Genomic DNA, 101,579 nt, shown 5'->3' with positions numbered 1-101,579 from the left:
TGACCATCACCGACAGCGGCTCCTGGATACCTCCGCAGCCCGAGGCCAACCCACATCGCGGTCGCGGCATCACCCTGATGCGAGGACTCATGCACGATGTCACGATCGACCCCGACCCCGACAGGCCGAATTCCGATGATTTCTCAGCGCTGATTCAGCGACGAATCCCTACCGTCGGGCGCAGTGAGCAACACCGGGTTACCTCTCGCGCCGCCAACCCTGTAACCGACATGTGCGGTTACCGTTCTCGGTTCGAAATATGTAACCTGCTAAAGTAGTTACACAAGCACGTCGGATGCGCAGGAGGTAGGACCAAATGATCACCAAACTTCTAGCCGTTGGAGCTATTGGTATCGGTGTCGTGATGGGACAAGCGACCGGTCAGGCCGCTCCCGTCGTCGCGGACCCCGCGTTCAACGACCTCGGCTGCACCTGCCAGACGCCGCCCCCGGTCCCCGGCCAGACCAGCGAAGACCGGATCAATCAGGGTCTGCACGATGCGTTCACCCGGTGACTCATCGCGTGGATCAAGGCTGGCAATGCAGCGACGCCGGCGGCACCGCCCCGGTGACGAAGTAGTGAATTACCGCGTTATCGACGCACTCGTTGCCGCCGAACACCGCGGTGTGCTGGGTTCCGTCGAACGTGATCAGTGGGGCACCTAGCTGACGAGCCAGGCTGACCCCTGCCTGATACGGCGTCGCAGGATCGTGCGTCGTAGACACCACGACGACCTTGCCGAGCGCCTCCGGCGGCGTGGTGTGCGGAGCAGACGTCGCCGGTACCGGCCACAGTGCGCACAGATCGCGAGGGGCGTTGCCGGTGAACTGCCCGTAGCTCAAGAACGGCGCGGCCGCACGGATCTGTTGATCGGCAGCCACCCAGACCGCCGGATCCGTCGGCGCCGGCGCATCGACGCAGCGGATGGCGTTGAACGCGTCCTGATCGTTGTCGTAGTGCCCTTGCTTGTCGCGGCCTTGGTAGTTGTCCGCGAGCAGCAGCAGGTCGCCCGCGTCGGTGCCGCGCTGCAACCCGAGCAGACCGCTCGTCAGATACTTCCAGTGCTGCGGCGTGTAAAGCGCGTTGATGGTGCCGGTGGTGGCGTCGGCGTAACTCAGACCGCGCGGATCCGACGTGCGCCCCGGCTTTGCGACGAGCGGGTCGATCAGCGCGTGGTAGCGGTTGACGAACTGGGCCGGGTCAGTGCCCAACGGGCAGGCCGGCGAGTGGGCACAATCCGTGGCGTAATCGTTGAAAGCTGTTTGAAATCCTGCCGTCTGGCTGATGTTTTCCTGGACCGGGTCGATGGTCGGGTCGATCGCGCCGTCGAGCACCATCGTCCGGACGTGATCGGCGAAGTGTTCCAGGTAGGTGGTGCCCAGCTCGGTGCCATAGCTGTAGCCGAGGTAGTTGAGCTGATCGTCACCCAGCGCCTGACGCACCATGTCCATATCGCGCGCAACGGACGCGGTGCCGGCGTTGGCCAAGAACCCCTTGCCCATCTTGTTCACGCATTCGGCGGCCAATTGCCGGTTGATCTGCTCGATGTGCGCCACACCCGCCGGGCTGTAGTCGACCATCGGTTCGGTTCGGTACGCGTCGAACTCGGCATCGGTGCGACAGCGCAGCGACGGGGTGGAGTGGCCCACGCCCCGCGGGTCGAAGCCGACTAGGTCGAAGCCACGGGCGATGTCGGTGTTCTGCAGGTCCGGGGCTATCCCGGCCACCATGTCGACGGCCGACCCGCCGGGACCGCCCGGGTTGATCAACAGCGACCCGATCCGATGGCCCGTGGCCGGCACCCGGATGACCGCCAACTTCGCTTGTGCCCCAGTGGGATCGTTGTAGTCAATCGGGACCGACACGGTGGTGCACTGTGCGGTGGGGACGTCGCTGCTGTCGGTGAGAATTTGGTTGCAGCTGCCCCAGTTCAGCGTCGACGCCGCGGCCGGCGGCGCCGGGTTCGGGGTCTGACCGGCGCCGGGTTCCGGAGTTGCACCGGCCTTTGGCAGCACCGGTTGCACTGCGAGCAACAGGCCTAACGACAGCAGCGCCGAGCTCAACGATCTCAGACGCGACATGGATGTCAATCGTGGCAGCTTCGAATACCTGGCACGGCGCGAATCGGTCACGCCTTGATCTCGGGCCCGGCGCATCAGCGCGCGGCGGCAGCTAGCATTTGGCGCCGCTCGGCGGCGTGGTGCCGCCGATCAGATATGCCGTGACGTAGTCGTCGACACAGCTGTCGCCCTGGAAGACGACAGTGTGCTGGGTGCCGTCGAAGGTCAGCAGCGAACCGCGCAGCTGGTTCGCTAGATCCACCCCGGCCTTGTACGGCGTCGCCGGGTCATGCGTGGTCGACACCACGACGGTCGGGGCCAGGCCGGGCGCCGAGACGGCATGCGGCTTGCTGGTGGGCGGCACCGGCCAGAACGCGCAGGTGCCCAGCGGCGCGTCATCGGTGAACTTCCCGTAGCTCATGAACGGGGCGATCTCGCGGGAGCGGCGGTCTTCGTCAATCACTTTGGCGCGCTCGGTAATTGGCGGCTGGTCAACGCAGTTGATCGCAACCCGCGCGTCGGTGGCGTTGGTGTAGTGGCCGTGCGGGTCGCGGCGCATATACATGTCGGCCAGGGCGAGCAGGGTGTCGCCATGGTGGTTGACCAGTTCACTGAGGCCGTCGGTGAGGTGATGCCACAGCGTCGGCGAGTACAGCGCCATGATCGTGCCGATGATCGCGTCGCTGTAGCCCAGCCCGCGCGGGTCCCTGGTGGGCACCGGCCTGCCGACCAATTGGTTGTTCGGGTCGACCATCGGGTCGATCAGGCTGTGGTAGACGTCGACGGCTTTGGACGGATCGGTGCCCAGCGGACAGCTCGACTGCTTGGCGCAGTCGGCGGCGTAGTCGTTGAACGCGTCCTGAAATCCCTTGGCCTGACGCAGGTCAGCCTCGATCGGATCGGCGTTGGGGTCAACCGCGCCGTCAAGGATCATCGCCCGCACGTTGTGTGGGAACGCCTCGGCGTAGGCCGCGCCGATCCGGGTGCCATATGAGTAGCCCAGGTAGGTCAGCTTGTCGTCGCCGAGGGCCGCGCGAATGGTGTCCAGATCCTTGGCGACACTAACCGTCCCGACGTTGGCCAGAAAGTCCTTGCCCATCTTGTCCGTGCAGCGGCCGATGAACTGCTTGGTCTCGTCCTCCATGTGGGCAACACCGGCCGGGCTGTAGTCGACGTTCGGCTCGGTGCGCAGCCGGTCGTTGTCGGCGTCGGAGTTACACCAGATCGCCGGCCGCGACGACGCCACACCGCGTGGGTCGAAGCCGACCAAGTCGAACCGCTCGCGGACCCGCTTGGGCAGCGTCTGCACGACGCCCAGGGCGGCTTCGATACCGGATTCGCCGGGCCCGCCGGGGTTGATCACCAGCGAGCCGAGCTTGTCTCCCGTCGCGGGGAAACGAATCATCGCCAGCGTCGCGACGTCGCCGCCCGGATTGTCGTAGTCGACGGGCACGGCGAGCTTGCCGCACATGGCGCCGCCCGGAAGCTTCACCGACCCGCTGGCCACCCGGCACGGTGTCCACTCCACCGGCTGCCCCAATTTGGGCCCCGCCATCAGCGGGTGTCCGACGACAACGCGCACGCAGCCCCCCAGAAGCAGCGCCACGGCAGCGATCGCTGTCGAGACAACAAGCATGCGCGCGAACTTGTCGCGGCGAGTCAGACCCATGCCAACACATGCTGCCAGAGACAACCTGAGACTTGCGTGAGCGGCCACCGCCGACCTGCTGCCGGGTCGCTACCAGTAGTTCTTCCGCGCCGCGCGCGAAATCGAATGGCGCGTCTCACACTGCCGCGACGGTGCAAACGCATAGCAGAGATGGCAAAATAGCGGAAGTCAGACGAACCCGGGGACCTGAATGGCCACGAGGATCGACCCGACCACCTTGAGGGACAATGATGTCTGAGCAGAACGTTTACGGTGCAAACGCGGCGGCGCCCTCGGCGCCCAGGACCAAGATCCGCACCCACCACCTACAAAAGATGAAGGCCGAAGGCCACAAGTGGGCCATGCTCACGGCCTACGACTATTCGACTGCCCGCGTCTTCGACGAGGCCGGTATCCCGGTGTTGCTGGTCGGCGATTCGGCCGCGAACGTCGTGTACGGCTACGACACCACGGTGCCAGTCTCCATCGACGAGCTGATCCCGCTGGTCCGCGGCGTTGTCCGCGGCGCTCCGCACGCCCTGGTCGTCGCGGACCTGCCGTTCGGCAGCTACGAGGCCGGACCCGCCGCCGCGCTGGCCGCCGCCACCCGGTTCATGAAGGAAGGTGGCGCGCACGCCATCAAGCTCGAGGGCGGTGAGCGGGTGGCCGAGCAGATCGCCTGCCTGAGCGCAGCCGGCATCCCGGTGATGGCACACATCGGCTTCACGCCACAAAGTGTCAACAGCCTGGGCGGCTTCAGGGTGCAGGGCCGCGGCGACGCCGCCGAGCAGACCGTGCACGACGCGATCGCCGTCGCCGAAGCCGGCGCGTTCTCCGTCGTCATGGAAATGGTGCCCGCCGAATTGGCCACCCAGATCACCGGCAAGCTGACCATCCCGACCGTCGGAATCGGTGCCGGCCCGGACTGCGACGCGCAGGTCTTGGTCTGGCAGGACATGGCCGGGATGAGCAGTGGCAAGGCGGCGCGATTCGTCAAGCGATTCGCGAACGTCGGCGACGAATTACGCCGGGCCGCTGCCCAATACGCGGAAGAAGTGGCCGGCGGCGTTTTCCCCGCCGACGAACACTGCTTCTGAGTTACTGCATTTGGCACCGATTCTTGAAATCGGTCAGCGGCTGGCGAATCCCTTCGAGGTCGGCGTGCGCCTGCGGGTTGGCATCCATGTACTGCTTGAGCTGATCGCCAATCTCGCTGCGCGGCTGTCCTTTCAAGCTGGTGAAGTAGTCGTTGACGTCCGGATGGCTGAACAAATACACCGACGTCGCCGCGGCGACGCCAGAGGACACCTGAGCGAGATCGGCTGCCGTGCAGTTCGGTGGCGGCGCCGGTTCGGGGTCCGCTGCGGCTGAGCCGACGGCGGTGAACAGCATTGCGGCGCTGATCGCGCCGGCCGCAATTCCGCCGACAACTGCGCGCGAAGTAGCGATTGCGAAAAACACCATCGGTCACTCCTCCATCAGGTATTCGAAAACCCGCACGCAAACCATAAGCGGTTTTGGCGCGGCCCATGCAACAAATCCACTCATGTGGCAAAGGGGCAAAAGCCCGCCCCGGCAGGTACCGGGGTCGATATACTCCACTTCTCTATCCGCCCAGCGCACAGGAGTTGCGAGATGAATTGGCGCCGCTGGATCGGAGCACTGCTGGCAGTGCTGGCGATAACCCCGATTGCCGGAATCGTGGCCGCGACGGGATCTGCCGGGCAGGCCGAGGCCAGCGTGTGCGTCGGCGCGGGCCGACGTGTGTCAGTCAGTGGTTGCGCCAATGTCGCCGACGCGATCCAGCGCTACGTCCCGCCGCCGGCGGATTACGCGCCGATGCCGGAAGACCCTCCACCGCCGCCGCCCCCTCCCCCGTAATCACCCGGTCAGCCAAATCCGTTCTCCCAGGCGGCCGACGGACACGCCGCGCAGAGGTTCGCTACCTGCCGTTCAACCGCGGTGTGGCACCCTATGGATAACCCTTTACGAGCCCTCGTGACCGGCAAATACCGCGGCGATGAACCCCCTACGGAGCCGAATAAAAATGCCAGAACCCTCGCGCCACCTGGAGGTGGAGCGCAAGTTCGACGTCCTCGAATCCACGGTCTCACCGTCGTTTGAAGGCATCGCAGCGGTGGGCCGGGTGGAGAAGTTGCCGACGCAATCGCTGGACGCGATGTACTTCGACACCCAGACACAAGACCTCGCACGAAACAAGATCACACTGCGGCGCCGCACCGGTGGCCACGACGCGGGTTGGCATCTCAAATTGCCGGCCGGCCCCGACGCCCGCACCGAGATCCGCACACCCCTGGGGTCCGCGGACGACGACACCGTCCCCAGTCAGTTGTTGGACGTGGTGCTGGCGATCGTTCGCGACAGGCCGCTCAAACCGGTCGCCCGAATCACCACCCAACGCGAAAGTCAGGTGCTGTACAGCGTCCAGGGCGCACCGTTCGCGGAGTTCAGCAACGACCACGTCCGCGCATGGTCGGCCACCGGCACCGATAGTCCCGACTCGGAGCCCGTCGTGCAGGAGTGGCGCGAGTGGGAATTAGAGCTCGACGAATCACTTGGGGCGCCCGACGCCGAGCTGCTGAACCGGTTGAGTAACCGGCTTCTGGATGCCGGCGGCGAACCCGCCGGCCACGCATCCAAGCTCGCGCGGGTGCTCGGGACGACCTTGCCGTCCAACAGCACCCGGCCACCCGACGACCCGGTGCAGCGCGCGGTGGCCGAACAGATCGACGAGCTGGTGGTGTGGGATCGCGCGGTGCGCGCCGACGTCGACGACTCGGTGCACCAAATGCGGGTCACCACCCGCAAGATCCGCAGCCTGCTGAAGGACGCGCAAGCGTCTTCGCGACTGTCTGAGGACACCCACGCCTGGGTGCTCGACGAACTGCGCGAGCTCGCCGGCGTTTTGGGCGTGGCACGCGACGCCGAGGTGCTCGAGCAGCGTTATGAGCAAGAGCTGGACCGGCTGTCGCCGGAGTTGGTGCGTGGACCGGTACGGGAACGCCTGGTCGAGGGCGCCAAACGCCGCTATCAGGCAGGGTTGCGCCGGTCGTTGATGGCGATGCGGACACAGCGCTACTTCCGGCTGCTCGACGCACTCGATTCGATAGTGGCCCAAAGCCCGGCCACCGCGTCTGGCGAACAACCGGCGCCGGTCACCATCGACGCCGCCTACAAAAAGGTGCGTAAAGCCGCAAAGGCGGCCGCCGAAGCTGAGCAGGCCGCCCTCCAGGATCACGTCGAGCCGTCCGCCGACGAGGACGATCAGGACGACGAAGAGCACGATCGCGACGAGGCGCTGCACGTAATTCGCAAGCGCGCCAAGCGACTTCGTTATACCGCGGCAGCGACCGGCGCGGACGACGTGTCCAAGCAGGCAAAGGCCATCCAGTCGTTGCTCGGCGATCATCAAGACAGCGTGGTCAGCCGTGACCACCTCACTGTGCAGGCCGACGCCGCCTATGCCGCGGGTGAAGACACCTTCACCTACGGTCTGCTCTACCAGCAGGAGTCCGACCTGGCCGAGAGCTGCCGTCAGCAGCTCGACGCGGCCTTGCACAAGCTCGACAAGTCGGTGAAAAAAGCGCGCTGAACCGCGGCGGGGCGGACGAGTTGGCCTGTAAGCCGGATTCTGTTCCCCACCGCCGCGGCGTAAGCAACGGCGGCACGGCGGCGACCATCCATCTGGACACACCGTTGCCGGGTGCCTCAAGCGGCCTACCCGCAGGCTCGGGCGAGCAACCCTCGATCGCCTGCGCGGCCACACCTTTCGGTGCGGCCTTCTTGACCTTGCTCCGGGTGGGGTTTGCCTAGCCACCCCGGTCACCCGGGATGCTGGTGCGCTCTTACCGCACCGTTTCACCCTTACCACCGCGAGGGTGGCGGTTTGTTTTCTGTGGCACTTTCCCGCGAGTCGCCTCGGATTGCTGTTGGCAATCACCCTGCTCTGTGAAGTCCGGACTTTCCTCGACTCGTTGCCGCATGAGCACGAGCCGCGGCCGCCCAGCCAACTCGTCCGCACAAACACGGTACTCGCTGGTCAATCTCCTGGCCAGCGACCACCCCGGGGCCTATTCGACCATTGCCCAATAACAATGTTGGTGTCACGCTGTCGAGATGACCGAAGCCGATGCTTACGTCGACCAGGCGGTGCGGGGCATCGCGGAGCCCCAGCCGATGTACAAGGCGCTGCGCGAGTCGACCCCGGTGTTCCGATCGCCACAGGCCGTCGTGCTCAGCCGCCTGGCCGATATCGAGATGGCGCTCAAACACACCGAACTGTTCTCGTCGAACATGGATGCGGTCGATCTGGGCAACGTTCGACCGCTGATTCCGCTGCAAATCGATCCGCCCGAGCACGCGAAGTACCGCCGCATCCTCGATCCGCTCTTCACTCCGCGCGAGATGGCCCGACGCGAGCCAGTGGTCGCCGAGCTGGTGACCGAGATGATCGACCGCTTCGCCGGCCGGGGCGAATGCGACTTCCACGAGGAATTCGCGGTACCGCTGCCATGCACCGTTTTCCTGCAGTTGCTCGGCCTGCCATTGGCAGACCTCGACCAGTTTCTGCTGTGGAAGGACGGCGTGATCCGCCCCGAGGGCGACTCCGGGTATGACCGGCGCCATGAATCCACGGCACCGGTAGCCCAACAGATTTACGAGTACTTCGACCGCGCCATCGACGACCACATCGCCAGCCCACGTGACGACGTACTGTCGTCGATGATCGCGGCCGAGGTTGCCGGAGAACCATTGTCGCGCGACGAGCTGCTCGACATCTGTTTCCTGTTCCTGATCGCAGGCCTGGACACCGTCACCGACTCACTCGACTGCTTCTTCGTCTACCTGGCGCAACACCCCGACCACCGTCATCAGCTCGTCTCCGAGCCCGACGTCCTGCCGCATGCCATCGAAGAGTTATTGCGCTGGGAGACACCGGTTCCCGGAGTGGTTCGGATCGCCATGCAAGACGTCGAGGTCGGCGGCTGCCCGATCAGCAAGGGCGAACGGGTCAGCCCGCTGCTCGGCGCGGCCAACACCGACCCCGCCGAGTTCCCCGACCCCGAGGTGGTGGATTTCAACCGCAGCCCGAACCGGCACCGCGCGTTCGGCGGCGGGCCACACCGCTGCCTTGGGTCGCATCTAGCCCGGATGGAGCTGCGCGTCGCATTGCGCGAATTCCATCGGCGTATACCGGATTACGAGATCAAGCCCGGCACCGAGCTGACCTACACCGCGGCGCTGAGATCGGTGGAGTCGCTGCCGCTGATCTTCGGAGTGCCCTCATGACTCACGTGGAGGTCGACGCCGACCTGTGCACCGGCCACGGACGCTGCTACAGCCTGGCGCCCGACGTGTTCGACGCCGACGAAGTCGGCCACTCCGTGGTGCTCGTCGAGGACGTCTCGGGTGAGCTCGAAACGGAGGCCGTTGCCGGGCAGCGAAACTGCCCGGAGCAGGCAATCACGCTGTCGCGCTGAATAGCTCAGCTGACTGCCCCGCCAAGGCGACGGCGGAATTTGGGCGCCTATTTGCGGGCGATCGCGTGCCATGCCATGTCGGCGATGGCCGCGGAGTAGTCGTCGTCGATGCGAGCATCCGAGTACAGCGCGCGAATGTTGATCGGCGCCAACACAATCTGCACGGCGGCCAACGTGCTTACCCCGTCCCGCAATTCCCCGCGGTCCCTGGCACGGTCTATCAGCCTGCGGACTACGGCGAAGCGTGCCCTCCAGAACATCATTCGGGTCTCTTCGTCGTGACGCCCACCGTGCCCCATCACCAGCGCGCGCAGGAAGGTGCGGCCGATCTCGGTGTTGATGCGTGCGGTGACATTCTGGGCCAATGCCTCCAGGTCTCCGCGCAACGAGCCGGTGTTTGTTGCCACATCCCAGGACTCGAGGTCGGCCAGCGCCGCGTCGACGATCAGCCGTTGACGATCGCCCCAGTGGCGGTAAATCATCCCGGCGTCAAGGTGGTGGCGCTCGGCCAGGGCCTCGACACTGAAGCGTTCGACGCCCCAGCGGGCCAACTCGTCGAGCACCGCGGGCATTACCTGCGCCCGGACATCCGCCGGAACGGCGTCCGGCGATTCGTCGGGTTGTTGATCCGGCGGCATCTGTGGCTCCTAGCGGCTAAAGATAGCCTGTCTGATTCACGAGTCGCACCGAAGAGGCCCCGTCCGAATAGAACTCAGCAATACTCAAGGATGCCAGGTCGAGATGCATTCGGTACAGGATTTCGGGCCCGGCATCCAACGCGAGTCGTAACAACATCTTGATCGGCGTGACATGCGATACGACGAGCACGGTGGCGCCCTGATAGCTGGCGATGATCCGTTCCCGCGCCCGGCACACCCGCTCGAGCGCGGCATCGAAACTCTCGCCACCCGGCGGCTCCGTGGCGGTATCGCGCAGCCAGCGCGTATGTAGTTCGGGATCGCGTTCGGCGGCCTCGGCGAACGTCAGCCCCTCCCAGCCACCGAAATCGGTCTCGATCAAGTCGTCGTCCACGGTCACGTCCAGGCCCAGTGCCTTGGCCGCCGCCGTCGCGGTGTCGTAGGCGCGTTGCAGTGGCGAGGCGACCACCGCGGCGATGCCGCCACGCTCGGCCAGATACCGCGCCGCGGCTTGCGCCTGCTGATGTCCCAGGTCCGTGAGCTCCGGGTTGCCGCGCCCGGAGTAGCGGCGCTGCACCGACAGCGCAGTTTGCCCATGGCGCAGCAACAGCATCCTGGTCGGGACGCCGCGGGCACCGGTCCAGCCGGGCGACGAGGTCTGCGCCGCAGCGCTTTTGGTGGCCTCGGCTTTCGCGGGTTTGGCAACCACAGGCTCAGAATCGTCGGCAGCGACCTCGGCTGCGGCGTCCATCGCCTCGTTGGCCAGCCGATCGGCGTGCTTGTTGCGGGCACGCGGCATCCACGTGTAGCGGATCCAGTCGAACCGCGCCGCCAGCTTTCGGGCCTGAGCGTGTAACTCAATGAGGTCGGGATGCTTGACTTTCCACCGCCCGGACATCTGCTCCACCACCAACTTGGAGTCCATGTAGACATCGGCTTCACTGGCACCCAGCCGCACGGCGTCTTCCAAACCGGCTATCAGCCCACGATATTCGGCGACATTGTTGGTCGCCCGGCCGATGGCCTGCTTACTTTCGGCCAGCACCGTCGCGCGGTCCTCGGCGTGCACCACCGCGCCGTATCCGGCCGGCCCCGGATTACCGCGAGACCCGCCATCGGCTTCAATCACTACCTTCACCGCGCGGGCCCCTTGACGCGCAACAAGATCGCCCCGCATTCCGGGCAACGCACCACGTCGTCGTCGGCGGCCACCGAGATGCGTGCCAGTTCACCCCGATCGATCTCGATCCGGCAGGCCCCGCACCGGTGCCCCAGCAGCGGCCCGGCACCCGGTCCTCCGCCGGCGCGTTGTCGTTCGTAAAGGGCAGATAGAACGGGGTCCAGTGCCGCGACCAACTTGTCACGCCGCGACGCGTGGTCCTCACGTGTCTCATCGATTTCGGCCATAGCGGCGTCGAGGGCCTGCTGCGCGCCGGCCAGGTCGGACTGCAGCGTTTCGATGACACCCTGCTCGGTGGTCCGCTGGCCCTGCAACTCCTCACGGCGTTCCATGACTTCCAGCAGCGAATCTTCCAGGCTGCTCTGACGGCGGACCAGAGTTTCCAGCTCGTGCTGCAGATCCGTCAACTGCTTGGCATCGGTTGCCCCCGACGTGAGCAACGACCGGTCGCGGTCTTCGCGCTGACGCACCGACGCGATCTCCGACTCGTACCGAGACACCTGCGCGTCCAAGTCCTCCAATGCGATTCCCACCGTGCCCAGCCGGTCGTTGGCGGCGTCGTGTTCAGCACGCATCCGCTCAATGGCCTCGCGCTGCGGCAAGCGATTCGCCCGGTGTGCGATCCGGGACAGCTCGGCGTCGAGCTCGGACAACTCTAACAGCGAAAGTTGCTGTGCTACTTCTGCTTTCATGATTGATCTCCACATGTCTGGTGGCCTGGGTGCCCCATGTTCCAAGGGTCGGTGCGCATGGTGGATACCCGCACCGGCAGCGCCTCGCCGAAGCGGGACCGCAGCACCTCGGCGGCTTGTGCGCACCAAGGGAATTCGCTGGCCCAGTGCGCGACGTCGATCAGCGAAACCTGCGAGGCCCGGCGATGCTCATCGGCGGGGTGATGGCGCAGGTCGGCTGTCAGGTAGACCTGCACATCGGCGCGGGCCGCAAGGCTCAGCAGCGAATCCCCCGCGCCCCCGCAGACCGCGACCCGCGACACCACGCTGTCGGGGTCGCCGGAGGCCCGCACGCCAGCGGATGTCTGCGGCAACGCGGCGCTAACGCGCGAGACGAAGGTGCGCAACGATTCGGGCTGGGACAGCGTGCCGATGCGGCCCAACCCGGCGTCGCCGGGCAACGGCACCAGAGCGAAGACGTCGAACGCGGGCTCTTCATACGGGTGTGCGGCGCGCATCGCCGCCAGCACCGCTGCCCGGACCCGCGTGGGTGCGATGACCTCGACCCGGTCCTCGTCCACGCGCTCGACGGTGCCGACGGTGCCCACCGCGGGTGTCGCCCCGTCGTGCGGCAGGAACTGCCCGATACCGCTGACGCTCCAGCTGCAGTGCGAGTAGTCGCCGATCTGGCCGGCGCCGGCCTCAAACATGGCCGCCTGCACCGCTTCTGTGTTTTTCCGCGGCACGTAGATGACCCACTTGTCGAGATCGGCCGTGTCCGACAGCGGTTCGAGCACCGCTTCGACGGTGAGGCCGAGGGCGTGCGCCAGGGCGTCGGAGACGCCGGGTGATGCCGAATCGGCATTGGTGTGCGCGGTGAACAGCGAACGCCCATTTCGGATCAACCGATGCACAAGCGCGCCCTTGGGCGTGCTGGCCGCAACCGTATCAACCCCGCGCAGCAACAGCGGGTGATGAGCCAGCAGTAAGCCCGCTTCGGGGACTTCGTCGACGACCGCCGGTGTGGCGTCAACGGCGACCGTGACCGACTCCACCATGTCGTCGGGGTCACCGCACACCAGTCCGACCGAATCCCACGCTTGGGCAAGCCGAGGCGGGTAAGCCTCATCCAGCACTTGGATCACGTCGGATAGCCGTGCACTCACCGCTGCCTCCCGCTGTTCGAGACGGGCATGGACTCCGAGATCGCTTGGACCAGCAGCGGCCATTCCGGGCGTACCGCGGCCCGCAGATACCGCTCGTCCAGACCGACGAAGGTGTCACACCGGCGCACCGCAATCCCTTTGTCGTGCAGACTCTTTCGTATCTGAACGGCATCGGGGCAACGGAACAGCACAAACGGGGCCTGGCCGGCGGCCACGTCGGCGCCCACCGACATCAGACCGGCCACCATCTCGGTGCGCAGTTGAGCCAGCCGCACCGCGTCGGCTTGGGCGTCGGCGACCGCGTCAGCGGCAGAGCAGGCGACGATGGCCGTCAACTGCAGCGTGCCCACCGGCCAGTGCGCGCGCGCAGCGGTCAACCGCGCCAACACCTCTGGCGCGCCAAGGGCGTAGCCCACCCGCAAACCGGCTAGCGCCCAGGTCTTGGTCAGGCTGCGTAGCACCAACACGTCAGGCAACGAGTCAGCGGCGAGCGACTGCAGCTCGCCGGGAGCCGAATCGGCGAAAGCCTCGTCGACCACCAGGATCCGCCCGGGCCGGCGCAACGCGAGAAGCTGCTCGCGGCGGTGCAGCACCGAGGTGGGGTTGGTCGGATTGCCCACCACCACGAGGTCGGCATCGTCGGGGACCATCCCAGCCTGCAAAGCGCCGTCGAGGACGAAGGGCGGCTCGAGGACGACGTGATGCACCGGCACTCCGGCCGCGCTCAGCGCGACGGCCGGCTCGGTGAACGAGGGCGCGATGACCGCCGCTCGCCGAGGCCGCAGGCTGGGCAGCAAGGCGAACCCCTCCGCGGCCCCGGCCAGCGGCAGTACCTCGTCGCGATCCCGCCCGTGCCGCTGCGCGACCGCGCCTTGCGCCCGGTGCAGGTCTTCGACGCTGGGGTAGCGCGCCAGGTCCGGCAACCGCGCGGCCAGCTGTTCGATCAGCCATTGCGGCGGCTGCGCATGACGGACGTTGACCGCGAAATCCAGCATTCCCGGCGCGGCGGCCTGATCACCGTGATACCGCGCCGTCACCAGCGGGCTCGGGTCCGGACTCGCCATTCGAGAAACACTAGTGCGCCGCCGAACAGCGGATCATCGGGCAGGCGGCGACTACGGCTGCTTGTCGATTTTGCCGGCGAGTTGTCGCGCACCGTCAGAGCCCGCTGAAAGCTGATGGTCATCGCATCGGGCTGGCCATTCATGCTGAGAATCGTCGTCGGTGTGACGCTCAAGATTCCGTTGACATTGCCTGAAGAAAGCCAGCCCGCTGCGGCGCCATCACCCCGTAACCGACAATGGTGAGGTGACAGGCACAGCCTCGCAGGCTCAGCTGGTGATCTTCGATCTCGACGGCACCCTGACCGATTCCGCGGAAGGGATCGTGACCAGCTTCCTGCATGCACTGAGCCACGTCGGTGCGCCGGTGCCCGAGGGCGATCTGGCCGCCTGGATCGTCGGCCCGCCGATGGACGAAACGTTCCAGACGATGGGCCTTGGCGAGGATGCCGACGCGGCGTTCCTGGCATTCCGAGCCGAGTACGGCGCCCGGGGCTGGGCGATCAACAGCCTGTTCGACGGGATCGAGACTCTGCGGGCTGCCGGGGTGCGGCTGGCTGTGGCCACCTCCAAGCTGGAACCGACGGCCCGTCGCATCCTCGCCCACTTCGATCTCGACCAGTATTTCGAGGTCATCGCCGGCGCATGCCCGGACGGGTCGCGCAGCAGCAAGGAGGAGGTGTTGGCCCACGCACTTTCTCAGCTGCAGCCGCTACCCGAGCGCGTGCTGATGGTTGGCGACCGCAGCCACGACGTCGATGGCGCGGCCGCGCACGGCATCGACACCGTCGTCGTCGGCTGGGGCTACGGCAAGGCCGATTTCGCCGAGGGCTTCGCCGCGACCGGCGTGACACATGCCGCGACCATCTCCGAGCTGCGGAGGGCGCTGGGTGTCTGAGTCGAATCCTTTGCACGTCACCTTCGTCTGCAGCGGCAACATCTGCCGCTCTCCGATGGCTGAGAAAATGTTCGCCGACCAGCTGCGGCAACGCGGGCTTGCCGACGCGGTACGCGTGACCAGTGCGGGCACCGGCAACTGGCATGTCGGCAGCGGCGCCGACCAACGGGCGGCCAAGGTTTTGCGTGCCCACGGCTATTCCACCGACCACCGCGCCGCGCAGGTAGACGACGACCACCTGGGCGCCGACCTGGTAGTGGCCCTGGGCCGCAACCACCTTCGGATGTTGCAGCAGCTCGGTGTCGACACCGACCGGATCAGGATGCTGCGCTCGTTCGACCCCCGCTCGGGCGCCCATGCCCTCGACGTCGAGGATCCGTACTACGGCAACCACGCCGACTTCGAAGAGGTTCTGACCGTCATCGAGGCCGCGTTGCCGGGCCTGCACGACTGGGTCGACGAACAACTAGCGCAAAACGGGCACGGTTGATGCCACGTTTCCTGGCAAGGCTGGCGTTCCTGCTACGACCAGGCTGGATAGCGTTGATCCTGGTGGTCATCGCCTTCACCTACCTGTGTTTCATGGTGCTCGCGCCGTGGCAGCTGGGAAAGAACACCCGCACGTCACGGGAGAACCACCAGATCGAGAGCTCCCTCAATACCGCGCCCGTTTCGTTGAAAACCTTGTTGCCGCAGCAGGATTCGTCGGCGCCGGCCGCGCAGTGGCGCCGGGTTACCGCAACCGGGCACTACCTGCCCGACGTTGCGGTGCTGGCCCGCCTGCGCGTCGTCGAGGGAGATCAGGCTTTCGAGGTGCTGGTCCCGTTTGTCGTCGACGACGGGCCGACCGTGCTCGTCGACCGTGGCTACGTGCGTCCCGAGCCCGGCTCACACGTCCCGCCGATCCCCCGCCCGCCGCAAGACACGGTGACCATCACGGCACGGCTGCGAGACTCCGAGCCGGAGCTTGCGGACAAGGAGCCGTTCTCCAGAGACGGTGTGCAACAGGTGTACTCGATCAGCACCCAACAGGTGTCGGTGCTGACCAAAATCCCCCTGGCCGGGTCCTATCTGCAACTGGTCGAAGACCAGCCCGGCGGGCTCGGCGTGATCGGTGTGCCGCATCTCGACGCGGGGCCGTTCCTGTCTTACGGCATTCAGTGGATTTCGTTCGGCATCCTGGCGCCGATCGGGCTGGGCTATTTCGCCTACTCCGAGATCCGGATCCGGCGCCAAGAAAAGCAAGCGAAGGCCACCGAAGCCCCGATGACCGTCGAGGAGAAACTCGCCGACCGCTACGGCCGCCGGCGGTGAGTGTGCGCTGAAGGCGCCCTAGCCGCACAATCACCGCCGCCAATGCACAACCGATAACGCGGTGAGCGACAAGGCGGCCGCCAGCTGCACAATCCGCGACAGCCCCACCGCGCGGCGCAAATCGGCCGCGGTGGGCTCTCGCCCGACGCCGAGGGTGGGCCGAATCTGCAGCTCGTGGTGGTATTGGGTGGGCCCGCCCAGCCGCACGCCCAGCGCCCCGGCGAAGGCCGCCTCGACAACCCCGGCGTTGGGACTGGGATGACGGATCGCGTCGCGACGCCAGGCACCGACCGCACCTGCCGGCGATCCGCCGACGAGCGGCGCGCATAACACCACCAGCGTCGCGGTCACCCGGGCGGCCAAGTAGTTGGCCAGGTCGTCCAATCGTGCTGCGGCCCAACCGAATCGAATGTAACGCGGCGAGCGGTGGCCGATCATCGCGTCCAGGGTGTTGACGGCGCGGTAGACGAGCACGGCGGGCACCCCGCCCGCGGTCGCCCACAACAGCGGCGCCACCTGGGCGTCGGAGGTGTTCTCGGCGACGGATTCCAGCGCCGCCCGGGTCAGCCCCCCGCCGTCCAGCAGGGCCGGATCGCGTCCACACAACGACGGCAGCAGTCGTCGTGCGGCCGCGATGTCGTTGCGGTCAAGCAGCTGCGCCATGTCCAGACCGGTACGCGCCAGTGACGTTCCACCCAGCGCGACCCAGGTGGCAGCGGCGGTCGCGGCGATCGACCAGACCGGGTTCCTGCGCGTGGCGGCCTGCTGCACAGCAGTTCCGAGTAGCCCCACCGTGCCGACAGCCAGGCCCACGTGCAGCACGCCGGCGATCTTGGCGTCGCGGTAGGTGAATTGCTCCAGCTTGGCGGCGGCTTCGCCGAATACCGCGACGGGGTGCCCGCGTTTGGGGTCGCTCAGCGTGAGGTCGGTCAGGCAACCGACCAGCACGCCGACGATCCGGGTCCGCCTCGCTAGCACTTCGGCAGCGTCTCACACGCGCCGCTCTCCGAAGGAACTGACGTCTGGGCCGTCGACCATCACCGTGTGACGTGGTCTACTCGGTTACATGAAGCCCGTCACCCGGGTCGCTGACCTGCTCAACGCGGCGGCGCCGCTGCTGCCCGCGGCAAACGTGATCATGCAGCTGTCCTTGCCGGGCGTCGGTTACGGCGTGCTGGAAAGCCCGGTGGATAGCGGCAACGTCTACAAGCATCCGTTCAAGCGGGCCCGCACCACCGGCACCTACCTCGCGGTCGCTACCATCGGGACCGAATCCGACCGGGCGCTGATCCGCGCCGCGGTCGACACCGCCCACCGCCAGGTGCGGTCGATGCCGACCAGCCCGGTCTCCTACAACGCCTTCGACCCCAAGTTGCAGTTATGGGTCGCTGCGTGCCTGTATCGCTACTTCGTCGACCAGCACGAGTTTCTGCATGGCCCGCTCGATGACGCCAGCGCCGACGCGGTGTATCAGGACGCCAAGCGGCTGGGCACCACGCTGCAGGTGCCGGACCGGCTGTGGCCGCCGGACCGGGTGGCGTTCGACGAGTACTGGAAGCGCTCACTCGACGAGCTGCGCATCGACCCGCCGGTGCGCGAGCATTTGCGCGGTGTGGCCGCAATGGCGTTTTTGCCGTGGCCGCTACGAGCGTTGGCGGGTCCGTTAAACCTGTTCGCGACGACGGGGTTCTTGGCCCCGGAATTTCGCTCGCTGATGCAGCTGGACTGGTCGGAGCGTCAGCAGCGCCGGTTCGAGTGGCTGGTGTCGGCGCTGCAGCTGGCCGATCTGTTCATTCCGCATCGCGTCTGGATCTTCGGCTATCAGCTTTACCTGTGGGACATGCGATCTCGCGCGCGCCGCGGCCGGCGGATCGTCTAGATGGGACAGGGCCGGCTGGCCGGCAAGGTCGCCATCATCACCGGTGCCGGCTCCGGTATCGGGTGGGCAGCGGCCAGCCGATTCGCCGACGAAGGGGCCCGCGTCGTCTGCGCCGACATCAGCGGGCACGAGCATGAGATCTCCGACCGGCTCGGCGATGTCGCGGTGCCGGTGCGCGTCGACGTCACCGACACCGACGATGTCCGGCGCATGGTCGCTACCGCCGTCGACCGGTTCGGTCGCCTCGATGTGTTGCTGAACAATGCCGGATTCGGTGGGCCGCACGCGGCGTTGGCCGACACCGACGAAGCGTTGTTCGACAAGATCCTGGCGATCAATCTCAAAGGCGTATTCCTCGGCATGAAATACGCGATCCCCGCCATGCTCGACAACGGAGGTGGTGCAATCGTCAACACCGCCTCGGCGTCCGGACTCGTCGGCTGGAAAGGGCTGTCCTGCTACGCCGCGGCCAAAGCCGCCGTGGTGCAGCTGACGAAATCCGCGGCGCTGGACTACGCCAAGACAAACGTGCGCATCAACGCGATCTGCCCCGGCATGACCTACACCGGCCTGGCCGGGGCAAAGCCCGACGACGAAGTACCGCCGGGTGGCTATCTGCCGACACCGATGGGCCGCTGGGGCGAGCCCGCGGAACTGGCCGCCGCCGCATTGTTTCTCGCCAGCGACGAAGCCTCGTTCGTCACCGGCGCTGCGCTGGCTGTCGACGGCGGATACTCGGCCAGCGGCCCAATGCTGGGCCCCGCCCGTAAAGTCAAATCATGACCTTCCCTGCCCTCAACCACGTCGCGGTCACGGTGCGTGACATCAGCGTCAGCGGCCCCTGGTACCGCAACCTGCTCGGCACCGATCCCATGCTCGACGAACACACCAACGGCGGATTCCGTCATCAGGTGTGGATGCTCGAGGGTGGCAAGGTGTTCGGCATCCATCAGCACGATCACGAGGCGCCCGACGAGAAGTTCAGCGAGCATCGCGTCGGCCTGGATCACGTGGGATTCGGCTGCGCCAGCCGCGACGAGCTGCAGAGCTGGGTCGACCGGCTCGCCGAACTGGGCATCCCGAACGGCGGCATCGTGGACGAGCCTTACGGCTCCGGGTTGAGCTTTCGCGACCCCGACGGCATCGCGCTGGAGTTCTTCGCGCCGCCGGGGTCTTAGCGCACTGTCGCAAAAAACGCGCGCAGGTCCTCGATGAACAACTCGGGTTGTTCGAACGCCGCGAAGTGACCACCGCGCGGCATGTCGGTCCAGTGCGTGATGTTGTAGTTCGGCTCGCACCACTTCCGCGGTGACTTCAGCAGCTCACCGGGGAAAGCGGCTACGCCGGTGGGCAATTCGACGCGACTGCCGCCCCGCCAGACCCGGAAGCTCTCCCAGTACAGGCGGGCGGACGACGCGGCGGTGTCGGTTACCCAATACACCATCACGTTGTCGAGGAGCTCGTCTCTGCTGACCGCGTTCTCGGGGTGCCCGTCGCAATCGGCCCAGTCCCAGAACTTCTCGACGATCCAGGCCAGCTGTCCGACCGGGGAGTCGGCCAGACCGTAGCCCAGCGTCTGGGGCCGGGTGGACTGCTGCTTGGAATAGCCGGTGCCCCACTTGCGGTGGTTAGCCAGGGCGGCCTTCTCGTCGTCGGTCGGGTTCTCGAGATTGCCCGGTGCGCCGATCGGCATATTCAGATGGATGGCCGCGCAGTGGCCGCCGTTTCGGCCGATCTGCGTGGTGACCGCCGCACCCCAGTCGCCGCCCTGGGCGCCGTAGCGGTGGTAGCCCAGGCCAACCATCAGCTGCTCCCACGCCTCGGCGATCTTTTCCACGCCCCAGCCGGTGCGAGTGGGCTTGCCGGAAAAGCCATATCCGGGCAGCGACGGGCACACGACGTGAAAAGCGTCTGCTGCGCGCCCCGAGGCCGGGTTGGTCAGCGGCTCAATCACCTTGTGGAACTCCACAATTGAGCCCGGCCAGCCGTGCGTGATCACCAGCGGGAAAGCGTTCTCGTGCGGGGATCGCTGGTGAATGAAATGAATGTCCAGCCCGTCGATGTCGGTGATGAACTGGTCGAAGCGGTTGAGGGCGGCTTCCCTGGATCGCCAGTCGTATTGGTTGGCCCAATAGTCGGCCAGTTCACGGGTGTAGGCCAGCGGCATGCCCTGGCTCCAGTCGTCCACACATTCGGCTTCCGGCCATCGAGTGCGCGCTAAGCGCGACCGCAGATCATCGAGTACGTCGTCGGGAACGTCGATTCGAAACGGCTTCACGCATTCATAGTGCCGCCGCGGGTGAACCCGCCGACAGCCGCCCCGTCCGCGATTGCACTCCCGCGGTGCTGCCCGGCGCTTATCTCAGGGCGCGAGCCTGACAAAGCCCGGCGCCATGGGTGGCGGCGGCGCGGGTGACGGCGGTGGCGGCGCGGGTGGCGCGGGCGCCGGCTCTGCCGGAAGGCCCCCGCCAATGCCATCGGGGCTACCACTGCCGCCGCCGGGAGCGGCCCCCGGCTGCGGAGCCACGGCAGGCGGCGGCGCCTCTTGGGGTGGCGGTGGTTGCTGCGGTCGGGGCGGCAGCGGTTGCGGACGGGGCGGTGCCGCGGTCGGCCGGGGCGGTGTCTGAAGATGCTCCACCGGCGGCGACGGCGCCGGGAGCTGCGGCGGGTTCGGCTCGGTGATCCCTCCGGGAGGAATTGCTCCGATCAGCGAGGCCAGCGCTGTGGCATGCACCTCAAAATCCGACGGGTGAATGCGTTGGGCCGCAGGGCCCGTCGGCTCATTCCAACTCGACTTCGCACTCGACGCGGGATGATGAGTGACGAGGGACCCGAGCTTGCTTCGTTCCCATGGGCAGTAGGCCCCCACCGCCGCGACGATGAATCGCCCTTCGGTGCGCGCCAGACGGCCGGGTGCGTATTGGCGCTCGGCCGGATCATTGCTCTCCGCGTACTCGACCAGCGCATCCCTTATCCGGTCCGCCGGAACCCCGGCATCCAGTGCGTGACAAACTTTATGAGCTGTGTCGACTAGGCTCGGCACGCCTTCGAGGGCTGGAATACCTTGCTGGGCAAGCAATGCCAGAAACTGATCGTCTTGATTTGCGTCCGCCGCTGCCGCTGGGTCGCGCAGAATTGCGCCGCCGCTCAGCAACGCAATGGTGGTAACCAGAACGCCGGCGTGGCTGGTAATGCCGTTGAACCTGGTGGTGCCGGTACACATTAAGGATTTCCGTTCTGCAAGAGCCCGTCGCCCCACGGACTTTGGGTAATCACCTACGCCGCAGCTGTGATCGCCTGCGGAACCAGCACGCCCCATCGCAAGCTCGTGACGGGAGTGTCGCTGGCATTAGTGGAGCGCACATCGCGGCTATTGCCGGTCGCTGCAGCAGCCTCACTTCGAAGTCGCCACAGTCATTGACTCGCACCACGTTAAGACGCCTCTGCGCGACCGCTGGATCGGCCTCTCTGATGAGACGTCGGCAGTAGACGTCGTCCGCGCAGACACCGGCGCTCAATATTTTGAGCGCTTCGCCATGGGGCAAACGGGGATGCTGGGTGAAGTAAACCTCGCCCATACCAATACATCCCAGCAACCGCAGGATGCTATGCCCAGCAAACGCACGACCGCTGGCCCACGGCATGTCGGAATCGTACCGCCGGTATTGCGTATTAGTTAGCTGTCATCCGTGCAGCGAAAGGCGCCTTTCGCATCGCGAAATATCAACTGAAAAGGCGTTATTGGATGCAGCGGATAGTTTTGAAGCCAACACTTCGCGGACGCCGGGGTTAGCGCGCTAACGAACCCAGACAAGGTCATGCTGTCCGGTTGGCACCACCGCATTCAGCCGCTACAGCCGGCCATCCATGAGGATTGGCGGTTTGGCCCGCCCGAACAGCGGCCGGGTGGTCGCCCTGGCGTCATAGCCGGGGTCCTTCAGCAGTTGCATCAGCACGAAGCCTGATGCGGCCGGCATCACCAACCACATCCCGTTGAGGCCGAAAAACTTCAGATAACTGATGGCATCCGGGCGGATGTCGGCCAGGTTGCGCGCGATCTCCGAGATGAAGAAAACCGAAGTCCCGTAGAACTGCAAACAGCCGGCTGCGATGAAGAAGCGGACGGCCGCGCTGAGCTTGTTGGACAAGAACAGTCCGAGGAAAACGATCTCCACCACACCGATAACTCCGGACCAGTACTCGACGATGACCATCAGCGGCTCGCTGCGCAGAAAGCGGGTGTCGGCGACCGCGTAAGCCCAGAAGTACCATTTCGACGCATCCGCGGCGGTGGCGCCGTAAACCCAGTGATGCAATATCGCCCAAGGCAGGTCCCAGCTGAGCGGAAAGGCGATGGCGATCGCCGACCATAGCAATACGAAGCCCGTCCGGCGGGCCTGTCGACTTGCGTCGCCGCCGAGTACCCACGGTGTCAGCAGGCCGCCGATCCAACAGGCCAGTGTTGCAGGCAGGGCAATATCGCTGAGCAGCAACGGGTCGCCGACGCCGGCTGAGGCAAGAACCAGGCCGACGGTCGGGAAGACGAACGAGGCGGCTAGCCAACACAGTTGGAGCCGAAAAAAGGCGGGCACGGCAGTCCTCCGCTCGAGTGTTGGATCGTTCGCGCCTCGGTTCGAGGGCATCGACCGAGTCGGTGGACAGCACGTAGGTTCCGGGCCGTGTCCATCCGCGACCGACAGTAGTCGGCGACCGGCAGGCTTTCGAGAAGGTTATTTCTAGGTGTTGATTGCCTTTTGATCCCAAGCCTGCACTCGCGCTCGGGGTCCGCACCCAGTTGGCGATTTCTGCGCCTGACTGGCCCACGGCCCGTCGCCGAAATGTACTGATCCCGTCGGCGGGGACCAACCGGTCCGTGCTTTACGGTCGGGTGTCGAAGTCCACTTCCACCCGGAAAACGTCGGCGCGCAGCCAGGAGATGGTGAGCTCTATCGGCCGGTGGTCTTGTGCGGCGGCGTCGGTGCGGCTTCGGATCGCGATGACCGGTGGGTGTCCAGTCAGGCCCAGGTGGCGTGCGACTTCGGGCGGTGCTGGGTCGATCGCGACGCCGAACCAGCCGCGCACGGGTTTCAGGCCGTAGCGCTGGTCGAGCGCGTCGTGCAGCGAGCCTGCCGGATCAAGCACTTGCGGTAGGTCGGGTAACAGGTGCGGCTCGAGCCAGGTGTCGGCGAAGCCGACCAGTTCGTTGTCGACGTAGCGGTCGCGGGAGACCGCGAGCAGTTGGCGGCGCGCTCCGATTCCCATGCGGCGCCGTACTTCTGCCGGCGGCTTGTCGAGCCGCCACCCGGTGGTGCGGATGGTCGGTGTGCGGCCGGCATGGCGCACGCTGGCGCTCCAACTGGGTGGCGTGTTTCGGGCGATGGTGTATTCGATGCGCCGCGAAACGAAGGTCCCGCTCCCCTGCCGGCGGCGCACCAGATAGCGGCTTTCCAGCTCGGCGAGCGCGGCGCGCACGGTCAGATGGCTGACTCCCAGGTCGTGGGCGAGTTTGTCTTCCGCGGGAAGGCGGGTGCCGACCTGCATACCGGTTATCTGCGACGCGAGCGTTTCTGCCACGCACAAGTACACCGGTAGCCGCGACGTGGGTTGCTCGAGTTGTGCGCCGCCGACGAGCGGTTTCATGGCATCGGGCGGCTTGTGGTGAACGGTGGTGCGCCGCCGGTGTTGTTGACGGCCCCGTCGGGCACGTCGCCGGCCAGGGCATGCAGGATCGAGGTCGCTGCACGGCGTTCGATCGCCAAGCGCACGGGGCCGACGGCGGATCCCAGGTGGGGAGTGAACAGCGTCTCGTCCAGCAGGTCGATCAAGTCTGGGTGCGGGTGTCCCGGCCGTTGCGGACGTGAGACGTCCTCGAACTCGAACACGTCGGCAGCGTATCCACCCAAGCGGCCGGCGCGCAGCAAGTCCGCGACGGCGCGCTCGCACACCACCGAGCCTCGGCCGACGTTGACCAGCAACGCGCCGGGGCGCGTCGAGGCGAGGGCTTGGCGGTCGAGCAGGTGCGCGGTGCTGTTCAGCAGCGGGGCGCAGACGATGACGGCGTCGCAGGATGTCAGCAGCTCGGTCAGCGTCACCCGCTCGAGCCCCAGTGCGTCGGCGGTCTGGTGTGGCACGGGTTGGGGGTCGCTGTAGCGCAGGCGGGCATCGAACCCGCGCAGCAGCCGGGCAACGGCTTGACCGACGGCGCCGGCGCCGACGATGCCGATGCTGGCGCCGATCAGGGAGCGCCCGTAGAGCACGGGACGCCAGCCCGGGAAGCCAGCGCGGACGCGGCGATCCCCGGCAATCACGTTGCGGGCCAAGCCGATTAGCAGTCCGACGGCGAGCTCGGCGGTGGGGCCGGTGAGGAGGTCCTCGACGCAGGTCAGCCAGATGCCCCGGGCGGTACACGCGTCGACGTCGATATTGTCGTAGCCCTTCAGCGCCGCCGCGATCACACGCAGCCGTGGACATGCGTCGAGGAACTGCGCGTCGATGCGATCGGGCATGAACACCATCAATGCGTCGGCGGTCGCGGTGCGCCGCTGTAGCTCTGAGGCGGAGAGGCTGCCCTCATTTTGGTTCGGTACCACGTCGCAGGTTCGGTCGAGCAGCTCGAGCACCGCGGGATGGACGCGATGGCTGAGCACGACGGTCTGGCGTTGCTGCGCGCTCATGCAAACCGCTTCCGTATCAGGCCACCGAGGATGTCGACCACGGTGACGGTGGCGAGGATGACCAACAGGATGGCGACGACTTCGTGATATTGCAGGGTGCGCAGCGCGACGATCAACTGAAAGCCGATGCCGCCGGCGCCGACGACGCCGACCACCACCGAGGCGCGGAAGTTGTATTCCCACCGATATATGGTCACGTCAGCCATCTGTGGCAGGACCTGAGGCAGCACCCCGTGCAGAATCACCTGAAGCGGCGTTGATCCGACCGCACGCGCTGCTTCGATCGGGGCCGGATCGGCATGTTCGACGGCTTCAGCAAAAAACTTGCCGACCATGCCGGCCGAGTGGATGCCGAGCGCGAGGGCCCCGGGTAAGGCACCGAATCCGACAGCCGCGACGAACACGATCGCCATGATCAGCTCGGGCACCGACCGCAGGCCGTTGAGCACCATGCGCGCCGCCCAGTACACGCCCGGATGTGGAGCGGTGTTGCGAGCGCCCAGCAGGGCCAGCGGCGCCGACAGCAAGACCGTGATCGCGGTCGCGGTCACGCTCATCGACAGCGAGTCCCATAAGGGAAGCCACCAGGAATTGAGCTCGGTGAAGTCGGGCGGCATGGAGTGGTCCAGCAGGTCGATGATGTCGGCCAGCCCGGCGGCCAGCCGCTGGGCGTCGAGTAGCCCGACAGCGTGGGCGCACACGCCGATGAGGACCAAGACCGCGCCCACCTCCGCGCAGGCTCGGCACCAGCTGAGCCGAGCCGTGCGTGAGATGGACTTGAACTGCGTCTCCCGTCGCTGCGCCCCGATGCGCGACGCGAGGATGCTCATTTGCTCAAGTCGGCAAGGTTGATGCCGAGCAGCGGGGCTAGCTGACGCACGACGTTGTAGTCCTGATCGGTAACCGGTGCAAATCCCGCTCCCTTGAACGGCTTAAGCACCGACTGGTCGTCGAGATCAAGGAATGCCGCGCGCACCTTGGCTTTGAATTCCGCGGGCAGGCTGGCCTGGATCGTCCACGGATAGTTCGGATAGGGCACCGACTCAGCGATCACCACCACTTTGTTTCGGTCGATCGTCCCGCTTTCGATGAGCCGCTCGTAGATGGGTTTGCTCAGCCCTCCGGCTTGGGCATTGCCGTTTTGCACCGCCAGGGCGACCGCGTCGTGGGCTCCTACGAACTGCTGCTGGTAATCCCCGTGGTCAACCCGTAAACCGGCCTTCGCAAGCATGGCTTTGGGGATCAGGTGGCTCGAGGTGCTGGCAGGGTCGCCCCAGGCGACCGTTTTGCCGGCTACATCGTGGAGGGTCTTGATGCCGGACGCCGGGTTGGCCACCAAGACCGACTGATAGGTGGGCGGCTGGCCCTTGACTTCCTGCAGAGCGGCAAAGGGCTCGATATCCGACTTCTGTTTGGCCAGAAGGTAAGACAGCGGTCCGAAGTAGGCGAACTCAAGTCGGTCGTGCGCCATCGCCTCGATCATCGAGGAGTAATCGGTGGTGACGACCAACTCCACCTTCCGCCCCAGCTTGCCCTCAAGGTAGGTCTTGAGCTGCTGGTTCTTCTTCAACACCTCGCCGGCGTTCTCGTCGGGCAGCAGCGCCACCCGCAGGGTGTCCGGCACGGCGCCGCGGGCCGGGGTGGAACTCGAGCTGCATCCGGCCAGCGCCAGCACCAGGGCGACGATCATCGCCAGGACGGCGACACAGTGGGTTCGGTTGAGCCACTTGGACATAGACGTTCCTTCACTCAGTCGATGGTCGATGTGTTGGGGGTGCTGATGGTTGGGGTGAACGCGCCGGTCAGCCTTGTGTGGCCGGGCGCGCCTTCGTAGATCTGCTGCAGCACCCGGCCGGAGACGTCGGTGCTCGGGCCGTCGTAGACGATCTGGCTATGGGCGAGTCCGATGATCCGGTCGGCGTGCTCGAGCGCGAGTTCAACCTGGTGCAGGCTGGCGACCAGCGTGATCCCGTTTTGAACGCAGACGCCGCGCAGTAGTGCCATCACCCGCTGGGCGGTGCCGGGGTCGAGGCTGGCCACGGGTTCGTCGGCAAGGATCAGACGGGGCTGCTGGGCGAGCGCGCGGGCGATGCCGACGCGCTGCTGTTCCCCGCCGCTGAGACTGCCCGCCCGCTCAAGGGCCTTGTCGAGCAGCTCAACTTGGGTGAGGGCGTCCATCGCAATGCATTGGTCGGCGCGCGACGCCGGCAATAGTCCGCGGGCCAGGCCGTGGTAGCCCGTTCGGCCGAGCAGCACGTTGTGCAGGACCGTGCAGCGCGCGATCAGGTGATGCTGCTGAAAGACCATGCCCGTCCGGCGGCGGTGCTCACGCAGGGCTCGCCGCGAGTCGAGCGCGGGCAGCGAGTCAGCGCGCACGGTGCCCGTCGTGGGCTGGACTAGCAGGTTCATACAGCGCAGCAGCGTGGACTTGCCCGCCCCCGATGGGCCGAGCAACACCGTCACCTGGCCGGGTTCGATCGACAAATAGGTGGGTGCCAGCGCTTGCACACCGCGGCCGTAGGTCTTGCTCACCGCGGCCAGTTCCAGCACAGCTAACTCCTATATAGGACTAGATCAATTACTCGTATTCCTATGGAGGAATTGTGACGTTGGACGAAGGCGGCGGTGAACGAAAGATGAAGCCATACCGACCATCTGCTGCCGAAATATGCAGGGGTGCAGCGCAATTAATTTGCTGACTGGTCAGCGCCACCGCTCGGCCTGGGTCGATGTCATTTCGGTATCGCGGGGTGCCGAACAGGTCTTGGACACGCGTGACGGGCTGCCAAAGACTCGGAAGCACAGGTAGCGACGAGAGAAGCGAGATCGCCGAGGTGAGCGGGCACAGCCAGAACGTCTCTTCATCGCGGGACGCGTTCGATTACGTCATCGTCGGCGCCGGCAGCGCAGGCTGCGTGTTGGCCAATCGGCTCTCGGCGGATCCGTCGGTCCAAGTGTTGTTGCTCGAGGCCGGCCCGCCCGACACCCTGGACACCATTCGGGTGCCCGCACTGTGGAGCGGGTTGTTCGGTTCGGAAGTCGATTGGGATTACCGCCTCGAACCCCAACCGCATTACGCCGGGTCTGACCTGTACCCCCGGGGAAAGACGCTGGGCGGTTCGTCCGCGATCAACGCCATGATCTACATTCGCGGTCACCGCACCGACTTCGACGGCTGGAGCGAGAAGGGTTGCCGCGGTTGGGATTACGACGGGGTACTGCCCTACTTCGTCAAGGCCGAGAGCAATAGCCGACTCGCGGCACCATTTCACGGCAATGAAGGCCCGCTGCACGTCGAGGACATGCTGTTTACCCACGAACTCTCGTACAACTGGATCGACTCGGCGGTCGGGTGGGGTCTGCCGTTCAACGACGACTTCAACGGATCGGGCCAAATCGGTTCGGGCGCCTACCAGGTGACGTGTCATCAGGGGTGGCGATGGTCGGCGGCCGACGCGTATCTGAAACCCGTGCACGATCGACCCAACCTGACAGTGCGGGTCAATTCGCCGGCCACCCGGATCCTGTTTGATGGTCAGCGGGCCTGCGGGGTGGCCTATCTGCATGCCGGCATCGAGACCACCGCGCGCGCCGATGCCGAGGTGATCCTCAGCGCAGGAGCGATCAATTCCCCGCAGCTGTTGATGCTGTCGGGCATCGGTCCAGCCCCGCAGTTGCGCGCACACGACATCGCGGTCAAGGTCGACCTGCCCGGCGTTGGAGCCAACCTCAGCGACCACACCATGACCCCCATCGTCTGGGCGACGAAAGACTCGACAGATCTGCTGCAACTGGCCACCCCGGAAAACATGACCCGCTGGCAGCAGCGCGGTGGTGGCCCGTTCTGCTCCATCGCTGCCGAAGTCGGCGGTTTTCTCTGCACCAACGGCAGTGACATCCCCGATGTTCAATTGACCTGTGGACCAACCGCATTGGTGCACCATGGCCGATTCAGTCTGCCGCTGGAGAGCTTCACCATGCTGGTATCAGCCACGCATCCGCGCAGCCGAGGTCGACTGACCTTGCGTTCCAGCGATCCGCTCGGCGCACCCCGCATCGACGCCGGCTACTTCAGCGAGCCCGCCGACCTCAAGGTCGTCATGCATGGCCTGCGCGCGGTACTGGAAATAGCCGACCGTCAACCGCTCAAGGACAACCTCGGTGCGCTGCGGCTGCCCGACAGTGTTCCCGACGACGCGGCGCTCGCCGAACATATCCGGCGTTGGTCACAAACCCAGTACCACCCGGTCGGGACCTGCGCGATGGGCGTCGATGGAGATTCCGTCGTCGACCCCGAACTCCAGGTGCGCGGAGTCGACAACCTTCGGGTGATCGACGCCTCGGTAATGCCGTCCATCATCGGCGGCAACACCAACGCGACCACCATCGTGATCGGCGAAAGGGCGCCGATCTAGTGCGGGCCAAGCAGTCCAAGGAAGGCGCATCATGACAACGTTTCGCGCGGCCCAAGTGACCTCGCCGCGAGGACAATTGGCCGTCATCGATCGAACACTGACCGATCCTGTACCCGGCACTGTGCGGGTCGCCGTGGAAGCTTGCGGCATCTGTCACTCCGATGCGATCTTCGTCGACGGCCAGTGGCCGGGTCTGCAGTTCCCGCTCACGCCGGGGCACGAGATCGCCGGGCGCATCGACGCGCTGGGCGAGGGTGTGCAGGGTTGGCGCGAGGGTGACCGGGTGGCGATCGGCGCGTCGGGCGGCTATTGCGAGCACTGCCGCAGCTGTCGGCGCGGCGATTTGGTGCACTGCGAGGCTCACATGGTCACCGGCGCAACGTTTCCCGGCGGATTCGCCGAATACGTCGTGGCGCCGGCGAACGCACTGGCCCGTATTCCCGATGAACTATCGGCGGTTGACGCCGCGCCGCTCGCATGCGCGGGCCTGACCATGTTCAATTCGCTGCGCAGCACCGGCGCTGGGCCCGGCGACTTGGTCGCCATCCTCGGGATTGGCGGCCTTGGTCATCTCGGGGTTCAGTTCGCGGTCAAGATGGGTTTTCGCACCGTCGCGATCGCGCGCGGCCGCGAAAAAGGTTACTTCGCCCGCGTACTCGGCGCGCATCACTACATCGACTCGCTCACTAGCGACGTGGCCAGCGAACTGCAGAGCCTGGGTGGGGCGCGGGTCATCGCAGCCACCGCCACCAACGCCGAGGCGATCTCCGCCGCGATCGGCGGGCTGGGACTGCACGGCGAACTGCTGCTGCTTGCTCTCTTGGCCGAACCCGTGCCGATAAACCCGATCCAGCTGATCAATACCTCGGGCACCGTTGGCGGCCATCCGGTCGGTGACTCGAACGACCTTGAGGACACCCTCAATTTCGCTGCGCTGCAGGGCATTAAGCCGATGGTGGAGGTTCTGCCGTTGGAGAAGGCCGCCGACGGCTACCAGCGCATGCTGGACAACCAGGCCCGCTTCCGAGTTGTACTCACCACCGAGGCGAACGGCACGTGTGTTTCCTCCCCCAACGTGCTGGTGGGCTGAGTCGTGACGGCCACCGCGGCAGGCGACGTCGACCTGGCCAACCCCGATACCTTCGTCAACGGCGTACCGCACGACGCGCTGACGCAACTGCGGCGTACTGACCCCGTGCACTGGCAGCCCATGGCGGGTGAGCCCGGGTTTTGGGCGGTACTACGCCACGCCGACGCGGCTCATGTTGCCCGCCACCCGGAGATCTTCTCGTCAAGCGAGGGCGGCTTCGTCCTCGAGGATCTCCCACCCGAACAGCTGGCAATGATGCGCAACATGCTGTCGGCGATGGATCCCCCCGTCCACACCGTGCATCGCGCGGCGCTGTTACCGCACTTCCGGGCGCGAGTGATGGCCGGGATCGAGGACCGGGTGCGACAGATCTGCCGAACCGTCATGGCCGAAGCGCGGGAGCTTCGCGAGGTGGAGTTCGTCCATGATGTCGCGGCACCACTCCCGTCGAAGGTGATCGGTGAGTTGTTCGGCTTGCCGCCTGAAGACTGGGACTACATCCATGCGTTGGCCGGACGCATCACCTCGAACCAAGACCCGGAATTCGTTGGGGCAGAAGGCGACGCTCGCGCCGCCACCATCGAGATGGCCATGTACGGGATCGGACTCGCAGCGGCCCGCCGCCAAGACGACCGGACCGACGACCTCGCTAGCGTGATCCTGCACACGGACTTCGGCGGCCAGCCGATGAGCGATATCGACTTCGGCAGCTTCTTCCTGCAACTGATAATCGCGGGCAACGATACGACGAAGGGGATGCTCTCGTCGGGGCTTCTTAGCCTGGTCCGGCACCCGGAGCAGCTGGCCGAGCTGCGTGCGGACCCCTCCCTGATACCGGGGGCGGTCGAAGAGATCATTCGCTATGACAATCCGTTCCACTGCTTCCGGCGGACCGCGTTGTCGGACACCGAACTCTCGGGCACCCGCATCGCTGCCGGCGACAAGGTGGCGATGTACTACTCGTCCGCCAACCGCGACGAGGAGGTATTCGACGATCCGCAGGCGTTCGACATCCACCGCAGCCCCAACCCGCATCTATCCTTCGGGATCGCCGGCCATTTCTGCCTGGGCGTTCACCTCGCACGCCTCGAAGGCAGGGTCTTCTTTGAGGAACTGCTCGACGCGTTCCGCACCATCGATCTCAATGGCGAACCCGTCAGAACCCGGTCCAACCTGACCAATATGTTGCGACTGCTACCGGTCCGTCTGACCGACTGAGGGAGTCTGGACACCGAATCGTATGACCCCACCACACCCGTTCGACAATGCCATCCACCTTGACACCATCGACAGAAACGTCAGGCGCGGCCGTACCCATCCCGAGTGGGCCAACATGGTCGGCCCGTACGGCGGGATCACCGCCGCCGTCTTGCTGCGTGCCATTGAAACGCAGCCCGACCGGATCGGTGAGCCACTGGCGCTGACCGTCAACTTCACGGCGCCCATCGCCGACGGCGATTTCGACATTTCGCTTCGGGAGGCGCGCACCAATCGCACCACTCAACACTGGATCGCCGAACTCAGTCAGCACGGCGCGATCACAACTACCGCGACCGCGGTATTCGGAATCCGACGCGATACCTGGGCTAGTACCGAAGCGCACCCGCCGACCGCGCCGCCGCCAGAACAGCTGATCGCCGGTAGCCCCGGTCCGGACGACTTCATCGTCTGGGGACGGCTTTACGACGTGCGGTACGTCGCAGGCGCCTATCCGGGCGAACACACGCAACCCAACGCATTGTCGACGAGCACCCTGTGGATGCGCGACAACGCACAACGCCCTGTCGATTACCCGGCCCTGGCCGCCCTGTGCGACATCTTCTACCCGCGAGTGTTCTTGCGTCGCGGCGGATTCGTCCCGTCCGGAACCATCTCGTTGACGACGTATTTCCATGCCGATCAGCAGCAGCTTGACGCCCTGGGCGCTGACTTCGTCTTAGGAACCGCCCACGCCAACCGGTTCTCCGGCGGCTACTTCGACCAGAGCGCACAGCTGTGGACTCGCGACCGAGCACTGCTGGCGACATCGCACCAAATCGTCTACTTCAAGGCCGAACAGCGTCAGGGGTGAGTGTTCGATTCTCGCCGCGCGTTGCGCCGCAACCGCCGAGCAGCAAACGCGTGGATCCGGACTACCACGCTGACCCAGAGATCCCTGGAAGACAGCAGGCCTTGTCCACGAGCTCGCGATCGGACTTGGCGAGGCGACCCAACAGGGGCACGGATGTAGCGATGATCCGGCGGAATCTGTTTACCAACTGGTCGACCGTCATGCCGAACCTGGGATAGACATCCTCCTCCCACATCTCACCGTGCGGCGCCCATAGCAGAATGTAGCGAACGATCTCACGATCGAACCAGTCCAATTGATCTGCGCAAGTGGAATTCTCGGTCGACCGATGGCTCGGCGCGCATCTTGACGGCGTGCGGTGCGGCCGCGAGGCCGTCCTGTTCGGCGGATCCTTATGGAACTGGCCTGCCGCCTCTCCGTAGCAAGTGGCGAGCAACAGATATCGCAATTGACCGCGGGCGCGGCGCAGCAGTGACATCACCGCGCTGACCGAGCGATTGATGATCTCGGCGATCTCCTGGTAGGAGAAGTCCTCCACGTCGGCGTAGTACACCACCATGCGGGCGTCTCGTCCCAATTCCTGCAGGGCTTCGGCGATCACCGCGGCCGGCAACGCCTCGAACGCTGCCACCTCCGCCCAGCTCAGCCGAGTCCATGGATGCTCTGCAGCAGTCGCCAATTGCAGATCGGTGATCGTATCCGTCTGGCCCTCGATCAGCTGGCGGTGTCGACCGCGACAACTGCTGATGTAGGTGTTGGTCAAGGCTTGGTACAACGCGATCCTCAGGCTGGCGCCTTCAGGAAATGAGGCGAAACGCCGGTAGGCGTTCATCATCGTCTCCTGCAGGAGATCCTCGGCCTCTAGTCGATCTCCGGAAAGCGCTAGCGCACCCCGGTAGAGCGCGTCGAGCAGTGGGAGAGCCTCGCGCTCGAAACGCGCCGTAAGTTCAGCGTCGGTCTCGCACACTGGTGGGGAGGATGACCGAGCCGGAACGCCGAAATCGACCATCGTCATCTCGCCCGCGCTGTCATCCGGCCACCTCAATACCCACGTGCTGCGGTGTAAACCCAACGACAGGAATATATCTGGATTTGGCGGCAGCGGCTTGGGAGCCGATGTCGCGGAGGAAGCGAATACGCAGTCACGTCAGAGCCACCCGACCGACGATCCGATGGGCAACTGAGCGGCCCAGATTCACGATTGGAACGGACATGTGCTGTCAGAATCCTTTCATTTCGAATGAATAGCAACAGGTTTCGAGTGCCAATCGCGCCGAGCCCTCAATCACGGCGCCGTCTTCGGGTTTCGCCAGGTCAGTCATGGGATTACCCCTCTTTCCGCACCGGTCGTAATGCCTGGCATCGAAACTGGCTGCGCCAGAACATATCTGCTATATCGCAGCGGCTTTGCTTCGTCTCGGTGAGCGCCGCAATGCTGTCGAGTAGCCGGAGCGTTTCCGATTTGGGCCTGGTGGAAAGCAAGATGAACGCTCGTTCTACGCCGTGCTGACGGTAAGCGTCCAGAACAGCGGGTTCGACGCTTTCAGGGACAATGACGCTGACTGGAATGTCGGTAGCACCTTCAAGAAGGCCCAGTTGCGCGGGGACCCTCTCCGCGGCCGGCACGCTCATGGGCATCCATCCACCGTGATGCCGCCGCGCTCGAGATACCGTCGCCCTGGTGAATCCGCCGAAGTAAATCGGCGGATGCGGCTTCTGGACGGGCTTGGGCCAGCAGTAGGTGGCATCGAAATCGACGTACCGGCCGTGAAACTCGGCTTGGTCGTTGGCCCACAGTTCTTTCATGGCGGCCAACTTCTCGTCGAGCAGTTTGCCGCGCAGTGTGGCGTGAACGCCGTGATCGGCAGCCTCTTCGAGATTCCACCCCAGGCCCAGGCCGAGCAGCACCCGACCCGCGGATATCTGATCGAGGCTGGCAATCGCCTTCGCCGTTTGGATCGAGTCCCGTTGCGGCAGAAGAAGTACTCCAGGCCCAATCAGGAGTTTGGATGTCGCGAGAGCGGCCGCTGTCAGCGCGACGAAAGGGTCGTAGCACCGATAGTACTCACGAGGCAACTCGCCGCCCGCCGGGAACGGCGTCGCCCGACTTGCCGGGATGTGTGAATGTTCAGCCACGACAAGGGAGTCAAAGCCCCGGTCTTCCAATGCTTTCGCGAGTACGTCCGGGCGGATGCCTTCATCGGTGATGGCGGTGGCGACGCCGAGTTTCATTGGCTGACCCCGGTCACGCTGGCAACAAACACCATGGACGATCTGTCTGATCGCGTCCTGCTCATGTCATCGAGTCAATGCCGCATTGCGTTGCGTGTCCAAGACCTGTTTAACAATGCTCGATGCAAATCAGGCATCGTTGCTGTCCCACATGCCGAGACACTCGGAGGACTACAGTGAGCTCATGACTGATTCGGCATCGCGGGTGGTAGACCTCGATCTGCGACTAGTCGGATACTTCGTCGCGGTGGCTGAGCACCGGCACTTCGGTCGCGCCGCGGCAGCGCTGCGCGTTGCGCAGCCTTCGCTAAGCCGGCAGATCCGTCGCCTGGAGCAGCAGATGGGCGTCCGCCTGTTTGACCGCTCGCCGCAAAGCACCAGGCTCACCGAGGCAGGCGAGGTATTCCTGCCTCGAGCGAAGGCGCTACTGCGCTCGGCCGCCCAAGCCACCGCGCAGGCGCGGGACGCCGCCCAGCCCGGCCGTATGACCATCGGCTACACAACAGGCATGGTCATCACCCCGGTGGTGCGCGCGTTGCGTCGCGAGCACCCCTACGCGGATGTACAAGCCCTGCACCTGAATTGGAATCAGCCACGCGATGCACTGCTCGACCACCGGGTGGACGCGGCGGTTTGCGCACTGCCCTTTTCCACCGACCAGCTGCACGTCACGATCCTCTGCGACGTGCCCCGGGTGGTGCTCATGCCCCGCGACCATCGCCTCGCGGGCAGGCGATCGGTCACCATCGACGACATCGCCGACGAACCCATACCGAAATTTCGAGACTGCGACCCGGCCTGGAATGCCTTCTGGCGCATCGATCCTCGGCCTGACGGGCGCGCGGCACCCGAAGGTCCACTCTTCGATACTCTCGAGGACGGGTTAGAAATCGTTGCCGCCGGGCAGGCGGTTGCCGTCACGACCGGTTTTCACAAACGCTTGCGACCTGACATCACCACCGTCCCCTTGGAAGGCGTCGAACCCGGCCATATCATCGTGGCGAGCCGCGCCGGGGACCGCAGCCGTCTGGTGGCGGCCTTTCGTGAACTCGCCGTGGTGCACTTCACCGCTCCGGCGCGAAACTAGCGCCTCGAGCGCCGACATTCAGCGCTGTTCCACTAGTAGTTGTTGTATTCCGAGAAGACAACCGCGTTGCCTTCGCTGTCGGTCGCGAGCAGCGTCAAATAGTTTCCCTGATCGTCAGCGCCGCCTCTCGAATTGATGGACGGAATCACCGGAAAAGTCGATCCCACCGACTCGAGTTGCGCGTGCGTATCTTGCAGGGAGTCGACCACCAAGCTGGCTGAGCTGTTGGCGCGCCCCGGCGCAACGCCCTCCGCGCGATCCGCGGCATAGATACCGAATACCGACTTGATACCCCAAAAGCCGTACCAGGATTCGTCGGAGTACGGCTTCCCGAAGCTCATCGTGTCGCCGTAGAACTTCCTTGCGGCTTCCAGATTCGGCTCTGGGGTCTCGACGTAGTCCAAGTTCTTCACCTCGCCCGTGGGTTGGTGCATTTTGGTGATGAAGGTTTCAAAGAGTTGCATCCCGCCCTGGGCGCCCGTTTCGAAGATGTGCGTCACGAACGCGACCTGCTTGAAGGGATGCTCACCCTGACCCGAAAGCTCTCGCTGGTAGGTCACGATTGCACCTGCGCCGAAGCGCTTGGCGCGCAGAGCTCGGATGGTCATGCTTGCGGCCAGACCGGACTTCGAGCGGTCGTACTGATTCCAGTTCGCAGCAAGACCGTCTCGGATACCGGTTGGGCCGCGATCGATGCCGCGATCATTGATCCGGCTGCTATCGAACCACCGGCTGTCGTTCCCTATTCCCGCGGCCATGACGGCGCGGGGATCGGTTCGCAGCCAGGCGTTCTCGAGCGCTTGGACCGTGGCGACGACGTCCGCGGGCGTGCCGTCCTGAGCCTGCACGGAGGGTACATCCGGCGCGGGATGGTCACCAACGGGGTAGACCCGTTGCATCAGTACGAAGACGTTTGCGGCGGGGTCGCTTCCCACCGCGTAAAGGTCTGAGCCTCGACGTCGTATGCCGGTGAGGAACGTGGTGCCGGCGGCCTCAAGGCGCGCAACGGTTTTGACGAGATCGTCCACATCTATCGTGTTGTATCCATTCGGGAGGCCCGGCCGGACCGGTGCGAATCCGTCGAGGCCGGTGTTGTCGAGAATCAGACGCGGACCGCCCATGTCGAATGCGGCATATGTCGGAGTCTGGACCTCTGGTTCCCCAACGAACTTTGAGTAGAACCGGACGGCGCGCGCGAGGTCAGTGACCGGATAGGTGAAGTCGTAGCGGAAGCTCGCCGTGCCCGACTTCGCCGGCATCTTGGCCACCGGGTCGTAGGACAGCCACCACGAGTCCGACTCGTGCGAGAGCTTCCAGCAGCCGCCCTCTTTCACGAATGCCTGCAGAATCAGGCCGCGATTGCCGTACGCCCAATCGCTGACATGGTTGGCAACGCTCGTTGTCTCTCCAGACACCAGATCTGCCCAATAAAGCGCGGTGGCGGTCTGGCCCTGGACGGACACTTCGGCGCGGCGGATGGTCATGTTCGCCGACCGCGTGTGACCGTCGGGGGCGAGCTCGAGGAAACCCCACTCGTCGGGCAAGCCGCGCGCCACCTCCTGCGGGCCGGACTGGATACCTGCAAACCACGACGTCAGGCGCGTCACGTCCGGCGTGACTCGGTCCACGTATGCGGCAGGATCAGCGCCAATCCAGGACTGGTGCAATGCCACGATGGTGTCCATGACGCCCTGAACGTCCGCGTTCGAGGCATCCGCGGCCACGAGCTCGGATGGGTCGAAACCGACCCTGCCTGCGGCGCCCGCCGGCGGCGTCGTTGTGGGGCAGGAGCCGGGCGCGGCCGGCTTGAGTGCTTGCCACCAAGGTCGGGACGCGGAACAGCCGACGAGCGTTGTCGTGACCAAACACGGCACGAGCGCCGCCACGAGCACGCGATTTGGCATGGCACTACCTCGAAGTTTTTCAGCAGGCAGCTCCTATTCAAACGCGCCGGCGCGATGGTTGGCGACGCGACCGCCACATTGCGCGACATCTAGGATGAGGGAAGCGCGAACCTGTCAATGAGCGGGCGGCAACCCCACGGTCGGTGCCTGTGGTTTCGCGCCCGAATACCGTGATGCTGCGTCAGCGGCCAACTTGGTTTGTTAGTCGAACATATGTTCTAATAAAGTCCCCTGCCCGGCCCGCTCGCTGCGGGTGATGTTCAGAAGGAGATCGCCGAACGATGACCGTAGACACTCTGGCAGCTGAAGCGCCGTCCACCGACTCCGACACTCCCGCCGCCACGGCTGCATTCGTTGAGCCCACCGCGGTTGGCGCTACGCCGGCGTCCGACGCGGCAACCCCTGAAGCTTCCGCCGGCCAGAAGCCTAGGAAGGCCCCGGCCAAGAAGGCGACCAGCAAGAAGGTCAAGTCTCTTGAGCTGACCCTCACTGTCACCGGCACGGCCGACGGCGAATGGCGCGCGGAGCTAAAGCAGGGCACCACCTACCTGGCCCGCAACCTCGCGGTCGCGGCCGCCGCCGTCTCGCGCGCCGCCAAGGAACTGCATGAGGAGCTCGCCACCCCAATCAACGAGGCAATCGAAGAGGCGCGGTCCCAACAAGCGGCCAGAGTCGTCGCCCTCGAAGCCGAACTGGAAGCCGCTCGCAAAGTCCTCGCCGACCTGGACTGAGGTTCCCGAGCGGTTTGCACGTCACAGTTCACGGTCTCACGCCTCGAGAGGCGCCGCCGGGCACTGCGAACACCTTGCGACGCAACACCTTCGGGTGCCCTCCTAGCGCCAGGTGATCAACGACCAGCACATCGACCCGGTCATGATCACTTCGGTGGGCGCGGACGGTATCGAACCGCCGACCGCTGGTGTGTAAAACCAGAGCTCTACCACTGAGCTACGCGCCCTATATGCCCGCCGCAGGCTACACGCCTGGACGCCCGGACCTCAAACTCTCAGACCCGCAAGGCCGCCAGCGCATCGGTCCACAATCGCTGATCGCGAGCCTCGCCGGGCTCTTTCATCTCGGCGAATTGGATGATCCCGGATCGGTCGACGACGAACGTGCCGCGATTCGAATAGCCGGCCTGGTCGTTGAACACGCCGTAGGCCTGGGCGACCTCGCCGTGCGGCCAGAAATCCGATAGCACCGGAAACGTGAACCCGCTTTCGATGGCCCAGATCTTGTGCGTCGGTGGCGGACCCACCGAGATCGCCAGTGCCACGCTGTCTTTGTTTTCGAATTGCGGCAGGTGATCGCGCAGCAGGTCCAGTTCGCCCTGGCAGATCCCGGTGAACGCCAGCGGGAAGAACACCAGCAGAACATCCTTGTCGCCGCGATAGCCGCTCAGCGTGATGCGCTGCTGGTTTTGGTCGCGCAAAGTGAAATCGGGGGCTGTCGTCCCGACCGGCAGCATTAACGCTTCCCGGCGCGCGACTTCGGTTGCACCAACCGGCTGGCGCTCCAATCCCCCAGGTTGACCGACGACGTCGGCATCAGGCCGGCGGTCGGAGCAGCCTCGGCGATCTCCGCTGGCAGCACGTGGCCAGGCTTACCGGTCTTGGGGGTCAACACCCAGATCACGCCATCCTCGGCCAGCGGGCTGATGGCGTCCATCAGGGTGTCCACCAGGTCGCCATCGCCATCGCGCCACCACAGCAGCACGACGTCGACGACCTCGTCGGTGTCCTCATCGAGCAGCTCGGAGCCGCAGGCTTCCTCGACCGCCGCGCGGATGTTGTCGTCGGTGTCCTCGTCCCAACCGAACTCCTGGACAACCTGGTCTCGTTGCACGCCCAGTTTGCGAGCGAAGTCCGAGGCGTCATCCGCCGCGACCACCGTGGATCCTCCTTAACAACACACCGTGCGCGCCATGCGATTGGGGATTATCGTCGCACAGCCAGAACCTGGTTCACACTCCACCTCAGAAGGACGCCAGGCAGAGTTTCAGCGCCTTGGTCTTGGTGTCGTTAAGTTGATCGACCCGCCGGTTGAATTCACCGGTCCCCGCGTGGGTGCCGATCGCGTTCGCCACCCCGTGCGCCGCGTCGATATAAGAGTTGAATGCGTCCTTCAGCTGCGACGACAGGGCATCGTTGAAATTGTTGCCCACCGTCGAGGCGCTGTTGTTGAGCGCATCGATCGCCGGGCCCTCGAACGGGCCGGTACCGCGGCCGCCGTTGAACGCCCCGACATAGGCATTCACCTTGTCGATCGCTTCCTTGCTGGTGGTGGCCAGCGAGTCGCACGAGCTGCGCACCGCCTTGGTCGTCAGCGACTGTTGCCGCTGGGACTCCCGAACGCTCGACGTCGCGATCGAGGCGGACACCGACGACGACACCGACTGCCGGTAAGCCGGCGCGACCTTCGTGTCGGGTGTCGCCGTGCCGTCGGTGACGGTGGTGCACCCCACGATGCCCATCAGCGCGGTTGCGATGCAGCCAAGCGCCAGCACGCCACGCTTGGGGAACTCTCCCCCACGCGTGCGCGGGACGACTTTCCATCCGGTGAGCACGGGTTCTGACGTTACCGGGTGGGCGATTGCTGTTGCCCCCGACGCACCGAGGTTTGGTGTCGGCGGGTGACCCTTGGCAGGCGAACCGATTGCGGCTACCCGCCCGAAGCGCCGGTACGGCACGATAGAAGACGAACACGCATGCAGGTAACCGCCGAGAGCAGGAGTAGTGCGTTGACGACCGAGTTCGCACGCCACGATCTGGCCAAAACCCCAAGCAACGGAAGCGAACCCGATCGCGTCCGGGTGATCCGCGAGGGCGTGGCGTCGTATCTGCCCGACATCGACCCCGAGGAAACCTCGGAGTGGCTGGAGTCCTTCGACGACCTGCTGGCGCGCTCGGGCCCGGCGCGGGCGCGCTACCTGATGCTGCGGCTGCTGGAGCGAGCGAGTGAACAGCGGGTCGCCATTCCGGCACTGACGTCGACCGACTACGTCAACACCATTCCGACCGAGCTGGAACCGTGGTTCCCCGGCGACGAGGACGTCGAGCGGCGCTTCCGCGCGTGGATCCGGTGGAACGCCGCCATCATGGTGCACCGCGCCCAGCGTCCCGGAATCGGCGTGGGCGGCCACATTTCGACGTACGCCTCGTCGGCGGCGCTGTACGAGGTCGGCTTCAACCACTTCTTCCGTGGCAAGACGCATCCCGGTGGCGGGGACCAGGTGTTCATCCAGGGCCACGCGTCGCCGGGGATTTACGCGCGCGCTTTCCTGGAGGGCCGGCTGACCACCGACCGGCTCGACGGCTTCCGGCAGGAGCACAGCCACCCGGGCGGCGGCCTGCCGTCCTACCCGCACCCGCGGCTGATGCCCGATTTCTGGGAGTTCCCGACGGTGTCGATGGGCCTCGGCCCGATGAACGCCATCTACCAGGCCCGGTTCAACCACTACCTGCACGACCGCGGCATCAAGGACACCTCCGATCAGCATGTGTGGGCGTTCCTCGGCGACGGCGAGATGGACGAGCCGGAGAGCCGCGGCCTGATCCAGGTCGCCGCCAACGAGGCGCTGGACAACCTGACCTTCGTCATCAACTGCAACCTGCAGCGGCTCGACGGTCCGGTGCGCGGTAACGGCAAGATCATCCAGGAGCTGGAGTCCTTCTTCCGCGGCGCCGGCTGGAACGTCATCAAGGTGGTCTGGGGCCGCGAGTGGGACGCCCTGCTGCACGCCGACAAGGACGGCGCGCTGGTGAATTTGATGAACACCACGCCCGACGGCGACTACCAGACCTACAAGGCCAACGACGGCGCCTACGTCCGCGACCACTTCTTCGGCCGCGACCCGCGCACCAAGGCCCTGGTCGAGCCGATGACCGACGCCGAGATCTGGAACCTCAAGCGTGGTGGCCACGACTACCGCAAGGTCTATGCGGCCTACCGGGGCGCGGTAGACCATAAGGGACAGCCGACGGTGATCCTGGCCAAGACCATCAAGGGTTATTCGCTGGGCGCTCACTTCCAGGGCCGCAACGCCACGCACCAGATGAAAAAGCTTGCGATAGAAGACCTTAAGTACTTCCGCGACGCCATCCGGATTCCGATCAGCGACGCTCAGCTGGAGGAAGACCCCTACCTGCCGCCCTACTACCACCCGGGACCCGACGCCCCCGAGATCCGCTACATGCTGGACCGGCGCCGCACGCTGGGCGGCTTCCTGCCGGAGCGCCCGACCAAGGCCAAGGCGTTCAAGCTTCCGAGCCGCGACATCTACGCCGCGCTGAAGAAAGGCTCGGGCACCCAAGAGGTCGCCACCACCATGGCGACGGTCCGAACCTTCAAAGAAGTGTTGCGGGACAAGGAGCTTGGCCCGCGTATCGTGCCGATCATCCCGGACGAGGCACGCACGTTCGGGATGGACTCGTGGTTCCCGTCGCTGAAGATCTACAACCGCAACGGCCAGCTCTACACGGCCGTCGACGCCGATCTGATGTTGGCGTACAAGGAAAGTGAAGTCGGGCAGATCCTGCACGAGGGCATCAACGAAGCCGGGTCGGTGGCCTCGTTCACCGCGGCCGGCACGTCGTATGCGACGCACAACGAGCCGATGATCCCGATCTACATCTTCTATTCGATGTTCGGCTTCCAGCGCACCGGCGACAGCTTGTGGGCCGCGGCCGATCAGATGGCGCGCGGCTTCTTGCTCGGGGCCACCGCCGGACGCACCACCCTGACCGGTGAAGGCCTGCAGCACGCCGACGGACATTCGCTGCTGTTGGCCGCCACAAATCCTGCAGTGGTGTCCTACGACCCGGCGTTCGCCTACGAGATCGCCTACATCATCGAGAGCGGGCTGGCGCGGATGTTCGGCCAGAACCCCGAGAACGTCTACTTCTACATCACGATCTATAACGAGCCGTATGTGCAGCCGCCCGAGCCGCACAACCTCGATCCCGAAGGCGTGCTGCGTGGGATCTACCGCTACCAGGCGGCCACCGAGCAGCGCACCAACGCCGCGCAGATCCTGGCCTCAGGGGTCGCGATGCCGTCGGCGGTCAAGGCCGCCGAGCTGCTGGCCGCCGAATGGGATGTGGCCGCCGACGTGTGGTCGGTGACCAGCTGGGGTGAACTGAACCGCGACGGGCTGGCGATCCAGCGCGAGCAGCTGCGCCACCCGGAGAAGACGGCCGGCGTCCCCTACGTCACGAAGGCGCTCGAGGGGGCAACCGGACCGGTGATCGCCGTATCAGACTGGATGCGGGCGGTGCCCGAGCAGATCCGGCCGTGGGTGCCCGGCACTTACGTCACGCTGGGCACCGACGGGTTCGGCTTCTCCGACACCCGGCCGGCGGCCCGGCGGTACTTCAACACCGACGCCGAATCGCAGGTGGTGGCGGTGCTCGAAGCGCTGGCCCGCGACGGCGAAATCGACCCGTCCGTGCCGATCGCGGCGGCGCGTCAGTACCAGATCGACAACGTGCAGGCCGCCCCGAAGCAGACGTCCGATCCCGGGCCCGGCGCATAGGTCGGCTTCCGCCGAACGTGACACTGCAGTCACGGTGGGCACCGAGCGTGGCTGCAGCGTCACGTTCGGCCGGGGGTGCTTGGCCCGACCCCGGTAAGACCCCGCCTGCTTTATGGGAAAGTTCCAGAAATCAGGCGTAGCTTTTAGGGGTGAATGACAATCCCTTCGCTGGCCCATTTGCCAAGCATCCGAGGTCACCCCTCGAAACCTTGGATACGGTCCCGGAATCCGTGCTGCGTCGGCTGAAGCAGTATTCCGGACGGTTGGCCACCGAAGCGGTGTCGGCCATGCAGGACCGACTGCCGTTCTTCGCCGAACTGGAAGCCTCCCAACGCGCCAGCGTGGCGCTGGTCGTGCAGACGGCCGTCGTGAACTTCGTCGAGTGGATGCACGACCCGCACAGCAATGTCAGCTACACCGCACAAGCCTTTGAGCTGGTGCCCCAGGACCTGACCCGTCGGATCGCGCTGCGCCACAGCGTGGACATGGTGCGGGTAACGATGGAGTTCTTCGAGGAAGTCGTGCCGCTGCTGGCCCGCTCCGAAGAGCAGTTGACCGCGCTGACGGTGGGGATCTTGAAGTACAGCCGCGACCTCGCGTTCACCTTCGCCGGCGAGTACGCCGACGCGGCCGAAGCGCGGGGCAGCTGGGACAGCCGGATGGAGGCCAGCGTGGTCGACGCCGTGGTGCGCGGCGACACCGGCCCCGAGCTGTTGTCCCGAGCGGCCGCGCTGAACTGGGACACCACCGCGCCGGCGACGGTGGTGGTCGGGACGCCGGCTCCCAACCGTGACAACACCAACAGCGAGGGTGCCAGCGAGCGGGCCAGCCAGATCGTCCGCGACACGGCCGCTCTGCACGGCCGCGCGGCACTCACCGACGTGCACGGCACCTGGCTGGTGGCCATTGTGTCGGGGCAGTTGTCGCCGACGGACAAGTTTCTGGGCGATCTATTGAGGGCGTTCGCCGACGGCCCGGTGGTCATCGGGCCCACCGCGCCGATGCTGACCGCGGCCTATCACAGTGCAAGCGAAGCCATCTCGGGGATGAACGCCGTTGCCGGCTGGGGCGGCGCACCGCGGCCCGTGCTGGCGCGTGAGCTGCTGCCAGAACGTGCGCTGATGGGAGATGCGTCGGCCATCGTCGCGTTACACACCGACGTGATGGGGCCACTGGCCGACGCCGGGCCCACGCTGATCGAAACTCTTGATGCTTACTTAGATTGCGGCGGCGCGATCGAGGCATGCGCCCGCAAGTTGTTCGTTCATCCAAACACCGTGCGATATCGACTCAAGCGCATCACCGACTTCACCGGGCGTGATCCCACGCGACCACGCGACGCATACGTGTTGCGAGTGGCCGCGACGGTCGGCCAACTCAACTACCCCACCCATCCCTCTGGTGTTGGTACCAGCGCGATGCCGGCGGTCCCGCTGCCGGTCAGAGGGGGTTCTGCGACGCCTTCCATGCGATAGTGATTCAGGCAACAGATCGCGGCGCGGTATCAAATACGTAGCTTGTCGAGCGGTTTTGTGGGGTTTCCACAAAAACCTAAGACGAGGTTCATAATCTGTTACACCCGCCAAAACCGTTTCCACAGTGTTCTCTTAGACACGTGATTGCATTACTCGCGCCCGGACAGGGTTCGCAGACGGAGGGGATGCTCTCGCCGTGGCTGGAATTGCCAGGGGCGACAGAGCAGATGACTCTGTGGTCCAAGGCCAGCGGCCTGGACCTGGTCCGTCTGGGCACCACCGCGTCGAACGAAGAGATCACCGACACGGCGATCACCCAGCCACTGGTCGTCGCGGCCACCCTGCTCGCGCATCAGGAGCTGACCAAGCGCGGCGTGTTCGCCGGCGAAGACTTCATCGTGGCCGGCCACTCGGTTGGCGAGATCGCCGCCTACGCGATCGCCGGTGTGATCGCGGCCGATGACGCCGTCGCGCTGGCCGCCACCCGTGGCGCCGAGATGGCCAAGGCGTGTGCCGCCGAGCCGACCGGCATGTCCGCAGTGCTGGGCGACGACGAGACCGAAGTCCTGACCCGCCTCGAGCAGCTCGATCTGATCCCCGCGAACCGCAATGCTGCCGGCCAGATCGTCGCCGCCGGCCCGCTGACCGCGCTGGAAAAGCTCGCCGAAGACCCGCCGGCCAAGGCCCGGGTACGCGCTCTCGGTGTGGCCGGAGCGTTTCACACCAAGTTCATGGCGTCCGCGCTGGACGGCTACGCCGCTGCGGCGGCCGCTATCGCGACCGCCGAGCCCACTGCCACCCTGCTGTCCAACCGCGACGGAAAGCCCGTCACTACGGCGGCGGTGGCGATGGAAACGCTGGTCGCTCAGTTGACCCAGCCGGTGCGGTGGGACCTGTGCACCGCAACGATGGCCGAGCACAGTGTCAAGGCGATCGTCGAGTTCCCGCCCGCGGGCACGCTCGCCGGCATCGCCAAACGTGAACTTCGGGGGGTGACGGTCCGTGCCGTCAAAACGCCCGCAGACCTGGACGCGCTGGCTGACATCTAACGCCAGCTCGGCCAGTTGTAGCCAGTACAACCGCATAAGAGCACATCAATCCGATTTGCACACAACACATTACGAAGGGAAATAAGGCTGTGTCTGTTAGCCAGGAAGAAATCATCGCCGGTATCGCCGAGATCATCGAAGAGGTCACCGGTATCGAGCCTTCCGAGGTCACCCCGGAAAAGTCGTTCGTCGACGACCTGGACATCGACTCGCTGTCGATGGTTGAGATCGCCGTCCAGACCGAGGACAAGTACGGCGTGAAGATCCCGGACGAGGACCTTGCCGGCCTGCGCACCGTCGGTGACGTCGTCTCCTACATCCAGAAGCTTGAAGAAGAGAACCCCGAGGCCGCCGAGGCGCTGCGCACCAAGCTCGTCGCCGAGAACCCCGACGCTGCTGCCAACGTTCAGGCAAGGCTGGAAGCGGACAGCAAGTGACCAAGCCTTCCACTGCTAACGGCGGTTACCCCAATGTTGTGGTAACCGCTGTCGCGGCGACGACGTCGATCGCGCCGGACATCGAGAGCACGTGGAAGGGCTTGCTGGCTGGCGAGAGCGGCATCCGCGTCCTCGAAGATGAGTTCGTCACCAAATGGGACCTGCCCGTCAGGATCGGTGGGCACCTCAAAGAGCCGATCGATGACCACATGAGCAGGCTGGACATGCGGCGCATGTCGTATGTCCAGCGCTTGGCCAAGTATCTCTGCGGCCAGCTGTGGGAGTCGGCGGGCAACCCGGAGCTCGATCCGGACCGGTTCACCGTTGTGGTGGGCACCGGTCTGGGTGGCGCCGAGCGGATCGTCGAGAGCTATGACCTGATGAACGAGGGCGGCCCCCGCAAGGTGTCGCCGCTCGCCGTTCAGATGATCATGCCCAACGGTGCCGCTGCGGTCGTCGGTCTGGAGCTCGGAGCGCGGGCCGGGGTCATCACCCCGGTGTCGGCGTGTTCGTCGGGCTCCGAGGCAATCGCCCACGCCTGGCGCCAGATCGTCATGGGTGATGCTGAGGTCGCCGTCTGCGGCGGTGTCGAAGGGCCGATCGAGGCGCTGCCCATCGCGGCGTTCTCGATGATGCGGGCCATGTCGACTCGCAACGACGAGCCCGAGCGGGCGTCGCGGCCGTTCGACAAAGACCGCGACGGCTTCGTGTTCGGCGAGGCCGGGGCGCTCATGCTCATCGAGACCGAGGAGCACGCCAAGGCCCGCGGCGCCAAGCCGTTGGCCCGGTTGATGGGTTCCGGCATCACCTCGGACGCCTTCCACATGGTGGCGCCCGCGGCGGACGGTGTCCGCGCCGGCCGGGCGATGACCCGGGCGCTGGAGCTGGCGGGCTTGTCCGCCAAGGACATCGACCATGTGAACGCACACGGGACGGCGACGCCGATCGGCGACACCGCAGAGGCCAATGCCATCCGGGTTGCCGGATGCGAACGGGCCGCCGTGTACGCGCCGAAATCGGCGCTGGGGCACTCTATCGGCGCGGTCGGGGCGCTCGAGTCGGTGCTCACGGTGCTGTCACTAAGGGATGGCGTCATTCCGCCAACCCTGAACTACGAAACCCCCGATCCCGAGATCGCGCTGGATGTCGTTGCGGGCGAACCTCGCACCGGTGATTTCCGTTATGCGATCAACAACTCATTCGGGTTCGGCGGCCACAACGTGGCCCTCGCCTTCGGGCGTTACTGAGCACGAGAGGAACGTTCGTCACTCCCATGACAGAACTGGTTACGGGGAAAGCTTTCCCCAATGTGGTCGTCACCGGCATTGCCGCGACGACTGCTTTGGCACCCGATGCGGAAAACACCTGGAAGTTGCTGCTAGACGGCCAGAGTGGAATCCGTACGCTCACCGACCCGTTCGTCGAACTGTACGACCTGCCGGTTCGCATCGGCGGGCATCTGGTGGAGGAGTTCGACAGTCAGCTCACGCGTATCGAGCTGCGTCGCACCGGCTACCTGCAGAGAATGTCCACCGTGGTGGGCCGCCGGGTGTGGGAGAACGCGGGTTCGCCTGAAGTCGACACCAACCGGTTGGCGGTGTCGATCGGTACCGGCCTCGGCTCGTCCGAGGAACTGGTGTTCAGCTACGACGGCATGCGCGAGCGCGGCATGAAGGCCGTCTCGCCACTCGGCGTGCAGAAATACATGCCCAACGGAGCCGCCGCGGCGGTCGGCCTGGAACGGCATGCCAAGGCCGGGGTCATGACGCCGGTCTCGGCCTGCGCATCCGGCTGCGAGGCCATCGCCCGGGCGTGGCAGCAGATCGTGCTGGGTGAAGCCGACATCGCTATTTGCGGCGGCGTCGAGACCCAGATCGAGGCGGTGCCGATCGCGGCGTTCGCCGCGATGCGCGTCGTCATGTCGACCACCAACGACGACCCCGCCGGCGCGTGCCGCCCGTTCGACAAGGACCGGAACGGCTTCGTGTTCGGTGAGGCCGGCGCGCTCATGGTCATCGAGACCGAGGAGCACGCGAAGGCCCGCGGCGCCAATATCCTGGCCCGCATCATGGGAGCCAGCGTGACCTCGGACGGATTCCACATGGTCGCACCGGATCCCAACGGCGAACGTGCCGGGCATGCGATGACGCGGGCGATCCAGCTCGCGGGCATCACCCCCGCCGAGATCGACCACGTCAACGCCCATGCCACCGGCACCCAGGTCGGCGACCTTGCCGAGAGCAAGGCCATCAACCGGGCTTTGGGCAACCACCACCCCGCGGTCTACGCGCCCAAGGCGGCGCTCGGCCACTCGGTGGGTGCGGTCGGTGCGTTGGAATCAATCTTGACGGTCCTCGCGTTGCGGGAGCAGGTGATCCCGCCGACACTGAATTTGGTAAACCTCGATCCAGAAATCGATTTGGACGTGGTGGCGGGTAAGCCGCGGCCGGGCAACTACCGGTTCGCGATTAACAACTCGTTCGGATTCGGCGGTCACAACGCGGCGATCACCTTTGGACGGTATTAAACCCAGCGGTATTGATTCACCGGAAACAGGAGACCTGCGATGACACTCATGGCCCCCGAGGCAGTTGGCGAGTCGCTCGACCCCCGCGACCCCTTGCTACGTCTGAGCAATTTCTTCGACGACGGCACCGTTGCCTTACTGCACGAGCGTGACCGTTCCGGTGTGCTTGCGGCATCGGGCACCGTGAATGGTGTTCGCACCATTGCCTTCTGCACCGACGGAACGGTGATGGGCGGCGCGATGGGCATCGAAGGCTGCACGCACATCGTCAACGCCTACGACACCGCCATCGAGGAGCAGAGCCCGATCGTGGGCATCTGGCACTCCGGTGGTGCCCGGTTGGCCGAAGGTGTCAAGGCACTGCACGCGGTTGGCCTGGTGTTCGAGGCCATGATTCGGGCTTCGGGCTATATCCCGCAGGTCTCGGTGGTCGTCGGCTTCGCGGCCGGCGGTGCCGCCTACGGACCGGCGCTGACCGACGTCATCGTGATGGCGCCCGAAAGCCGGGTGTTCGTCACCGGGCCGGACGTGGTACGCAGCGTCACCGGCGAGAACGTGGACATGTGCTCGCTCGGTGGCCCCGAAACGCACCACAAGAAGTCCGGGGTGTGCCACATCGTCGCCGACGACGAGCTCGACGCTTACGAGCGTGGCCGCCGGCTGGTTGGATTATTCTGCCAGCAGGGGCATTTCGACCGTAACAAGGCCGAAGCCGGTGACACCGACATCCACGCGCTGCTGCCGGAATCGGCGCGACGCGCCTACGACGTCCACCCGATCGTGACTGCGATCCTCGACGACGACACACCGTTCGACGAGTTCCAGGCCAACTGGGCGCCGTCGATGGTGGTCGGCCTGGGTCGGCTGTCCGGCCGTTCGGTGGGCGTGCTGGCCAACAACCCGCTGCGGCTAGGTGGTTGCCTGAACTCCGAAAGCGCCGAGAAGGCAGCCCGTTTCGTGCGGCTGTGCGACGCGTTCGGGATTCCACTGATCGTGGTCGTCGATGTGCCGGGTTACCTGCCCGGTGTCGACCAGGAGTGGGGCGGCGTGGTTCGCCGCGGCGCCAAGCTGCTGCACGCGTTCGGTGAGGCCAGCGTTCCGCGGGTCACGCTGGTCACGCGAAAGACCTACGGCGGGGCCTACATTGCGATGAACTCGCGCTCGCTGAACGCGACCAAGGTGTACGCCTGGCCGGACGCCGAGGTGGCGGTGATGGGCGCCAAGGCCGCGGTCGGCATCCTGCACAAGAAGAAGCTGGCCGCCGCGCCCGACCACGAGCGCGAAGCGCTGCACGACGAGTTGGCCGAGGAGCACGAGCGGATCGCCGGCGGCGTGGACAGCGCCATCGAGATCGGCGTGGTCGACGAGAAGATCGATCCGGCGCACACCCGCAGCAAGCTCACCGAGGCGCTGGCGGAGGCACCTGCACGTCGCGGGCGCCACAAGAACATCCCGCTGTAAATCTTTTCCCGCGAGCGTAAGCCCACTGCGAAATTTCACACCGAATTTCGCAGTGGGCTTACGCTGGCGAGCCACTCGCCAATTCTTCGGCTTCCGCCTCGGTCTCGACCGCGGGACCGGACCCGGGCAACGGCTTGCCGGCCACCTCTGGCGTGAACCGTAGGGTGATCACGCCGACCAGGCCCGCGAACATCAGCATGTAGGCCGGCACCATCTCATTGCCGGTGCTCGATACCAGCGCTTCGGCAATCAACGGAGTGGTGCCGCCGACGGTGGATATCGACAGGTTGTAGGAAATGGCCAACGCTCCATAGCGCACCCTGGTCGGGAACAGTGCCGGTAACGCCGACGGTGTCGTGCTGTCGAAACAGAGTTCCATCAGCCCGATCAGCAGCACCCCAAGGAAGATCACCGGATAGATACCGCCGTGGCGCATCAGCAGAAACGCCGGGATCGAAGCCGCGATTAGCAGGACACAACCCGTCCGCATGATCGGCTTCACGCCGATACGGTCGGATAACTTCGCGACGAACACGATCGTGGCCATCAGGATGGCCAGGGTGACCAAGATCAGTACCAGCGCCGGGGTTTCCCCAAGGTGCACAACCGTTTTCAGATATGTCGGCAGGTAGCCGGTGACCATGAAATCGGCGACCTGGGAGGTCAGCACCAGGGCGGCGCAGATCAACATCGGCCGCCACTGCTCCATGACGGTGTGCCGAAACTGGTGACGGCCGCCCTCTTCGACGGCGTCGGATTTCTGACTGATCTGGGTGAAGGCCGCTGACTCATGCAGTCGCAGTCGCATGTAAAGCGCGATCAGCCCCAACGGTGCGGCCAACAGCAAGGGCACCCGCCAGCCCCAAGCCAGCCAGTCGTGACGTGGCAGCCACGCCTGCAGCCCCGTCACCAAGAAGCCAACAACTACAAAGCCGATCAGGTTGCCCAACGGCAGGAACCCGACCAGCATGCCGCGCTTGCGGTCTGGTGACTGCTCCACCAGGTATGTCATCGCACCGACGAATTCGCCGCCGGTGGACAACCCCTGGAACACGCGGGCGACGACGAGCAGGATCGGCGCCCAGATGCCGATCTGGGCGTAACCAGGCAGCAGGCCGCTCATCGTGGTGCCGGCCGTCATCATCAGGATCGTGATCACCAGCACCCGCTTGCGGCCGATGCGATCACCGAGCGGGCCAAAGATCATGCCACCCAGCGGACGCACCACAAACGCCGCCGCCACCGTGCCAAAGGTGGCAATCAAGTGCACAGCGCTCACGCTGTTCCCGGGATAAAACACCTGCGCGATGGTGGTGGCAATATAGCCGTAGACGCCGAAGTCGTACCACTCCATGACATTGCCGATCGCGGTGGCCGCAATGGCTTGGGACATCGCACGCGGATCGGTGACCGTGATCTCGTCGCGCGCCCACTTCTGCTGAGCGCCATCGATGTCCATCGCAGTGCTAGTTACCCGCACCCGGCCGGATCCAAGCAGGGAGACAGGATTAACCCTTGACCGCGAGCAACTCCGCCGCCGCGGCGACCGCTCGCTCCCGATCGCGGGCCACCAGGCCGATCCGGGTCCGGCGATCGAGGATGTCGTCGACGTCGAGTGCGCACTCGTGGGTGACGGCGTACTCGAACTCGGCGCGGGTCACGTCGATGCCCTCGGCGACCGGCTCGGTGGGACGCTCGCAGGTGGCGCTGGCGATGACGTGGGGCGCCTCGGCGCCATAGCGCGCCACCAGCGACGCCGGCAGTCCGGCCCCTGGACCGGCCCCAGCACCCGCGGCCGGTCCGGGGTTGGACGGCGCGCCGATCAGCGGCAGATTGCGGGTCCGGCAGCTCCCGGCCGGCAGGTGTCGCAGGCTGACGGCACGGTCCAGCACGTCCTGCGCCATGTAGCGGTACTCGGTCAGCTTGCCGCCGATAACGCTGATCACCCCGGACCGCGACTCGACGACCGCGTGCTCACGTGACACGTCGGCGGTGCGGCCCGCACCGGTGTCGATCAACGGCCGCAGGCCGGCGTAGGCGCCGACGACATCGGTAGTTCGCAGCGCGGTTCCCAGCGCGGTGTTCACCGTGTCCAGCAGGAAGGCGGTCTCTGCGTCGGACGGTTCCGGCACATCGGGAATCGGACCCGGGGCGGCTTCATCCGTCAGCCCGAGGTACACCCGGCCCAGTTGCTCGGGCATGGCGAACACGAAGCGGTTCAGCTCGCCGGGAATCGGAATCGTCAGTGCCGCAGTCGGATTGCCCAGGGCGTTGGCATCGAAGACCAAATGGGTCCCGCGGCTGGGCCGCAACCGCAACGAGCCGTCGATATCGCCTGCCCACACCCCCGCCGCGTTGATCACCGCGCCGGCCGACACGTCGAACGACTGCCCGGTGCGCTGATCGGTCAATCGCACCGAGCTGCCGGTGGCCTCGGATGCCGCGACGTAGGTGAGGATCCGGGCGCCGTGCTGGGCGGCGGTGCGGGCGACGGCGGTGACCAGACGGGCGTCGTCGATCAGCTGCCCGTCGTAGGCCAGCAGTCCCCCGTCGAGGCCGTCGCGGCGCACCGTGGGCGCCATCTCGACGACGCGTTGCGCCGACACCCAGCGCGAGCGGGGCAGGGTCGACGACGGCGTTCCCGCAAGCATCCGCAACGCGTCACCGGCGACGAATCCCGCGCGCACCAACGCGCGCTTGGGATGGCTCATCGACGGCAGCAACGGCACCAGCTGCGGCATCGCATGCACGAGGTGAGGGGCGTTGCGCGTCATCAGGATTCCGCGTTCGATGGCGCTACGGCGGGCGATCCCCACGTTGCCGGTCGCCAGGTAGCGCAGACCACCATGGACCAGTTTGGAGCTCCAGCGGCTGGCGCCGAACGCCAAGTCGTGTTTCTCGACCAGCGCTACGCGCAGGCCCCGCGACGCGGCGTCCAGCGCGATTCCGACGCCGGTGATCCCGCCGCCGATCACCACCACGTCCAGCGGCTCGCCGTCGGCAAGCGCGTGCAGGTCGGCGGTGCGGCGGGCAGCATTCAAGGCGGTCATCAGGACAGGTATCCGTTCAGCGAGTGGGCGAGTTCGGTGGCCAGCGCATCGGCGTCAAGGATCGGGCGCACGATCTGCTCGGACTGGATGGTCGACTGGGCGATCAGCAACACCATGGTGGCCAGCTGCAGTGGGTCGCCCGCGCGCACGGAGCCGTGCCGCTGGGCCACCCGCAACCGGTCGGCAAGCGCGCCGATCAGCATCTGCTGGCTCTCCCCCAGGCGTTCGGTGATGTAGACCGGCGCCAGTTGCGAATGCATCACCGACATGATCAGCTCGTCGCGACGCAGCAAGTCGGCCACCGAAACGATCTGGCGCACAAGCGATTCGCGGTCGTCTCCCCGCAATGGCGCGTCCTGCATCACCCCCTTGATGCGCTGGGTCAGCAGAGCAGCCACGATCGACTGTGTGTCCGGCCAGCGGCGGTACACGGTCGGCCGGCTCACGCCCGCGCGCCGGGCAATTTCGGCGAGAGTCACCCGGTCTATCCCGAAATCGGCCACGCAGCTAGCGGCCGCCGCCAGGATCCGCTCGCCGACATCCAATCCCGCGTTACTGATTGACAGCATATGTAATACTGTAATGCATGACGCATCCCGAGCAACTCCTTCCGCCGATGAATTGGAACGCGTGGGGAGATCCCGCTAGCGCCAAACCCCTCTCCGACGGCATCCGGGCGCTGCTGAAACAAGCCGTCGGCCTCGAAGAGTCCCAGTTGCCCCAACTCGGCGCCGACCAGGTACAGCTGCGCCCGTCCGCGCTGTCGAAGGCGGATTGCGATGCGCTCGCCGCGATCGTCGGCGCCGACTATTGCCGCACCGACGATCGCGATCGGCTGCTGCATGCCGGTGGCAAGTCCACCCTGGACCTGCTGCGGCGCAAGGACACCGGAGTACAGGATGCGCCCGACGCCATCCTGCTGCCCGGCGATGACGACGCCGTCGCCGCGATCCTGCGCTACTGCTCCGAGCACGCCATCGCCGTCATCCCGTTCGGCGGCGGCACCAGCGTGACCGGCGGACTCAATCCCACCCGCGGCGACTTCGGCGCCGTCGTCTCCGTCGACCTGCGTCGGTTTGACCAGCTCATCTCGCTTGACGAGGTATCCGGGCAGGCTGTCCTGGGGGCGGGCCTCACTGGCCCGGACGCCGAACGCCTACTCGGCGAGCGAGGTTTCTCGCTCGGACATTTCCCGCAGAGCTTCGAATACGCCACCATCGGCGGCTTCGCGGCGACCCGCTCCTCGGGTCAGGACTCGGCCGGCTACGGCCGGTTCAACGACATGGTGCGCGGGCTGCGGATGATCACCCCCGCGGGAACGTTGGAGCTGGGCCGCGGACCGGAATCGGCAGCCGGCCCCGACCTACGTCAACTGCTGATCGGGTCGGAGGGCACCTTCGGCGTGATCACCCAAGTGCGGCTGCGGGTGCACCGGACACCGGAAGCCGTCGGCTACGAGGCCTGGTCGTTCCCCGACTTCGCGACCGGAGCGGCCGCGCTGCGCGCGGTCACCCAGAACGCGACCGGCCCCACCGTTGTTCGGCTCTCCGATGAGGCCGAAACCGGGGTCAATCTGGCCACCACCGAGGCGATCGGCGAAAACCAGATCACCGGCGGTTGCCTGGGCATCACCGTGTTCGAGGGCACCAGGGAACACGTCGAGAGCCGGCATGCCGAGACCCGCAAACTGCTGACCGCCCAAGGCGGTACGTCGCTGGGTGAAGGTCCCGCCCAGGCGTGGGAGCGCGGCCGGTTCGGCGCACCGTACCTACGCGATTCGCTGCTGGCCGCGGGTGCGCTCTGCGAGACGCTGGAGACCGCCACCGATTGGTCCAACATCCCGGCGCTCAAGGCCGCCGTCACCGAAGCGCTCACTACCGCGTTGGCCGAAACCGGGACACCGGCGCTGGTGATGTGCCACATTTCGCACGTGTACCCGACCGGCGCATCGTTGTACTTCACCGTCGTCGCCGGGCAGCGCGGCAATCCGATCGAGCAGTGGCAGGCCGCCAAGACGGCCGCATCGGACGCGATCATCGCCACCGGCGGCACCATCACGCATCACCACGCGGTCGGTGCCGATCACCGGCCCTGGATGCGCGACGAGGTCGGCGATCTGGGCGTGCAGGTGTTGCGCGCGGTCAAAGCGACACTGGATCCGGCGGGAATCCTCAATCCCGGCAAGCTGATTCCGTGACAGGCCTGCGACGGCGCGAGATCAGCAAGGTGACCGCGTTGACCAATCCCCTTTCGGGGCATGGCACCGCGGTGCAGGCGGCGCAGGCCGCCATCGCGCGGCTGCACGCTCGCGGTGTCGAGGTCGTCGAGATCATCGGCGACGACGCCGAAGACGCCCGTCATCTCGCAGCCGCCGCCATCGAGCGCGGCACCGACGCGGTGGTGGCGACCGGCGGCGACGGCGTCATCTCCAACGCGCTACAAGTGCTGGCGGGCACCGACATTCCGCTGGGCATCATCCCGGCCGGCACCGGCAATGACCACGCTCGCGAATTCGGCATTCCGACAAAGGATCCCGAGGCCGCCGCGGACATCGTCGCGGAAGGCTGGACCCAAACCATCGACTTGGGCCGCATCCGGGACAGCAAGGGTGTCGATAAATGGTTCGGCACCGTGGCGGCCACCGGATTCGATTCCCTGGTGACCGATCGCGCCAATCGAATGAGCTGGCCGCACGGACGGCTGCGCTACTACGTCGCGATGCTCGCCGAACTCACCCAACTGCGGATGTTGCCGTTCCGCTTGGTGCTCGACGGCACCAGGGAGATCGACGCGGATATCACGCTGGCAGCCTTCGGAAATACCCGAAGCTACGGCGGCGGGCTGCTGATCTGTCCGAACGCCGATTACACCGACGGCCTGCTCGACATCACGATGGCGCACACCGCATCCCGGACGAAATTCGTCCGGCTGTTTCCCACCGTGCTGAAGGGCACCCACGTCGAGCTCGACGAGGTGTCCACGGCACGCGCGACGACGATCCACGTCGAATGTCCCGGCATCAACGTCTACGCCGACGGCGACTTCGCCTGTCCGCTGCCCGCCGAGATTTCCGCGGTGCCTGGCGCGCTGCAGATCCTGCGCGCGGGCGTGTAACAACTCGGGCGACAAACGCGACATCTGGGCAGATAGGCGCCGTGGGAGCGCTGCCCTGGGAGGAACGATGTCGGGTCGTCGCAAAACCGCGGTTATCGCTTTGGCGATCGTGTCGTCGGGGGCGTCATCGCTTGCCCCCGCGGCGTTCGCAGCCGACCCGCTCTGGAACGGGCAGTACATCCTGACGTTGTCCGCCAACGCGAAGAACGGCACCAGCATCGCCGCCCGCCAACCCGAATACGCTCACCGGGCCAGCGTCTCGATCACCTCGAAGTGCACGGCCGGTGCCTGCACCGCCACAGTGAACGACCCACCGCCGCCCAAAAACGACTCCATGCCACCGACGATCGAGTTCACCTGGAATGGGTCCCAGTGGGTGCGCGAGATGACCTGGCAATGGGACTGCCTATTGCCCGACGGGACAACCGAATCCGACCCCGCGAAATCGATCACGGCGTACACGCCCGGGCCGAATGGCGTCCTGACCGGCGTTTTTCACACCGATATCAAAAGCGGTGCGTGTCAGGGCAATGTCGATATGCCGGTGTCCGCCGCGCCGGCGAATCCGCCCGTCGTGTAGCGAGTGGCCTAGCCGACGCCCCGGCTGAGCCAGGTCACCTCGCCGGCCTCGCCGCCGTCGCGGTAGGCCTCGAGCGCCTCGTCCCACGCGGTGCCCAGCACGGAATCCAGCTCGGCGGCCAACGTGTCGGCGCCCTGCGCCATCATCGCCCGCAGCCGCATCTCGCCGACCATGATGTCGCCACTGGCGCTCATTGCGCCGGTCCACAAGCCCAGTTGCGGGGTGTGGCTGAAGCGGTGGCCGTCGACTCCGGGGCTTGGGTCCTCGGTCACCTCGAACCGCAGCACCGACCAGGACCGCAGCGCGTTGGCCAACCGGGCACCGGTACCCACCGGACCGACCCAGTTGGTGACGGCACGCAGCTGTCCCGGCATCGCCGGCTGCGGTGTCCACACCAAGTTGGCTTTGGACTGCAGGGTCGACGACAACGCCCACTCAACATGCGGGCACACCGCCGCGGGCGAGGCGTGCACGTACACCACACCAGCCGTCACGTCGGCGAATTGATTCGACGCACGCATCTACCTGCTCCTTCGGTTCCACGAGGGACGTCTTCCCCAACGACCTGGCGAACCGACAAGCTGGATTATTTAGATGCGATTGTTTCGTACGTGTCTATTGTGCCCTGTGATACCCGTGTTGCGCTAGTGCTCGATGGTTATTTCATGTATTGGAGCAGCACCGCGTCGGCCACGGCGGGCCACAGGTCGAGTGCCCAGTCGCCGAAATCGCGGTCTGTCAGGGCCACCAGCGCCAGGTCCGCATCGGGATCTGCCCAGATGAAACCGCCTGCTTGACCGAAATGGCCGTAGGTCCGCGCCGAGTTATGCGCCCCAGTCCAATGCGGCGATTTGGCATCCCGAAGCTCGAAACCCAGCCCCCAATCGTTGGGCCGCTGCACGCCGTAGCCGGGCAACACGCCGTCCAGGCCGGGAAACTGCACGGTCGTCGCGTCGGCGTGCAGCTGCGGCGAGACGATCGACGGGCGCAACAGGTCGCCGGCGAATGCCGCCAGGTCCGTCACCGTCGAGGTGCCGCCGAAGCCGGCTTCCAGCGCGCCGCCATCCAGCCGGGTCGCGGCCATGTTCAACGGCTCGGACACCGCCTCGGTGAGATAGCGGCCGAACTCGATGCCCGACTCTCGCTCCACGGTCTGGGCCAGCACGGCAAAGCCGTAGTTGGAATACATGCGCCGGGTGCCGGGCTTGGCCTGCACCCGATCGGAGTGCATCGCCAGGCCCGACGCGTGCGCCAGCAGATGCCGGACCGTCGAGCCGGGCGGGCCGGCAGGGCTGTCCAGCTCGACGACGCCCTCTTCGATCGCGACCTGCGCGGCGCGGGCGACCAGCGGCTTGGTGACCGACGCCAGTTCGAACACCCGCTCGGTGTCGCCGTGGGTGGCCAGCACCCCGGCGGGTCCGATCACCGCGGCGGCGGCGGCCGGAACCGGCCAGTCATCGAGCGCATCGAGAGCGGCCATTAGGTCCGGCGCGTCACTTCGTGGCGATGTAGTAGTTGTTGATCGGGTCGGACTCGATCTCGGCGACCTGCACGTCACCGAATCCGGCGTCGCCGAGCATCGAGATGGCCAGCTGAGATCCCCAGGCCGTGCCCAGCCCGGCGCCGTCCAGCGCCAGCGACACTGTCATGCAATGCATCAGCGAGACGGTATAGAGGTAGGTGCTCATCGGGATGTCGACGTTCTCCTCGAGCCGGCTGGACGCCTTGATGTCGGCCATCAGGAACACGCCGCCGGGTCGCAGGGCGCGATAGATGTTCTCCAGCACCTGCGCCGGCTGGGCCTGATCGTGGATGGCGTCGAAGACCGTGATCACGTCGTAGGCATCCGTCTTGTCCAGCGCGGTCAGGTTGTGGCTCTCGAAGGTCGCGTTGGTCAGGCCGAGACGAGCCGCCTCCTGGACGCCGGTGGAGATGGCCTGCTCGGAGAAGTCGATGCCGGTGAACCGACTGTTCGGAAACGCCTGGGCCATCACGTTGATCGCATGACCGCTGCCGCAGCCGAGATCGGCCACATCGGCTCCGGAGCGCAAGCGTTCCGGCAAGCCGTCGACCAACGGCAGCACGACGTCGACCAGCGCCAGGTCGAACACGGTTGCGCTCTGTTCGGCCATCAGCGCGTGGAAGCGCGGGAACTCGCTGTACGGCAGGCCGCCACCCTCGCGGAAACATCGGACGATCTTCTGCTCGACCTCGCCGAGCTGCGGGAGAAACAAGGCCACCAGCGCCAGGTTGTCCGGCCCGGCGGCACGGGTCAGCACCGCCGCGCGGTGGGCGGGCAGTGCGTAGGTTCCGGCGCCGGCGTCGTAGTCGACGACGTGTCCGGTCGTCATGCCGCCCAGCCACTCTCGGACGTAACGCTCGTTGAGGCCCGTGGCGTCGGCGATCTGCGCGCTGGTGGCCGCCCCGAGTGCGGCCATCTTGTCCAGCAGACCGGTCTGGTGCCCAATACTCAGCAGGATTGCGAGGCTTGCGCCGTCGATGGTTGCGACCATCCGGTCGGCGAATTCTTCGGTGGTTTCCACGGCCGTCACGCTCACGGACGCTACACCCGCTCGCTGTCGCGCCGGTTGACAAAGGCTGTTGGGTGGACGCCCGGCCGCGCAGTGTATGGCCTTCGACAGTAGGTTGTAGGCCATGAGTCAGACAGTGCGCGGAGTGATTTCACGCAAGAAGGGCCAGCCCGTCGAACTGGTCGACATCGTCGTCCCGGACCCCGGTCCCGGAGAGGCCTTGGTCGACATCATCGCCTGCGGGGTGTGCCACACCGATCTGACTTATCGCGAGGGCGGCATCAACGACGAGTATCCGTTCCTGCTCGGCCACGAAGCCGCGGGCACGGTCGAAGCGGTCGGCCCGGGCGTCACCGCCGTCGAGCCGCGACTTCGTGATCCTGAACTGGCGCGCGGTGTGCGGCCAGTGCCGTGCCTGCAAACGCGGCAAGCCACACCTGTGCTTCGACACCTTCAATGCCACCCAGAAGATGACGCTGACCGACGGCACCGAGCTGACCCCCGCGCTGGGCATCGGGGCCTTCGCCGACAAGACGCTGGTCGCGGCCGGTCAGTGCACCAAGGTCAATCCCGATGCCGACCCCGCGGTCGCCGGGCTGCTGGGCTGCGGCGTGATGGCGGGCATCGGCGCCGCGATCAACACCGGCGCCGTCGACCGCGACGACACCGTCGCGGTGATCGGTTGCGGCGGTGTGGGCGATGCCGCGATCGCGGGTGCCGCGCTGGTCGGCGCAAAAAAGATCATCGCCGTCGACACCGACAACACCAAGCTGGACTGGGCCCGCAAGTTCGGCGCCACCCACACCCTCAACGCCCGCGAACTCGACCTCGGAAAGGACGTGGTCGAAACCATCCAGGACCTCACCGACGGCTTCGGCGTCGACGTGGTGATCGACGCGGTCGGCCGGCCCGAGACGTGGAAGCAGGCCTTCTACGCTCGTGATCTCGCAGGCACCGTGGTGCTGGTAGGTGTGCCGACGCCGGATATGAAGCTGGAGATGCCGCTGGTCGACTTCTTCTCTCGCGGCGGGTCGTTGAAGTCGTCGTGGTACGGCGACTGCCTACCCGAACGCGACTTCCCCACCCTGATCGATCTGTATCTGCAGGGCCGGCTTCCGTTGGAAGAGTTTGTTTCGGAACGAATCGGGCTAGACGGCATCGAGGAGGCGTTCGAGAAGATGCATGACGGCAAGGTACTGCGTTCGGTAGTGGTGCTGTAGATGGTCGATATCGATCGGGTCGTCACGCACGGTACCTTCGAACTCGACGGCGGCAGTTGGGAAGTCGACAACAACATCTGGTTGATCGGCGACAACTCCAACGTGGTGGTGTTCGACGCGGCTCACGATGCGGCGCCGATCGTCGACGCTGTGGAGGGCCGCCATGTGGTGGCGGTGGTGTGCACGCATGGCCACAATGACCATGTCACGGTGGCGCCCGAACTCGGCAAGATACTCGACGCACCGGTGCTGCTGCATCCCGCCGACGAAGAGTTATGGCGAATGACCCACCAGGACAAAGACTTTCGTGCTATCTCCGATGGGCAGAAGTTGAACATCGCCGGCACCGAGCTAACCGCGCTGCACACCCCCGGCCACTCCCCCGGATCGGTGTGCTGGTACGTGCACGACCTCGGTGTTGTGTTCAGCGGCGACACCCTGTTCGCCGGCGGCCCCGGCGCCACCGGGCGCTCGTACTCCGATTTCCCGACGATCCTGCAGTCGATCTCCGAGCGGCTCGGCAAGCTGCCCGGCGAGACCGTCGTGCACACCGGCCACGGCGACAGCACCATCATCGGCGACGAGATCGTGCACTACCAGGAGTGGGTGGCGCGGGGCCACTGATCCGACGGTAACTCAGTGACCTTCGAGGATTCGCTGCTTCTCGGTCTGAAACTCCTCTTCGGTTAACCCCCCGGAATCTCGCAGCGCCGCCAGCGTTTTGAGCCGCTCCAACCGAACACCCTCATCGGTGGGTTCGTACGCCACGGCGGGCGGCACCATAGGCGCTGACACCGGCACGACGGGCCACTCGGTGGGCCCGGACAGCTGGGATGCCTGCACCACCACCGCTGCCGCCCGGCGCCGGGTGCGGGACAGCCACAGTCCCGACACGATCGAATCAACCAGGCCCGCAACGAACATCGCGACAAACACCCACACCAAAAAGCCGTAGGAACTCGAGTGGCCGAAGGCCAGTCGGGGCGCGATGAATCCGTTGACCTGGCCGTCGGTGGTGATGTTGTACGTGCCCGCGGCCGGAATCTGAGCCACCCACACCCGCACGTGTGCGTCGTTGTTGACTGTTGTTGTGCTGCCGATATTTTCGGTCATCGACGGCTGTGCCATCCCGTCGGGCGGGCTGATCGTTACCCCCAGCGGCGGCACCGGCAAGCCGCCGCCGTTGGGGCCGCCGATCACCACGGCGTGCAGACTGACGGTGACCTCGCCGGCGGGCAGATACACGCTGCCTGAACCCGGGATCGGGACCTCGCCGTAGGCGTTGTACTTGTCCAGGAAAAACGCGTTCAGCACCAGCGTGACGATAAAGCCGCCGATCGACACGATGATCGTCGCGATGGCAGCGGCCAGCGAAATCTTGGCAACCCGTCTGCTGCGCATCCACGCAGTGTGTCATTGCTAGTGACCCGGGGCCAGCGAAAGAGCACACTGATAGCCATGTCCAACGATCTCGTCGCCACCGTGCCAGACCTGTCCGGGAAACTGGCCGTCATCACTGGAGCCAACAGCGGTCTGGGTTTTGGGTTGGCCCGCCGGCTCTCGGCGGCCGGCGCCGACGTGGTCATGGCGATCCGCAACCGGGCCAAGGGTGAGGCGGCAGTCGAGCAGATCCGCGACAGCGTGCCGGATGCCAAGCTGACGATCAAATCCCTCGACCTGTCGTCGCTGGCCTCGGTCGCCGCGCTGGGCGAGCAACTCAACGCCGAAGGCCGGCCGATCGACATTCTGATCAACAACGCCGGGGTGATGACACCACCGGAACGCGATGCCACCGCCGACGGCTTCGAATTGCAGTTCGGCAGTAACCATCTCGGGCACTTCGCACTGACCGCGCATCTGCTGCCGCTGCTGCGCGCCGCGGGGCGCGCCCGAGTCGTCTCGTTGAGCAGCCTCGCGGCCAGCCAGAGCGGCAAGGTCCACTTCGACGACTTACAGTTCGAAAAGTCGTACGCGCCGATGCCGGCTTACGGCCAGTCCAAGATCGCGGTGCTGATGTTCGCCCGCGAGTTGGACAAGCGCAGCCGCGCCGGCGGCTGGGGCATCGTCTCCAACGCCGCACACCCCGGCCTGACCAAGACCAACCTGCAGGTCAGCGGACCGTCCTATGGCCGCGAAAAGCCGGCGCTGATGGAGCGCCTGTACAAGGCGTCGTGGCGTTTCACGCCCTTCCTGTGGCAGGAGATCGACGAGGGGATTCTGCCCGCCCTGTATGCCGCGGCCACCCCGGCGGCCGAGGGCGGCGAATTCTACGGACCACGCGGATTTATGGAACTCGCAGGTGGCGGGGTGAAAGTTGCCAGCACGCCCGCGCGTGCCCGCAACGACGACGACTGCCGGCGACTGTGGGAGATTTCCGAGAAGCTCACCGGCGTCAGCTACCCAGCATCCAATTAGCAACTCAGACAAGGCTTTTCAGACTCACCCTGCTTATGACCGCTGGTCAGGCAAAAAGATCGCGGTGACCAGAGTTTCGGCACCGCGCGGCAACGGGTAACCGACAGCGAATCGGGGGTCGCAACTGCAACTCGCAAGGGGGATGTCAAATGAGCGTGCAGGATGACAAAACAGCTGGCCAAGAACCCGACCAGCAGGCAGCTGAGCAGACTCAGGACGCCGATCAGCAGCTAACGGAGAAGCCGAAGGCGGGCGAGGAACAAAAAGAAAAAGCCGCCGAAATGATGACGGCCTACGAGGACCGGCCCACCTTGGTGCTGCCGGGATCCGGCGGGGCAGTCTCGGGGACCGCGATCGGCGCCTGGCTGGACGATGACGGCAACCCGAAGAACAACGAAGCCCCGGACGGCAAGGGTTCAGGCGACGACAAGGCCCAGAAAGAACAAATCGAGAAAGACAAGGCTCTGAACGAAGAACTCAAGAAACTGGCCGCCGAGGACAACAAGGGCGAGAAGCGGCCTGCGACCGGCGGCAGGCCGTCCTAGGAACCACCAAGTCCTGGAATTGGCATACCAAATCCAGGAATACGTGGGATGGGCGGAATCGCCGGGATCGGCGGGACCCGCGGTGCGGGCGCCGGTATTTGCGGAACCGGCGGCGGAGCCGGAGCCTCGACCGGTGGCGGGGGTGCCGCCGGGACCGGCGTATCGACGGCCGCGGGCGGCGGAGTGTCCACTGCCACCGGAGCCGGAGCAGGCGCGTCGGCCGGTGGCGGCGCGGCGGGCTCTGCTGGAGTCGCGGCCTGACCGGTGATCGGCGCCTGGCTCGCCGGGGCGGGTTGTGGCGCCCCATTGTTGGCTGGTGGCGCGGAAACCGGACTCGTTCCCACGCCGGGGCTCGGCGTGGTGGCCGGTTTGTTGTCGGAGAGGCCGATCGCCAACGCGACGCCAACCAGCAACACCGCCACTGCCGTGCTGATGATCACCATCCCCGGCATCCGATGCCAGGGAATGACTGAAGTCTTTTTCTCCCGCTGTGGCCGCTCGGGCTGGTCGAAGTTCATCGCGGGGCGCGCCGACGTATAGCCGGACCCGCCACCATGAGCCGCGGCGCCGACGGGCATGACGCGCGAATCGTCGGCCGCCTCAGACCAAGCCAGCGCGGGCATCAGGCTCGATACCGGCTCCGAGGGCGGCGCCTGGGTCAGCACGGATTTGTGTTCCTCCACCGCCACGGGAGCGGCGACCGCCGCCGCTACGGCCGCTGCCGTGGCTCGGGAGGCGGCCGGGGTCAGCAGGGTCGCGCTGGTCTCGCCCGGTCCACGCGTCGCGCGCAACGCCCCACCGATTGCCGGCGCCAGATGCGGCCGCGGCATCGTCACAACCGGAACTCGCAGGTGACCGGAGAGCATCGTGGTGACCGCCGGGATGTTGGCGCCACCTCCGACCGAGACCACCGCGACCAGATCGCGAATCCCGTTGCGCGCCAGGGCTTCATCCAGGACCGTCACAAAGTTGGTCAGCGACGTACGGATGGCGTCGTCCAGTTCGTTGCGGGTGAGCCGGACCTCGCCCGGTATCCCCGGTAGCCCCTCGGACAGCGTGGCAACCGTGCTCGAGGAGAGCTGCTCTTTGGCGTTTCGGCAACCGGTCCGAAGCCGGCCCAGCGGCCCGATCGCCGAGGTGCCGGACGGATCGAAGGAAGCGGCGCTGGGCAGGTTGGCCAGAACGGTCGTCAACAGCGCCTGATCGATCAGGTCGCCGGAGAAGTCGAGGTGCCGCACGGTCGGCGCAAGAGGGTAGTAGTCACCCGCGGCGTCCATCAGCGTGATGCTGGTGCCGCTGCCGCCGAAGTCGCAGACGGCCACGGTCCCGCGCGCCGGGATGCCCGGGTTGGCCCGCACGGCGAACAGCGTCGCGGCGGCATCGGGGATCAACGTCAGCGGCTGGGCGCGGTTTGTCCATTCGGGCACCCGGCTCAGCGCGGAACCCAGCGCGTCGACCGCGTTCGATCCCCAGTGCGCGGGGTGGGTCACCGCGACGTTTTCGGGTAGCTCGCGCCCGCCGGCGGCGGCGTAGGCCAAGGCACGCAATCCGTCGGCGGCCAGCGCCTCGCTCTGGTGCACCGAGCCGTCGGCCGCCACGATGCCGATCGGATCGCCTACCCGGTCGACGAAGCCGGTGATCACCAAGCCCGGCTGGTCCAGTCGGGGATTCTCGGCCGGCACCCCGATCTCGGGCAGACGCTCGCGGTACAGCGTCATGACGGGCTTACGTGTAACGGCGTGATCGGCGGTGACCGCGGCGAAATTAGTCGCACCAATCGAGAGCCCCAGCGCGGGCGTAGCTCCGTCTGACATGGTCCATCCCCGTATATCGAGCGGAATGCCCCCGCATCCGCCAAAGCCCGATTTTATCGCCTATACCTATAGCCAATCTCTGCATTGGCTATGCGTGAGCTGTATGACGAATCGGCCACAGTATCCGCGCTGGTCAGCGTATGTTGCCTGCTCCTGCGATCAGCGGAAGGTCCAGCGGGGTGACCCAGCCGGGCCGCAAATCGTTGACTGCCGGCACGGCATTCAATGCGCGCAACCCGGTCGCCAGGCACCCGGCGGCGGCCGCGTCCCGGCCGGAGCCGTCGGTGAACCGGAATGCGGTCTCCTGGAAGATGCTCGGGGTTCCTTCGATGTCGACGCGATAGACGTCGTTGTCGTTGCCCGTCGGCCAGTCGGGCGCGGCGTCGAGCCCGATGCGGTTGACGTGTTCGAGCTGGATGCGCGTTTCGCCCTGGTAGACGCCGTTGATGGTGAACCGGACGGCGGCGACGTGACCGGCTTTGATCACGCCCCGGGCGGAATTGCGCTCGGTCGGGGTCACCCACTTGTCCCAGGTGGTGGTGATCTCGTCGAGCATGATCCCGGCGGCGTGCGCGATCATCGGGATGGTCGCACCCCAGGCGAAGACCAACATGTCGCGGTTTTCCAGCATCGGGCTGTACTCGGGCTCGCGGCCGATGCCCATCTCGACTTCGTAGTCGCCTTCGTAGTTGGTGTAGTCCAGCAGCTCCGACGCCCGGACCCGCCGCACCTCAGAACACAGGCCCATCAGCGTCATCGGGAACAGGTCGTTGGCGAATCCCGGGTCGATGCCCGTGGTGAAGCAGGACGCCTGCCCCAGCTCGCACGCTTCGGTGATCGGCTCGATCCAGTTCGGCGGGTTCAGGTGCATGGTCGGCCACACCCACGGCGTCATCGCCGTCGAACACACGTCGATGCCGGCCCGCAGGAAGCGGGTGATCAGCGAGATGTTCTCTTTGGCGTGCATCGCCGTCGGGCCGTAATGCACCAGCGCATCAGGCTTCAAGGCGATCAGGGCGTCGATGTCGTCGGTGGCCGCAACACCCACCTGCTCGGGCATCCCGCAGATCTCCCCGACGTCGCGGCCAACTTTGTCCGGATTGCTGACGCCCACGCCGACCAACTCAAACAGCGGGTGCTTGACGATCTCCGGGATCACCATCCTGCCCACGAAGCCCGTACCAAACACCACCACACGCTTTGAGCCGCTTATCGACATACCAAACCTTCCGTTCGCCGGCCCCCGCTTGGCTTCACATTAAGCGCGCACAGTGTGACCTCTAGCACCCTGTCCCGCTAAGTGACACGATGCATTTCATGACAAAGCACCTCGCCGCACCGTCGATGCTGCTGGCCATCGGTTTCGGGTTCGCAAATGCCTGCGGCGCCGCCCACGCCATACCCCAGATGCCCCAGGTCCGCTACGAGATCAACGGGCCCGCGGTGGCCCAGGTCATCTATTACCAAACCGACACCGGGCAGCTGCACCAGATCAATGCGCCGCTGCCCTGGTCCACGGAGTTCACCGCGTACGGCGGGCAGGTGTTCACTCTCAGCGCGCAGGGACCGGGCCCCATTTCCTGCAAGATTCTGCTCGACGGCAACGTGGTCAGCGCCGCGACGGCGACGACGGGAGTTCCGGCGAGAACGGTCTGTACGCACTGATCCGGGTTTAAGCTCTGCCGTGTCACTTCTTCAACGGCGAAGGAGAGTTAAGTGAGCCTGGAGACCGGCATCGCGGCGCGCCCAAATGGGACGCCACCGCCCGAAATTCCGCTTGCCGATGTCCATCTCGAGTCGCTGGACTTCTGGGTGCACAACGACGACATCCGCGACGCCGCTTTCGCCGCGTTGCGCCGGGAAACTCCGATCTCGTTCTGGCCCGTGATTGAGATGGAGGGGTTTGAATCGGGCACCGGGTATTGGGCGCTGACCAAGCTCGACGACGTCCACTTCGCCAGCCGTCATCCCGAGATCTTCAGCTCCGCCGGCGGCATCACGGTCAACGACCAGACAGCCGAGTTGGCCGAGTACTTCGGCTCGATGATCGTGACCGACGACCCACGACACCAGCGGCTGCGCTCGATCGTCAGCAGGGCCTTCACCCCGAAAGTGGTTGCCCGCATTGAGGCTTCGGTGCGAGAACGCGCGCACCGACTGGTCACCTCGCTGATCGCCAACCATCCCGACGGCCACGCCGACCTGGTCACCGAGCTCGCCGGGCCGCTGCCGCTGCAGGTGATCTGCGACATGATGGGAATTCCGGAAGAGGACCATCAGCGAATCTTCCACTGGACCAACGTGATTCTCGGTTTCGGCGATCCCGATCTGACCACCGACTTCGAAGAGTTCATGCATGTGTCGATGGACATCGGCACCTATGCCAACGCGCTGGCCGAAGATCGCCGGTCCAACCACCACGACGATCTGACCACCAGCCTGGTCGAAGCCGAGGTCGACGGCGACCGGCTCACCTCGCAGGAGATCGCGTCGTTCTTCATCCTGCTGGTGGTGGCGGGCAACGAAACCACCCGCAACGCGATAAGCCACGGCGTGCTGGCGTTGTCCCGTTTTCCCGAGCAACGGGAGAAGTGGTGGGCCGACTTCGACGAGCTGACACCCACGGCAGTCGAGGAGATCGTGCGGTGGGCATCGCCGGTTATCTACATGCGCCGCACGCTGACCCGTGACTTCGAGTTGAGCGGCGTCAAGATGGCGGCCGGTGACAAGGTCGCGCTGTACTACAACTCGGCAAACCGCGATGAATCACGGTTCGACAACCCGTGGGCGTTCGATGTCGCGCGCAATCCCAACCCGCATCTGGGCTTCGGCGGCGGAGGCGCGCACTTCTGCTTGGGCGCCAACCTGGCTCGTCGCGAGATCCGGGTCGCCTTCGACGAACTGCGCCGTGAAATCCCCGACATCACCGTGACCGGTAAGCCGGCGCGGCTGCTGTCGCAGTTCATTCACGGCATCAAGACCCTGCCGGTCTCCTGGACTCCCCCGAGCTCATAGGAACGAATTCTCGGCGCTGAGGCCAAGTTCGGGAATCGCACCGAACGCGAACGTCTCGGCGTTGCCCATCCCGACCCCGCCACCGACCGGATCCTCGACACGCACCAGCAGATCGCGCAATTGGTGCACCTTACGGGCGATTTCGGGATGGTCGCAGTTCGGTGTGTGGTATCCCTGGACCTTCAAGTCACCTACCCACTGCCCATAGACCCAGTCGTTCCATCCGTAGTAGCCCGCGGTGCCGAGGTGAAACCCGGTCGGCCCGGCGGCGGTGATCGTCAAAGGCCGCTTGGTGCCATCGGTTTCGGTCAGCGTAATGGTTCCGTGAGTCAGCCGGCGGTTGGCATCCTCGAAGTGCAGCTCCTGGTCGACGCCGATGAAGCGGACGGCGGTGCCGTCGCCGTTCTGCTGTTCGGCTTGGTAGCGGGTCGATTCGAATCCGTCGCCCTTCTCTTGTTGAAGGAACACGAACAGCGAGTAGGCCGATCCGTCGGACCGGACCATCGTCATCGGGCACCAGGTCATGAACATCTGGTCGATGCGGCGACCGCCGCGGGGCAGCCCGGGGATGGGCTTGCCCACGCCGGGGCGCAGCCCCCACGAGTGGTCGCGGATCGAGATCCATTCGCCGGGATCGATTTCGGTGCGCTCGCCGTCAAGCTCGACCCAACCCGACGCGACGCCAATCTGGTGGTAGCGCAACACATTATGCGTCACCCGGTAGCCGTCGGGGCTGCGGTCCGGCCACGGGTCTTCCAATGTCGCGGGAAAGCTGCCCCGCATCTCGACGTCGAAGGCGATAGGGGCGTGTTCGGTCTTGTCCAGCCTGATCCGAATCGATTTCAGTGGCTCGACGACGCGGTAGTGGATGGGTCCGACGTCGGTGCCCGACGGGTCCGACGACAGCCGTCGACCACCCCGCACGGTCCACTGTTCGGTCCCCCGGCACACACCCGCCGCACCGTCGAAAACACCTCTGTTCGTGTACTTTCCGATGCCGAGCGCGACTTGCAGGGAGTTGTCGCGGGCGTGCGCGGTGCTCCAGATCTTCTCCGTCCAGGACGGATCCGATTGGCTCACCGTGGCGAAGGTGTCGACGATCTGATGCGTGAGGAGTTCGTCCTCGGGCACTAGGCCGCCGTAATTGGTTGACAGCACAGGCATTCACACTTTCCCGACGAAGGTCGTCATATCGGTGCCGCGGTCGTATTCACGCATCCAGGTGGCCGCCCAGGCCGGCAGCGGCTGGTCGGCCGGATCGTGGTGCGGCATCTGCGACAGCGCCAACCTCCACAGCATCCTGAGCAGGTCCGCGGAGGGCACGGCGCGAAACACCGGCGGCGAACCCCACCGTCTGCCCATCCGGTAGCGAAATTCACGACGCAGCGCCGAGGCCATCACGTCCTGCGCGGACACCACCCGGTCGGACAACGGAATGTGCTCGTCGATGGCCTTGGCAACCATTGCCGCGATCGCGCCGACATGCCGGAACGTTTCGCGGACGCGTTTGACCCGATACCAAGGATCGGGCATCAGATGCCGGTACAGCTTCAGCCCCGAGCTGCGATGCTCGATCTCCTCCACGAAATGCCACATCATCAGCGACGCCACCCGGGTGTCGGCGCCGCCGAACAGCGAATCCCGGTGGTCCAGGATCACTTTGAATAGCGGCGTGAAAGTGGCCTCCAGGTTGGCGATGTAGGCGGCGTGAAACTCCACCGGGTGCGCGGCAATCAGGTCGTTGTAGGACGCCACGGTTTGGTCGTAGCACTGTTCGAGGCCCGGGTATTGCTCGATCAGCGCGATCATGTGCTTGCGGTGTGCGGCCGCGTGCTGGGCCTCTTGCCGCAGGAAGGCTTCGGCTTCCTGCGCCACGGCCGTGTCAGTGCTCAGCCGGTCCTGGGCCCGACGAAGCGCGGCGATGATGTATTTCTCGAACGGCACCGCGATGAACGTGAACGCGTTGCAAAAGATCGCGAACTCCGGGTTGGCCGGTTGCCACAGGAACGGCACCTTGGACGCCGAAGCGTCGAATTGGAATGCCATCTTGCGGACGACCAGGTCTGTCATCGGTGACTGCCTCGTGTTGACGTTCAAAGTCCGGCTGTAACGATTGGCAGTGTGACATTTTGACCCTGAGATGTAAAGTGCTCTGTGTGGCCACCCGCGTACCCCCCGCCGCCGAGCAGTCGACCCGGCGACGCATCCTGGCCGCCACTTTCGTGGTGCTCGCCCGTAGCGGGCGCAAGAAGTTGATGCTCTCTGACGTCGCCGCCGAGGCCAAGGTATCGCGGCCGACGCTGTACCGGTACTTCCCCTCCAAGGAGGCGTTGCTCGACGCGTTCGGCCTCTACGAGCAGGACAATTTCGATGCCGGGATTTCGTCGGCGATGGCGGGTCTGCGCGGCCAGGAAAGACTAGACGCGGCTTTGCAATTCGTCGTCGACTTCCAGCGCACCTATTCACTGGGTTTCCTGGTCGACACCGAGCCCGAGCACGTGCTGTTCCAGATGAAGCGAGTGATGCCGATCCTGCACGGGCGGATCGCGCGCCTCGTCGACGGCGACAACGCCGATCTAGCCGCAGCCACGGTGGTGCGAGTCGCGGTGTGCCACTATCTCATTGGCGACGACGACCGCGAGCGATTTCTCGCCGAGCTGCGCTATGCGGCCGGAATCAGTCCGCGGCAGGCGTCGCGGCCCGCGACGGCGAGTTAGCGTCCAACCAGCCGCAGATTCGTTCGGCGATCAGATTGGGCTTCTCCAGATGCAGGAAATGGCCGACAGCGTCGATCATTTCGAATGACGATCCGGGTGCCGGTAGGTGTTCGCCCGCTTTGGCAACCACGTCTGCACCGAGCCCACCGTCATCGGTGCCATGCAGGTACAGGGTCGGTATCGGAGGCGGTATCAGCGTCGCCGCGGCCTCCGCTTCGGCGTCGGGGTCGGCGAACTCGGGGTTGAACATGGCGCGGTACGGGCCGATCACCCCGGCGATGTTCTCGGCGGTGACGTATTCGCGCAGCCACGAAATATCTTGGTGAGCATCGTATCCGGGTGACCAATCCGCCCACAGCGACTCCCAGAAGCCGGGCTCGATCAGCAGGGTTTCGGCCAGTCCGACCTGCTGAATGAGCCAAATGTAGAACGACCGCTTGAGCTGGGGGTAGCTGAACATGGAGTTGACCAGCGCGGCCGACGGTGGAACCGCCAGCGTCACTAATCGACTGAAGGCACTCGGGTCGGCACCCACTAGTCCATACGCGGTGTGGGCGCCCCAATCGTGACCGATCAACACCGCACGGGCATCGGCCTTTAACGCCTTACGGACCGCGCGAATCTGCCGCACATACGTGCCGACACTGACCGGCCCGGTCGCCGGCGCTTCGTAGCCGGGCAACCACGGAGCTACCACCCGGTATCCATGGTCGGCGAGCACCGGGCCCAGATGCCGCCAGGTGTGCGGCGTATCCGGGAAGCCGTGCACGGCGATGGCCAGCGGTCGCGCGGTGTCTGCGATATCCCCGAACGTCAACGGCAGGTGTATGGCCATCACGATCTCCTTCGGCTTGACATGCGACATCGTAGATGTAAGCCCTCGTCTGTTTACATTTGGTGGTCTATATGTAAATGTTTGTCCATGGCTGGACTGTCCTTGGGCCAACGCGACGTGGCCGCCACTCGCCTGCAACTCGGTCGCTGGTTCGAGCACAGGTTCGGCGACCCGGTCGATATCGGCGAAATGCGCCCGGCCAACCGCGCGGCGGGCTGGTCCAGCGAAAGCCTGCTGTTCAGCGTCGACGGCGCTCGGGAGTTCGTCGTACGAATCCCGCCGACCGGCGGTGGCATCTACGCCGAATACGACCTGGCCGGCCAGACCCGAACCCAGCAGCTGCTGCACAACCACGGGATCGCCACTCCCTCACCGATCCACTACGAGCCCGACAGCTCGTGGCTCGGGTCGAGTTTTCTGCTGATGCCACGCATCGTTGGGCACACGCCGTCGGACACGTCGTACGCGGTGAAAGGCTGGCTGCACGGGGCCGGCGTGGACGTGCAGCGCCGGGTGCACGATTCGTTTCTCGACACACTTGTTGCGTTGCAACGGGTTCCGATCGAGGAGGCGCCTTGGCTCAAACGCGCGCAAGGTGTGGGCAACGACGGTGAGCTCGGCTGGTGGCGCGACTACATCGAGTGGGCCACCGACAAGCAGGTGCCCGCAGTCATCACCGATGCGTTCGACTGGCTGTACCGCCACCAGCCTTTGGAGCCGCCGGATCTCGCGATCTGCTGGGGCGATGCCCGGCTGTCCAACGCCATCTTCGACGACACCGGCCAGATCGTCGGCGTCCTGGACTGGGAACAGGCGTGCCTGTGCCCGGCGGAGACCGACTTCGCCTGGTGGTTGGCCACGCGACGGCAGACCATGGAGGTCAACGGCATCGACGCCGACCCCGAGCTGCCCGGCTTCGACAGCCAGGAACAGGTGGTCCGTCGCTTCGAGGAGTTGATCGGGCGCCCGCTGGTCGACTTGAAGTGGTACGAAATCTTCGCCATGGTGCGGATGGGCTGTTGCATCCTGCGGGTGAGTGGTTGCTGCGCAGCATGGGCCAGGGCGACCACGGACTCACCCGCGCGCCGATCATGCCGGCCTGGGCCATCGAGGCAATCCGGTAGCGGCGCGTTCTGATATCGCATGCGATATCGGAATTACGCTGACCGGATGACAGCCCCCGCGTTTCCCGCTCCCGAGGTGCTGGCCGCGCGCCAGAAACTCGTGCTCGACCATTTTCACGACGAGGTCCGCCAGGACTGGGACGACGTGCTGGCGACGTTCCCGCACCCCCACTACGAGCTGATTCCGCAGATGGTCATCCACGACGGAAACGAGGCGGTGCGTGGCTACTACAACTACACCCGTACCGCGTTTCCCGATCAGGACCACGAGATCATCGCGCTGCGGCACAGCGCCGACGCGGTGATCGTCGAGTTCTGGTTGATGGGCACGCATCGCGGCTTCCTCGGCAAAGTCCCGCCCACCGGCAGCCGGTTCCGGGTCCGCATGAACGCGTACTTCGTCTTCGACGACACCGAAACGCTTGTCTGCGAACGTATTTACTTCGACACGTTGACCATGATCAAACAGCTCCTCGGCGGGCTGGACATGAAGAAGCCGTCGAACTGGCTGCTGGCCGCGCGTTGTGTGCGGGGGCTGTTGTCGATGTCGTCGGAAAAGCCGGACCCGACACTGACCTCTTCGGTGAATTCGCCTCTCCCGAACGTCGGAAATGCCTAAACTGCAACGCTAACCGGTGGAATCGAGGAGGCTGCGATGCGGCGCAGAAGCCCTCATGCGTTGTGCGGCCTGGCCGCCGTCACACTGCTCGCCGGGTGCGGTAGCGATTCAGCCAGAAACACCATCACCCCGCACGCGACGGCGAAGCCGTCCACCACGACGGCCGCCGAGCTTGGCTCGCAGACCGAAAAGTGGATCAACCTGCAAGTCGGCGATTGCGTCGCCGACCTTCCGCCGGCGGACCTCAGCCGGGTGACGATCACCGTCGTCGATTGCGCCACAGCGCATTTGGCCGAGGTGTACCTGCGCGCGCCGATGGCCGTGGACACCGCCATCGTCAACGTCGCCAACCGGGACTGCTCTGCCGGGTTTGCCCCTTACACCGGCAAACCGCTGGGCAGCGGCGCGTTTTCGATCACGTATCTGATCGACTCGAACCAGGATCGCACCGGTGCCGACCCCACCCCCAGCACCCTGATCTGCCTGCTGCAATCCAGCAACGGTCAACCGCTGACCGGATCCGCGTACCGCTGACGCCTTAGCAGCCGAGCTGATCGGCGAGGTCGAAAAAGTCCGACGCGTTCACGTCGAACTCGTCGCAATAGGCGACATCGGCGTCGCCGCCCGCCCCGAATTCCAGCGGGCGCGCGATGAAGGCGGTACGAAAGCCGAGGGCGGCCGCCGCGCGAATGTCGTATTTGTGGCTTGCCACCATCATGATGTCGGCGGGATCCAGGCCCAGGTAGGTGGCGGCCATCCGATAGATCGCCGGCTCGGGCTTGAACACACCGGCCATCTCCGCAGCAAAGATCGCATCCCACGGCAGCTGCGCTCGCTTGGAGATGTTGACGACCGCGGACACATCGGCGTTGGACAGCGTGGCCAACGTGAACGAGCTTTTCAGCCGGGACAGCCCCGCCACCACGTCCGGCCACGGCCGCAGCCGTTGCCAGGCGAACGTCAGCTCTTCGCGCTCAGCATCCGAAAAGCCGCCGATGGCGGACTCGTTTAGGACCGTCTCCAGAGCGGCGCGATACACCGAGTGCACCGAGACCCATCCGCTCTGGCGACTGCGCGCGGCCTGCAGCGCGTCGAAGTAACCTGCGCGCCAACGCCGCACCAGGTCCGGCCAATCGACCTCGGCGTGCCGGCCGGCGCTGATCCGCCGCGCCTCGTCACAGACGGTCGAATGGAAATCCGTCGCGGTGCCTTGCACGTCGAACAACAGCGCCTCAACCACAAGCTTCATCATGCAGCGGTTCGGTGAACACCCGTCGTGGCGGGCCAGACGGTTAGTTAAAATCAGCGATATAGAAATGCTTGTCCATACATCCCATGCGAGGTAAGTAGTGGCCGATAACACCATCACGCCCGCCGGCGAACGTCACGATGCCGGCGCGGAAGAATCCGAACCCGACTACCGGTTCACGATGGCCAACGAACGCACATTCCTGGCTTGGCAACGCACAGCGCTGGGATTGCTCGCCGCATCGGTCGCCCTGGTTCAACTCGTGCCCGAGCTCGCGATCCCCGGGGCACGCCGCCTGCTCGGTATTGGCCTGGCGGTGCTGGCGGTCCTGACCAGCGGGATGGGGCTGCTGCGCTGGGAACAGGCGGATCGCGCGATGCGCCGAGGCGACCCGTTGCCCCGTCATCCCTCGCCCGCCTATCTCGCGGTCGGCCTCAGCCTGGTCGGGCTGATCGCGCTCGGCTTGGTCGTCCTCAAGGCGGTCTCGGGTTGACCCAGGCGTCGGCGCACTATCCGGGCGGCGGGCTGCAGGCCGAACGCACGACACTGGCCTGGACCCGGACGTCGTTCGCGTTCCTGGTCAACGGAGCGCTGCTGACCGTCAAGGACTTGCACGGTGTTAAGGGTGCGGCGGCGCTGACCGCGGCGGGCCTGGCTCTGGCCGCGGCGTTGTCCAGCTACCTAATCGCCTTACAACGCCAACGAACACTGCAGCTGCGACCGCTCCCGGCGCGAATCACTCCGCGCCGTCAGGTCTATACCGTCGGGGTGGCCGCGTTGCTGCTCATCGTCATGACCGCGCTCTTAGTCGCATTACATGCTCGCCCGGCATAGTTGCACGCGATGAAGATCGCGATCAGCGGCGCCGGGATCGCCGGCCCAACCTTGGCGTATTGGCTGGGCCGCACCGGGCATCACGCCACCCTGATTGAGAAAGCCCCGGCATTGCGAACCGGAGGCTACGTCGTCGACTTCTGGGGCGCGGGTTATCGGATCGCCGAACGAATGGGCCTCGGCCCGCAGTTGCAGGCAGCCGGATATGCCGTCGTGCGCGAGGTGCGGCTGGTCGACAGGCGCGGCGACAAGGTGGGCGGCTTTCCCACGGACGGATTCCGGCGCATGGCCGCGGGACGATTCACCAGCCTGGCTCGCGGCGATTTGGCGGCCATGATCTACGGCACTCTCGCCGACGATGTGGAGAGCCTCTTTGCGCAGAGCATCGCGACCATCGGGCAGGACGACACCGGGGTCCGGGTTGGCTTCCACAGCGGTGCATCGCGCGAATTCGATCTTCTGATCGGCGCTGGTGGTTTGCATTCGCCCGTGCGGAGTTTGGTGTTCGGTCCCGAGGCGGGCTTCGAGCGCGACCTCGGTTATCGCGTTGCCGCATTCGAGGCGCGTGGTTACCGTCCGCGCGATGAGCTGGTCTATGTGTCCTATGGCATCCCGGGAGGCATGGTCAGCCGGTTCGCCATGCGCGATGACCGCACCATGTTTCTGTTCGTCTTCACCAGGGAGCAGATCGGTGGCGCCGACCCCCAGGGTACCGATGAGGTCAAGAGGCTGCTCGGTGCGGTGTTCGGCGGTGCGGGTTGGGAATGCCCGCGCATCCTGCAGGCGATGGACGACTGCGCGGACATCTATTTCGATCGGGTGAGTCAGATCGCGATGAACGGTTGGTCCGACGGGCGGGTGATGCTGATCGGCGATGCGGCAGCCGCCGTGTCGCTGTTGGCCGGGGAGGGCACCGGGCTGGCCATGCTGGAGGCCTATGTGCTGGCCGGTGAATTGCACCGCGCCGGCGGCGATTACAAGACGGCTTTTCACGAATACCAGCGCCTACTGCGGCCCTTCGTCACCGGCAAGCAGCGCTCGGCCCACAGGTTCGCCGCGACGTTTGCCCCGCGGACACGGCGAGGACTATGGGCACGCGACAAGCTCACCAGCCTGCTATCGCTGCCGTTGGTCGGCGACTGGATCATTCATCGGCAGCTCCGCGACGACTTCGACCTGCCGGACTACGGAATATAGGCAGCGGTCGTCGCGAGAAGCACTGTCTGAGAACAAAATTCCGGCTCAGCGGCCGTTGGCGTTCAGAAACGCGACGATCCCCTGCGTGACGGCCGCGGCGTACTTCGCCTGTCCATCGGCGCTTTCCATCCGCGCGGCTTCGTCCGCGTTCCTCATGTTGCCGAGTTCGACGAGCACTGCCGGGTACAAAGCGAGGTTCAGACCGGCGAGGTCGTCGCGCCCGTAGAGGCCGTCGGACCCGACGTAGGTCGACGGGTGAAATCCCGCCTGGACCAGGGCATCGCGCATGGTGTGCGCCAGTTGTATCGCCGGGCCGGACTGGACGGCGTTGCGCGGTGGGCTGGAGTAGTTGACGTGAAATCCGCTGCCGGACGGCGGACCACCGTCGGCGTGGATGCTCACGATCGCGTCCGGATGCATCGCATTGGCCTGGTCGGCACGCTGGTCGACGCAGGGTCCGACGGAGCTGTCGTTGTCGCGAGACAGCACGGTGTTCACGCCCATTTGCCGCAGCGATTCACTGATCAGGCCGACGACCGCCCAATTGAACGCATGCTCGGGATAGCCGTCGTTAGTCGCGGCGCCCGAAGTTTGGCACGGTTTGGTGCCGCCCCGGCCATTCGGGACTTGCCGATTTATCGAGGCGTCATTCACGGCGTTGTGGCCCGGGTCGAGGAACACCGATGATCCGGCGACTCCAGCCGACGCGAGTGGGGCGTCGAGAGTGGCGACAGCGAAGAGCACCGGTGCGACACCGGCAAGTTTCAAGACTTCGCGTCTAGAAGCAGATTTCGGCCGGCCGCACCCTGGTGGCGCAGGCGGTTCGTTCACCGCGCGATGGTAGCAATCCCCCTGCTATTGTCAGCACCAAGCCGATTGATTTGTAAAGGCACGACATCGGGACCCGCCAGCAGACCTTCGGCTATCGACCGGGATATCAGGCCAAATAAGACGACTACAAATCTTGTGCGTGTCGCTTTTGTGGTCTTCGCCAACGGTGGTCAACTGGTCTTGGAACTCAGAGGTTTGGGATGGATACCAATGGGCACTTATTTCGGCATGATCGCCGGTCAAATCATTCGAGTCGCTAACCCCATGGCCGTAGTAGCCGTGGGCCTTGGCACCACTTTCCTTGTCTCCCCTACTCCGTCGGCGTCGGCCGAACCGTGCCCCGACGCTCAAGTGGTATTCGCGCGCGGTACCGGTGAGCCCGAAGGTGTCGGCCCCACCGGACAAGCCTTCGTCGATAACCTGCGCGGGCGCGAAGGCGGAAAGTCCGTCGACGTCTACGCGGTGAACTACCCCGCCAGCAATGAGTGGGAGACCGGCGTGGACGGTATTAGGGACGCCAGCAACCATGTCATATCGATGGCGGGCAGCTGTCCCAAGACCAAGATGGTGCTCGGCGGCTTCTCTCAGGGCGCGGCCGTGATGGGCTTCGTCACCTCCGCGCAAGTGCCCGACGGGGTCGATCCGGCAACGGTTCCCAAACCGCTGGCACCCGAGATCGCCGACCACGTGGCCGCGGTGGTGCTTTTCGGAACACCTAACGTGCGCGCGATGAACTTCCTGGGTCAGCCGCCGTTGGTCATCGGGCCAACCTATGCGGGCAAGACCATCAAGGTGTGCGCCAACGAGGACCCGGTGTGCTCGGACGGCATGAACTTCGCGGCCCACGACACCTACGCCGACGACGGCAGCATGATCGACAAGGGTGTCTCCTTTGCCGTCAGCCGTCTGGACGCCGCCCCCGGCGCACCGGCACCAAAGCCGCACGCACCGACCGGCGGCTTCGGCAACTGACCGGCTTTACATACTAAAAAGTATGTTACGGTGACCGCATGTCCGCGGTTGCTAGCCGCTCGCTGCACGGAATCACCGACGAATTCGTCGCGCGGTTAGCGCAGCGCGCCGACGAAGCTGAGCGATTGCGGCGGCTGCCCGCAGCGACGGTCAGCGAGTTCAAAGAGACGGACCTGTTCCGGCTGCTGCTCCCGGCCCGGTTCGGCGGAATCCAAGCATCGTTTCCCGAACTGCTGGAACCGATTCGGCAGATGGCACACGGCTGCACCTCGAGCGCATGGACGTTGGGGTTCTACGCACTGCACAACTGGATGCTGTCGCTGTTCGACCCGCGGCTTCAGGAAGAAGTGTTCGCCTCGGGCCCGGTGTTGGCGCCCGCTCCGCTGGCCCCGACCGGCCGCGGTACTCCAGCCGATGGCGGCGTGCGCCTGACCGGTCGGTGGTCGTGGTCGACGGGCGCGATGGATGCCGATTGGGTAATCGTCGGCGCGCTGGTCGAGCGAGACGACAGCATCGTTCCGGCACTCGTGGTGGTGCCCGCCGACCAGGTCGAGGTCGACGACGTGTGGCACACCGCGGGCATGCGCGGAACCGGTTCTCACGACGTGATCGTCACGGACGTCTTTGTCCCCGAACACCGCATCGCCAGCGTGGCCGATATCTATGGCGGCACTGCGCCGGGAGCGCATGTGCACGGGGCGGCCACCTACCGATGGCCGCTGGTGCCGGCCCTCGCGCTGGTGGCGTCGATGCCGGTGCTCGGCGCCGCCGAACGGGTCACCGAGCTGTTCGCCGAGCGGCTCGGCGGCCGCGTCCTGGCGTATAGCGGTGTGGCACAAAAGGATCAGCCGGCCGCACAGATCAGGCTCGGCGATGCGACGGTGCGGCTGCGCGCGCTGCGCGCGCTGGTCGCCGAGACCGCCGCAGGGATCGACGAGCTCGTTGTCAGCAGTGAACGTGTTCGGCGATCGGTACGGGCCAACGCCCGGCTGGCGGCGGCGTACACGGTGCACGAGTGCCGCGCGATCATCTCCGACCTGATGGAGTCCGCCGGCGCCAGCGCACACTTCCTGTCCAGCCCGTTGCAGCGCGCCAAGCGCGATGTCGATATTGCAGCGGGCCATGTCGTATTCGACTATGACGTGTGCCGAGAGTTGGCCGGGGCATTGGCGATTGGAGCCAAGATCTCACCGATCGCGATGGTGTGATCGCTACTTCGGATCGGCCAGCATCATGTCCAGGAAGCGTTCGTGTTGAGCCGCCTTCTGCGCCTGGCCCGGCGTGGCTGTGAGGTGCAGCAGTCCGATCCCGGCCGCGAACGTCAGCTCCGCGCGCAACCTGGCGTCCTCGACACTGAAACCGCAGTCCGCGTACGCCTTTGCGACCGAACGAAGCAGCCGGCGATCGGCGTCGCGGATGTTGGCGGCGGCGGCCTGGTCGGTGCGGGCCCACTCCCGCATGGCGCGTTCGAGCATCCAGTGCTGCGGCCGAACCAAGGCAATCATCATGGTGGACAGCCGTTCCCGGGGCGGCAGCGCATCGATCTCGTCCAGCGATTGCCGGTCCTGCTCGCGGAACGTGTTCCACGATTCGACGAGTGCGGCGCGGTAGCTATCCATATCCTCGAAGTGCCAGTAGAAGCTGCCGCGGGTGGCGCCGACTTGCCGGCAGAGCCGTTCGATCTTCAGGGCACGTGCGCCCTCTTCGGCGAGCAAGGTGTACCCAGCCTGCAACCAGTCGTCGGCTGACAGGCGCGTCGAGGGCTTACGCGCGGCCACGTCGTGCAACGTTACGGGCAATCAGACCGCATCGTGAGACTTGTGCGAAATCAACGCCGCGTGTCGGTTGGGATCGTTGGCAGCCGCGCGGTTTCGTCCAGGTCGACATCGAGTGCGTTGAGCATCAACGCCAGCCCCGCGTACCTGCTGATAACCATCAGCACCTCCACGGTGGCCTCGGCTCCCAGTTCCTCGCGCACGCCCTCGAATAGTGCGTCCGCGACCGAGCCGGTGCTGACAAGTTCGGTTGTCAGAGTCAGCACCGCTAGCTCGGTCTCATCGAAATAGTCTGTTCGCCAATCGGACTCGGAGATAACGGCGCCGATCTCGTCGGCGCTAAGCCCCGCCGTGCGCGCGACGTCGCGGTGCTGGCCGAGCTCGTAGGCGCAGTCCATCAGCGAAGCGGTCCGCAGCGTCACCAGTTCACGCAACCGCCGGGGCAACACCGGACTGGTCAGGGCGTCGCGGCCGGCCAGCATCCAGCCGGTGAAGGCGTTCTCGGCGTTCGCCAGCGTCCGGTAGACGTTGAGATTGCCGCGCTCCCGGGCCAATTCGCGGGCCTGCTCGGTCATGTCTTCGGGCCGCCGATACGGGATACGCGTCATTCGATATCCAAGTCGACGGCGTTGAGCACCAATGCCAGCCCGTAGTAGCAGCTGACGATCATCAGCAATTCGGTCAGCACCTCGTCGCCGAAGACGGCCTGGGCGGTCGCGAACGACTCGTCGCGCAGGTGGTGGGTGGTGCACAACTCGGTGACGACCTCGACGGCCGTGCGTTCGGTGTGGCGGAAGCCGGCTCCGTCGAGTTCGCCGGTGGCAAGCGCGTCGAGCTGTTGCTCGGTGAGCCCCGCGGCGCGGCCCAAGAGCAGGTGCTGGGCAAGCTCGTAGGCCGAGCCCTGCAGGTTGGCCACCCGCAGCACGATCACTTCCCGCATGCGCGCGCTAAACGTCGGGCTGGCGTAGAGCTCGTCGACCATCTGCGACCAGCCGGGAAACACGTTGGGCGCGTTGGCCAGTAGCCGGAAAACGTTGAGGTTGCCGCGCCGGTCTGCCCACTCGCGAATGGACTCGGGCTGCTGGTCGAGGTCGGCGAGCTCGATGCGTGTCATGGTTTCACTGTGCCGCGAGGGTGAACGTCCAGTCCAGCGTGACGAAGGGTTCGTCGACTTTGGTTCCATCCGGCGCGATGCCCGGCTGTTGGCGCGTGAAGTCGGCCTTCAACGAATCCTGCGCCGAGAACACCGCGTCGCAGTCGATGTACGGGTCGTCTTTGAGGAATAGCTGGGTGATTAGCGACTGGTAGCCGTCGGCCTGGAACCAGAAGTGCACATGTTGAGGGCGCATCACGGATCGATTGGCGGCGCGCATGATCTCCCCGCACGGGCCGTCGGTGGGCACCGGGTAATAGCGCGGCGTGATCGAGCGATACCAGAATTCACCGTCGTCGTTGGTGGTCAGCAGCGCGCGCATGGCGAACTCGCCGTGCAGCTGCTCGGTCAGCTGAACATCGTAGAACCCGGTGCCGTCGCTATGCCAGGTGTCGACCTTCGCGCCTCTAATGGGCTCACCGCTTTCGTCGACGACGCGGGCCGTCACGAACATCGGGGTTCCCGCGACGCCGTTGGAGATGTCGGCCCCGTTGGGGACGGTCGGGCGGCCCTCGACGTAGAACGGGCCCAGCAGCGCGGAGTCGGTGGCCGATCCGCCGGGGTTCTCGTTCATGGTGTCCAGCAGCATCGACAGCCCGAGGATGTCGGAGAGCAGCACCACCTCTTGACGGGTGGGGCTGGAGATTTTGCCGAGCCGTTCGACGAAGTCCATTGCGGTGAACCATTCGTCGCCGGTCAGCCGCACCTCCCGGGCGAAGTCGTGCAGATGCTGGGTCAAGCTTTGGAAAAGTTGGCGAAAGCGATCGTCGGTGGATGTGTCGAAGGTCTTCAGCACTTCGTCGGTAATCGTCTCTTCGGTGAGATTGGTCGCCATTGTGGTTGCCTTCCTTAGGGATTGATCACGACGCGGCCGGATACCTGGCTGGCGACCGCTTGATAGGCTGCCGCGCTGTCGTCGAGGGAGTAGCGCGCGGTGATGGGCAGTGGGCGAAAGTCGCCGGATTCGAAGTGGGGCCGGAGCTGCTCCAGGATGTGCGCGCAGTCGACGACACTGAGTTTGCCGCTGTCGATGCCCAGGATGCGGGTTTCGTTGCGGTACAACGCTCTTATATCGATGTCAACCTTTGGCGAGCCCACCGCACTGATGACCACCAGCCGGCCGCGGTGCGCAAGGGAGGCCAGTGCTGCGTTCGTCGTCACGCCGCCGACCGCGTCGTAGACGACGCCGACTCCGCTGCCTTTGGTGAGCCGTCTGATTTCGGCGGCGACGTCGGTGTCCAGGGCGAGGAACTCGTCGATCACCTTGGCGGCGGGTGTTTCCGGCTCAGGTTTGCGACGGCTCACGCCGATCACCGAGGCGCCAAGCGCATGGGCGATCTGGGCGACGGCGCCGCCCACTCCCCCGGAAACGCCGAAAATGGCGATCGTTTCGCCTGTAACCAGTCGCGCCGTCTCGACGGCGCCGGCCCAGGCGGTGACGAAGTTGACGCCGACCGTGGCGGCTTCGTCGAAGCTGAGCGCTTCGGGTTTGCGTGCCAGTGCTTCGATAGGCACTTCTATGAGCTCGGCGTGCGAGCCGTCGCGGGTGAATCCGACGTCGCCGCCGGTGCCCCACACTTCGGCGCCTTCCCAATCGGGTGGGCCACTGACTACGACGCCGGCGAAGTCGCGTCCCGGCGTGCGCGGCAGCAGCGTCCAGTCCATCAGTCCGGCAACATTTTTCACGTCAGAAGGGTTGACGGATGCCGCTTCGACGCGAACGATCGCTTCCTGCCCGGTCGCCGTCGGGTCGGGCAGATCGGCGACGTGCAGGACGCTCGGATCACCGAACGTGTCGAAACGCAAGGCTCGCATGGCTGCTCCTCCAATGAGGTGATGGTCACTTTAGCTGCCAAGCCAAGGAAACACCTCCGAATTGATCGCGTCTAACGTTGAAAATCGATCAGAATGATCGCTGTTCGCGATAGATTGTTGGGATGGAGATGCGGCAGCTGGAGTACTTCGTCACGGTGGCCTCAGAGTTGAACTTTTCTCGGGCGGCCCAGCGGATCCACGTCGTGCAGTCCGCACTGTCGGCGTCGGTAGCGAAACTGGAAAAGGAACTCGGCGTCGAGCTGTTCAACCGGTCAAAGCGCCAGATCGTGCTCACCGCGCCAGGCGAGGTCTTTCTGCAGCATGCCCGCGAAGTCATCCACACTGTGCAGCGGGCGCAGGCGTCCATGGCGGATTATCGCGATCAGCTGACCGGCACCGTCACACTCGGCACCCTGATGTCTTGGGGTGGGTTGAATCTGGCGACCGTACTCGAAGAGTTCCGGCGCCTTCACCCGCTGGTGACGGTTCAGCTGCGCCAAAGCCTCACCGGATCGGCTGGCCATCTGGAGGCGATCGCCGACGGGAAGATGGATCTCGCCCTGGTGTCTCTGTCTGCCTCGCCGTCTCGGCTTGTTGCGGTGCGCGAACTGACCCACGAGCCCATGGTCTTCGTTTGCGAGCCCGGCCATGAGCTGGCGGGTCGCCGGCACGTGAAGTTGGGCGACCTGGACGGGCAGGACTTCATTCAGTTTCCGCGCGGGTGGGGTATTCGCCAGCGCCTGGATGCGGGGTTCGCCGCCGCCGGGGTGCAGCCGACGAGTGCCTACGAGGTCGCCGACTACGCGATCGCCGCCGAACTCGTCAGACACCGACTGGCAGCGACCGTGCTGCCCGTCAGCGCGGCCGAACGATACCCCGACCTACGCGCTATCCCGTTGAGCCCGCCGGTGACGTGGACGCTGTATCTCGCATCCGCCGCGTCGCGAACCGGCGCCGTGACGGCACTCGTCGATACGATCACCCGCTACGTCGAAGGGTGAAATTAACTGTGCTGCATGGGCTCTGCGGCGTACCCCGTCATCGAATTCGGCCCGAGTTGGCTCACGTTAGTGCGCACGTCGGCGCGGATCGCGGTTGGGGTGTTGCCGAGGTCGTCGGGGTGGCGGGCCGGTGGTGCGGGTCTGGTCTTCAGCATTGAATTTCGCGATGCAGTTGCTGCGCGAATTGCGAACGAAATTCTTGATACCCCAACCCGTTTGAGCTTTGATCCGGTGTTGGTCATGACCGGCGGCGGTAAGCTATCTAGTTGGTTGTTGGTGGTGGTTGCGGCTGGAAGGGTTCATACCACCACCAGTTGGCGCGTGCGCCGGTGGGCCCGGGGCACGGTGGGACAGCGGGCGGGGGATGATTCGGCGGGCGCGCGAGTGATCCTGCGCTAAGCGGTCGACCGGAGCTGTCGGCGACGGTGAGGTCGTCGGCGGTTCCGGTGATGGTGATGACGCCGCGGTGGTGCAACCGATGGTGGTGTGGGCATACCAAGACCAGGTTGGACAACTCGGTGGGGCCGCCGTCTTCCCAGTGCCGGATGTGGTGTGCGTGCAGACCGCGGGTGGCGCCACAGCCGGGAACAGCGCACGTTCGGTGGCGGTGCTCGAGCGCGCGACGCAGCCGACGGTTGATCACCCGCATCGCTCGCCCGGCGCCGATGGGTGCGCCGTCACGTTCGAACCAGACTTCACAGGTGGCATCACAGACCAGGTATCGCCGTTCGGCGTCGGTGAGCAACGGACCCAGATGCAGCGCCGCGGCCCGCTGGGCGACATCGACGTGCACGACCACACTGGTGTGATGCCCATGGGGTCGGCGGGCCGCCTCGGCGTCCCACCCCATCTCGACCAGGCGCTTAAACGCCTCGACAGTGCCCGGCAACGACGGCGCCTGATCGCAGGCGCGGTCACCATTGTCGTGATCGTGCTTCCACTCGGCGATCAGCGCATCACGGTGAGAGGCCAGCGCCGCATCGAACTTCGCCGCGTCCAGGTGCGGAAGTTTGATCCGCCAACACGTGAACTCCTCGTCCGAGGTCTGGGTGATCGAGGCCTGCGGGCCTGGCCGGGCAGAATCGGGTTCGGGTCGCGGTTCCAGCTTGACCGCGGTGCGCAACTGGCTGACCGTGGCGACTGCGGCCAGCTCCGCATAGTGCTCATCGGATCCCTCGCCCGCCCACGCCGCGATCACCCCGACCTGATCCAGCGACAGCCGACCCTCCCGCATCCCCGCCACACAGCGCGGAAACTCCGCCAGCCGACGCGCGACGGTGGCGATCTTGTGGGCGGTTGCCGATGAAGCGCCGGTCTTCCAGCCCATCAACGCCGCCACCGACCGCGCGCCGGTGACGCCGCACAGCTCGTCGCGATCTATCTCGGAGGCGATCTCTACGATGCGCCCGTCGATGGCGTTGCGCTGACCGGTCAACTCCGCCAACTCGTCGAACAACACCTCAAGCCGCTCATCAGGGCGCGATCCAACGGCGCTAGACGATGCGGTCCGAGACATGACCCCATCATCGCACCGGGGTACGACAAATTTCGGCCGCCGATCCACGCCGGGAAGCGGCCGTCATCAACTGCCAACAGGTGCTCGACCCCGCGCGATCCACGCCGTCATCTGTCCTCCGCGCAGTCCCAAACCGGCGGCGCCGTAAGGGCTCCGGAGGACCTTGACGCACAATGCACGAATCGGTGCTACGGCCGTGGCGGCAACGCCGCCAGCCAGCCATCGGTAACCAACTCGATCATCTGCCCGTCCGGATCCCGAATGATGGCCATCGCTTCGGACACCGCCTCCTCGACCACCGATCCCCCGCACTTCGCAACCTTCGCCAGCACCGCACCCAGATCGGACACCGACAGCGAGATGTGGGTCAGCCCTACCTCATCCATCACGCGCGTCGGCCCGGCATGCACTTGCCGCTGGGAGTAGTCGATCAACTCCAGCACTAAGCCGTCGCGGACAAGGTAGGTCGCCTTCACCCCAAGCGGCTCGGGCAGCTGCACCACCTGCGCGGTGAGATTGTCGGACGGTTCGAGCTCCCACCAGAACTGGAAGCCGAGCACATTCTCGTAGAACCGGCGTGACCGCTCGGTATCCGCGACGCACAAGCCGACGTGATTGAAGGTCGTTCGGTAGCTACCCATTGCTCCTACTTCAGTCGGCCACTCGAAAGCGTAATAATGCAAAGATAGCCAGAAAGGCAACCCATTGACTCACCGCCCCGACGTGAGCGCCGATGCCCTGGTCGACTTCGACCACCACTCCGACGCGTTCAACCTCAACCAGGACGCGATCCACGCCGACCTGAGACAACGCTGCCCCGTCGCCTGGAATGAGCACTACGACGGATTCTGGTACCTCAGCAGCTACGCCGCGGTGAGCCAATCAGCCAGGGAGGGCGCCACTTTCGCCCACAAGTACGAACCCGACGCCGAAGACGGCGTGAACTACCAAGGCGAGATGGGCGTCCCGCGCCCCGAAGGCCAACCGGCCCTGGGAATCGGCGAGATCGACGGCGAGTACCACCTGGCTCTGAGACACGCCCTGGCCCCGTTCTTCTCCCCCGGCGCCGTCGACAAAATGAAGCCCTTCATGGAGGAGAAAGCCCACGAGTTCCTCGACCAACACATCGAAAACGGCGCGATGGACTTGGTGCTCGACTACGCCAGCCCGGTCCCGGCCATCCTCACGATGAAGTTGATGGGCCTCCCACTCGACAACTGGCACATCTACGCCAGCATGTTCCACAACGTCATGGCCGTCCCGCAAGACAGCCCCAAATATGCCGAAGCCATCGCGAAAGTCCCGGCGATGATGGAAGAAGTCCTCCAACACGCGGCCGCCAGACGGGCCGACAAGAAAGAAGACCTGACCAGCTTCCTGATCCAGTTCGAGTTCGAAGGGCAGCACCTAACAGACGAACAGCTGCTCAACATCCTGTGGAACCTGATCGCCGGCGGCGTCGACACCACCACCTCCCAAACCGCGCTCACGCTAAGGCATCTGGGCACACACCAAGACCTCAGACAGCAACTGATAAACCACCCCGAGCTTTACCGCACCGCCACCGACGAATTCCTGCGCTATTTCAGCGTCAACCGCTCACTCAGCCGCACCGTCACCAAAGACGTCGAACTCAACGGCCAACACCTCAAAAAGAACGACCGGCTCATCATCAGCTGGCTCTCGGCCAACCACGACCAGCAGGAATTCGACAATCCCGACAAAGTCATCCTGGACCGAACACCCAACCGCCACCTTGCTTTTGGGCTCGGCCCGCACCGATGCATCGGCTCACATCTTGCGCGGCTGATGTCCGAGGTGATGGTCAAGGCGGTCCTCGATCGCATCCCCGACTACCAGGTAGACCTAGACAACGCCCACCAATACCTGAGCAACCCGAGCATGACAGGGCTGAGCAAGCTACCGGTCACCTTCACGCCCGGAGGCAAACCCCGAGATCGACGCTAGCGTGCAGCTCACCGGCGTTTCTTCACGCCAGCGTCGATCTCGAGGAAAAGTCGCTGCGGCACAACAGGTGCACACCCGGCACCAAACGCGGTTAAACCACCGCAAGCACCGGCCAGCGACCGCGCACACCGCGGAGTTCGTGCGTGCCTCGGCTCTCGAACGAGAGCCGCGACCCGAGCACCAACGGCGGGACCACACCGGACACGAATACCTCCCCGGGCCCCGCCATCGCCATGATGCGCGCCGCGACATGAACCGCGATCCCGTGCACGTCGTGGTCCACCATCTCCACCTCGCCGGTGTGTAGGCCGGCGCGAACGATGAGTCCGAGGTCTTGCACCGAGTCGCGAATCGCGCACGCGCAGTTGATCGCTCGCGCCGGCCCGTCAAACGTCGCCAAAGCGCCGTCACCGGTGAACTTCACCACCTCGCCTCGCGCACTCAAGACATGCTTTTTCACGATCTCGTTGTGTGCATCGAGCTCGAGCGCCCACGCATCGTCGCCGATAGATTCGGCGCGTTCGGTCGATCCGACGATGTCGGTAAACATCACCGTCGACAGCACCCGGTTGGTCGGCGCGGCGGCGCGCCCCCCGGTGACGAACGATTCGATCTCGTCGACCACCCGGTCGGCATCACCGGCGAACCACACGTCGTCGTCCCCGTCGAGCTCCACCAACCGCGCCTGCGGGATGCGGTCGACGAGATACCGGGCGTGACCGCCCCTGGTATGCCGGTCATCGACGCGATGCAGCAGCAGCGTCGGCGCTTGGATGCTCTCCACTGCGGGCCGAACATCGGTGCGCAGGAAGAGATCGAAGACCTCTGTGAAGTAGCCGGGACCGCCGGACAAGCGCTCACCGCGCGCCCACCACCGCCGCTTGCCGGCATCAGTAGCCCAACTCGGCGCCAAGTTATCGGCCACCCCACCCCTTCCGACGGTGTCGCCGAAGGAGTCGACATACCGGCTGAAGGCCGGCTCGGGCATTCCGTGCGGATAGTCGTCGGCCCGCTGAAAGCGCGCATACGCACTGCACAACACCAGCGACCGCACCCGGTGCGGATGGCTCGCGGCCAGCAGCATGACCGGAAGCGCCGACTCGGACATCCCGAACACCGTCGCGCACTCACTCCCGACGGCGTCGAGCACCGCGACCAGCCCGTCGGTCCACGCCTGCATCGCCGGGCGGTCGTGGATCGGCACCGCGTCCGAGCTGCCTACCCCGAGTAGGTCGGTCGTGATCAGCCGGCTGAACGACGCCAGCCGACGCAGGTGCCCGGCGACGGTCGGCTCGTCCCACAGCAAGTCGATCGGGAACGTGCCGGTGGGGACGAACAGGAGGTCCGGCCCGTTGTCGGCCACGACCTGATAAGCGAGGTGGGCATCGCCGTCTCGCGCATAAACCGTTTCGGGCACGGCCGCCATGCAAGAAGCATGCCACCCTCGCGAACTTGACCGGCGGTCAATCTGGGTCCACTGTCGGGTACATGAGCATCGATGACGACCCGGTCACGACGCTGGACGACCTCAAGAACGACTTGGCGGGCCGGCACAAGTGGACGCCGAGCGGCGGCTCCTCGGTCGACCCCGCGATCGTCGACGCCGACATGGCCGCCCTGGACCGAGACGGCTACGTCATCTGGGAAAACCTGCTGAGCGCCGACGAGTGCCAGCAGATCCGGAACACCGTCACACCCTGGCTCGACCACACCGGGCGCAACGGCTTTGAAGGACGTCGCACCCAGCGCATCTACAGCGTGCTGAGCAGAACGCGCGGGTGCGACCGGCTTGCCGATCATCCGCGGGTGCTGGCGGTGCTCGATCGGCTGCTGATGCCCAACTATCTGCTTTCGGCGTTGCAGGCCATCAACATTCAGCCTGCGGAGTCCGCGCAGCTGCCCCATCACGACGACGGGTTCTACCCGATTCCGCGACCGCGAGCGCCGTTGACCGCCGCGACAATCTGGGCGATCGACGACTTCACCGCCGACAACGGCGCCACGGTGATATTCCCCGGCAGCCATCGCTGGGGCGCGCGCCCGCCCGGACCGGATGACCCGTCAATACCTGTCGTCATGCCCGCCGGCTCCTGCGTCTTCTTCGTCGGAACGACGTGGCACGGCGGCGGCACCAACACCACCGACCGCGCACGACTAGCCGTCACCGCCCAGTACTGCCAACCGTGGCTGCGGCCGATGGAAGCCTTCACCCTGTCGATACCGCGCGACGCCGCGCGAACGGTCTCGCCGGACATTCAGCGCATGATCGGCTACAGCATCCACCCGCCGTTCGTCGGCGCGGTGGACGGCCTGCACCCCTTGCGGTTGTTGGAGCAGCCCCAGTAACACCGCCTACAGTGTGCGTTCATGGGCGACATCACCGAGCAGCTCGCGGACATCGTCGGAGACCACAACCTGCTAGAGGGCGAAGCGATCCCCGACGACTATTGGCATGACGAGGAACTGACGCATCCGCCGCAGCAGCCTGCCTACGTCGCGAAGCCGGCCACCGCCGAGGAGGTCGCACAGCTGCTGAAAGTGGCTACGGAACAACATATTCCGGTGACGGCCCGCGGATCCGGGACCGGCTTGTCGGGTGCGGCGATACCGCGCGCGGACGGGCTGGTCATCTCCTTCGAGCGGATGAACGCCGTCCTCGAGGTCGACACCACCAACCAGGTCGCCGTCGTCCAACCGGGCGTGACGCTGCTCGAACTGGACGCCGCGACCGCCTCGGCAAACCTGCGCTACATGGTGCAACCCGGCGAACTGTCCTCCAGCATCGGCGGCAACGTCGGCACCAACGCCGGCGGCATGCGCGCGGTCAAATACGGCATAGCCCGCAATAACGTGCTCGGCCTGCAAGCCGTGTTGCCGACCGGCGAGATCATCCGCACCGGCGGCAAGATCGCCAAGGTGTCCACCGGCTACGACCTGACCCAGCTGATCGTCGGCTCCGAAGGCACCCTGGCTCTGGCCACCGAGGTGATCGTCAAACTGCATCCGCGGCTTGGCCACAGCGCCACCGTGCTCGCCCCGTTCGCCGACTTCGACCAGGTCATGGAGGCGGTGCCCCAGGTCATCGCCAGCGGCCTCGGCCCCTACATCCTGGAGTACATCGACAACGTGACGATGGCCGCGCTCGTGCACACCCAGAACCTGGAGCTCGGCGTTGCGGACCAGATCCGCGACAGCTGTCAGGCCTATCTCGTTGTGGGACTTGAGAATCGGACAGCGGAACGGCTGGACGAGGATGTCGAGCGGACCGGCGAGCTGGTCGCCGAGCTGGGAGCCCTAGACGCCTATGTGCTCGAAGGCGGCTCGGCGCGCAAGCTGATCGAGGCGCGCGAGAACGCGTTTTGGACGCTGAAGGCGATCGGCGCCGACGACCTGATCGACACGGTCGTGCCCCGCGGCGCGATGCCGAAGTACCTTGCCGCCGTGCGCGGCCTGGCGGCCGCGGTCGCCGGTGGCGCGGTGGGCTGCGGTCACGCCGGCGACGGCAACGTGCACCTGGCGATCTTTTGCCCGGACCCCGACACCCGCAAGAAACTCCTGACGGACATCTTCGCGCTGGCAATGGAGATAGGCGGCGCGATCTCGGGCGAACACGGCCTCGGTCGCGCCAAGGCTCCCTACTGGCGCGAGCTCGAAGACCCGGTCAAGGTCGACCTGCTGCGCCGGATCAAGCAGAGCTTCGACCCGGCCGGAATCCTCAATCCCGACGTGGTCTTTGCTGCAAAAGTCTGAGTGACCCCGGCACCCGTCGCATCACCGATCCAGATTCCTTTCCTGGATTGCAATCACATGAGCTGAGCAGTGCTGGCAGCGCCGAGGGACCCGGCCCATACGGCCTCGAAACGGTTCGGTGAAATTGTCGGACAGGCTAGCTGTACGGAGGACGGAAGCTCGCGCCGTGGATTATCCTGCATGCGAAAACCGCATCCGACAGGGCAGGAAATGTTCTCACTGACACGACGCCGAACCGCGGTGGCCGTGTTGGCGACTGTCGGGTTGCTCGTATACGGCGTGCTGCTGTTCACCGAAAATGGCTCGTCGGATCGCGCGCTGACCGGCCCGGTGGGGCTCTGGATTTTGAGCGTGTTTGCCAACGGCTGCGCCGTCGTCGCCGCCCGTGCCTCTCGCGGCCGCCAACGTCTGGCATGGACGGTGCTGAGCATCGGGCTGGCCGGCTGGACTGCAGGCCAAGCGGTGTGGTGGTACGTGAGTCTGGGCGGTATTCCGCCGATGCCGGAAGTCTCGGCGGCCAACTTGGGCTACGTGGTCTTGCCGCTGTGCGCGTTCGCCACCGCAGTGACCATTCCCAGCCGCGACGACTCCCAATTCGGCCTCGGCCTGCTGCTTGACGGCCTGCTCGTCGCCGCATCTTTGTTGATTGTGTTGGCCATTCTGGTGCTGGGCCACTTCCGACGACCTGCACATATAGTCAGCCTCCCGCAGCTGATGTTGGCCACCGCCACGGCCGTGTACCTCGGGCTTGTCGTCATGTCGCTCATCACCGTGCGAAAAGCCGAGCCGGGCCGCAAATTCTCACCGACGCTGATGACGCTGGGGTGGATCGTGATCGCCGCGGCCGGGATCGTCCGCGTCTTCGAGGACCACCCCGAACGGGTGCCTTGTCACGTCGTCATTTTCGGATGGGCCCTCGGAATGTACTTCGTCGCCCTGTCGGGAATTGCGTCTCGCCCCGGACCGGACCTCGACCTCGGATTTTCTCAGCCATTGTCGAAAACGTCGTTGTGGCTGCCGTATGGACCTGTGCTGTTGGCGATCGCCGTGGGCGGTGTGCACTTTTGGCCCTCGGACCCGGGCGATGCGTTCGTCTTCTCGGTCTGCGTGGTGCTATTCCTCACCACACTGGCCCGCCACTTGTTGCTGCTGGACCGCAAACAACATCTGCTTGCCGCGCTGTCTGACGCCGCCCTGCGGGACCCGTTAACCGGGCTAGCGAACCAGCGACTATTTGACGATCTGCTCTCGCACGCGGTCCGGTTGCACATTCACCACGCAGTTCCGGTCAGCGTAATTGCGCTCAATATCAGTGACTTCGCCATGGTCAATGACACGCTCGGTTATCCCGTCGCCGACGAGCTATTGCGCAGCGTCGGCGAGCGGCTGCAGGCCAATCTCCGCACTAGCGACACCGTCGCGCGGATGAACGGGGATCAATTCGCGGTCCTGGTGGAAGACCGCCCCGAGGTCGCCGCACAGGTCGTCAGGAAGCTCTCCCGGTCCTTCGACGAGTCTCTCGAACTCGAAGATCACCGGCTGCATGTGCACCTCAACATCGGCGTCGCGTCCGCCACCTCGGAATTCGGCTCAGCCCTGACCCCAGGCGAACTCCTCGAGCAGGCCGACGCGGCCCGGAGCTGGGCCCAGCAGGCCAGTTCGACCGATGTGCAGACATTCACCCCCGACATGGACGTCCAGCTCGGCAAACACTCGACGCACGGCGACGGTTTGGCCCGGGTGCAACTGCTTGGTGAACTGCGACATGCCATCGACGAACGCCTGCTAACGCTGCTGTATCAACCGAAATTCGACATGCTCACCGGTTTTGTCTGTGGCGCAGAGGCACTCGTGCGATGGCAGCACCCCGAACTCGGCACGTTGGCGCCCTCCGAATTCTTGCCGTTGGTCCGTCAACACGGGCTGATGGACGCCGTCACCGACCTGGTGTTGTCGCGGGCGGTCGCGGACGCGTCGCAGTGGTACGCCGCGGGTGCCGTTATCCCTGTAGCGATCAACTTGTGGGCGCCTTCGCTCGACGAGGATGCCTTGCCGGACCGGATCATGTCCGTGCTCGACCGTCGCAGCATGTCCGCCAGTTCGCTCACCATCGAGATCACCGAGGACCTGTTGGTTGGCGACCTCGCAAAGGCGCGCGCGGTTCTCAATCGTCTCCGCGAGGCCGGCATTCGAGTCGCGATCGACGATTTCGGCAGCGGTTACGCCTCGCTCACCTATCTGCGTGAGCTGCCGATTGACGACGTCAAACTCGACCATCAATTCATCGCGCCGATCCTGCACGACGACCGCGCCGCCACGATCGCACGAACGGTGATCAAGTTGACCACCACGTTCGGCATCGCCACGATCGCCGAGGGCGTCGGCGATGCGGAAACAGCCCAGCGACTCAAGGAATACGGTTGCGACGCCGTGCAGGGCAACTTCTTCTGCCCGCCGTTGCCGGCTGCCGACATTCCGCAGGTCCGCCATAACACCACGCTCGCGGCGCTCTAGTCACGCGACGGAATAGGGTTGCGCCGTGCACATTGACGTGATGGTGGTTCCGCAACCGTTGGGAGAGATCGGCGGCCTGGCCCAGCGCGCTCAGGCCGCGGGATTCTCCGGTCTGCTGTTCACCGAGACCGGGCGCACGGCCTACCTCAACGCCGCCGTGGCCTCGCAAGCCGCTCCCGGACTCGAGTTGTCCACCGGCGTCGCGGTCGCCTTTCCCCGCAGTCCTTTCGTCACCGCGGCCGAGGCGTGGGAGCTGCAGGAGGCGACCGGCGGCAAGTTCCGGTTGGGTCTGGGCACGCAGGTGCGCACACACGTCGTGCGCCGCTACGGAGTCCCGTTCGAACGCCCCGGCCCGCGGCTGCGCGATTACGTGCTGGCGGTGAAGGCGTGCTTCTCGGCGTTCCGGACGGGAAAGCTCGATCACCACGGCGAGTTCTACGACCTGGACTTCATCACGCCGCAGTGGAGCGCGGGCCCCATCGACGCGCCCGACCCCAAAGTCGATATCGCAGCGGTGAATCCGTGGATGCTGCGGATGGCCGGCGAAGTGGCCGACGGGGTACACGTCCATCCGCTCGGAGAGCTCGGTTATCTGAAACGCCATGTGCTGCCCAATGTTGCGGCGGGCGCGGAGAAGGCGGGCCGCTCGGCGTCGGACGTCACCGTCATCGTGCCGGCGATGACGATTGTCGGTGACAGCGACGAAGAACGCGACACCCAACGCGAGACGGTGCGCGCCAGCATGGCGTTCTACGGCAGCACCCCCAACTACGCATTCATTTGGGACGAGGCCGGATTCGAGGGCACCACCGCGCGCATCCGCGAGAAGCAGAAGGCCGGCGACTTCCAGGGTATGGCCGCCCAGATCACCGACGAGCACATTGCGGCGTTCGCCACCGAGTCGACGTGGGACGGCTTTGCCGACGCGCTGACCAAAAAGTACGGCGGAATCGTCACCCGCATCGCGCTTTACAACGCACTGGGCGACGACGAGCGCTTCGCGCGATACGGCGAAGTCGCCCGCCAGCTGCGTTAACCGCGTCCGCCGGCCAGCCGGTCGACGACGATGACTTCGCCGCGGTTGATGCTGACCCAATCGCGACCGTCGAGATAGGGACGCAGGCTTTGACCGATCAGCTCGGCATCAGCCGGTGATTTCGGCCGCTGAAGTTCGTAGACATGCGGCAGCTCGGCCATGCCGGTGACGACGTCCCACAGTTTGAGGGCCGCCGGCCCGGTCGGTGGATTCACCAACACCGGCCCGAACAGGCACTGTCCATCCATGAACAGCGTCGGGACACCGTAGCCGCCCGCATCCACCACTCGCTGATGGTCGGCGCGAACATCGTCATGCGTAGTCGAATCATCAAGTGCTGCATCCAAAGTCGCTTCGTCGATGCCGATGTCAGTCAACAAGCGTCGCGCCACCGCGGGTTCGTGCGGTTTGCCGCCTAGAGTGTGCAATTCGTGGCCGATCGCGGCATACCACCGGTCGAGCAACGACATGTCGGTGCGACGCAGCAGTGCGCCGATCCGCATCAACGACCAGCCGTAGGACCAGTCCCGCTCCCACGGGTGTTTCTTACCCGCTACCCGGTTGATCTCTTCCAGGCTGAAGAACCGCCAATTGACTGCGATGCCGAGCTGTGCGCGGACGTCGCGGATCCACACCGAGGTCTGAAACGCGAAGGGGCACATCGGGTCGAAGTGAAAGTCCACGGCAGTGCTCATCCCGTGACCCTACGACTTCGGACGCACTCCCGCGGCGCGATAGACGAAGACCGGTTCAACCGGGAACCGCAGCGAGGTGGTCGGCAGCTTTTCCAGCACGTCGTCGGGGACTTCCCTCTTGTAATGCAGCTTTATCGAACCGCTGAAGGCACGGTCCACGCCACGTAGGTCGATATCGATCAGCAGACCCTTCTTGGTGACCGTCGCGGACGCCGGACCCTTGGCGCTATCCCACGAGCAGTCGACGGACCGCAGATTGCTATCCCCACGCGTAGGGAAGGTGGCGACGATCCGCATGGTGCTGAAGGCGAACGCGCCCATATAGCGCGAGACACCCGACGCCGAAAAGACACCCGGGACATGCCCACTGAAATACCGCAGCACGCCGACCCGGTGGGCAAGGAAGATGAGCCCCTCGGCCTCGAGCTCGTCGCGAAGCCCGGCAGGCACGTTGGTCAGCTGCGACCAGTTGCGAGGGAAGCCAAGCACAGCCGAACGCTAGCCGCCCCGCGGCCGGTCCGCAGTCGATCACGCGACAACCTTTGTTGCCTTTACTGCACCGTCACGATCGCCGTGTACTGGCACACCGGTGCGGAGTTTTTGCCCACGAAGCTGGAGTAGTTGGTGGAAATCGTCGTCGTCCCGGGCTTCAGCGCCGTGAACATCCACACTTCGGTGCCGGGCGCTCCCAACACGTCGCTGCTCGGCTGCACATACTGGTGACTGGTCTGCTCGATGATGGAGGTATCGGCGATCTTCGTCGCGGCCAACCACCGGAACGGAGTGCTGTAATTCGCACCCAGCTGCAGCTTCAGCGTGTACCCGACCGCGAGAGTGACGTTCTGGGTGATGTTGTTCTGCTTCAGCACCTGTTCCATCGGAACCACGAGGGTCTTGCCCGTCGGCGGGTTCCTGCTCTCGAAGTGGCAACCCACCAACATCGAAGAGACGAGAATCGCGACGGTCACGAAGCGCTTGATCTTCACGAAAGTCATCACCTCCATTATGTCTGGGCGCAAAATGGTCCCGTTCGGCATCCGGCGACCGGAGGTTTGTGATGATCACCATGTTGGCGGCGCGACTGCTCCTCGCAGGCGTCTTTGCCGTTGCTGCGCTGGCGAAACTGGCCGATCGCAGCGGCGCGCGGCGGGCGGTTACGGCATTCGGCGTGCCGCGTGCGGCCGCGCCGATCGTAGCGACCGCGATGATTGCGACCGAGTTCGGCATCGCGGCACTGCTGACGACAGCACCATGGAACCGGGCCGGAGCCGTGGCGGCGTTGGTCGTGCTTGCGGGATTCGAAGCGGTGGTGCTGGTGAATCTCGCGCGGGGCCGACGTCCGGAATGCCACTGCTTCGGGCGGCTGTCCTCAGGCCCGCTCGGGTGGCCGACGCTGGCCAGGAACGCGTGTTTGGCAGCACTCGCCGCGTTCGTGGCATTCGACGCGCATTTTGGCTGGCCCTTAACGGCTTTCGGGATTGTGATGCTCGCCCTGTGGCTCGGCCCGGCGTCGCGTCGGCGCTGGCGGGCACGCGCGGGCGCGGCCGCCGGCCTGGCACTGCCGGACCAAGCCGGCGACATCTGGACGTTGGACAAGCTGCTGGAGCGCAGGCGGCCGCTCGTACTGATCTTCAGCCAGCCCGGTTGCGGGGCATGCGATCTGTTGCTGCCGACGGTGGCTCGGTGGCAGGGCGACCTGAACGGTCGCGTCAACATTGCCCTCGTCAACGGCGGACCTGCTAGCCACCGTGTCCCGGTCGAACTCGTCGATGAGCGTCGGGCCGCATTTGCCGCCTACGGCATCACAGCCACGCCCAGCGCCGTGCTCATCGACGAAGGCCGAAGGCCCGAAACAGCGCGTGGCGCAACGGCCATCAGCGACCTCGTCGACAAAGCCGTCCGAGTCTCGGAGCAGTCAGCATTGACTCGGCGGGGACTGTTGCGTCGAGCATCGGTGAGCCTGCTTCCCGTCGTAGCAACCACCGCTGCCGCCTGCGATTCCGGTAGCAAGAGCGACGCCAAAGTCCTCCAGGTCGAAGACATCTGGATGTGCGACCAAACCTTCGCGCTGTGCACCACCGCCCCCTGTGTGCCGTCACCGACCGACCCCAACATCTCGGTGTGCGACTGCGTCGTCGTCAACGGCAACTCGATCGGATCCAAGAACTGCACCGACCGGGCTCAGTCCGGCAACAAGATCCGGTCGGCCTTCTCGACGGTCAACATCAACGCGAACTTCGCTGTGCTGAGCTGCCCGTCCGGGGTGCCCTGGGCGAACTGCCTCGACGTGGAATGCGAGATCGATCCCGTCAACCCCGCCCGGGCCAAGTGCCAGTGCGTGACGGTGAAAACCGGCTCGTCGATCACGTTCGGCGGCGGCTGCGACACCGCCACCTGCACCTCGACCACCTGGTCGGCCGCGAGCCCGCAGATGTATCAGGACGGCATGCGGCAGCTCCGGACGGCGATGGATCGGGTGGGTAAGCCGGTCACCTTTCCCAAGCCCTGCCCCGCCACAAAGTAAGCCAGCGTTTCGGTCCCCAGGTTTGCTGGACGTCCGGTAGCTTCAGTGCATGTTCGGCATCATTCGGCCCTGCCGTCATCGACTCGGCGACGAGCTCACAGCAGCCTGGACCGCGCAATTGTGCGGATTGTGCCTGGCGCTGCGCGACGACTATGGCCAGTCCGCCCGCATCGCCACCAACTATGACGGCCTTGTGGTCTCGGTTCTGGTCGAGGCGCAGTCGGCCGAGCGGCCCTCCCGCCGCAAGGCCGGACCGTGTCCGCTGCGCGGGATGCGGCGCGCCGAGGTGGCCACCGGTGACTGCGCGCGACTGGCCGCCGTGGTGTCGCTGGCCTTAGCCGCCGCGCGGGTCCGCGATCACGTCGACGACCGCGATGGCATGGTCGGCGTCGCGGGCGTACGACCGGCCGCACGGCGCATCGCCGAACGCTGGGTACGCCAGGGCACCGACACCGGTCATGCCCTGGGTTTCGACACCGGCGTGCTCGTCGCCGCGATGGACCGCCAAGCCCAGCTCGAGGCGACGGCCGGACCGGGCAGCTCGCTGTTGCTGGTGACCGAGCCCACCGAAACCGCAGTCGCGGAAGCCTTCGCCTACACGGCGGTGCTGGCCGGCCGCCCCGCTAATCAGGCACCGCTGCGCGAGATAGGGCAGCTGTTCGGGCGGGTGGCGCACCTGCTGGACGCGGTCGAGGATTACGACGACGACCTGGCCCGCGGTAAGTGGAATCCGTTGGCCGCCACCGAAACTCCGATCGGTAAGGCTCGCCTCCTGTGCGACGACGCGGCGCTGGGCATCGAACTGGCGCTGGCCGACGTGGAGTTCACCGACGGACGTCTGCCGCAGCGGTTGTTGACCCGCGAGGTGCGGCGCGCGATCTCTCGCACCTTTACCCACTCCGGCCGTCCCAGCTGCGGCACACCACATGGCCAGCAGGAACCCATCAACTTCGGCGGCCAAGCCGTCGGAGCCGGCTACCCCGGCGGCCCCATCCCCGAGGGCCAAGAACCAGTCCCCGCGCCCGGACGCAAGGGCGGCGGTTCCGACGGCAGCTGCATCTGCTGCTGCGATAGTTGCGATTGCTGCTGCGACTGTGGCGACTGCTGTGACTGCGGCGATTGCTGCGACTGCTCATAACCAGCTGATCGAACTCGTTGCGCCATTACGTCTTTGTGACGTGTTTCGGCCCAGATAACTAGCCGCGATCCGGTACGGCAGGATGGGCACGTGTTTGGGCTCGAAGTCATTGTTGCGCTCGTCTCGGCCGTCATCGTCGGAACGGTGCTCGGCCGGCGCTACCGCGTGGGCCCGCCAGTGCTGCTCATCTTTCTCGGCACCCTGCTGGGTCTGATCCCCGCCGTCGGCCATGTTCACATCAATGGCGAGATCGTCCTGCTGCTGTTCTTGCCGGCGATCCTGTACTGGGAGGGCCTGGGCACCAGCCTGCGCGAGGTCCGGGCGAACCTGCGCATCATCGTCTTCCTGTCCGTCATCTTGGTAATCGTCACCGCGGTCGCCGTGTCGTGGACGGCACGCGCGCTCGGCATGGAACCCCACGCCGCGGCGGTGTTGGGTGCCGTGCTGTCCCCCACCGACGCCGCCGCCGTGGCCGGCCTGGCGAAAAAGTTGCCGCGCCGAACGCTGACCGTGCTGCGCGCCGAGAGCCTCATCAACGACGGGACGGCGCTGGTGCTGTTCTTCGTGACCGTGCATGTCGCGATGGGCGGAGCCGAAATCGGCCCGGGAGATCTGGTGCTGCGGTTCGTCACCTCCTACCTCGGCGGCATCGCCGCCGGGCTGCTGGTCGGCGGATTGGCGACCCTGGCGCGCAAGCGGATCGATGCACCGCAAGAAGAAACAGCCATGAGCCTGCTGACGCCGTTCGCGGCATTCTTGCTGGCCCAGGCGATGGGGTGCAGCGGTGTGGTCGCGGTCCTGGTGAGTGCCTTGGTGCTCGCCTATGCCGGGCCGGTGGTGATCCGGGCGCGCTCCCGGCTGATGACCTATGGGTTCTGGGAGATGGCGACATTCCTGATCAACGGGTCACTATGGGTGTTCGTCGGCGTGCAGATCCCGGGCGCGGTACGCGGCATCAACGGCGTCGACGGCGGAATTCGGCACGCGCTGTTCATCGCTGCTGCCGTCACCGGTGTCGTCATCGTGTCCCGGATTTTCTGGGGTGAAATCACCACGCTGCTGCTGCGCCTGATCGACCGTCGTGAGGCACAGCGGGCCCGCCGAATCTCCTGGCGTCAGCGCTTCGTGACCGCCTGGGCCGGATTCCGCGGCGCCGTGTCGCTCGCCGCGGCGCTCGCCGTCCCGGCGGCAACGCTGAGCGGAGCGCCGTTCCCCGACCGTAGCCTGATTATTTTCATCGTTGTCGTCGTCATTCTCACGACCGTTCTGGTCCAGGGCATCACACTGCCCGCCGTCGTGCGCTGGGCGCACCTGCCCGAAGACACCGCGTACGAAGAGGAGCTCCAACTGGCCCGCAGTGTCGGCGCCAAGGCTGCTCTTGACGCGCTGCCGCTGGTCGCCGGTGAACTCGGCGCCAGCCCGAGAATGCTGAGCCGATTGCAAAAAGAATACGACGAGCACGCCGCGCTCGTGACGGAGTGCGAGGACGGCACCTCGACCGGTGCGCTGACCAAGCGCGACGACCTGGTTCGGCGGGTACGCCTCGGGGTGCTCTCGCACAAGCGCCGGGCCATCACCACGCTGCGCAATCAAAAGGTCATCGACGACATCGTGCTGCGCGAGTTGCAGTCCGAGATGGACCTCGAAGAGGTGCAGCTGCTCGACCCCGCCGACAACTGATAACGCGTCGGAGCCTGACCGTACAGTCGGCGGCATGTTGCAGACGATTGCTGTTCGGGGGTATCGGTCACTGCGTGAGGTCATCCTGCCGCTGGGCCGGCTGTCGATCATCACCGGCGCAAACGGCGCCGGAAAGTCGTCGCTCTATCGCGCGCTGCGGCTATTGGCAGGTTGCGGTCGCGGCGAGGTCATCGGGTCGCTCGCCCGTGAGGGAGGGCTGCAATCGGTGCTGTGGGCCGGGCCCGAGCAGCTGGCTGGCGCGCGCCGCACGCGGAAAACCGAGGGCACCGTTCGCAACCGACCGGTATCACTCGAAATGGGCTTTGCCGCAGATGATTTCGGCTATCTCGTCGACCTGGGTATGCCGCAGTCGGCCGGGAA

At 65.6% G+C, this 101,579-nt stretch carries 101 protein-coding genes, 1 tRNA gene, 1 other RNA gene and 1 pseudogene (1 of these 104 cut by a window edge); 53 read left to right on the top strand and 51 right to left on the bottom strand.

Annotated features, from left to right (window positions below; all coding sequences use genetic code 11):
• Window positions 1-316: 316 nt before the first annotated feature.
• A complete protein-coding gene (locus tag H7K34_RS01810) occupies window positions 317-514 on the top strand; it encodes a hypothetical protein (RefSeq protein WP_108921430.1) in 198 nt (65 codons plus the stop codon).
• A 13-nt stretch (window positions 515-527) separates the two neighbouring features.
• Here the strand turns inward: H7K34_RS01810 and H7K34_RS01805 are convergent, their stop codons facing one another.
• Both H7K34_RS01805 and H7K34_RS01800 read right to left on the bottom strand, forming a co-directional pair.
• Window positions 528-2,081, bottom strand: a complete 1,554-nt coding sequence (locus H7K34_RS01805; protein ID WP_372510664.1) for an alpha/beta hydrolase — start codon at window positions 2,079-2,081, stop codon at window positions 528-530.
• 91 nt (window positions 2,082-2,172) lie between these two features.
• Entirely contained in the window at window positions 2,173-3,729 is a 1,557-nt protein-coding gene (locus H7K34_RS01800; protein ID WP_264059216.1) for an alpha/beta hydrolase, read from the bottom strand.
• Between the two features lie 230 nt (window positions 3,730-3,959).
• On the opposite strand from H7K34_RS01800, the gene panB reads away from it, so the two are divergent.
• A complete protein-coding gene (panB, locus tag H7K34_RS01795; RefSeq protein WP_108921613.1) occupies window positions 3,960-4,805 on the top strand; it encodes a 3-methyl-2-oxobutanoate hydroxymethyltransferase in 846 nt (281 codons plus the stop codon).
• A 1-nt stretch (window position 4,806) separates the two neighbouring features.
• On the opposite strand, the gene H7K34_RS01790 is transcribed toward panB, so the two are convergent.
• Entirely contained in the window at window positions 4,807-5,172 is a 366-nt protein-coding gene (locus tag H7K34_RS01790; RefSeq protein WP_108921432.1) for a heme-binding protein, read from the bottom strand.
• A 171-nt stretch (window positions 5,173-5,343) separates the two neighbouring features.
• Between H7K34_RS01790 and H7K34_RS01785 the strand changes: the two genes are divergently transcribed.
• Together H7K34_RS01785 and H7K34_RS01780 are read left to right on the top strand one after the other, a co-directional pair.
• Window positions 5,344-5,589: a hypothetical protein gene (locus H7K34_RS01785; protein WP_264059208.1), complete on the top strand. Its 246-nt coding sequence runs from the start codon at window positions 5,344-5,346 to the stop codon at window positions 5,587-5,589.
• Between the two features lie 166 nt (window positions 5,590-5,755).
• Window positions 5,756-7,321: a CYTH and CHAD domain-containing protein gene (locus tag H7K34_RS01780; RefSeq protein WP_372510663.1), complete on the top strand. Its 1,566-nt coding sequence runs from the start codon at window positions 5,756-5,758 to the stop codon at window positions 7,319-7,321.
• Window positions 7,322-7,333: 12 nt separating this feature from the next.
• On the opposite strand, the gene rnpB is transcribed toward H7K34_RS01780, so the two are convergent.
• Window positions 7,334-7,743, bottom strand: an RNA gene (rnpB, locus tag H7K34_RS01775) — RNase P RNA component class A.
• Window positions 7,744-7,845: 102 nt separating this feature from the next.
• Here rnpB and H7K34_RS01770 point away from each other — a divergent pair.
• Both H7K34_RS01770 and H7K34_RS01765 read left to right on the top strand, forming a co-directional pair.
• On the top strand, window positions 7,846-9,018 hold the full coding sequence (locus H7K34_RS01770) for a cytochrome P450 (RefSeq protein ID WP_264059197.1): 1,173 nt from the start codon (window positions 7,846-7,848) through the stop codon (window positions 9,016-9,018).
• Window positions 9,015-9,209, top strand: a complete 195-nt coding sequence (locus H7K34_RS01765) for a ferredoxin (protein ID WP_108921436.1) — start codon at window positions 9,015-9,017, stop codon at window positions 9,207-9,209. The genes H7K34_RS01770 and H7K34_RS01765 overlap by 4 nt, the downstream gene beginning before the upstream one ends.
• 47 nt (window positions 9,210-9,256) lie before the next feature.
• Here H7K34_RS01765 and H7K34_RS01760 read toward each other — a convergent pair whose 3' ends face one another.
• Genes H7K34_RS01760 through cobC form a run of 5 tightly spaced genes read right to left on the bottom strand, consistent with a single transcriptional unit; the run spans window position 9,257 to window position 13,928 of the window.
• Window positions 9,257-9,847, bottom strand: coding sequence for a TetR-like C-terminal domain-containing protein (locus tag H7K34_RS01760; protein WP_108921437.1), 591 nt, complete (start codon window positions 9,845-9,847; stop codon window positions 9,257-9,259).
• A gap of 16 nt (window positions 9,848-9,863) precedes the next feature.
• Complete coding sequence (locus H7K34_RS01755; protein ID WP_264059194.1) at window positions 9,864-10,985, bottom strand: bifunctional RNase H/acid phosphatase; 1,122 nt, start codon at window positions 10,983-10,985, stop codon at window positions 9,864-9,866.
• A complete protein-coding gene (locus tag H7K34_RS01750; RefSeq protein WP_264059192.1) occupies window positions 10,982-11,719 on the bottom strand; it encodes a zinc ribbon domain-containing protein in 738 nt (245 codons plus the stop codon). The genes H7K34_RS01755 and H7K34_RS01750 overlap by 4 nt, the downstream gene beginning before the upstream one ends.
• Window positions 11,716-12,864, bottom strand: coding sequence for a Nif3-like dinuclear metal center hexameric protein (locus H7K34_RS01745; protein WP_264059190.1), 1,149 nt, complete (start codon window positions 12,862-12,864; stop codon window positions 11,716-11,718). Before H7K34_RS01745 ends, H7K34_RS01750 begins: the two co-directional genes overlap by 4 nt.
• Window positions 12,861-13,928, bottom strand: a complete 1,068-nt coding sequence (gene cobC / locus H7K34_RS01740) for an Rv2231c family pyridoxal phosphate-dependent protein CobC (protein WP_264059188.1) — start codon at window positions 13,926-13,928, stop codon at window positions 12,861-12,863. Before cobC ends, H7K34_RS01745 begins: the two co-directional genes overlap by 4 nt.
• A 274-nt stretch (window positions 13,929-14,202) precedes the next feature.
• On the opposite strand from cobC, the gene H7K34_RS01735 reads away from it, so the two are divergent.
• Genes H7K34_RS01735 through H7K34_RS01725 form a run of 3 tightly spaced genes read left to right on the top strand, consistent with a single transcriptional unit; the run spans window position 14,203 to window position 16,137 of the window.
• A complete protein-coding gene (locus H7K34_RS01735; RefSeq protein ID WP_272896372.1) occupies window positions 14,203-14,823 on the top strand; it encodes an HAD-IA family hydrolase in 621 nt (206 codons plus the stop codon).
• Window positions 14,780-15,313 (top strand): low molecular weight protein-tyrosine-phosphatase, encoded by a 534-nt coding sequence (locus tag H7K34_RS01730; protein WP_108921442.1) that lies wholly within the window; start codon window positions 14,780-14,782, stop codon window positions 15,311-15,313. Before H7K34_RS01735 ends, H7K34_RS01730 begins: the two co-directional genes overlap by 44 nt.
• 11 nt (window positions 15,314-15,324) lie before the next feature.
• Entirely contained in the window at window positions 15,325-16,137 is an 813-nt protein-coding gene (locus tag H7K34_RS01725; RefSeq protein WP_264059251.1) for an SURF1 family cytochrome oxidase biogenesis protein, read from the top strand.
• A 30-nt stretch (window positions 16,138-16,167) separates the two neighbouring features.
• Here H7K34_RS01725 and H7K34_RS01720 read toward each other — a convergent pair whose 3' ends face one another.
• Window positions 16,168-17,115, bottom strand: coding sequence for a cobalamin biosynthesis protein (locus tag H7K34_RS01720; RefSeq protein ID WP_264059180.1), 948 nt, complete (start codon window positions 17,113-17,115; stop codon window positions 16,168-16,170).
• 88 nt (window positions 17,116-17,203) lie between these two features.
• Here H7K34_RS01720 and H7K34_RS01715 point away from each other — a divergent pair, with 88 nt between their 5' ends.
• From H7K34_RS01715 to H7K34_RS01705, 3 genes are read left to right on the top strand one after another with little or no spacing between them, the layout of a single operon-like run.
• Window positions 17,204-18,016, top strand: a complete 813-nt coding sequence (locus tag H7K34_RS01715) for an oxygenase MpaB family protein (RefSeq protein ID WP_264059174.1) — start codon at window positions 17,204-17,206, stop codon at window positions 18,014-18,016.
• Entirely contained in the window at window positions 18,017-18,799 is a 783-nt protein-coding gene (locus tag H7K34_RS01710) for an SDR family NAD(P)-dependent oxidoreductase (protein WP_264059162.1), read from the top strand.
• Window positions 18,796-19,194, top strand: a complete 399-nt coding sequence (locus H7K34_RS01705) for a VOC family protein (RefSeq protein ID WP_264059160.1) — start codon at window positions 18,796-18,798, stop codon at window positions 19,192-19,194. Before H7K34_RS01710 ends, H7K34_RS01705 begins: the two co-directional genes overlap by 4 nt.
• Here H7K34_RS01705 and H7K34_RS01700 read toward each other — a convergent pair.
• The 8 genes from H7K34_RS01700 to phnC form a co-directional block, all read right to left on the bottom strand.
• Window positions 19,191-20,294, bottom strand: a complete 1,104-nt coding sequence (locus tag H7K34_RS01700) for an epoxide hydrolase family protein (protein WP_264059154.1) — start codon at window positions 20,292-20,294, stop codon at window positions 19,191-19,193. The two genes, H7K34_RS01705 and H7K34_RS01700, sit on opposite strands and share 4 nt — an antisense overlap.
• Window positions 20,295-20,378: 84 nt before the next feature.
• The gene (locus tag H7K34_RS01695; protein WP_264059151.1) at window positions 20,379-21,239 is read right to left on the bottom strand and encodes a DUF732 domain-containing protein; all 861 of its coding nucleotides are present in this window, start codon (window positions 21,237-21,239) and stop codon (window positions 20,379-20,381) included.
• Window positions 21,240-21,867: 628 nt separating this feature from the next.
• On the bottom strand, window positions 21,868-22,608 hold the full coding sequence (locus tag H7K34_RS01690; protein ID WP_264059149.1) for a hypothetical protein: 741 nt from the start codon (window positions 22,606-22,608) through the stop codon (window positions 21,868-21,870).
• A gap of 286 nt (window positions 22,609-22,894) precedes the next feature.
• Window positions 22,895-23,656: a GntR family transcriptional regulator gene (locus H7K34_RS01685; RefSeq protein ID WP_264059148.1), complete on the bottom strand. Its 762-nt coding sequence runs from the start codon at window positions 23,654-23,656 to the stop codon at window positions 22,895-22,897.
• Window positions 23,653-24,690: a phosphonate dehydrogenase gene (locus H7K34_RS01680; protein ID WP_264059144.1), complete on the bottom strand. Its 1,038-nt coding sequence runs from the start codon at window positions 24,688-24,690 to the stop codon at window positions 23,653-23,655. The genes H7K34_RS01685 and H7K34_RS01680 overlap by 4 nt, the downstream gene beginning before the upstream one ends.
• Entirely contained in the window at window positions 24,687-25,520 is an 834-nt protein-coding gene (gene phnE / locus H7K34_RS01675) for a phosphonate ABC transporter, permease protein PhnE (protein WP_264059141.1), read from the bottom strand. Before phnE ends, H7K34_RS01680 begins: the two co-directional genes overlap by 4 nt.
• Entirely contained in the window at window positions 25,517-26,425 is a 909-nt protein-coding gene (gene phnD, locus H7K34_RS01670) for a phosphate/phosphite/phosphonate ABC transporter substrate-binding protein (RefSeq protein WP_264059138.1), read from the bottom strand. Before phnD ends, phnE begins: the two co-directional genes overlap by 4 nt.
• Window positions 26,426-26,439: 14 nt before the next feature.
• The gene (gene phnC, locus H7K34_RS01665) at window positions 26,440-27,240 is read right to left on the bottom strand and encodes a phosphonate ABC transporter ATP-binding protein (protein ID WP_264059135.1); all 801 of its coding nucleotides are present in this window, start codon (window positions 27,238-27,240) and stop codon (window positions 26,440-26,442) included.
• Window positions 27,241-27,524: 284 nt separating this feature from the next.
• Here phnC and H7K34_RS01660 point away from each other — a divergent pair, with 284 nt between their 5' ends.
• The 4 genes from H7K34_RS01660 to H7K34_RS01645 are packed head-to-tail and all read left to right on the top strand — an operon-like array spanning window position 27,525 to window position 32,266.
• Window positions 27,525-29,105 (top strand): GMC family oxidoreductase, encoded by a 1,581-nt coding sequence (locus tag H7K34_RS01660; RefSeq protein WP_264059133.1) that lies wholly within the window; start codon window positions 27,525-27,527, stop codon window positions 29,103-29,105.
• Window positions 29,106-29,136: 31 nt separating this feature from the next.
• The gene (locus H7K34_RS01655) at window positions 29,137-30,195 is read left to right on the top strand and encodes an alcohol dehydrogenase catalytic domain-containing protein (RefSeq protein WP_264059132.1); all 1,059 of its coding nucleotides are present in this window, start codon (window positions 29,137-29,139) and stop codon (window positions 30,193-30,195) included.
• A 3-nt stretch (window positions 30,196-30,198) separates the two neighbouring features.
• Window positions 30,199-31,413 (top strand): cytochrome P450, encoded by a 1,215-nt coding sequence (locus tag H7K34_RS26705; protein ID WP_264059131.1) that lies wholly within the window; start codon window positions 30,199-30,201, stop codon window positions 31,411-31,413.
• 22 nt (window positions 31,414-31,435) lie between these two features.
• A complete protein-coding gene (locus H7K34_RS01645) occupies window positions 31,436-32,266 on the top strand; it encodes an acyl-CoA thioesterase (protein ID WP_264059130.1) in 831 nt (276 codons plus the stop codon).
• A gap of 61 nt (window positions 32,267-32,327) precedes the next feature.
• Here H7K34_RS01645 and H7K34_RS01640 read toward each other — a convergent pair whose 3' ends face one another.
• Both H7K34_RS01640 and H7K34_RS01635 read right to left on the bottom strand, forming a co-directional pair.
• Window positions 32,328-33,233, bottom strand: a complete 906-nt coding sequence (locus H7K34_RS01640) for a sigma-70 family RNA polymerase sigma factor (RefSeq protein WP_264059129.1) — start codon at window positions 33,231-33,233, stop codon at window positions 32,328-32,330.
• Window positions 33,234-33,592: 359 nt separating this feature from the next.
• Window positions 33,593-34,498, bottom strand: coding sequence for a TIGR03619 family F420-dependent LLM class oxidoreductase (locus H7K34_RS01635; RefSeq protein ID WP_264059128.1), 906 nt, complete (start codon window positions 34,496-34,498; stop codon window positions 33,593-33,595).
• A 184-nt stretch (window positions 34,499-34,682) separates the two neighbouring features.
• On the opposite strand from H7K34_RS01635, the gene H7K34_RS01630 reads away from it, so the two are divergent.
• Window positions 34,683-35,585: a LysR family transcriptional regulator gene (locus H7K34_RS01630; protein ID WP_264059126.1), complete on the top strand. Its 903-nt coding sequence runs from the start codon at window positions 34,683-34,685 to the stop codon at window positions 35,583-35,585.
• A 32-nt stretch (window positions 35,586-35,617) separates the two neighbouring features.
• On the opposite strand, the gene H7K34_RS01625 is transcribed toward H7K34_RS01630, so the two are convergent.
• The gene (locus H7K34_RS01625) at window positions 35,618-37,489 is read right to left on the bottom strand and encodes a VOC family protein (RefSeq protein WP_264059124.1); all 1,872 of its coding nucleotides are present in this window, start codon (window positions 37,487-37,489) and stop codon (window positions 35,618-35,620) included.
• A 296-nt stretch (window positions 37,490-37,785) separates the two neighbouring features.
• On the opposite strand from H7K34_RS01625, the gene H7K34_RS01620 reads away from it, so the two are divergent.
• Complete coding sequence (locus tag H7K34_RS01620; RefSeq protein ID WP_264992382.1) at window positions 37,786-38,220, top strand: DUF6319 family protein; 435 nt, start codon at window positions 37,786-37,788, stop codon at window positions 38,218-38,220.
• A gap of 155 nt (window positions 38,221-38,375) precedes the next feature.
• Here the strand turns inward: H7K34_RS01620 and H7K34_RS01615 are convergent.
• The 4 genes from H7K34_RS01615 to H7K34_RS01600 form a co-directional block, all read right to left on the bottom strand.
• Window positions 38,376-38,447, bottom strand: a tRNA-Val gene (locus H7K34_RS01615).
• 48 nt (window positions 38,448-38,495) lie between these two features.
• Window positions 38,496-38,957, bottom strand: coding sequence for a peroxiredoxin (locus H7K34_RS01610; protein ID WP_108921459.1), 462 nt, complete (start codon window positions 38,955-38,957; stop codon window positions 38,496-38,498).
• On the bottom strand, window positions 38,957-39,379 hold the full coding sequence (locus H7K34_RS01605) for a DUF3052 domain-containing protein (RefSeq protein WP_108921460.1): 423 nt from the start codon (window positions 39,377-39,379) through the stop codon (window positions 38,957-38,959). The genes H7K34_RS01610 and H7K34_RS01605 overlap by 1 nt, the downstream gene beginning before the upstream one ends.
• Window positions 39,380-39,464: 85 nt before the next feature.
• On the bottom strand, window positions 39,465-40,055 hold the full coding sequence (locus H7K34_RS01600; protein WP_264059121.1) for a hypothetical protein: 591 nt from the start codon (window positions 40,053-40,055) through the stop codon (window positions 39,465-39,467).
• A 174-nt stretch (window positions 40,056-40,229) separates the two neighbouring features.
• Between H7K34_RS01600 and aceE the strand changes: the two genes are divergently transcribed.
• The 7 genes from aceE to H7K34_RS01565 all read left to right on the top strand — a co-directional run bounded on the left by aceE (window position 40,230) and on the right by H7K34_RS01565 (window position 49,971).
• A complete protein-coding gene (aceE, locus tag H7K34_RS01595; protein ID WP_264059119.1) occupies window positions 40,230-43,022 on the top strand; it encodes a pyruvate dehydrogenase (acetyl-transferring), homodimeric type in 2,793 nt (930 codons plus the stop codon).
• 149 nt (window positions 43,023-43,171) lie between these two features.
• A complete protein-coding gene (locus H7K34_RS01590; RefSeq protein ID WP_264059117.1) occupies window positions 43,172-44,497 on the top strand; it encodes a PucR family transcriptional regulator in 1,326 nt (441 codons plus the stop codon).
• Between the two features lie 140 nt (window positions 44,498-44,637).
• Entirely contained in the window at window positions 44,638-45,546 is a 909-nt protein-coding gene (locus tag H7K34_RS01585; RefSeq protein ID WP_264059111.1) for an ACP S-malonyltransferase, read from the top strand.
• Window positions 45,547-45,635: 89 nt separating this feature from the next.
• Window positions 45,636-45,983, top strand: a complete 348-nt coding sequence (acpM, locus tag H7K34_RS01580) for a meromycolate extension acyl carrier protein AcpM (protein WP_108921465.1) — start codon at window positions 45,636-45,638, stop codon at window positions 45,981-45,983.
• The gene (gene kasA, locus H7K34_RS01575; RefSeq protein WP_108921466.1) at window positions 45,980-47,230 is read left to right on the top strand and encodes a 3-oxoacyl-ACP synthase KasA; all 1,251 of its coding nucleotides are present in this window, start codon (window positions 45,980-45,982) and stop codon (window positions 47,228-47,230) included. The genes acpM and kasA overlap by 4 nt, the downstream gene beginning before the upstream one ends.
• A gap of 26 nt (window positions 47,231-47,256) precedes the next feature.
• Window positions 47,257-48,510 carry a 3-oxoacyl-ACP synthase KasB gene (gene kasB, locus H7K34_RS01570; protein WP_264059107.1) on the top strand — a complete coding sequence of 418 codons (1,254 nt, stop codon included), beginning with the start codon at window positions 47,257-47,259 and terminating at the stop codon, window positions 48,508-48,510.
• Between the two features lie 39 nt (window positions 48,511-48,549).
• Window positions 48,550-49,971, top strand: coding sequence for an acyl-CoA carboxylase subunit beta (locus tag H7K34_RS01565; protein WP_264059101.1), 1,422 nt, complete (start codon window positions 48,550-48,552; stop codon window positions 49,969-49,971).
• A gap of 58 nt (window positions 49,972-50,029) precedes the next feature.
• On the opposite strand, the gene H7K34_RS01560 is transcribed toward H7K34_RS01565, so the two are convergent.
• The 3 genes from H7K34_RS01560 to H7K34_RS01550 form a co-directional block, all read right to left on the bottom strand.
• Window positions 50,030-51,364, bottom strand: coding sequence for an MFS transporter (locus tag H7K34_RS01560; RefSeq protein ID WP_264059249.1), 1,335 nt, complete (start codon window positions 51,362-51,364; stop codon window positions 50,030-50,032).
• A 115-nt stretch (window positions 51,365-51,479) separates the two neighbouring features.
• Window positions 51,480-53,021, bottom strand: a complete 1,542-nt coding sequence (locus H7K34_RS01555; protein WP_264059100.1) for a glycerol-3-phosphate dehydrogenase/oxidase — start codon at window positions 53,019-53,021, stop codon at window positions 51,480-51,482.
• The gene (locus H7K34_RS01550) at window positions 53,021-53,590 is read right to left on the bottom strand and encodes a TetR/AcrR family transcriptional regulator (protein WP_264059099.1); all 570 of its coding nucleotides are present in this window, start codon (window positions 53,588-53,590) and stop codon (window positions 53,021-53,023) included. Before H7K34_RS01550 ends, H7K34_RS01555 begins: the two co-directional genes overlap by 1 nt.
• A gap of 47 nt (window positions 53,591-53,637) precedes the next feature.
• Between H7K34_RS01550 and H7K34_RS01545 the strand changes: the two genes are divergently transcribed.
• The 3 genes from H7K34_RS01545 to H7K34_RS01535 all read left to right on the top strand — a co-directional run bounded on the left by H7K34_RS01545 (window position 53,638) and on the right by H7K34_RS01535 (window position 56,715).
• Window positions 53,638-55,218: an FAD-binding oxidoreductase gene (locus H7K34_RS01545; RefSeq protein ID WP_264059246.1), complete on the top strand. Its 1,581-nt coding sequence runs from the start codon at window positions 53,638-53,640 to the stop codon at window positions 55,216-55,218.
• A complete protein-coding gene (locus H7K34_RS01540; RefSeq protein WP_264059098.1) occupies window positions 55,215-56,135 on the top strand; it encodes a diacylglycerol kinase in 921 nt (306 codons plus the stop codon). Before H7K34_RS01545 ends, H7K34_RS01540 begins: the two co-directional genes overlap by 4 nt.
• Before the next feature lie 67 nt (window positions 56,136-56,202).
• Window positions 56,203-56,715 (top strand): Rv2253 family sensor-like surface protein, encoded by a 513-nt coding sequence (locus H7K34_RS01535; protein WP_264059097.1) that lies wholly within the window; start codon window positions 56,203-56,205, stop codon window positions 56,713-56,715.
• 8 nt (window positions 56,716-56,723) lie between these two features.
• Here H7K34_RS01535 and H7K34_RS01530 read toward each other — a convergent pair whose 3' ends face one another.
• The 3 genes from H7K34_RS01530 to H7K34_RS01520 form a co-directional block, all read right to left on the bottom strand.
• Window positions 56,724-57,236, bottom strand: coding sequence for a DUF3145 domain-containing protein (locus H7K34_RS01530; protein WP_108921474.1), 513 nt, complete (start codon window positions 57,234-57,236; stop codon window positions 56,724-56,726).
• A 137-nt stretch (window positions 57,237-57,373) separates the two neighbouring features.
• Entirely contained in the window at window positions 57,374-58,195 is an 822-nt protein-coding gene (locus tag H7K34_RS01525; protein ID WP_264059096.1) for a serine hydrolase domain-containing protein, read from the bottom strand.
• A 13-nt stretch (window positions 58,196-58,208) separates the two neighbouring features.
• On the bottom strand, window positions 58,209-59,228 hold the full coding sequence (locus tag H7K34_RS01520; RefSeq protein ID WP_264059245.1) for a class I SAM-dependent methyltransferase: 1,020 nt from the start codon (window positions 59,226-59,228) through the stop codon (window positions 58,209-58,211).
• A gap of 142 nt (window positions 59,229-59,370) precedes the next feature.
• On the opposite strand from H7K34_RS01520, the pseudogene H7K34_RS01515 reads away from it, so the two are divergent.
• Both H7K34_RS01515 and H7K34_RS01510 read left to right on the top strand, forming a co-directional pair.
• Window positions 59,371-60,466, top strand: a pseudogene (locus H7K34_RS01515) (S-(hydroxymethyl)mycothiol dehydrogenase).
• A complete protein-coding gene (locus H7K34_RS01510; RefSeq protein ID WP_264059093.1) occupies window positions 60,467-61,090 on the top strand; it encodes an MBL fold metallo-hydrolase in 624 nt (207 codons plus the stop codon). It begins immediately after the preceding pseudogene.
• 12 nt (window positions 61,091-61,102) lie between these two features.
• Here the strand turns inward: H7K34_RS01510 and H7K34_RS01505 are convergent, their stop codons facing one another.
• Window positions 61,103-61,867 carry an SHOCT domain-containing protein gene (locus H7K34_RS01505; protein ID WP_264059092.1) on the bottom strand — a complete coding sequence of 255 codons (765 nt, stop codon included), beginning with the start codon at window positions 61,865-61,867 and terminating at the stop codon, window positions 61,103-61,105.
• A gap of 57 nt (window positions 61,868-61,924) precedes the next feature.
• Here H7K34_RS01505 and H7K34_RS01500 point away from each other — a divergent pair, with 57 nt between their 5' ends.
• Window positions 61,925-62,881, top strand: a complete 957-nt coding sequence (locus H7K34_RS01500) for an SDR family oxidoreductase (RefSeq protein ID WP_264059091.1) — start codon at window positions 61,925-61,927, stop codon at window positions 62,879-62,881.
• Window positions 62,882-63,030: 149 nt separating this feature from the next.
• Complete coding sequence (locus H7K34_RS01495) at window positions 63,031-63,426, top strand: hypothetical protein (protein ID WP_264059087.1); 396 nt, start codon at window positions 63,031-63,033, stop codon at window positions 63,424-63,426.
• Here H7K34_RS01495 and H7K34_RS01490 read toward each other — a convergent pair.
• Window positions 63,423-65,240: an Hsp70 family protein gene (locus tag H7K34_RS01490; RefSeq protein WP_264059081.1), complete on the bottom strand. Its 1,818-nt coding sequence runs from the start codon at window positions 65,238-65,240 to the stop codon at window positions 63,423-63,425. The genes H7K34_RS01495 and H7K34_RS01490 overlap by 4 nt on opposite strands.
• 133 nt (window positions 65,241-65,373) lie before the next feature.
• Complete coding sequence (locus H7K34_RS01485; protein WP_264059080.1) at window positions 65,374-66,459, bottom strand: NAD(P)H-dependent amine dehydrogenase family protein; 1,086 nt, start codon at window positions 66,457-66,459, stop codon at window positions 65,374-65,376.
• Window positions 66,460-66,557: 98 nt separating this feature from the next.
• Here H7K34_RS01485 and H7K34_RS01480 point away from each other — a divergent pair, with 98 nt between their 5' ends.
• Both H7K34_RS01480 and H7K34_RS01475 read left to right on the top strand, forming a co-directional pair.
• Entirely contained in the window at window positions 66,558-66,905 is a 348-nt protein-coding gene (locus H7K34_RS01480; protein ID WP_264059078.1) for an MmpS family transport accessory protein, read from the top strand.
• A 51-nt stretch (window positions 66,906-66,956) separates the two neighbouring features.
• A complete protein-coding gene (locus tag H7K34_RS01475) occupies window positions 66,957-68,255 on the top strand; it encodes a cytochrome P450 (protein WP_264059076.1) in 1,299 nt (432 codons plus the stop codon).
• On the opposite strand, the gene H7K34_RS01470 is transcribed toward H7K34_RS01475, so the two are convergent.
• Window positions 68,250-69,419, bottom strand: coding sequence for a hypothetical protein (locus H7K34_RS01470; RefSeq protein ID WP_264059074.1), 1,170 nt, complete (start codon window positions 69,417-69,419; stop codon window positions 68,250-68,252). The two genes, H7K34_RS01475 and H7K34_RS01470, sit on opposite strands and share 6 nt — an antisense overlap.
• Window positions 69,420-70,325: a metal-dependent hydrolase gene (locus H7K34_RS01465; protein WP_264059072.1), complete on the bottom strand. Its 906-nt coding sequence runs from the start codon at window positions 70,323-70,325 to the stop codon at window positions 69,420-69,422.
• A gap of 86 nt (window positions 70,326-70,411) precedes the next feature.
• On the opposite strand from H7K34_RS01465, the gene H7K34_RS01460 reads away from it, so the two are divergent.
• The gene (locus H7K34_RS01460; protein ID WP_264059070.1) at window positions 70,412-70,972 is read left to right on the top strand and encodes a TetR/AcrR family transcriptional regulator; all 561 of its coding nucleotides are present in this window, start codon (window positions 70,412-70,414) and stop codon (window positions 70,970-70,972) included.
• Here H7K34_RS01460 and H7K34_RS01455 read toward each other — a convergent pair.
• Entirely contained in the window at window positions 70,932-71,807 is an 876-nt protein-coding gene (locus tag H7K34_RS01455; RefSeq protein ID WP_264059069.1) for an alpha/beta fold hydrolase, read from the bottom strand. The genes H7K34_RS01460 and H7K34_RS01455 overlap by 41 nt on opposite strands.
• A gap of 87 nt (window positions 71,808-71,894) precedes the next feature.
• Here H7K34_RS01455 and H7K34_RS01450 point away from each other — a divergent pair, with 87 nt between their 5' ends.
• Genes H7K34_RS01450 through H7K34_RS01440 form a run of 3 tightly spaced genes read left to right on the top strand, consistent with a single transcriptional unit; the run spans window position 71,895 to window position 74,084 of the window.
• Window positions 71,895-72,944 (top strand): phosphotransferase family protein, encoded by a 1,050-nt coding sequence (locus H7K34_RS01450; RefSeq protein WP_264059067.1) that lies wholly within the window; start codon window positions 71,895-71,897, stop codon window positions 72,942-72,944.
• Between the two features lie 33 nt (window positions 72,945-72,977).
• Window positions 72,978-73,550, top strand: a complete 573-nt coding sequence (locus tag H7K34_RS01445; protein WP_264059062.1) for an ester cyclase — start codon at window positions 72,978-72,980, stop codon at window positions 73,548-73,550.
• Window positions 73,551-73,586: 36 nt separating this feature from the next.
• The gene (locus tag H7K34_RS01440) at window positions 73,587-74,084 is read left to right on the top strand and encodes a septum formation family protein (RefSeq protein WP_264059056.1); all 498 of its coding nucleotides are present in this window, start codon (window positions 73,587-73,589) and stop codon (window positions 74,082-74,084) included.
• Window positions 74,085-74,088: 4 nt separating this feature from the next.
• Here the strand turns inward: H7K34_RS01440 and H7K34_RS01435 are convergent, their stop codons facing one another.
• Window positions 74,089-74,802 carry a haloacid dehalogenase type II gene (locus H7K34_RS01435; RefSeq protein WP_264059054.1) on the bottom strand — a complete coding sequence of 238 codons (714 nt, stop codon included), beginning with the start codon at window positions 74,800-74,802 and terminating at the stop codon, window positions 74,089-74,091.
• Between the two features lie 178 nt (window positions 74,803-74,980).
• Here H7K34_RS01435 and H7K34_RS01430 point away from each other — a divergent pair, with 178 nt between their 5' ends.
• The 3 genes from H7K34_RS01430 to H7K34_RS01420 are packed head-to-tail and all read left to right on the top strand — an operon-like array spanning window position 74,981 to window position 76,830.
• Window positions 74,981-75,292, top strand: a complete 312-nt coding sequence (locus H7K34_RS01430; protein ID WP_108921628.1) for a YidH family protein — start codon at window positions 74,981-74,983, stop codon at window positions 75,290-75,292.
• Window positions 75,289-75,633 carry a DUF202 domain-containing protein gene (locus H7K34_RS01425; RefSeq protein WP_264059052.1) on the top strand — a complete coding sequence of 115 codons (345 nt, stop codon included), beginning with the start codon at window positions 75,289-75,291 and terminating at the stop codon, window positions 75,631-75,633. Before H7K34_RS01430 ends, H7K34_RS01425 begins: the two co-directional genes overlap by 4 nt.
• Before the next feature lie 9 nt (window positions 75,634-75,642).
• Window positions 75,643-76,830 (top strand): FAD-binding domain, encoded by a 1,188-nt coding sequence (locus H7K34_RS01420; protein WP_264059050.1) that lies wholly within the window; start codon window positions 75,643-75,645, stop codon window positions 76,828-76,830.
• A 45-nt stretch (window positions 76,831-76,875) separates the two neighbouring features.
• On the opposite strand, the gene H7K34_RS01415 is transcribed toward H7K34_RS01420, so the two are convergent.
• Complete coding sequence (locus tag H7K34_RS01415) at window positions 76,876-77,661, bottom strand: Rv3717 family N-acetylmuramoyl-L-alanine amidase (protein WP_372510661.1); 786 nt, start codon at window positions 77,659-77,661, stop codon at window positions 76,876-76,878.
• A 228-nt stretch (window positions 77,662-77,889) separates the two neighbouring features.
• On the opposite strand from H7K34_RS01415, the gene H7K34_RS01410 reads away from it, so the two are divergent.
• Complete coding sequence (locus tag H7K34_RS01410; RefSeq protein ID WP_264059241.1) at window positions 77,890-78,633, top strand: cutinase family protein; 744 nt, start codon at window positions 77,890-77,892, stop codon at window positions 78,631-78,633.
• Between the two features lie 38 nt (window positions 78,634-78,671).
• Window positions 78,672-79,841 carry an acyl-CoA dehydrogenase family protein gene (locus H7K34_RS01405; protein ID WP_264059047.1) on the top strand — a complete coding sequence of 390 codons (1,170 nt, stop codon included), beginning with the start codon at window positions 78,672-78,674 and terminating at the stop codon, window positions 79,839-79,841.
• Window positions 79,842-79,844: 3 nt separating this feature from the next.
• Here the strand turns inward: H7K34_RS01405 and H7K34_RS01400 are convergent, their stop codons facing one another.
• Genes H7K34_RS01400 through H7K34_RS01380 form a run of 5 tightly spaced genes read right to left on the bottom strand, consistent with a single transcriptional unit; the run spans window position 79,845 to window position 83,376 of the window.
• Complete coding sequence (locus H7K34_RS01400) at window positions 79,845-80,411, bottom strand: TetR/AcrR family transcriptional regulator (protein ID WP_108921493.1); 567 nt, start codon at window positions 80,409-80,411, stop codon at window positions 79,845-79,847.
• A gap of 50 nt (window positions 80,412-80,461) precedes the next feature.
• Complete coding sequence (locus tag H7K34_RS01395; RefSeq protein ID WP_264059045.1) at window positions 80,462-81,016, bottom strand: carboxymuconolactone decarboxylase family protein; 555 nt, start codon at window positions 81,014-81,016, stop codon at window positions 80,462-80,464.
• Window positions 81,013-81,522, bottom strand: a complete 510-nt coding sequence (locus tag H7K34_RS01390; RefSeq protein ID WP_264059044.1) for a carboxymuconolactone decarboxylase family protein — start codon at window positions 81,520-81,522, stop codon at window positions 81,013-81,015. The genes H7K34_RS01395 and H7K34_RS01390 overlap by 4 nt, the downstream gene beginning before the upstream one ends.
• A 4-nt stretch (window positions 81,523-81,526) precedes the next feature.
• Window positions 81,527-82,396 carry a dioxygenase family protein gene (locus H7K34_RS01385; RefSeq protein WP_264059042.1) on the bottom strand — a complete coding sequence of 290 codons (870 nt, stop codon included), beginning with the start codon at window positions 82,394-82,396 and terminating at the stop codon, window positions 81,527-81,529.
• Between the two features lie 14 nt (window positions 82,397-82,410).
• Window positions 82,411-83,376 (bottom strand): quinone oxidoreductase family protein, encoded by a 966-nt coding sequence (locus H7K34_RS01380; RefSeq protein ID WP_264059037.1) that lies wholly within the window; start codon window positions 83,374-83,376, stop codon window positions 82,411-82,413.
• A gap of 122 nt (window positions 83,377-83,498) precedes the next feature.
• Here H7K34_RS01380 and H7K34_RS01375 point away from each other — a divergent pair, with 122 nt between their 5' ends.
• Window positions 83,499-84,377 (top strand): LysR family transcriptional regulator, encoded by an 879-nt coding sequence (locus H7K34_RS01375; protein WP_264059032.1) that lies wholly within the window; start codon window positions 83,499-83,501, stop codon window positions 84,375-84,377.
• A gap of 2 nt (window positions 84,378-84,379) precedes the next feature.
• Here H7K34_RS01375 and H7K34_RS01370 read toward each other — a convergent pair whose 3' ends face one another.
• The 3 genes from H7K34_RS01370 to H7K34_RS01360 form a co-directional block, all read right to left on the bottom strand.
• Window positions 84,380-84,532, bottom strand: a complete 153-nt coding sequence (locus tag H7K34_RS01370) for a hypothetical protein (protein ID WP_264059029.1) — start codon at window positions 84,530-84,532, stop codon at window positions 84,380-84,382.
• A 107-nt stretch (window positions 84,533-84,639) separates the two neighbouring features.
• Window positions 84,640-85,893 carry an HNH endonuclease signature motif containing protein gene (locus H7K34_RS01365; protein ID WP_264059027.1) on the bottom strand — a complete coding sequence of 418 codons (1,254 nt, stop codon included), beginning with the start codon at window positions 85,891-85,893 and terminating at the stop codon, window positions 84,640-84,642.
• A gap of 188 nt (window positions 85,894-86,081) precedes the next feature.
• On the bottom strand, window positions 86,082-86,534 hold the full coding sequence (locus H7K34_RS01360) for a VOC family protein (RefSeq protein WP_264059026.1): 453 nt from the start codon (window positions 86,532-86,534) through the stop codon (window positions 86,082-86,084).
• A 64-nt stretch (window positions 86,535-86,598) separates the two neighbouring features.
• Here H7K34_RS01360 and H7K34_RS01355 point away from each other — a divergent pair, with 64 nt between their 5' ends.
• Window positions 86,599-87,861, top strand: a complete 1,263-nt coding sequence (locus H7K34_RS01355) for a cytochrome P450 (protein ID WP_264059025.1) — start codon at window positions 86,599-86,601, stop codon at window positions 87,859-87,861.
• A gap of 91 nt (window positions 87,862-87,952) precedes the next feature.
• Here H7K34_RS01355 and H7K34_RS01350 read toward each other — a convergent pair whose 3' ends face one another.
• Window positions 87,953-89,287, bottom strand: a complete 1,335-nt coding sequence (locus H7K34_RS01350) for an adenylate/guanylate cyclase domain-containing protein (protein WP_264059023.1) — start codon at window positions 89,285-89,287, stop codon at window positions 87,953-87,955.
• 62 nt (window positions 89,288-89,349) lie between these two features.
• Here H7K34_RS01350 and H7K34_RS01345 point away from each other — a divergent pair, with 62 nt between their 5' ends.
• From H7K34_RS01345 to H7K34_RS01330, 4 genes are all read left to right on the top strand, one after another.
• Window positions 89,350-90,207 carry a phytanoyl-CoA dioxygenase family protein gene (locus H7K34_RS01345; protein ID WP_264059021.1) on the top strand — a complete coding sequence of 286 codons (858 nt, stop codon included), beginning with the start codon at window positions 89,350-89,352 and terminating at the stop codon, window positions 90,205-90,207.
• A 21-nt stretch (window positions 90,208-90,228) separates the two neighbouring features.
• Window positions 90,229-91,611 (top strand): FAD-binding oxidoreductase, encoded by a 1,383-nt coding sequence (locus H7K34_RS01340; protein WP_264059019.1) that lies wholly within the window; start codon window positions 90,229-90,231, stop codon window positions 91,609-91,611.
• Between the two features lie 210 nt (window positions 91,612-91,821).
• Window positions 91,822-94,125 carry a putative bifunctional diguanylate cyclase/phosphodiesterase gene (locus H7K34_RS01335; protein ID WP_264059017.1) on the top strand — a complete coding sequence of 768 codons (2,304 nt, stop codon included), beginning with the start codon at window positions 91,822-91,824 and terminating at the stop codon, window positions 94,123-94,125.
• Between the two features lie 25 nt (window positions 94,126-94,150).
• Window positions 94,151-95,161 carry a TIGR03617 family F420-dependent LLM class oxidoreductase gene (locus H7K34_RS01330; protein ID WP_264059012.1) on the top strand — a complete coding sequence of 337 codons (1,011 nt, stop codon included), beginning with the start codon at window positions 94,151-94,153 and terminating at the stop codon, window positions 95,159-95,161.
• Here the strand turns inward: H7K34_RS01330 and H7K34_RS01325 are convergent.
• The 3 genes from H7K34_RS01325 to H7K34_RS01315 form a co-directional block, all read right to left on the bottom strand.
• Entirely contained in the window at window positions 95,158-95,856 is a 699-nt protein-coding gene (locus H7K34_RS01325) for a mycothiol-dependent nitroreductase Rv2466c family protein (RefSeq protein WP_264059010.1), read from the bottom strand. The genes H7K34_RS01330 and H7K34_RS01325 overlap by 4 nt on opposite strands.
• Window positions 95,857-95,865: 9 nt before the next feature.
• Window positions 95,866-96,345, bottom strand: coding sequence for a hypothetical protein (locus H7K34_RS01320; protein WP_264059008.1), 480 nt, complete (start codon window positions 96,343-96,345; stop codon window positions 95,866-95,868).
• A gap of 62 nt (window positions 96,346-96,407) precedes the next feature.
• On the bottom strand, window positions 96,408-96,842 hold the full coding sequence (locus H7K34_RS01315; RefSeq protein WP_264059237.1) for a protease inhibitor I42 family protein: 435 nt from the start codon (window positions 96,840-96,842) through the stop codon (window positions 96,408-96,410).
• Between the two features lie 71 nt (window positions 96,843-96,913).
• On the opposite strand from H7K34_RS01315, the gene H7K34_RS01310 reads away from it, so the two are divergent.
• From H7K34_RS01310 to H7K34_RS01295, 4 genes are all read left to right on the top strand, one after another.
• Entirely contained in the window at window positions 96,914-98,380 is a 1,467-nt protein-coding gene (locus tag H7K34_RS01310) for a MauE/DoxX family redox-associated membrane protein (protein ID WP_264059005.1), read from the top strand.
• Window positions 98,381-98,429: 49 nt separating this feature from the next.
• Window positions 98,430-99,518 carry a DUF5685 family protein gene (locus tag H7K34_RS01305; protein WP_264059004.1) on the top strand — a complete coding sequence of 363 codons (1,089 nt, stop codon included), beginning with the start codon at window positions 98,430-98,432 and terminating at the stop codon, window positions 99,516-99,518.
• Window positions 99,519-99,608: 90 nt separating this feature from the next.
• Window positions 99,609-101,198 carry a Na+/H+ antiporter gene (locus tag H7K34_RS01300; RefSeq protein ID WP_264059002.1) on the top strand — a complete coding sequence of 530 codons (1,590 nt, stop codon included), beginning with the start codon at window positions 99,609-99,611 and terminating at the stop codon, window positions 101,196-101,198.
• 34 nt (window positions 101,199-101,232) lie between these two features.
• A protein-coding gene (locus tag H7K34_RS01295) for an AAA family ATPase (RefSeq protein WP_264059001.1) crosses the window boundary here: on the top strand, window positions 101,233-101,579 show its start. It continues 832 nt past the right edge of the window; 347 of the gene's 1,179 nt are visible here — the first part of the coding sequence; its start codon is at window positions 101,233-101,235; its stop codon lies beyond the right edge, outside the window.

Source organism: Mycobacterium montefiorense (assembly GCF_025823255.1).
GTDB classification, from domain to species: domain Bacteria; phylum Actinomycetota; class Actinomycetes; order Mycobacteriales; family Mycobacteriaceae; genus Mycobacterium; species Mycobacterium montefiorense.
Note: the sequence above shows the minus strand (reverse complement) of the source record. Positions and strands in the feature narration are given on the sequence as shown.

Bases quoted from the DNA above. Each gene is read 5' to 3' on its own strand.
- H7K34_RS01810 (WP_108921430.1), top strand. From the start codon at position 317: ATGATCACCAAACTTCTAGCCGTTGGAGCTATTGGTATCGGTGTCGTG.
- H7K34_RS01805 (WP_372510664.1), bottom strand. From the start codon at position 2,081: ATGTCGCGTCTGAGATCGTTGAGCTCGGCGCTGCTGTCGTTAGGCCTG.
- H7K34_RS01800 (WP_264059216.1), bottom strand. From the start codon at position 3,729: ATGGGTCTGACTCGCCGCGACAAGTTCGCGCGCATGCTTGTTGTCTCG.
- panB (WP_108921613.1), top strand. From the start codon at position 3,960: ATGTCTGAGCAGAACGTTTACGGTGCAAACGCGGCGGCGCCCTCGGCG.
- H7K34_RS01790 (WP_108921432.1), bottom strand. From the start codon at position 5,172: ATGGTGTTTTTCGCAATCGCTACTTCGCGCGCAGTTGTCGGCGGAATT.
- H7K34_RS01785 (WP_264059208.1), top strand. From the start codon at position 5,344: ATGAATTGGCGCCGCTGGATCGGAGCACTGCTGGCAGTGCTGGCGATA.
- H7K34_RS01780 (WP_372510663.1), top strand. From the start codon at position 5,756: ATGCCAGAACCCTCGCGCCACCTGGAGGTGGAGCGCAAGTTCGACGTC.
- H7K34_RS01770 (WP_264059197.1), top strand. From the start codon at position 7,846: ATGACCGAAGCCGATGCTTACGTCGACCAGGCGGTGCGGGGCATCGCG.
- H7K34_RS01765 (WP_108921436.1), top strand. From the start codon at position 9,015: ATGACTCACGTGGAGGTCGACGCCGACCTGTGCACCGGCCACGGACGC.
- H7K34_RS01760 (WP_108921437.1), bottom strand. From the start codon at position 9,847: ATGCCGCCGGATCAACAACCCGACGAATCGCCGGACGCCGTTCCGGCG.
- H7K34_RS01750 (WP_264059192.1), bottom strand. From the start codon at position 11,719: ATGAAAGCAGAAGTAGCACAGCAACTTTCGCTGTTAGAGTTGTCCGAG.
- cobC (WP_264059188.1), bottom strand. From the start codon at position 13,928: ATGGCGAGTCCGGACCCGAGCCCGCTGGTGACGGCGCGGTATCACGGT.
- H7K34_RS01730 (WP_108921442.1), top strand. From the start codon at position 14,780: ATGCCGCGACCATCTCCGAGCTGCGGAGGGCGCTGGGTGTCTGAGTCG.
- H7K34_RS01715 (WP_264059174.1), top strand. From the start codon at position 17,204: ATGAAGCCCGTCACCCGGGTCGCTGACCTGCTCAACGCGGCGGCGCCG.
- H7K34_RS01710 (WP_264059162.1), top strand. From the start codon at position 18,017: ATGGGACAGGGCCGGCTGGCCGGCAAGGTCGCCATCATCACCGGTGCC.
- H7K34_RS01705 (WP_264059160.1), top strand. From the start codon at position 18,796: ATGACCTTCCCTGCCCTCAACCACGTCGCGGTCACGGTGCGTGACATC.
- H7K34_RS01695 (WP_264059151.1), bottom strand. From the start codon at position 21,239: ATGTGTACCGGCACCACCAGGTTCAACGGCATTACCAGCCACGCCGGC.
- H7K34_RS01685 (WP_264059148.1), bottom strand. From the start codon at position 23,656: ATGAAACCGCTCGTCGGCGGCGCACAACTCGAGCAACCCACGTCGCGG.
- H7K34_RS01680 (WP_264059144.1), bottom strand. From the start codon at position 24,690: ATGAGCGCGCAGCAACGCCAGACCGTCGTGCTCAGCCATCGCGTCCAT.
- phnE (WP_264059141.1), bottom strand. From the start codon at position 25,520: ATGAGCATCCTCGCGTCGCGCATCGGGGCGCAGCGACGGGAGACGCAG.
- phnD (WP_264059138.1), bottom strand. From the start codon at position 26,425: ATGTCCAAGTGGCTCAACCGAACCCACTGTGTCGCCGTCCTGGCGATG.
- H7K34_RS01655 (WP_264059132.1), top strand. From the start codon at position 29,137: ATGACAACGTTTCGCGCGGCCCAAGTGACCTCGCCGCGAGGACAATTG.
- H7K34_RS01645 (WP_264059130.1), top strand. From the start codon at position 31,436: ATGACCCCACCACACCCGTTCGACAATGCCATCCACCTTGACACCATC.
- H7K34_RS01635 (WP_264059128.1), bottom strand. From the start codon at position 34,498: ATGAAACTCGGCGTCGCCACCGCCATCACCGATGAAGGCATCCGCCCG.
- H7K34_RS01630 (WP_264059126.1), top strand. From the start codon at position 34,683: ATGACTGATTCGGCATCGCGGGTGGTAGACCTCGATCTGCGACTAGTC.
- H7K34_RS01625 (WP_264059124.1), bottom strand. From the start codon at position 37,489: ATGCCAAATCGCGTGCTCGTGGCGGCGCTCGTGCCGTGTTTGGTCACG.
- H7K34_RS01610 (WP_108921459.1), bottom strand. From the start codon at position 38,957: ATGCTGCCGGTCGGGACGACAGCCCCCGATTTCACTTTGCGCGACCAA.
- kasB (WP_264059107.1), top strand. From the start codon at position 47,257: ATGACAGAACTGGTTACGGGGAAAGCTTTCCCCAATGTGGTCGTCACC.
- H7K34_RS01565 (WP_264059101.1), top strand. From the start codon at position 48,550: ATGACACTCATGGCCCCCGAGGCAGTTGGCGAGTCGCTCGACCCCCGC.
- H7K34_RS01560 (WP_264059249.1), bottom strand. From the start codon at position 51,364: ATGTCCCAAGCCATTGCGGCCACCGCGATCGGCAATGTCATGGAGTGG.
- H7K34_RS01555 (WP_264059100.1), bottom strand. From the start codon at position 53,021: ATGACCGCCTTGAATGCTGCCCGCCGCACCGCCGACCTGCACGCGCTT.
- H7K34_RS01550 (WP_264059099.1), bottom strand. From the start codon at position 53,590: ATGCTGTCAATCAGTAACGCGGGATTGGATGTCGGCGAGCGGATCCTG.
- H7K34_RS01545 (WP_264059246.1), top strand. From the start codon at position 53,638: ATGAATTGGAACGCGTGGGGAGATCCCGCTAGCGCCAAACCCCTCTCC.
- H7K34_RS01535 (WP_264059097.1), top strand. From the start codon at position 56,203: ATGTCGGGTCGTCGCAAAACCGCGGTTATCGCTTTGGCGATCGTGTCG.
- H7K34_RS01530 (WP_108921474.1), bottom strand. From the start codon at position 57,236: ATGCGTGCGTCGAATCAATTCGCCGACGTGACGGCTGGTGTGGTGTAC.
- H7K34_RS01525 (WP_264059096.1), bottom strand. From the start codon at position 58,195: ATGGCCGCTCTCGATGCGCTCGATGACTGGCCGGTTCCGGCCGCCGCC.
- H7K34_RS01520 (WP_264059245.1), bottom strand. From the start codon at position 59,228: ATGGTCGCAACCATCGACGGCGCAAGCCTCGCAATCCTGCTGAGTATT.
- H7K34_RS01510 (WP_264059093.1), top strand. From the start codon at position 60,467: ATGGTCGATATCGATCGGGTCGTCACGCACGGTACCTTCGAACTCGAC.
- H7K34_RS01505 (WP_264059092.1), bottom strand. From the start codon at position 61,867: ATGCGCAGCAGACGGGTTGCCAAGATTTCGCTGGCCGCTGCCATCGCG.
- H7K34_RS01500 (WP_264059091.1), top strand. From the start codon at position 61,925: ATGTCCAACGATCTCGTCGCCACCGTGCCAGACCTGTCCGGGAAACTG.
- H7K34_RS01495 (WP_264059087.1), top strand. From the start codon at position 63,031: ATGAGCGTGCAGGATGACAAAACAGCTGGCCAAGAACCCGACCAGCAG.
- H7K34_RS01490 (WP_264059081.1), bottom strand. From the start codon at position 65,240: ATGTCAGACGGAGCTACGCCCGCGCTGGGGCTCTCGATTGGTGCGACT.
- H7K34_RS01485 (WP_264059080.1), bottom strand. From the start codon at position 66,459: ATGTCGATAAGCGGCTCAAAGCGTGTGGTGGTGTTTGGTACGGGCTTC.
- H7K34_RS01480 (WP_264059078.1), top strand. From the start codon at position 66,558: ATGACAAAGCACCTCGCCGCACCGTCGATGCTGCTGGCCATCGGTTTC.
- H7K34_RS01470 (WP_264059074.1), bottom strand. From the start codon at position 69,419: ATGCCTGTGCTGTCAACCAATTACGGCGGCCTAGTGCCCGAGGACGAA.
- H7K34_RS01465 (WP_264059072.1), bottom strand. From the start codon at position 70,325: ATGACAGACCTGGTCGTCCGCAAGATGGCATTCCAATTCGACGCTTCG.
- H7K34_RS01455 (WP_264059069.1), bottom strand. From the start codon at position 71,807: ATGGCCATACACCTGCCGTTGACGTTCGGGGATATCGCAGACACCGCG.
- H7K34_RS01450 (WP_264059067.1), top strand. From the start codon at position 71,895: ATGGCTGGACTGTCCTTGGGCCAACGCGACGTGGCCGCCACTCGCCTG.
- H7K34_RS01445 (WP_264059062.1), top strand. From the start codon at position 72,978: ATGACAGCCCCCGCGTTTCCCGCTCCCGAGGTGCTGGCCGCGCGCCAG.
- H7K34_RS01440 (WP_264059056.1), top strand. From the start codon at position 73,587: ATGCGGCGCAGAAGCCCTCATGCGTTGTGCGGCCTGGCCGCCGTCACA.
- H7K34_RS01435 (WP_264059054.1), bottom strand. From the start codon at position 74,802: ATGATGAAGCTTGTGGTTGAGGCGCTGTTGTTCGACGTGCAAGGCACC.
- H7K34_RS01430 (WP_108921628.1), top strand. From the start codon at position 74,981: ATGGCCAACGAACGCACATTCCTGGCTTGGCAACGCACAGCGCTGGGA.
- H7K34_RS01420 (WP_264059050.1), top strand. From the start codon at position 75,643: ATGAAGATCGCGATCAGCGGCGCCGGGATCGCCGGCCCAACCTTGGCG.
- H7K34_RS01410 (WP_264059241.1), top strand. From the start codon at position 77,890: ATGATCGCCGGTCAAATCATTCGAGTCGCTAACCCCATGGCCGTAGTA.
- H7K34_RS01405 (WP_264059047.1), top strand. From the start codon at position 78,672: ATGTCCGCGGTTGCTAGCCGCTCGCTGCACGGAATCACCGACGAATTC.
- H7K34_RS01395 (WP_264059045.1), bottom strand. From the start codon at position 81,016: ATGACGCGTATCCCGTATCGGCGGCCCGAAGACATGACCGAGCAGGCC.
- H7K34_RS01390 (WP_264059044.1), bottom strand. From the start codon at position 81,522: ATGACACGCATCGAGCTCGCCGACCTCGACCAGCAGCCCGAGTCCATT.
- H7K34_RS01385 (WP_264059042.1), bottom strand. From the start codon at position 82,396: ATGGCGACCAATCTCACCGAAGAGACGATTACCGACGAAGTGCTGAAG.
- H7K34_RS01380 (WP_264059037.1), bottom strand. From the start codon at position 83,376: ATGCGAGCCTTGCGTTTCGACACGTTCGGTGATCCGAGCGTCCTGCAC.
- H7K34_RS01375 (WP_264059032.1), top strand. From the start codon at position 83,499: ATGGAGATGCGGCAGCTGGAGTACTTCGTCACGGTGGCCTCAGAGTTG.
- H7K34_RS01370 (WP_264059029.1), bottom strand. From the start codon at position 84,532: ATGCTGAAGACCAGACCCGCACCACCGGCCCGCCACCCCGACGACCTC.
- H7K34_RS01365 (WP_264059027.1), bottom strand. From the start codon at position 85,893: ATGTCTCGGACCGCATCGTCTAGCGCCGTTGGATCGCGCCCTGATGAG.
- H7K34_RS01360 (WP_264059026.1), bottom strand. From the start codon at position 86,534: ATGGGTAGCTACCGAACGACCTTCAATCACGTCGGCTTGTGCGTCGCG.
- H7K34_RS01350 (WP_264059023.1), bottom strand. From the start codon at position 89,287: ATGGCGGCCGTGCCCGAAACGGTTTATGCGCGAGACGGCGATGCCCAC.
- H7K34_RS01345 (WP_264059021.1), top strand. From the start codon at position 89,350: ATGAGCATCGATGACGACCCGGTCACGACGCTGGACGACCTCAAGAAC.
- H7K34_RS01340 (WP_264059019.1), top strand. From the start codon at position 90,229: ATGGGCGACATCACCGAGCAGCTCGCGGACATCGTCGGAGACCACAAC.
- H7K34_RS01335 (WP_264059017.1), top strand. From the start codon at position 91,822: ATGTTCTCACTGACACGACGCCGAACCGCGGTGGCCGTGTTGGCGACT.
- H7K34_RS01325 (WP_264059010.1), bottom strand. From the start codon at position 95,856: ATGAGCACTGCCGTGGACTTTCACTTCGACCCGATGTGCCCCTTCGCG.
- H7K34_RS01310 (WP_264059005.1), top strand. From the start codon at position 96,914: ATGATCACCATGTTGGCGGCGCGACTGCTCCTCGCAGGCGTCTTTGCC.
- H7K34_RS01305 (WP_264059004.1), top strand. From the start codon at position 98,430: ATGTTCGGCATCATTCGGCCCTGCCGTCATCGACTCGGCGACGAGCTC.